The organism is Nonomuraea sp. NEAU-A123 (assembly GCF_018603905.1).
Classification (GTDB): domain Bacteria; phylum Actinomycetota; class Actinomycetes; order Streptosporangiales; family Streptosporangiaceae; genus Nonomuraea.
This window is the reverse complement of sequence record NZ_JAHFZZ010000008.1, coordinates 1-113,581: the sequence shown is the minus strand read 5'-3', so window position 1 is coordinate 113,581 and position 113,581 is coordinate 1. Positions and strand designations below refer to the sequence as shown.

Sequence of the window (113,581 nt, the reverse complement as noted above, 5' to 3'; positions counted from 1 at the left end):
TGAAGGCGTACGCCTCGTACTTGGTCGGCGCGTGGCCGATGAACACGCTCATGTGCGTGGCCCAGTCCCAGACCTCGGGGATGGTGATGAAGACGGGGTCGACGTGGTTGTTGACCGTGAGGAAGGCCAGGTCCTCCAGGCCCGACAGCATCAGCAGCAGCATGCCGTAGCCGAGCCTGCGCACCGTCCCCGCCGAGCCGCCGCCCAGCCGGAACGCCATGGCCAGGGAGACGATGATCAACGGGGTCAGCGTGAGGACGTGGTAGTAGAGGTCGTAGTACGCCTCACGGGTCCCGGCCACCTCGGAGCCGAAGAAGAAGATCTTGGGCACGAAGTAGAGGAAGTACAGCAGGAACGCCGCCGGGATCACCAGCACCGGCAGCCGGATCCGCCTGGCCCACTCCACGTCCAGCCTGGATATCGCCTCGGTGGCGAAGACGAAGGGCAGCAGCTTCACCAGGAAGATCCACAGCGACTTCACCTGGCGATCGTGCGGCAGCCCGAACCAGACGAACGCCGCGGCGATCACCGCCAGCGCCACGAAGATCAGGAAGCCGACGTGCTTGCGGGGGATCATTCTGAACCTTCCGTATCAGGCTCGATCACGAACCGGAGGGTGCGCAGCGCTTCATCCAGAGCGGATTCCAGCTGCTCGCGCGTGTCGGCCACCATGACCAGGTAGCCGAGCTTGTTGCCTGCCTGCGTGTAGGCGCGTACGTGCTCGCCCACCGTCTTGAACACCTGGACGTCGACGACCTCGGGCATCCGCCGGAGCTCCTCGAGGCCCTCGATCGCGGTGAGCACGCCGTCGACGTCGGCGGCCAGGATCCGCAGCACGGCCGTCCTGCGGCAGGAGACGTTGATGCGCAGCGGCTCGCCCAGGGCCAGCCGGATGGCCGCCTCGACGGTGTTCAGGCCGAACGCGTGCTGGACCATCAGCGGCATGCCGTTGCCGCCCAGCCTGGCGCCCATCTCGATGAAGCAGATGTCGCCGCCGGGCGTGAGCACGAAGTCGAAGTTCACCGGCCCCTGCCGGTGACCGACCGCCGCGCAGATCGCGCTGACCGCCTCGCTCAGCCGCGCGTGGACGTCGTCGTCGAGGTCGGCGGGGACGATGTGGGACAGGCTGATCATCGCCGGCGGCCCGGTGATGACGCGGTCGGTGACCGCCATGAAGGCCAGTTCGCCGTCGGCGAAGAAGGACTCCACGGCGCAGTGCCGCCCGGCCACCAGCTCTTCGACGATCACCTGCCGGGAGAAGGAGTGCTTCCAGGCGTGCTCGATGGCGCCCATCAGCCCGGCGGGGTCGTCGAGCACGGTGATGCCCTTGCTGCCCGAGGAGTCGGCCGGCTTGACGATCAGCGGATAGCCCAGGCGGGCCGCCGCCTCGGTGAGCTCGTCGATGCTGTCGTGCTGGGCGTGGCGGTAGGTGGGCAGGCCGAGACGGCCGACCACGTCACGGAAGAACCCCTTGTCCACCGAGCAGCGCAGCGCGTCCGGGGCGGGCTGGTGGGCGGTGCGGTAGACGCGGCTCAGCTCGGCGACCGCCTCCTGGGCCGCGTCGCTGGCTGGCGAGATGACGGCCGCCACGTCGATCGGGCCGAGCGCCTGGGCGATCCCCTCCGGATCCCGGCTGGTCATGCAGAGGAAGTGATCCGCCTCCGCGGCGCCGAGGGCGTCCGGGCGCTGGTCCACGCCGATCACCCGGTAGCCGAGCCGGCGGCCCTCGCGGTAGGCGGGAATCTGGTCCTCGCCGCCGCCGAGCACGATGAGGTTCCTCATGTGGCGTTCTCCCATACCTCGGTGACGACATAGGGGGTCTCGTAGCCGTACAGGGCCTCGTCCGCCCGGATCGGGATGTTGGCCTCCCTGATCTGGTAGCGGGGCATGCCGATCGCCTGCACGCGCATCATCCGTACGAGGTAGCGGGCGACCACCGCGAGCGTGACGAGCGTGAGCAGGCCGGTGACCAGGCTGGCCTCCGCCAGCTCGGTCGGGCCGAACCGGCCCGCCAGCGCCAGCGCCAGGACCGCCACCCCCGCCACGACCACGATGGCGGCCAGCGCGCTCAGCCACACCAGCGGCCGGAAGGAGAACCCGACGAAGAGCTCGACGGCATGGGAGACCAGCTTGCGCAGGTTCCACTTGCCCTGGCCGTCGACGCGCGGGCGGTGCGCGGTGGGCAGCGTGGTGTAACGGGCGCCGAGCAGCGGCGCGGTGGCGATGAAGTACGGCGTGGAGAGCCGGCTGTCCACCACCTTGCGCGCCACGCTGGTCTTGACGATGCGGAACACCGACGCGCCGGCCGGCAGCTCGATGCCCAGCCAGCGGCGGGCGATCGTCTGATGGCCGCGCGTGCCGAGCCGCCGGTACCAGGGATCCTGCCGGTTCTCGCGGACCGCGAACACCACGTCGTACCCTTCGAGCGCCTTGTCCACCAGGCGGTGCATCTCTTCCGGCGGTGACTGGAGATCGGCGTCGAACTGCACGGTCCACGGCTTCGAGGCGTACTTGAACCCGGCGGAGAACGCCGCCTCCAGCCCGAAGTTGCGGGCGAAGGAGAGGTACTTCACCCGGGGATCCGCGGCGGCGAAGCCCTTGATCGCCTCAAGGGTGCCGTCCGTGCTCCCGTCGTCGACGAAGAGCAGCTCGACGTCGTCGTAGGCGGCCAGTTCGGACCGGATCTCCTGGTACGCCCGCTCGACGCAGGCGATCTCGTTGTAGCACGGGATCATGGCGGTGATGCCCGGCCGTGGCCGGTCCGCCGGTTTCGTGATCGGTGGCTTCTCCCGCAGAGAGGAATCAGACATCCGCCACAGCCCCTTTCTCCATCGGCTTGTCTGGCGGCACGTCCGGCGGCGCGGGATCCCCGGAGGGATCGAGCACCTTGACGATCTTGATCTTGCCGTTGGGCTCCGGGGCGATCTCCTGGACCGCCAGGACGGTGACCTCGAGGTCGGGTGCCACGCGCAGGACCGAGTCCCGGATGTCGGCGGTCATGCCGGGACGGGCGTCGTGCGCCAGCACCACCCGCACCTCGACGGACCCCGACCGGTGCTGGACCAGTTGCATCCGGCTCACCTCGGCGAAGTCCTGCACGGCGTAGGTGATGAAGTCGCCGTAGTAGCGCCTGCCGTCGGCGCCGGCGATCCGGTCCTGGCTGCGGCCGATCACCTCCCGCACGATCGGGGTCCGCGCCACCCCGCACGGGCAGTCGTTCGGCCCGATCCGGACCCGGTCGCCGAGCCGGTAGCGGATCAACGGCATCGCCTCGCTGTGCAGGCGGGTGATGAGGATGTCACCCTCGCCGTCCTCCACCGAGACGGTCCCGTCCTCGTGCTCGACCTCCACCACCAGATCGGCCGACCGCAGGTGCAGCGCCCCTCGCGGGCAGGTGCGGGCGATGGTGAAGACCTCGACGGAGGCGTACACCTCCCGGTGGGCCGCGCCGAAGTAGTCGAGGATGTGCGCCCGCGCGGTCGGCGACAGCCGTTCGCCGCCGAACAGCACGGTCCGGACGCCCCGGTGTTCGACGCCGCGCCGCCGCAACTCGTCGACGACGCTGCGGATGACGTTGGGGAATCCGATCAGGAAGGTCGGCCGGGCCGCCAGGAACGCCGCCACCTGCTCGTCCAGCGAGCGGCTCGTCGGTATGTGGAAGTTCCGCAGCACGCCGAACCGCTCCAGCGGATGACGCAGGAAGGGGTTGACCCGGAAGTAGGCGATCCGGTCGGTGGGGCGCAGCCCGTTGGACAGCATGTCCTGGAGGTAGGTCGCGCGCAGGTAGCCGAGATCCCGTTCCGAGTTGCGGATCGTGATCGGGATGCCGGAGGAGCCGCTGGTCGTGGCCGCGCGGGTGTTCTCGGCGGTGAAGCCGGTCGCGAGCAGTTCGTCGCCGGCCTTGCCGTGCAGGTCCATGCGGTCCAGCACGGGGAAGCCGGCCAGGTCACGGGCGCTCTGTAATCGCCGGACCAGAGCCGGGTCGAGGAGCCGCCGGTAGTGGGGGACGTTCTCGTAGGCGTGGCGTACCAGGGTGCGTAACAGCCCTGCCTGGATCTCCAGTTGCTCGGCGTGGCCGAGGCGCTCCCGCCGCCGGATCCGGGCCAGATGGTAGGCGACCGGCGCGAGATTGATCGTGGATCGAAGCCTGCTCAGGGGGCCACCTCGTTCAGCTGAAGGTGTTCTGGTCGTGCACGAGCAGCCACCGTCCGTCGATTCGCGCGAAGTACAGCGTGAGGTAATAGGACTTCTCGTACGGCCGGCCTTCGGAATCCAGATCGGCGTACGCGACGGACAGCACCACGAATGCTGATTCGCCGAAGGTCTCCGTCCGGATGACCGTCGGCCGGAGCGACCAATCCGGGTCGCGGAACCAGGCGGTGTGGAACTCGCCGATCGCGTCCTTTCCGGTCAGCAGTTTTCCGTTGGGCAGAATGACCGAGGCGTCCGGATGGACGGTGGCCAGAAACCCGTCCAGGTCACGCGTTTCTATCGCGCGCAAATGCGCGGCGAGCGCTTGTGAGAATTCCATTCAGGTCGCCGCGGTGGTCAGGCCGGCGTGGCCGTTGGCCGTTTTCGGGTCTTTGGCGCGCCACGACTGCGGGTGCCGGCGGAACCAGGCGATGGTGTGCAGCAGCCCTTCCTCGATCGGCGTCCGCGGCTCCCAGCCCAGCCGGGTCCTGGCCAGCGTGATGTCGGGGCGGCGCACGCTCGGGTCGTCCTGGGGCCGCGGCGTGAACTCGATCTCCGACGTGGAGCCGGTGAGCTGCCTGATCCACTCGGCCAGCGCGAGCACGGACAGCTCGTGCGGGTTGCCGATGTTGACCGGGCCGTCCAGGTCCGAGTTGCACAGCCGGACGATCCCCTCGACCAGGTCGTCCACGTAGCAGATGGACCTGGTCTGGCTGCCGTCACCGGTGACCGTGATCGGCTCGCCGAGCAGCGCCTGGCGGACGAACGTGGGGATCGCCCGCCCGTCGAACGGCCGCATCCGGGGCCCGAACGTATTGAAGATCCGCAGGATCGCCGTGTCGACGCCGTGAGCACGGCGGTAGGCCATGGTCGTGGCCTCGGCGAACCGCTTGGCCTCGTCGTAGACCCCGCGTGGTCCCACCGGGTTGACGTTGCCCCAGTAGGTCTCCGGTTGTGGATGGACCAGCGGGTCGCCGTACGTCTCCGAGGTCGAGGCGAGCACGAACCGCGCGCCCTTCTCCTTGGCCAGCTCGAGCGCGTTGAACGTGCCGTTGGAGCCGACGCGCAGCGTGTCGATCGGCAGCCGCAGGTAGTCCGTCGGCGAGGCGGGGGAGGCGAAGTGCAGGACGGCGTCCAGGTCGCCGGGGATGACGAGGTGCAGCGACACGTCGGCGCGGACCAGCCGGAAGCGTTCCTCGGCCATGAGGTGCTCGACGTTGGCCAGCGATCCGGTGAGAAAGTTGTCTACGCAGACGACCTGATGACCTTCGGCCAGAAACCGTTCACATAGATGCGAGCCGAGAAATCCGGCGCCACCGGTAATGGCCACGGTGGGACGGCTCATAAGCGCAGCTCAGGAACTTGCCCGGTCAGGGCGCCCGAACAAGACAAGGTGAATCCTCCTGCTTTACTTACGCAGCGGAACGCCGGCCGCCTTTACTTTTGGTAATGCGCCGAGCCGTGCTGCGTAAGATGTTAATGTCCCCCGCTTTTTGATTTCGGGGCGATGCTATGTCCGGCTGCTCGCCAGCGTCAAGACATCCTTCGTAAACATTGGCCGGTCGGGCAGGAGTTTCTCGACCCGCCTCCATTCGGTGACCGCTCGCCTGCGTTGCGAATAATCGGACGTCCCGATCGCCCGCGGTCGTGACGTCACGGTGGGTGCCCGGGGCGGCTGCCACCGCCCACCGGAGAGCACCGCTCCGGCAGGCGGCGGTGGCGGGCCCATGAGGCGCCCGCCACCGCCACGAGAGCACCGCCGCCGTTGATCAACCTCATCGCGCTTCCAGAGTCTCGGGGATCTTCACTGGAAACGATCTACGTTGGTAGGCGAGGCTGTCAACCGGGGCGGCGGATCACCGGCTGATGCTGGGCGTCTGCCAGGTCGCTCCGGTCCGCATGTCGATCAGCTTCAGGAAGCAGCTGCCCTGGGAGCCGACCGCGAAGGTGTAGGTCCGGGTCTCGCCGGCCGAGATGTAGAACGAGCCCTCGTCGCCGAACCAGCGCCCGTTGGCGCAGACGAGATTGAAGTCCACGTGCGCCGTGTCGCCGGAGGTCTTCTGGTAGGAGGCGTCGTATCCGCGCGGGTCCACATTGACGCACAAATAACCCGCGCCCGTCGAAGTGCACTGGGACGCGGCCTCGGCGGGAGCGCCGAAGGCCAGCAGGCCGCCGGCCGCGGCCAGCGAGGAAAGGGCGGCGGTAATGGTGCGGCGAGTGAGCTTCATTGTTCTCTCCTATTTCCTGGTCCGAAGCGATGGCACGGAATTTATCAGCTTCTGGAAAACCGATTGGCCGGAAGGACGTCTTTTTAATATTGCGCCGCATTTAAGCTTCATGGTGAATTGAGAAACTCGTGGGCAGACGCAACCTTCTGCCCTCCTCATGTGTCCTTGTAGGGGTGGAGGATCCGCAGGACGGCGAGAGGTCGTTCGAATCATTCGTGGCCGCGCGGCTGGCGGCGCTCTACCGCTACGCCATGGTCCTGACCGGCGACCGGCACGACGCCGAGGACCTGGTGCAGGAGGCGTTGACCAGGACGGGGGTGCACTGGCGCCGGGTCATCCGCAAGGACGACCCGGAGGGGTACGTCCGCACGGCGATGCTGCGCATCATGACCAACCGCTGGCGGCGTCCCCGGCGAGAGGTCACCGTGGCCGAGCCGCCCGAGCCCGCCGTGGAGGACCGCGGGCTGGAAGGCCTGCTCGCCGACGCGAGCCTCAGGGCGCGGCTCGCCGAACTGCCCCCGCGTATGCGCGCGGTCCTCGTGCTGGGTTACGTCGAGGAGCGCAGCGAGAAGGAGATCGCCCGGCTGCTGGGCTGCAGCGCGGGCACCGTCAAGAGCCAGGCGTCACGGGCGCTCGCCAGGCTGCGCACCACTCTCGACAACCAGGAGGTCGATCATGGATGACGTGGAGTCGCGGCTCCGTGACGTGCTGGGCGACCCCGGCAGGACGGTTCCGCCGGGGGATCTCGCCGACCGCGTCCACCGGGGCGTCGCGGTCAGGCGGAGGCGACGCCGGGCGCTGGCGTTGGCCGCGGCGGCCTGCGCGGTCGCGCTGGCGGTGGCCGTACCGGTGGCGTGGCGGCAGGTCGGCGGACAGGGCACGACGGTCGCCAACTCCGTCAACGGGTTCGGCGACCTGGTCGACATCCCTGGTTCGGTCGCTTTCGCGGGGGAGACGTCGGACGGCGGCGACTTCTTTCCCGAGGCGGTGGGCGAGGACGGGTCCGTGCTGGGCAGGGCGGGGAAGGGCCTGTGGGAGACGGGACCGGAAGGCGCCGGCCCGCTGCGCCCGCTGAACGCGGTCTCGGGCGCGGCGCCGGCCATCGGACCGGGAGTCCGCGTATGGCCGGGGACCAATTTCGTCGCCCCCCTCTATTGCCGGGACCAGAACGGCACCACAACGGTCATGGAGAACATGGTCGGGACTCCGCTGTGGGTCAGCGGAGGGACGATCGTCGGCAGCGACACCACGTTGCGGCCGTGGACGGCCAAGGGCTGCGCCAAGGGGGCCGCGGTGCCCGGCGCCTCCGGAGAGGCGGTCGCGTTCTCCTATCCCGACCTGTTCGTGGTCGACCCCTTCAAGGCCGACGGCCTGCGCCAGGTGGACGTCGAGTCGGGGGCCCTGGTCGCCGAGCGCCCGCTGCCCGAGGGGGTGAACGTCCGGACCGGTGCGGACCGGTGGCAGCTCTGGCTGGGCGCGGCCAACCGCGACACGTTCGCCTGGGTCGTGGACGGCGTCCTCAGGACGGCGGACCGCGCCGACTGGCGGGTCACCGAGGGCCCGCGCGTACCTCCGGCGGAGGAGATGGACTGGAGCGGGCGCGTGCAACTGGCGGATGGAAGATCTCTGAACACCTACCCCCACCTGAGCGGGCGCCTCACGGCGGGTGACCGGCTCATCGTGTACACCGCGGGCAAGATACCCGGCGGCTGGCGGTCCCTGGTCTACGACCCGCGCAGCGGCCAGTCGTTCGAGTTCCAGGGCGTGGCGTACGCGGCGGGCGACTGGCTCCTGTGGAACGACGGCGCCTCCTACCGCCTGGCCCGGGTCAGGTGATCAGCCGCCACCGGCGCACCTGGGTGGTGAGCGTGCTGGTGGCGTTCCCCACAGCCGTCAACCTGATGGACGACGGGCTCACCTGGATTTGGACCGGATCGGTGCCGGGGCCGCTGCTGCACGCGATCGCACGGGCCGGGCTGCTGGACGCGTGGCTGCTGCTCGACCTTCTCGCCGCCGTGGGCGTCCTGGGCGGCGCCGCGGTCGTGGCGGTGGCCGCCCGGCGCCCGGCCGTCGCCGCCACGCTGCTCGGCCTGGTCGCGGCGCTCAGCCTCGCCGCCGTGCCGGCCGGGCTCGACTCGCTCTGGTACGGCCTGGCGTACGCGGTGGCACTGGCGACCCTGCCCGCGCGGCTAGCACTGGTCAAGGTCGATGCCTTTCGTCTCGCGGGCGGTCAGGAACACGACCAGGCTGATCAGGCACAGCACCGCGAGATACCAGGGGAACCACTGGGCATGCCCGCTGTCGGTCAGCCGCTCGACCAGGTACGGTGACGTGCCGCCGAACACCGCCACGGTCAGCGAATAAGGCATCCCCAGGCCGACCGAGCGCACCTGCGTGGGAAACAGCTCCGCCATGGCGGTCGGCGCGACGGCGGCATAGCAGCCGAACAGCAGCAGCCCAGCGGTCATCACGAGCACCAGTGACTCGGGCGTCGAGTTCAGCAGCGTGAACAGCGGGACGATGAGCACCGCGTAGCCCGCGGCGAAGGCGCACAGCAACGGCTTGCGCCCGATCCGGTCGGACAGGGCGCCCAACAGCGGCAGCACAGCGATCATGGCAGACTGCGCGATCACCGACGCCCACAGCGCGGACTTCGCCGGCATCCCAAAGTTGTCCTGGGCATAACTCGGCAGATAGACCAGGAACGTGTAGTAGACGACCGTCGCGCCGATGGTGAAGCCGATCACACGGAATCCGCTGACCGGATGCCTGCGGAGCACCTCCCAGGTGGGGCGGCGCACGCGGAGGTCCCGTCCGGCCAGGAAGGAGTCGGTCTCGGGCAAGGTCTGCCGCCGGTACAGGCCGTAGATCCCGAGCAGGGCGCCGACCGCGAACGGCACACGCCAGCCCCATGCGGTCAGGCCGGATTCGTCCAGGACGGTGAAGAGTAATTCCGCCAGCAGCGTGGCGGTCAAGGGGCCGAGCGTGCCGGTGACGTAGGCGAAGCTGGAATAGAACCCGCGGCGGCCGGGTGGGGAGACCTCGGCGAGGTAGGTGGCGGCGGCCGCCATCTCCCCGCCCGTGGACAGCCCTTGCACGATCCTGGCCAGCAGCAGCAACGCCGGCGCCAGCAGCCCGATCTCCGCGTAGGTCGGGCACACCGCCACGATCAGGCTGCCGCCCGACACCAGGAGCACGGACAGCGTCAGGCCGCCGCGCCGGCCGAACCGGTCGGTGTAGCTGCCGAGCAGGATGCCGCCGAGCGGGCGGAAGAAGAAGCCGATCCCGAAGATCATCATGGCCTTGATCCGGGCGAGGGCGGGATCGTCGGCGGGGAAGAACTGGCCGGCGAAGAATACGGAGAAGATCGCGTACGCGTTCCAGTCGAACCATTCCAGTGCGTGGCCGATGGTGGCCGCGATGAGTGCGGGCCTCGGCATCGGGCGAAAATAGCCGGCAGGCACGGTGGAATCGCGCATTGTGCCAGTATCCCGCGTCACATGGTCCTTCTGGGAGTGAATTTCAATCTGTGACGTGATTACCGGCACAATAGGTCGATGCGAAAAAGCGACATTATCTGATTTATCGTTATAAATTCAGACGGTGGCAAGAATGATGGTTTCCGTGGGTGGCAGTTCTCCATGGGAGCGCCGTTCGAGGAGGGTGATTCCGGCGGCGAGCTCGCGGAAGGCCACGGCGAGCTCGTTCGCGCCGCGGGTGCCGGCCTCGGCGGCCAGGCAGAGCGCCGCCAGCCGCATGGTCGTCGCGGGTCCGGAGGTGAGCCGCTCGCGGCGGCCGAACACCGGCGCCGCCGTCTTGCGCAGCCCGTCGGCGATCCGGTGCGCCCATGGGCCCTCGTTGAGCGGGCCGAGGAGGCTCCTGAGCGCCTTGTCCGCCGTGCGCAGTCTGTCTCTCAGTGTGTCCGGCGGCACGACGTACGGGCCTGCCGGCAGGCCGGCCTGCTCGATGAACGCCCGGGAGAATTCGGCGGGCCAGTCGGCGGGCGCCGGGTTCAGGCGCAGGACCCGGGCCAGAGCGTGCGACAGCGCGCGTCCCATGACCCGGTCGAGAGACCGGTCGAAGGCGTGATCGAGGCCGGGGGCGTGGTCGAGGCCGAGTTCGGGTTCGAGCATCGGGTCAAGGGCATCGGAGGAGTGCGCGGTCCGGGCGTGGGAGAAGGACGCGGCCAGGGCGTCCGCGAGGCCGTGGGCGCGCTCACGCTCGTGGTCGAGGCATCGGCTTAGCTCGCGGAGGTCGGCCTCCATCTGATCGAGGCCGGCCGGATGGGCGATTCCGAAGGCGTCGCCGAGCCCGCGTACGTGATCGACGGTCCGGCTCAGGTCGAAGGCGTGGTCGCGAACGTGGTCGAGCGCCGGATCGAAGACGGGGACGAGGTCGAGGCCGCGGCGCAGCACGCGGGCGCTGACGATGGCGCGCAGCAGGAGCAGGCGGACGAAGGTGCGCATGGAGCGGCGGACGTCGTCGTTGACGTGCCGGATCAGCGTGGCGGCGTCGATCGCGTAGGGGTCCCCGGCGCCGGGAGGCGTCCACAGCACGGGACAGCGGTAATCGCCGGGCTCGCTCCAGGCGCTCAGCAACGGCGGCCCTGGGTTGAGCGCGCGCTGAACCGCGGGATTCTCGATCTGGCCGAGGGTCGGCAGCCGGTAGCCGGGCTCGTTGCCGGTGACGCCGTTGACCCAGTGGACGAAGGCCGCCGCGTCTCGCGCGCGGACGCCGGTGATCGGGTCGTCGCCGCACTGCCCGTGCACGAGGGGCTCGACCCTGGCCGGGCCGTCCGGCTCCGGAGCCCGCGTGTCGCGTACGTACAGCCAGTAGATGCCCGCGGTGATCGGGCGTCCGCAGACGCGTCCGCCGTCGCCGGTCCTGGTCAGGTGGCGGAGATGGCGGGCGACCAGCACGCCGGCCATGAGCCGGCGGCGCTCGGGGTCGGCCTGGGGGGTGAACGCGGAGCCCAGGAGCCGGTCGAGCCGCTCACGCAGGGCGGGGTCCAGCTCGCTGCCCTCCACGGCGCAGTCGAAGGCCAGCGACAGCGCGGTGACGGTGCCCGAGGACAGGCAGGCCGCCACGATCGGGTCGGCGTCGGAGCGGGCGGCGTACAGGAGAGTGGTCTCCCGCCACCACACGTCGTCGACGGCGCCGACCAGGACGTCGGGCCGGCCCTTGTCACGGATGTGCGCGGCGGCCAGGTACTCCTGGAAGGTGTGGTGCGCGAAGGAGTAGACGTCGCCCTCGCGCTCGATGAGCAGGCCGTTCGACCGGACGTCGCACAGGAAGTCCTCCGCGGTCAGTTTCGTGGCCATGCGGCGCAGGGCCGGCCGGATCTCGGCCAGTACGGCGGTGCCCGGCAGGTCGCGCACCCCGCGTCGCATCATCGCCAGCGCGACCCTGCGCAGCAGCACCTCCTTCTTGTCGCCGCTCAGTTCGAGCGGGATGTCCTTGGCCTTGTGCCGTCGCCAGAGCATCACCTGGCAGATCTCGCTGTACAGGCGCTCCCGGCTCTCCGGCAGCGAGCCCGGATGGCGATGGACGTTGGCGATCATGGTCAGCAGCAGCGGGTTGATCGTCAGTTCGTACAGCTCGGGAGTGCGGTTCAGCCGGTCGAGCAGGTCGTCGGCCGCGGCCTCGGCGAGCCGCCGCACGTCGGCGGCCGGCGTGCCGTCGCCGCGCTTCTCGACGGCGGCGTACCAGCTCCGGACGAACCGGCCGATCTGCTCGTCCGTGAAGCTGCACACCTGGAGCACCGTCGCGCCGTCGATCCGGGCCGACAGGTAGCCCCGTGGCCGCGAGGTGATCGCGTAGTCGTTCTTGGGGTAACGCCTGATCTGGGCCTCTACCCAGTCGGCGACGCCCCTGCGGTCCTCCTGGCCGGCGACCTCGTCCAGGCCGTCGAGCATGACGACGCACTCGCCGTCCCGCAGCTTCTCCTCGAACCAGCCGGCCGGCTCCTTGACGCCCGGCTCCACTGTGTTCCGTACCAACTGCGGCAGCGTGACCTGCGGTGCCGCGATGATCTCGGCGGCGTGGTCGCGCAGGTAGAGCAGGATCGGCACGCTACGGCGCCGCCCCCGCCCGGCCCGGCAGATCTGCTGGGCGGTATGGCGTAGCAGGGTGCTCTTCCCGCTGCCGGGGACGCCGACGATCGCCAGCACCACGGGGCGCCGCCGGTCGAGGAACTCGCCGATCGAATGGCGGTCGATCACCTCGGCGGGCAACTGGGCGAGCACGTCCTGGCGTACCTCGCGGGGCGCCCGGTAGGCGAGGCTCACGTCGATGAAGACCTCGTCGAGTTCGGGGGTGTAGTAGCCGATGGTGGGCAGCCCCTTGAGATCGATGTAGCGGAGGCTGCCCAGCAGGGACTCCCGGTAGCGCTTGTCGAAGCGGGACACGCGCCGCCCCACCGCCCGGTCGGCGCTGTCGACGATCCGTTGCCGCCAGCGCCCTGCCACCTCTCCGAGGATCTTCCCGGCGAAGAGCCCGAGCGCGAGCAGGCCCTCATAGAGGGCGAGGAGGATGCCGGTGACTACCGGGTTGTCCCATATCTGAGGTCCCCATCCGGCGATCGCCACCGAAGGCGGGACGATGGCCGCCAGGGACCACCTGACGAGCTTGCCGATCATCCGCCCATCGTTCACCGGCGACGGCCGCCCCGTCCGAGCCTCGACGGAAGGTGATCAGACTCTATCCCTCGGTGACCGTCTAGGAGTCGGCGATGTCGTTCGCCGCCAGGTAGCCGAAGGTCATGGCCGGGCCGATGGTCGAGCCGGCGCCGGCGTAGCTGTGTCCCATGACGGCGCCGCTGGCGTTGCCGGCCGCGTACAGGCCGGGGATGACCGAGCCGTCCACCCGGAGCACCCGCGCCCGCGCGTCCGTACGCATCCCGCCCTTGGTGCCCAGATCGCCCGGGACGATCTTGAACGCGTAGAAGGGCGGCAGCCACAGCGGCGCCAGGCAGGGGTTGGGCTGGACGAAGGGATCGGCGTAATAGCGGTCATAAACACTGTCGCCACGGTGGAAGTCGGTGTCCTTGCCGGTCAGCGCGAACCCGTTGAACCGGGTGACCGTGGCACGCAGCGCCGCCGCCGGGACGCCGATCTTCTGCGCCAGCTGTTCGACCGTCGCGGCCTTGAAGGCGGCGCCGCTGGTGAACCAGGAGTCGGGCAGCGGCAGCAGCGGCGCGACGTCCTTGAACAGGTAGCGGTTGCGGTAGTTCTGGTCGACGATCAGCCAGGCGGGGATGTGCGGCGACGCGGCGGTGTTGCGGTCGTACATGACGTGGACCACGTCGCTGTAGGGCGCGCCCTCGTTGACGAAGCGCACGCCGTTCCCGTTGACCAGGATGCAGCCGGGCAGCGTACGTTCGGCCAGGCAGAAGTACGGCTGGTCGGGCAGCGGGATGGCCGGTCCCCACCAGGCGTCGTCCATCAGGTCCAGCGCGGCCCCGGCCCGTTCGCCCGCCTCGATGCCGTCGCCGGTGTTCTCCTTGGCGCCGACCGTCCAGCCGGTCCCGATGGGCTGCCGCTGGAACTCCGCGCGCATCGCCGCGCTGTGCTCGAACCCGCCCGAACCCACGATGACCCCGCGGCGGGCCTTGATCAGTGTCTCCACGCCGTTCCGCGTCACGACCACGCCGGTGACGCGGCCGCCTTCGACGCGTAGGTCGAGGAGCGGGGTGTTCAGCCATACCGGCACGCCGGCCGCGAGCAGCCCGGCGCGGAGCCCGGCCGCCAGGGACTGGCCCATGGTGAGCGGCTTCTCGCCGCGGAGCGCGGCCGCGGTGCCTCTGGCCAGGCACGCGGCGCTCACCTCCAGACCCTTCGGGTTGACCGCGCTGAGGGTCAGCCACTTGTAGTCGGCGCTGAAGACGACCAGGCCGGCCGGAGTGGGGATGTAGGAGGGGTTCAGCCGGGCGAGTTCGGCGCCGAGGATGTTCCCGTCCAGTTGGTCGGGCTCGATGGAGCGGCCGTTCGGCATCCCGCCGGGGAAGTCGGGATAGTAGTCGGAGTAGCCCTCCATCCACCGGAACCGCAGCGGGCTGTTCCGCATCACGAACGAGATCATGGCCGGGCCGTTCGCCAGGAACGCCTGCTGCCGCGCTACGGGCACCGTGTCGCCGACGACGCGGGCGAGGTAGGAGGCGGCCTTGGCCGGGGTGTCCGGGACTCCGGCGGCCAGGATCACCTCGTTGTTCGGTATCCAGATCCCGGCGCCGGACCGGGCCGCCGACCCGCCGAACGTCGGCGCCTTCTCGATCACCACCGTCTGCAACCCGCGCTTGGCCGCGGTGAGCGCGGCGGTCATCCCGGCCGCGCCCGATCCGACGATCACCACGTCGTATTCGACGTCGGCGTACGCGGGTGCGCGGCCCAGCGCCGCTTCGGTCATGAGGACTCCGCCGGCGATGGCGGCGCCGCGCAGCAGGGTGCGGCGGCTGGGTCCGTCTGTGGTTGTTGCGGGGGCCGTGGCGGGCGTCGAATCGGCCATGGTGGATCGATCCCTTCACCGTGCGTGCGCTGCGGGCAGCGCAGTGGTCGGAGGAACAACCGCGGTGGCACCTCGCGCCGGGTGCGACGGCTACGGACGAGCTGGGGGGTGTGGCCCCCGTCACAGCATGAAGCATGCGCTTGGTTGGTAACGCCTGTCAACAGATGTGCGGGAGTGGCGATCATCCGTGCCGACGGGATCGTTGGTCCACCCCGCTCCGCTGGTCGACATATCGGTCAGCCCACAGGTAGGTCGCGGCGGCGCAGGCCGAGCAGGCCCGCCAGGGTGAGGGCCGCCGCCATCGCGGTGAGCACGATCAGCGGCAGCACGGTCAATTCGCCGCCGGGAAGCAGCGGCACGTGGGCGAAGACCGACAGGTCGATCACCCACTGGCTCAGCTTCAGCTCGCCGCCGACCCAGCCGAACAGCAGGCTCACCAGCAGCACGGCGAACGCGCCGGCGGCCAGCCGGGGCAGCAGGCCGAACAGCGCCAAGGCGAGTCCGGCGAACACCCACACCGCGGGCACCTGTACGAGGGCGGCGCCCAGGGCGCGGGGTAGCTCGCGGCCGACGTCGCCGGTGTTCAGCCCGTGGGCGAGGCCGATGGCCGTCCCGAAGACGGCCAGCCCGGCGGCCGGGCCGAGCAGTGCGAAGACGAAGTGGCCGCCCGCCCAGCGCAGCCGGTCGACCGGCGTGGCAAGGAGGGGCTCGGCGCGTCCGCCGTTCTCCTCGGCTCGCAGTTGGAGGGCGGCCTGGATCGCGTACGCGGCGGCGGCCACACCGAACATGGTCATCATGCCCTGGAGGTACTGGTCGACGACGGTGCCCTGACCGCCCAGCCGGGCCAGGACCTCTCGCGCCGCCGGCGAGCTGTTGTCCATCAACTCGCCGATGCTCTTGGCGATGCCGCCGAGCCCGAACCCGACCACGGCGAACCCGGCGATCCGGCTCGCCAGCGATCCACGGTGCAGCCGCCAGGCCAGCGCCAAGGGGGAGCGCAGCCCGGGTGCGCCGCCTGCCGGGCCGGGGCGGGCCTGGAACAGGCCGTTGCCCAGGTCTCGCCGCGCCGACAGCGCGACGGCCAGCGCGGTGAGCGCGGCCACCCCGCAGCCGGCGAGGGCGAGGACCCACCAGCGTTCGCCGCTGAACGGCCGGAACTGATGCGCCCAGCCGAGCGGCGACAGCCAGGACAGCCAGCCCAGCCCGCCGCCGGACTTCTCGCTGACCACCCCGATGCCGCGCAGCAGGAACGCGGTGCCGATGACGGCGATCCCGATGCCGCGCGCGCTCCCGGCCCCGGTGGTGAGCTGGGCGACCACCGCGCCTGTCGCGGCGAAGACGCAGCCGGTGGTGGCGAGCCCTGCCCCGTAGGCCAGCGAGCCGGCGGCGCCCAAGCCCGCGTTGACCAGCAACAGAGCCGACACCAGGCCGAGCACCAGGCTCGCCCCGCAGGTCAGGATCAGGGCGGCGGTCAGTCCCGCGTGGCGCGAGACCGCGGTGGCGCCGATCAGCTCACGACGGCCGGCCTCCTCCTCGGTACGGGTGTGCCGGATGACCGTGAGCAGGCTGAACAGCGCGATCATCACCGGGATGAATCCCGCGCGCCAGGTGACCAACTGGCCGAGGCTCGATCCGTTCAGCGGGCCGTACGCGACGGTGAAGGCGACGTTGTGCAGGCTGGTCTCGGCGTACTCCTGGCGGGCCGCTGCCGTGGGGAAGCCGCTGGTGAACGCGGAGATGAACGCCAGCGGGACCACGCAGGGGAAGAGGATCCACAACGGCAGGAGCACGCGATCGCGCCGCAGCGCGAGGCGGATCAGCCGCCCGGTGCCCGCGAGCTCGGTCATCGGGCCACCTGCCGGTCCGTCTCGTCGCGCTCGTAGTGACGCAGGAACAGCTCCTCCAGCGTGGGCGGCTGGCTGACCAGGCTGCGGACCCCCGCCTGGGTGAGGTGGCGCAGCGCCGCGTCGAGTGCGGCGCCGTCGACGTCGAAGCGGACACTGCCGTCGCCGGTACGCAGGTTGTGCACGCCGGGCAGGTCGGCCAGGCCGTTCGGGGAATGGGCGAGCTCGGCCCGGATAGTGGTGCGGGTGAGATGGCGCAGGTCGGCGAGGGTGCCGGTCTCGACCGTGCGGCCGTCGCGGATGATGGTGAGGCGGTCGCACAGGGCTTCGACCTCGGCCAGGATGTGGCTCGACAGCAGCACCGTACGGTCGCCGCGCCGCTGTTCGTCGCGGACGGCCTGGCGGAACACCTCCTCCATCAGCGGGTCCAGGCCGGAGGTCGGCTCGTCCAGGATGAGCAGCTCGACGTCGGAGGCGAGGGCGGCGACCAGGGCGACCTTCTGCCGGTTGCCCTTGGAGTAGGCGCGGCCCTTCTTGCGGGGGTCGAGGTCGAAGCGGTCCAGCAGGTCGGCGCGGCGGCGCTGGTCGAGCCCGCCGCGTAGCCGGCCGAGCAGGTCGATCACCTCACCGCCGGTCAGGTTGGGCCAGAGGGTGACGTCGCCGGGCACGTAGGCCAGGCGGCGGTGCAGGGCGGTGGCGTCGGACCACGGGTCGCCGCCGAGCAGCCGGGCGGTGCCCGCGTCGGCGCGCATCAGGCCGAGCAGGATGCGGAGCGTGGTGCTCTTGCCGGCGCCGTTCGGGCCGAGGAAGCCGTGCACCTCGCCGGTGCGCACCACCAGGTCGAGGCCGTCCAGGGCCCGGGTCGAGCCGAACGCCTTGACCAGGCCGGCCACCGAGATGGCGCCATCCTGCCCATGCGTATAGCTGGTTACTGTCATGTGAAGGACACTACACCTGTGTGTAGCCGCGATGACAGCCGCATGATCCCCTCTAATTAGGGCAAAAGCCGTACGTCTCATTGGTAAAGCTGACTAGAGTGAAACTTGACTACTTGTCAGGCACGGGAGGCATCAGGGATGCGGAACGGCCGGACCGGCACCACGATCTTCGCGAGCACCCTCGCCCTGGCGGTGGTCCTGAGCGCCGGATGCACTTCCAGCGGCGGCGCGCGAACCCCAGGCGCCGCCCCCCAGTCGCAGGGCCCGGTGGCGAAGCTGGCGATCACCCCTGCCGACGGGACGAAGAAGGTCGCTCCGGACACGGGGATCAGCGTCAAGGTCACCGACGGCAAGGTCACCAAACTGGCCGTCGCCGACTCCAAGGGAAACGCGGTACGCGGTGCCGTGGGAACCGACGGGACCTGGCGCCCCCAGTGGGCGTTGCGCCCGTCGACGGCGTACACGGTCAGCGCCGAGGCGACCGGCACGGACGGCAAGCAGGTCACAGCGCAGGCGAAGTTCAGCACGCTGAAGCCGAAACGCGCGCTGGAGAGCGGCATGGCGCCGCTGAACGGCGACAAGGTCGGCGTCGGGATGCCCGTCCAGCTCCTGCTGTCGCGGTCGGTGGCCGCCAAGGAGGACCGGGCCGCGATCGAGCGGGCCCTGGTGGTGAAGATGTCCGAGCCGGTCGAGGGCGCGTGGAGCTGGGTGAGCGACCGCGAGGTCCAGTTCCGGCCACGCGAGTACTGGCCGACCGGGGAGAAGGTCGAGGTCGTCGCGCACCTGGCAGGTGTGCGGGCCGGTGCGGGGGTGTGGGGCACCAAGGACCGCAGCCTGAGCTTCACCGTCGGCCCCCGGCACGTCACCAAGGTGAACGCCCGCACCCACGAGGCGGTGGTGACCGACGGCGACAAGGTCGTCAAGACCATCCCGGTCAGCCTCGGCAAGCCAGGCGACGACAGTTATTCGGGCACCATGATCGCCCAGGAGAAGGCCGCGGACATCATCATGGACTCCGCGACCACCGGCCACCCGGGTGAATACCGCATCCCCACCAAGTGGGCCGTCCGGATGACCTACAGCGGCACCTTCTTCCACGCCGCCCCCTGGTCGACCGGCGCGCAGGGCAACTCCAACGTCAGCCACGGATGCGTCAACGCCAGCCCGGCCAACGCCCGCTGGTTCTACGAGTTCACCCAGCGGGGCGACATCATCCAGGTCAGTGGCACGTCGAGGAAGCTGCAGTTCGGCAACGGTCCCACACCGTGGGCCAAGTCCTGGGACGACTGGCTCGCCGGCAGCGCGCTGGGCAAATCCGTCAACGGCGGTTAGCCCCTGAATCCGAAGACGGCCGTGGGGTTGTCGACCAGGATGCGCCGGCGCAGGGCGTCGGTGGGGGCGATCCGGCCCAGGAAGTCGACCAGAACGCCGTCATCCGGCATCTCGCCGACGTTCGGGTGCGGGAAGTCGGTCCCCCACAGGACCCGCTCCGGAGCGTGCGCGGCCAGGCGTCCGGCGAAGGGGGCCACGTCCTCGTACGGCGGCCCCGCCGTGGAGAGCCGGTCGGCGCCGCTGAGCTTCACCCAGACGTGCCCGGTGTCGAGCAGCCGCAGCAGCGTCTCCGCCGCCTCCTCGTCGTGCACGTCCACCCGGGCCATGTGATCGATGATCACCGGGAGCTCCGCGGTCCGGATGAGGTCGGCCAGTTCGATGATGCCGCGGCCGGCCACGTGCAGGCCGAGGTGCCAGCCGTACGGGCGGATCAGCCTGATCACCGCCTCGACACCCTCAGGGGAGGGGCTGGGGCCCAGGTGGGGTAGGAAGCTCAGGCGCCCGCCGCACACTCCCGCGGCGTCCAGCCGGGCGATCTCGGCGTCCGGCGTCGCGGACGTCACCAGGGCGACCCCGCGATAGCGCCCGGCGCCGTCCGCCAGTGCGTCGAGCAGCGCGGCGTGGTCGGTGCCGTGGCACGCCGACTGGACGATGACGGCTCGCTCGATCCCCAGGAAGTCGTGCCGGCGTCGCAGGTCGTCCTTGGAGACGTCCGGCGGGGTGAACGTGCGGTTCTCCGCGTACGGGAAGACCGCGCCGGGGCCGAAGATGTGGCAGTGGGCGTCGCAGCTCGACGGAGGGAGTTGGAGGCCGGGCAGCTTGGGGTTGGGGTGCGGTGGCGGGATGGTCGTGGCCATGGTCGCTACCCTCTCAGTCGCAGCGGGCGGTCACAGCGCCACCGGCTCGACGGCCGGCTTTCCGGACAGTTCGGCGAGGGCGCGTTCCCGGTCGAAGGCGCGCTCCCAGATGCTGACCACGATGCTGGCCAGCATCTGGCCGCACAGGCTGACCAGCCCGCGGGCCATCGACATGAACCGGTCCACGCCGAAGATCAGCATGATGCCGGCGACGGGGATGGTCCCCGTGGTGGACAGCGTCGCGGCCAGCAGCACGAAACCGGCGCCGGCGATGCCCGCCCCGCCCTTGGAGGTGATGAGGAAGACCGTCAGCAGCCCGAGCTGCTGCCAGATCGACAGGTTGATGTCGAAGGCCTGCGCGATGTACAGCCCGGCGAAGCCCATGTAGAGGCAGACGCCGTCGGAGTTGAAGGCGTACCCGGAGGGCACGACCAGGCCGACGATGGGCTTGGGGCAGCCCAGCCGCTCCAGTTTGGCGATCAGCTGGGGCATCACCGCCTCGTAGTTCGCGGTGCCGAGGGTGATGAGCAGTTCGTCCTTGAAGTAGCGGTACAGGCGCAGGATGTTGATCCCGCAGAGCCTGGCGATCACGCCCAGCACGACGAGGCAGAAGAACAGGCCGGTCAGCCAGAACAGGCCGACGAACGCGCCGAGACTGGACAGGGTGGTCGCGCCGAACTTGCCCGTGGTGTACGCCATCGCGCCGAACGCGCCGATCGGCGCCAGGTACATCACCAGGCGCACGATGCCGAACACGGCCTCGCCGATCCGCTCCACGCCCTTGGTGATCGCGCTGCCGCGCGTGCCCAGCATGACGACGGCTATCGCGAACAGCACCGAGACGAGCAGCACCTGTAGGACGTTGCCGTCGACGAACGCCCCGACCAGGCTCTTGGGGATGATGTTGACGAGGAAGTCGTACCAGTGCGCCTCCTCGCCCTGGGTGACGTACTGGGCGGCCACGCCCGTGATCTTGATGTTGCCGGCGACGGCGTGGACGCCGTCGCCGGGCCGCAGGACGTTCATCACCACCAGGCCGATGATCAGGGCGATGGTGGTGACCACCTCGAAGTAGACCAGCGCCTTGACGCCCACGCGGCCCATGCTGGTCAGCGCGCCGGCCGAGGCGATGCCGGTGACGACGGTACAGAAGATCACCGGTGCGACGAGCATCCGGATGAGCGCGATGAACCCGTCGCCGAGGGGCTGCAGGGCGATGCCGGCCTCCGGGGCCACCAGGCCGAGTACGGCTCCGAGCACCAGCGCCACCAGCACCGTCACGTACAGCTTGGTGGTGAAAGCGGTTCTCAACATCACACACCTCGTTCGTCGGTCGCACAAGTGTGCGTCAGTTAAACAGCGAGTGTGACGGACGTGTTAATTGCGGTCAAGAGTCCCCTCTAAGGCTTCAGGGGCCGGCGAAGCCGACATCTCCTGAAATGGCGTGCGCGGTGGCCACGACGCGCGGGACGTAGCGCTCACGCAGCTCGTCGACCGAGACCCGGCCCGCGTTGGCCGAGACGTTGATGGCCGCGATGACCGCGCCCGTGCCGTCGCGGACCGGTGCGGCGGCCGAGCGGACGCCCTCCTCGCGCTCGCCGTCCACCAGGGCGTACCCCTGCTCGCGGACGCGGCGGAGCTCTCTTTCCAGCTCGGCCGGGTCGGTGATCGTATGCGGTGTCAGGGCCTTCAGTTCCACCGAGTCCAGGTAGCGGCGCAGGGCGTCCTCCGGCAGGGCGGCGAGCAGCACGCGGCCCATGGACGTGGGGTAGGCGGGCAGGCGGGATCCCACGCTCAGGACGATCGACATGCTCCGGTTGGCCGGCACGCGGGCGACGTACACGATCTCCTCGCCGTCCAGGGTGGCCGCGGAGCACGACTCGCGCACCTCGTCGGCCAGGGCGCGCATGTGGGGCTGCGCCCGCTCCCAGATCGGCAGCGACGACAGGTAGCCGTACCCAAGACGGAGCACCCGCGGCGTGAGCCGGAAGCGGCGATCCACGGCCTCGGCGAACCCCAGCTTCACGCAGGTGAGCAGGATGCGCCGGGCGGTGGCCCGGGAGAGCCCGGTCAGCTCCGCCGCCTCGCTGACCGTGAGCGAGGGGTGCTCGCCGGAGAACGCCTGGAGTACGCGGAACGCCTTCTCGACGGAGTCGATGACGTCGGGATCCTGCCTTGACATATCTTGAACCTCGCGATCTAGACTACAGACGCACATGTGTTCGCCCGTCGCACAGCAAGGGCGTTCAGATCCCATTGTCCTCGGGAGGTGAGGGTTGGTCGGCCTGCTCTTCGTCCTGTCGCAGCCCCGCGACGGTGACGAGCCGGAGTTCCACGACTGGTACGACACCGAGCACGGCCCGGCCCGCCTGGCCCTGCCGGGCATCCACAGCGGCCACCGTTACCGCGCGATCGACGGTGCCATGCCTGGCTGGCTCGCCTGGTACGACCTCGACCTCGGCGTGCTGGACACCGACCGCTACCGCCGCCTGCGCGCGGAACGCAGCCCGCGCGAGAGCACCGTCATCGGCCGTCTGCGCACGCTCGAGCGGCGCGTCTACGAGCCGGTCGACGAGCACGGCCGTGGCAGCGGCCCGATCCTGCTGGCCCGGTCCCTGACGGTGCGTCCGGAGGCCGAGGCCGACTTCCACGCCTGGTACGCCGAGGAGCACATCCCCGCCCTGCACGAGATCCCCGGCTGGCACCGCACCCGGCGCTATGTCCTGCGTGACGGGAACGCTCCACGCTTCCTCGCCCTGCACGAGCTCAGCGGAACGGACCTGTTCGACACCGACGCCTATCGCGCGGCCACAGACACGCCCTGGCGGACCAGGGTGATGGCCGCGGTCACGGAGAGCGAACGCCGCCTCTTCACTCACCATCTCACGTTCGGGGGAACACCTTGCCAGCCCGTCTCGACGCCTTCCGCCCCGGCGACCTGACCGCCGAACAGCGACGGCTCTACGACCGCCTGCTCGGCAGCCCGCGGGCGACCGCTCCCCGTCCCTTCCCGCTGGCCGACGAGGAGGGCCGGCTGCGCGGGCCGTTCAACGCCATGCTGCTCAACCCGGACCTCGGGCACGCCCTCCAGGAGCTCGGCGGCGCCGTCCGCTACCGGACCGGGCTCACTCCCCGGCAGCGGGAGATCGCCATCCTCGCGGTCGCCGGGCACGAGCGCTCGGACTACGAGTGGAAGGTACACAGCCACGCGGCCCTGCTGGAGGGCCTGACCGAGGCGCAACTGGCCGGCCTGCGGGGTGGGGCGGACCGCCCGTTCGACGACCCGGCCGAGCGGGCGGTCCTGGAGGCGGCCCGCGAGCTGCTGCGTACGGGGGATCTGACCGACGACACGTTCGCGGCGTCGATCGACGTGCTCGGTCAGACCCGCCTGTATGAGGTGGTCACGCTGGTGGGTTACTACCGGCTGCTGGCCGCGCAACTCCGGGTCCTCCGCGTCGACGGCTGACCCGCCCGCCCTTCGTGTCCTACCTCTCCAGTACGACGGCCAGGCCCTGGCCGACCCCGATGCAGAGGGCGGCCAGGCCGGTGCCGGAACCGGCCGCCGACAGTTGGTGGGCGACCGTCCCGGTGATGCGAGCCCCCGAGGCGCCCAGGGGATGGCCCAGGGCGATCGCCCCGCCGTACGGGTTGACGATCCCGGGGTCGAGCTCGGGCAGCTCGGCCAGGCAGCCGAGCGCCTGCGCCGCGAACGCCTCGTTCAGCTCGACAGTCGTCAGGTCGCCGAACCCCTTGCCCGCCTTGGCCAGGGCCTTCTTGACGGCCTCGACCGGGCCGAGGCCGAAGTAGCGGGGTTCGAGCGCGCTGACGCCGCTCGCGGTGATCCTGGCCAGCGGTTCGCGCCCGCGCAGCCCGGCCTCGTCGGTGAGCAGCAGCGCCGCGGCGCCGTCGTTGAGCGGGGAGGAGTTGCCCGCGGTGACCGTGCCGTCCGCGCGGAAGGCGGGCTTCAGCCGGGCGAGCGCCTCCAGCGAGGTGTCCTCGCGGATGCCCTCGTCCCGGGTGAGGTCGCCGACAGGGACGATCTCGCGGTCGAAGGACGCCTTGGCCGCCTTCTGATGGCTGGCCAGCGCGAACACGTCCTGCTCGGCCCGGGATATGCGGTGTTTGTCGGCGATCAGCTCGGCGCCTTCGCCGAGGGGGACCGTGTGCTCGGCGGGCATCCTCGGGTTGACCAGCCGCCAGCCGAGCGTGGTGGACACCAGCTCCTGACCCTTGGGGGGGAAGGCCCGATCCGGCTTGGGCAGCACCCACGGAGCGCGGGTCATCGACTCCACGCCGCCCGCGATCACGGTGGCGGCGTCGTCTAGGGCGATCGCCCGGTACGCCTGGATGACGGCCTCCATGCCGGAGCCGCACAGCCGGTTCACGGTCGCGCCCGGCGTGGTCACCGGCAGCCCGGCCAGCAGCGCGGCCATCCGGGCGACATTGCGGTTCTCCTCGCCGGCGCCGTTGGCGTTGCCGAGGATCACCTCGTCGGCGGCGACCTCGCCGTTGCGGTCCACCAGCGCCTTGATGACGTGCGCGGCCAGATCGTCGGGGCGGACGCCGGCCAGCGCCCCGCCGTAACGCCCGAAGGGTGTGCGCACAGCGTCCAGGACGTAGACGGTTTTCACGACAGGACCTTCGCATCCGTACGGTCGCGTAGGTGCGCGACGCTCACGCCGGGCGCGGTCTCCACCAGCGCCAGGCCCTGGGCGGTGACGTCGAGGACACCGAGGTCGGTGATGATCCGATGCACGCACGCCTTGCCGGTGAGCGGCAGCGAGCACTCCTCGACGATCTTGGGAGACCCGTCCTTGGCGGTGTGGTCCATGATCACGAGCACCTTGCGGGCGCCGTGGACCAGGTCCATGGCTCCGCCCATACCCTTGACGAGCTTCCCGGGGACCATCCAGTTGGCCAGATCGCCGCGCGCCGAGACCTGCATCGCACCCAGCACCGCGACGTCGATGTGACCGCCCCGGATCATGCCGAACGACAGCGACGAGTCGAAGAACGACGCCCCCGGCCGTACGGTCACCGTCTCCTTGCCCGCGTTGATCAGATCCGGATCGATCTCCTCCGGCGTCGGGTAGGGGCCGACGCCGAGGATGCCGTTCTCCGAGTGCAGGGTCACGTCCACGTCAGGCGGTAGGAAGGACGGGATCCGGGTGGGCAGCCCGATGCCGAGGTTGACGTAGTCGCCGTCGCGCAGCTCGGCCGCCGCGCGCGCGACCATCTCGTCGCGGGTCCAGCTCATGACGCGGTCCCTTCCGGGGGAGTGGAGACGGTACGCCGTTCGACGGGCTTGACGGCGGCCTGTTCGGGGGTGAGCGCCACGATGCGGTCGATGAAGACACCCGGCAGGTGGACCTCGTCGGGATCGAGCTCGGTCAGCTCCTCGACCTCGGCGATCGCGATGCGCGCGGCCATCGCGGCCAGCGGGTTGAAGTTCCTGGCGGCCTTGTTGAAGACCAGGTTGCCGTGCCGGTCCCCCTTCGCCGCCCGGATCAGCGCGTAGTCGGTGGTGATGGCGTGCTCCAGCACGTACTGCCTGCCCGCGAACTCGCGGACCTCCTTGGGCGGTGAGGCGAGCGCGACCGACCCGTCAGGAGCGTGCCGCAGCGGCAGCCCACCGTCGGCGACCGGCGTGCCGACCCCGGCCGGGGTGTAGAAGGCGGGGATGCCGCTGCCGCCGGCCCGCAGCCGTTCGGCCAGGCTGCCCTGCGGGGTCAGCTCCACCTCCAGCTCGCCGCCCAGGTATTGCCGGGCGAACTCCTTGTTGTCACCGATGTAGGAGGCGGTCACGTGGGCGATCCGCCGATCGGCCAGCAGGGTGCCCAGGCCGCCGCCGTCGACTCCGCAGTTGTTCGACACGACGCTGATGCCGCGTACGCCGGAATCGTGCAACGCCTGGATCAGCACGTCCGGGATGCCGCAGAGCCCGAAGCCACCGACCGCGAACGACGCCCCGTCCCGAACATCGGCCAGCGCCTCATGGGCGGTGGCCACCACCTTGTCTCTCCGCACGGCACTCCGCTTCATATGTGTTCGCTAGGTGAACTTAAATTCATTATTATCGTCGAGTATGGGGAGCCGAATCGCGCCCTGTCAAAGTCCTTGAGGACTTGAAGGCTCGAAGACTCGAAGGAGGAGAGCGGATGGAACCGGCGGGCACTCTGGAACGCGGGCTGGCCGTCCTGCGCGTGCTGGCCGCCGGTCCCAGGCGGCCGATGCGCGCGACCGACCTGGTACGGGCCACCGGCCTGGCCAGATCGACGATCGACCGGATCGTGGCCACGCTCGTCCGGCTGGGCTACGTACGGGCTGAGGAACGCGACGTGCTGCTCGCGCCGCGCCTGATGGAGCTGGGCGAGGCGTACCTGGCGTGCGGCGGTCTGGGCGCGGCCCTCGATGGGTACGCCGAGCGGCTCGCCGACGAGCTGGACGAGTCGGTGTCGCTGGCCGTGCGGGACGGGGACGGGGTCCGCTTCGTCGGCCGCTTCGCCCGGCGCCGCACCATGTCGGTGGCCTTCCGGGTGGGCGACCTGCTGCCCGCCGACCGCTGCGCGGCCGGCCTGATCCTGCTCGACCCCGCCGCACGGTGGGCCGAGGACGACCAACTCGTCGAGCCCGGCTTGGTGGCGGTCGCGGTTCCCGTACGGGACGCGAGCGGGACGACGGTCTGCGCGCTGACGGTGGCCAGCCACACCAGCAGACACACGGCCGCAGGTCTGCGTGATCACGCTCTGCCCAGCCTGCTGAAGACAGCGGGGGAGATGGAAACGGCCTTGGCCGAGCCGGTTGCGTCGGGTGAGCGGGTTTCACCATCGCACTCGGCCGTGTCGGGCGAGCGGGGCAGGCAGTCTCAGCCTGTGGTGTCGGCCGGGCGGGGCTCGTCTCTTCCGGTTGTCGTGGGAGTGGATGCGTCGCGGGCGACGAAGGAGGAGCTGGGGGCGGGTTATCTTCAGTCGCTGGCTCGCGGTCTGGCCGTGCTGGTGTCGCTCGGCTCGGCGCGTGGCGGGGTCACGCTGGCCGTCGCGGCCAAGGTCACCGGGCTGCCTCGGGCCACTGTCCGGCGTGCGGTGCAGACCCTGGAACGGCTGGGGTACGTCACGGCCGACGGCAGCCGGTTCGTCCTGCTGCCCAAGGTGCTGGAGCTCGGGTACGCCCATCTGTCGGGCCGGAGCTTCGGCGAGATCGTCCAGCCGCACCTGGTGGACCTGGTGGCGCGGGTCCACGAGTCGGCCTCGGTCGCGATGCTGTCCGGCGACGACGTCGTCTACGTGGCGCGCGTGCCGACCGTCGCCATCATGAGCGTCGACATCACCGTCGGCACCCGCTTCCCCGCGTACGCCACCTCGATGGGCCGCGTCCTCCTGGCCGACCTGCCCGGGGAACGGCTGGCCGGGATGCCCTCACCCCCGCTGACCCCCCACACGCTCACCTCACCCGCCGACCTGGCGGCAGCCGTACGGCAGGCGGCCGTGGACGGCTATGCCCTCGTCGACCAGGAGCTGGAGGAAGGCGTGCGATCCATCGCGGTGCCCATCCGCGACCGGAGCGGCCAGGTCGTCGCGGCCGTCAACGTCGCCACCCACGCCAGCCGCGCCACCCCCGCCGAACTGCTCCGCGACGTCCTGCCCGCGCTCACTGAGGCGGCGGCACACATGGAGGCGGACCTGGCCCACATGCGCCCGTCCTGACCGCTCCGCTCGGCCCGACCTACGCTGCCGACCCGCCCGGGCCGACTGGCCCGCTCGAACCGCCGGGCTTGCCGGGCTCGCTGGGGTCGCCCGACCCGCCCGACTCGCTGGGCTCGCCCGGCCCGACTGGCCTGAGCGGTCCGACTGGCCGACCTGCTGGGCTCGCCAGGCTGGCTGGGGTCGACCAGCCCGACCGGCCCAACCGCCCCACCGGCCCGGCCCACCACCCGACCCGATCGGCCCACTCGACCCGAGCGACCCTCCGGGCTCGTTGGGGTCGACTGGCCCTAACGGCTCGACTGCTCCGCTAAGGTCCTTGGGCTGATCTCGAACCCCTCAGGAGTCACTTCCCGGCACGCATACGATCACCTGTCGGATCACTTCGCCGGTCTCCCGCGCCAAGTCCCTCAGCTTCACCACGTGCTGGACGCGAGTAACGGGCGTGAACCCCGGCCCGCCGAGGCCGACCGGGGTTCGCCGCCCTATAAGGGCTAGGAGGAGCCGTTGATCAGGGCCATGGCCAGGTCGGGGCTGAATGTCCCGGCCGGGATGCCCTCGCCCAGGTTGCAGCTGCCGTCGGAGTCGCCCGGCACCTTGACCCAGAAGACGTACTCGGCACCGCTCGTCTGCTTGGCGGGCGCGCTGCCCAGTCTGCGGCCGGGCGGGTTGCACCAGTTGTTCTCGCCGGTCCAAGGGCCGTTGCCGTTACGGCTGGTGTCGATCACGTACTTCTTCGCGCCGACGGTCCCGGACAGGTAGCCGTTGACCGCGACCGAGTAGCTCTCGGAGTCGGCCGTGGTGATGTAGTTGGACACGTTCACGGAGAAGCCGCGCGTGTTGGCGATGCCCGACTTGACCAGCCGCGTCGCCATGTCGTCGGCCGCGACCCAGGTGGCGTTGCCCGCGTCGAGGTAGACCCAGGCGTTCGGCGCCTGAGCACTCAGCACCTGGGTGGCGTCCAGCAGCATCTTGTACTGGTCTTCCGGCTTGGTCGCGCAACTGGCGGCGGCGACGCCGTCGGGCTCCAGCACGACGATCGCGTGCCTGGTGCCGATCGCCTTGGCGAACTCGGTGATCCAGGTGTGATACCCGGCCGCGTCGCCCGCGCCGCCGCCCGACTGGTTCGCGCACGCGTCGCGGTTCGGGATGTTGTACGCCACCAGCATCGGCAGCTTGTCCTGGGCCTGGGCGGCGCCGACGTAGGTGTCCACGGCCAGCGTGAGGTCGGTGAACCAGCCGCCGAACCACTCGAAGATCGGCTTGTTGGCGATGTTCGAGCCGATGGCGGTGGCCTCGCTCGTGCCCTGGTGGGTGGAGACATACTTGGCAGGGTTCGACTGGTCCGAGACGTACAGTGCCGTCGGCCGGGTCGTCTGCGTCTCCATCAGCGAGATGTTGTCGAAGCGGACCGTCGGGGTGCCGCCGGACCCGCCGAGCTGGAAGGTCACCTCGGCGGCCGTGTTGGTGGCGGCCGCGGCCACGAATGGGATGCTGTAGCGCTTGCTGCCCGTGGTGAGCTGGACGGCCGCGGCCAGCGACTGGTTGGAGCTGGGCGTCGCCACGTACTGCACGGTGGTGGTGGCCTTGAAGGCCGTCGTGGAGTACGCGTCGAACGAGAGCGTGTAGTTCTTGCCCGCGGTCAGCGCGGCCGTGGTGGGACTGGCCACCATGGCGTCCCACGGGTTGGTGACCACGGCTGTCACGTTCACCCGCATGCGGGCGGACTCGGCCGTGACCGTCGTCTGGCCGATCGCCTGCCAGGGGGCGGTGGTGCTGGTGAAGACGCCGTTGCCGATCAGCTGGGCGGCGGCGGAGGCAGGCTGGGGTACGACCAGGACGGCAGCCACGACCGCGGTTAAGGCCGCGGCGGCTTTTGCTGCGATAAATCGCACTAAATCACCTTTCAGTGGGGTTCGCTCAAAGAGCGTTGTCGGCGCAGGCGCTGAGCGCGCACGCCAGCCGCACTCGAAAAGACATGCCGGACCTCTCTCGGCGCGGTACCGCAGCGTCGGCGTTGATCATTACTGACCACCCTAGATACGGTCAAGGGATTGCGTATGGGGAAATGTCCGTTACACCGGCCCTCTTCTCCATGGGGCAGGTCATGGTCTACCGTCTATGGGAGCGCTCCCAAGCGATATGCCCACGGCATCTACGCAGGCCAGGTGCGTTTTCTGAGAAAGGTACCGCCATATGACGACTCTGGTTCGCCGTGGACTTCTCACCGCGCCCAGGGTCGCCTTTGGTGGCGGCTGCGGCTCGACAGCCGAAGCGGGCGCGACGATCGTGCGGGTGGTCAAGACCTTTAGCTCGGCACGGTGATGATCCCCGTGCGGATGGGGATCGGCCCGCTTTATATGGTCATGGTCCGGCTGGCCGTCAGATCATCGGCGGCATCATGGAAGGGTCCGTCAAGGCATGAGTTTTCTCTGGGGCGCGGCGACGTCCAGCTATCAGATCGAGGGCGCGTTCGCGGAGGACGGCAGGGGGACGTCCATTTGGGACACCTTCAGCCGCACCCCCGGCAAGGTGCGCGATGCCGAGAACGGCGACGTGGCCTGCGACCACTACCACCGTTACGCCGACGACGTGCGGTTGATGGCGGGGCTGGGGTTGCAAGCGTACCGGTTCTCCGTCGCGTGGCCGCGGATCGTGCCGGAGCGCGGGGTGGTGAACCAGCGCGGCCTCGATTTCTATCGCCGCCTGGTGGACACGCTGCTGGAGCGCGGCATCACGCCGTGGCCGACGCTCTATCACTGGGACCTGCCGCAGTATTTGGAGGACGCGGGCGGGTGGCCTAACCGGGACACGGCCTATCGGTTCGCGGAATATGCCGACATTGTGCATACGGCGTTGCGGGATCGGGTGGCGAACTGGACGACGCTGAACGAGCCGTGGTGTTCCGGACTGCTCGGATACGCGGGCGGCGAGCACGCGCCGGGGCGTCAGGAGCCGTCCGAGGCAGTCAAGGCGGTGCACCACCTGCTCCTGGGCCACGGCCTCGCCATCCCCCTGCTGTCCGGAAATATCGGCATTACGTTGAATATGTCGCACGTGACGCCCGCCACGGCGTCGGAGGCGGACGTGGACGCCGCTCGCCGGATCGACGGCATCCAGAACCGGCTGTTCATCGATCCGGTGCTGCTCGGCTCGTACCCCGAGGACGTCGTCGGCGACCTGGCACCCCACAGCGACTTCTCCCACGTCCTGGACGGGGACCTGCAGATCATCTCCCGGAAGATCGACATGCTGGGGATCAACTACTATTCCCCCGCCCTGGTGGCGGCCGGCGAGCCCGCGCCGTCCGGCAGCACACCGTGGATCGGCGCCGAACACGTCCGCTGGGTGGACGGCGGCCGCAAGCGCACCACCATGAACTGGGAGATCGACGAGAACGGCCTGCTGGAGCTCCTCCAGCGCGTGCACAAGGACTACCCCGCCATCGACCTCTACATCACCGAGAACGGCGCGGCCTTCGCCGACGAGCTGAGCGCCGACGGGGCCGTGCACGACCCGGACCGCATCGATTACCTGGAACGCCACATCAACGCCTGCGCCGAGGCGACGCGCCGGGGCGTGCCGCTCAAGGGCTACTTCGCCTGGTCCCTGCTGGACAACTTCGAGTGGGCCCACGGGTACGGGCAGCGGTTCGGCATCGTGCACGTGGACTTCGACACGCAGCAGCGCACCCCGAAGGACTCCGCCCTCTGGTACGCGGCCCGCATCCGCGAGGGCGGCCTGGAGTGATCCCGCCGCTCAAGCGGTGCAGGCCATCGCCCAGCTCATCCGTACTTCTCCGTATATGTACGGGCAACGCCCAGTAGCTCGGACTCCATCCACTCGGCGGCGGCCAGCGTGCGCGGGAGCAGGTGGCGCTCCGTGGTGGCGGCGCGGAGCAGCAGAGCCGCGGTGATGTCGTGGTCGGGGCGGCGGACGACGGTGATCGGGTCGTCCGCGCGGATCTCTCCCGGCGCGATCACCCGGAGCAGCGCGCCGGTGCGGCCCACCTCGATGAACCGCTTCATCCAGCCCTGCTCTCCGACCCACCCCGCGAAGGTGCGGCAGGGAATCCGGCCGGCGGTCACCTCGACCACCAGGTCGGAGCCCACCTGCCAGCGTTCCCCGATCAGTGCTCCGGTCACGTCCAGGCCGGACGTGGTGAGGTTCTCGCCGAAGGCGCCGTTGGCGAGCGTACGGCCGAGAGCCTGCTCCCAGGCGTCCAGATCCTCGCGCGCGAACGCGTACACCGCCCTGTCACTCCCGCCGTGGAAGCGGCGGTCGCAGACGGCGTCCCCGGCCACGCCGCTGCCCGCCGTGCCCTTGGGGCCGACGGGCGACACCTGGACCGGCCCTGTCACCGGGCGTTTGTCGATGCCCGTCACCCCACCTGCGGCATCGGTGTAGTCCACGGGCATGGGGCGGCCGACATTGACCGACAGAAGTCTCATGGTCCCCAAGCATTACCGATCATTTGCATGCGGAGCGAACACTTTTGGGGCGATCGGTGAAGGAGGGGGGACCGATCCCCGCTACGGAAGACAGGCGATGACGCGAAGAGCTAAGACATGGCCCCGATGACGGAGCGGGTGGCGGACGCCGCGATCATCGAGCGGTCCTTACGGGAGCCGGAGTGCTTCGCCGAGCTGTTCGACCGCTACCACGCGCCGATCCACGGCTATGCCGAGCGGCGGCTCACCCGGCCTCTGGCCGACGACATCGCCGCCGAGACGTTCCTGATCGCGTTCCACCGGCGTGACACCTACGACCTGTCCCGGCCGGACGCCCGGCCGGACGTACGGGATCGCCTCGAACCTGATCTCCCGCCACCACCGGGCCGAGGTCCGGCAGTACCGCGCGCTGGCCAGGGCCGGTGTCGAGGAGAGCAGCGAGGACCACGCCGACCGGATCGCCGGCTCGCTGGCGGACCGCCCCTGGCTGGCGGCGGCGCTGGCCAAGCTGCCCGCCGCGGAACGCGACGTGCTGCTGCTGGTCGCCTGGGCCGAGCTGACCTCCGAAGAGGCGGGCAAGGCGCTCGGCGTCGCGGCGGGCACGGTCCGGTCCCGGCTTCACCGGGCCCGTACGAAGATCCGCGCCGCGCTGGACCCGGCACTCGCCAGAAAGGACAATTGATCATGAACGACCACTCGGACGCCGATCTGGACGCCTTGCGCCGTGCCTGGCCCGAGCCCGCCCCGCCGTCCCATGAGACCTGTTCCGCCGCCAGGGCCGCGCTCCTCCAGGAGGTCACCGCGGCGGTTCCCCGGCGTGCGCGCCGCTTCCGCCTGCCTCGCGCGGCCGGGCGGGTCCTCGCGGTGGGAGTGTTGGCCGCAGCGATCACGGTGGTCCCGTTGGTCGTCGAGAACGTGGTAGTAGACGCGCCGCGCCCGATCGTCCCCGGCCTGGCGATGCCGGCCGCCAACGCGCAGGTACTGCTCCACAAGGCGGCCGCCGCCGCCCGCGACCGGCCCTTCACCGCGCCCCGCCCGGACCAATGGATCTACATGGAGACGCGCCATCAGGGGGTCGGCAATCCCGCCCCAGGCCAGGTGCAGACCCCGGAGACGCCGCGGAAGCCCACGGTGGATCGGAGTTGGACGCGGGCCGACGGCAAGGTGCTGGTCACCTTCGAAGGCGGCAAGATGGTCCGCTCGCCCACCGGAGGGGGCATGCCCCCCACCAGCTTCGCCAAGGTGGCGGCGCTGCCAACAGATCCCGATGCGCTCCTGACCTGGCTGTACGGGAACATGGGCGATCACGGCGAAAAGCGGGATGTCATCGCGTACAGGATGCTCGGCTCCCTGCTCGGCAACAACCTCGTCCCCCCGGCTCAGGAGGCGGCCGTCTACCAGGCGATGGCCAAGATCCCCGGGGTGACGGTGAACCCGGACGCGGTAGACGTCGCAGGACGTCCGGCGCTGGCCGTCGGCAGCATCGAAGACGGCTGGGTGGGCCACGAGATCCTGCTCGACCGGACCACCTACACATACCTGGGCGAGCGCGCCGTTGCCATCGCCGACTTCTCGTACATCACACAGGACACCTTCTACGCGATCAAGAAAGGGACGATCATGACCCTTGCGGTCCGCCTCGCCACCGGAATCACCGACAAGCCCGGAGTACGGCCCTGAACGGTGGTACGGCCCGCCCGCGCCGGTGGGCGGTGCCGGCGGCGTCGCTGCTGCTGGTGCTCCCCTCGGCGGTCAACCTGGCCGGCGGGCTCACCTGGATCTGGACACCGTCGCTGCCACTCCCACTGCTCCACCTGCTGACGCGGGCCGGCCTGCTGGACGGGTGGTTGGTGCTCGATCTCCTGGCCGCCTCGGGCGTGCTGGCCGGGGCCGCCTTGGCGGCGCTGGCGGCGCGGGAGAGGACAGCCACCGTCGTGCTGCTCGCCGGGGTTTCGGCGATCAGCCTCGCCGCCGGCGTGCCGGGGGGTGCGTGGCTGCCTACTTGGTACGGCGTGGCGTATGGGGGAGCACTGGTCATATTACGGAGCCCTGGTCGACGCCGTCCCGGCTGATCGTCGGCCAGGTCAGCGCTTCGACTCGGCGATCGTTGCCGTCCGGTCGCGGGGCGGCGGCTGGATGTCGGCCTTCACGCCCCAGTCGGAGAGGTGGACGTCGTAGACGAAGCCGAACCATCCCTGACCATTGCTGGCACCCTTCATAGTCTCGGCTTCCGGCTCACGCCACTTGCTCCATGCTCGGCGTACGAGGCGGTCTTCGCCGATCCAGAGACGCCAGGAGACAGTCCAGTCGGTGTATTCGGGCTTGCTCAGAAAGCCGAAGTCCTTGGCCGGGTGGGCGTCGTGTAACTGGCCGAAGGTGATCGTCCCCTGATAGAGGGTGGTGCGGGTGCCGTCGTAGGTGCCTGCGGGCCGTTGGCTTGTGGTGGTGGCGAGCACGGCTTTGAAGGTCGCCGGCTCGTCGAGGCGGATGAAGCCCGATCCCACAGCCAGCTCGCAAGGCCATTTGTAGGTGACCCACGTCTTCCCCTTGGGAAGGCCCTTCGGGTCGTACTGCCAGCCGCGCTTGCCGATGCAGAGGTTGCGGGTGCCGCGTTTCGCCGAGTTGTAGTCCCGTAGATCGGTCGCCACGACCTTGCCGTTGCCGAACCCGATGACGCCCTTCACGGGTTTGAGGAGATCCCAGCCGAAACCGGAGTTGAAGGTGTCGCGTTGGTCGATCCGCACGCCGTGGCCCTTGACGAGCTGGCGTTGGATCGCGGTGACCGGGTCCGGCGCGGCGCCGGCACTGGCGGCGGGTGCGCCGGTCAACGCCGATGCGGCCAGGGTCAGGACCGCGATCGCCGTTCCTCCTCGTGATGGCATCCGGTGATCTTCCCAGGCGTACGTCTCGCCGCGATCACGTTGTGAACGTTTCACCGGCCGCACCTGAGGTGACCCGGCAAGACCCGGAGGCCCCGGGTCCGCGCCTTGACGCTCCCCGTACGGCCGATAAGACTCACCGGCGATCCCCTCAAGTGTTAGCGATAACAGCGAGGTGGCACATGGCACGATCCATCCTCTCCATGGTGACCGTGCTGGTCGTGGCGGTAGCGGCGGCGGTGATCGCCGTCAGCCCGGCTGGTGCGGCGGTGGCCTATCCCAATCCCGGGTACGTGACCGGCAGCATCGGCGTGCACGATCCGTCGGTCGTGAAGACGTCGAGCGGTTACCTCGTGGCGCATACCGGGAACAACATCACGCTCAAGACGTCCACCGACCGCACGGCCTGGCGGGACGCGGGTGTGGCCTTCCCCGGCGGCGCGTCGTGGACGCTGCCGTACACCGGGGGCGGCGCCAGCCTGTGGGCGCCGGACATCTCCCGCCGCAACGGCAAGTACTACATGTACTACGCCGCCTCCACCTTCGGCTCCCGCAACTCGGCGATCTTCCTGGCCACCAGTGCCACCGGCGCCTCGGGCACGTGGGCCAACCAGGGTCTGGTCATCGCCACCACCTCGTCCAGCAGCTACAACGCGATCGACCCCAACCTGATCACGGACGCCGCCGGCAACTGGTGGCTGTCGTTCGGATCGTTCTGGACCGGAATCAAGCTGATCCCGCTCAACTCCTCGACCGGGCTGCGCTCCGGGACCGCGCTCTACTCAATCGCGCAGCGCACCGGCGGCAGCACGGCCGTGGAGGCGCCGTTCATCTTCCGGCACGGGTCGTACTACTACCTGTGGGTCTCTTTCGACCTGTGCTGCCAGGGCGCGTCCAGCACGTACCGGATCATGGTCGGCCGCTCGACCAGCGTCACCGGCCCGTACGTGGACCGCAACGGCACCGCCATGACCTCCGGCGGCGGCACGCAGGTCCTCGCCGGGCACGGCAGCGTCCACGGACCTGGCCATCAGGCGGTGATCACCGACAGCGACGCCGACGTGGTCTTCTACCACTACTACACCGACAACGGCGCCGCGCTGCTCGGCATCAACCTCATCGCCTACGACAGCGCCGGCTGGCCCTACGTCTACTGAGCCGTTTACGCCACTACCACCTCTCACTCCCTGGAGCCAGGCATGCTTCCCGCGCGAAGGTGCTCCCTCTCTCTCGTGCTCGTCGCGGTCCTCGCCCTGACCGGGACCATGGACGTCAACGTCGCCTCCGCCGCCGTGGCCAGGCAGGCGGAGAACCTGGATCGCGGCCTGATCAGCGTCCATTCCAGCGGCGGCAACCTGGTGTCCTGGCGCCTGCTCGGCACCGAGAGCCTGAGCACCGGGTTCAACCTCTACCGAGGCGCCACCCTCCTCAACTCGTCGCCCATCACGAACTCGACGAACTACCTCGACTCCGGCGCCGCGGCGAGTTCCGCGTACACCGTCCGCGCGGTGGTCGGCGGCGTCGAGCAGGCGCCCTCCGCGGCGGCGACGCAGTTCGCCAGTGGTTACCTGGACGTCCCGATCCAGCGGCCCGCCGGTGGCACCACCCCTGACGGGGTCGCGTACACCTACAGCGCGAACGACGCGAGCGTGGGTGACCTGGACGGCGACGGCCGCTACGAGTTCGTGCTCAAGTGGGATCCGTCCAACGCCAAGGACAACTCCCAGTCCGGCTACACCGGGAACGTGTACGTGGACGCGTACAGGCTGAACGGGACCCGCCTGTGGCGTATCGACCTGGGCCGCAACATCCGGGCCGGAGCGCACTACACCCAGTTCCAGGTGTACGACTACGACGGCGACGGCAGGTCCGAGGTCGCGATGAAGACCGCCGACGGGAGCGTGGACGGCACCGGCAGGGTCATCGGCTCCGCGTCCGCGGACTACCGCAACTCCGCCGGCTACGTCCTGTCCGGGCCCGAATATCTGACCATGTTCAACGGCCAGACCGGGGCGGCCATGTCCACGGTCGCCTACAACCCGCCTCGCGGGACCGTGTCGAGCTGGGGCGACTCCTACGGCAACCGGGTCGACCGGTTCCTGGCCGGTACGGCGTACCTGGACGGGCAGCGGCCCAGTCTGATCATGGCGCGGGGCTACTACACGCGTACGGTGATCGCCGCCTGGGACTTCCGCGCCGGGGCGCTGACCCAGCGATGGACGTTCGACTCCAACGTGTCCGGCTCCCAGTACGAGGGGCAGGGCAACCACCAGTTGGCGGTCGCGGACGTCGACGCCGACGGCCGGGACGAGATCGTTTACGGCTCGGAGGCGATCGACGACAACGGGAGCCCGCTGTGGAACACACGGCTGTTCCACGGTGACGCCCTGCACGTCGGCGACCTGATCCCGGCCCGCTCCGGCCTCGAGGTGTTCAAGCCGCACGAGAACACCAACCAGCCCGCCACCTCCATGGTCGACGCCCGGACCGGCGCCGTCATCTGGACGAACCCCTCCTGCGGGTGCGACAACGGGCGCGGCGTGTCCGACGACGTGTACGCGGGCAGCGCGGGCGCCGAGTCGTGGTCGGCGGCCGTCTCCGGGATCTACAACACCTCCGGCACGAACATCGGCCGCAAGCCCGGCTCGACCAACTTCGTGGTGTGGTGGGACGCCGACCCGGTCCGCGAACTGCTCGACGGCACGCACATCGACAAGTACGGCACCGGCGCCGACACCCGCCTGCTCACCGGTTCGGGCGTGCACGCCAACAACAGCACCAAGTCGACCCCGTCGCTGTCCGCCGACCTGTTCGGCGACTGGCGCGAGGAGGTCGTCTGGCCGACGACGTCGGAGACGGCGCTGCGGATCTACAGCACCCCCACCGCCACGACGCAGCGGCTGTGGACCCTCATGCACGACCCGCAGTATCGGGTGGCGATCGCCTGGCAGAACAGCGCCTACAACCAGCCGCCGCACCCGAGCTACTTCCTCGGGAACGGCATGGCCACGCCGGCCCAGCCGAACATCTACGTACGCTAGCCCCCGCAGCGGTCTAGTCGCCGTTGATGACGGTTGCGGCGACGCGTTCGGCCAGCCCGCCCGGGGGCCGGGTGAAGCGGGTCGGCAGAGGCCCGCCCGCGAGCTTGCCCAGGGCACGCAGCCAGGGGCGGGCCTGGTCCAACGCCTGCTGCTGGGCCTGCTCGGCATCGACGCTGGCGAGGTGGTCGTCGGCCCATCCGGCCACGGCCCGGGCCAGCAGTTCATGCTCGGCACAGGCCTGGCGCACCTTGGCCTCCAGCCCGGCCACCTGCGCCAGCAGCAGTTGCAGCCGACGCGACCGGGAGGTGCGCTCCAGGCCGTCCAGCTCGGCCAGGCGCTGCGGCCAGAGCAGCAGCTCGGTCAGCTCCGCGCACGTCGCGGTGACGATCGCCGTCCGGCTGGCCTGGCCGTCCTCCTGCTCGGCGTGCAGCCGCACGGCGGTGGCGACGGCGTGTTCGGCGCTCTTCCGGAAGTCGGCCAGCCGTCCGGTAAGTGCGCCTTGCAACAGTCGTACGCGATGCTTCAGACAGGCCGCACTCCAACCCTGCACCAACACCCGCTCGGAGGTGGCCTCGGCGTGCCAGCCGACCCGGGCCACCTGCCGGGCCATGCGCTGGTGCACCACCCAGGACGGCCCCTTCCCGTCGGCTCCGGTCAGGTCCGCCCACACGCGCACCCCGCCCAGCGGCAGAGGTACGGTCTGCAGGCGGGCCCGATCGGGCGACAGCGGCGCACAGATCCGCTCGATCACCTCATAGTGCGGCACAGAAAGCACGGAGCGCCGGCCTCTCAGGGCTGGCTCGTGGTGGGCCATCGCGCGGCTCCCTTCAGCAGGGCTCTACAAACCCACACTCAGGACAACGTACTCATCGCTTGGCTGGCGATCGGGTTAAGCGTGTCTCTTGGGTCAGCGGTGAATGTTCGCGCTAATGTGGCAAAAATCATCTTATGCCGAGTTTGGTCGCTACGCGCTTGGAGGGCGCTGCGATTCGGCAGCGATGGCGATAATGCTGCTCAAAAGGGCGGAGGGCCATCAAGTCTCCGCTCAGCCGCTGTCGTGCCGTTCTTCGTGTTGAGGTGGCAACGGTTGGACAGTGGCCCGGTGCCGGTCGACCCGGTCCGCGACCTCGGTAAGGCGCGCGCATATGTGTTCGAGCTTCTCATGGGCTTGATTTCGCTCCGCGATGATCGCTGCCAGCAGCAGGGCGGTCAGCGACGCGGCCCCGTTGAACGCTTGCAGGGTGACCATGTTGAGGAAGAGGTCGTGCTCGGCGAACGGGCCGGAACCTTGCGCGGCCGCGACGATCGCGACCGTCGACACGATCAGCGCGCATGCCGCGGCGCCCGCCAACTGGAAACGCAGGGCGGCCCAGATCAGGAACGGAAAGACGAGGAAGAGCAGGTTGAAGGAGCTCACCGTTGCCACCAGCGTGACGAGGAACGTGCCCACGGCCAAGGCCGCCGCCTCGACCCAACGGGACAGATGAGCCTCCCACGGTCTACGGGACGTGCGCAGCACCAGCAAGACGGGCGTGACCACGAGCACGCCCATCGCGTCGCCCGCCCACCACACCGACCACGTCGGCCAGAAGTCACTGCTCCGCAGCGCGCCGGCGAGCAGGAGCACACCACTGCCCACCGTCGCGCTGATCATCATCCCGGTAAAGGCGCCGAGGAACACCAGCGCCAGCGCGTCCCGCAACCGATCCAGCTCAAGGGAGAAACGCGCGCGAACGAGCATGAGGTAGGCGCCCACCGGAGCCAAGGTGTTGCCCACGGAGATCGCCACGACCGCGAGCAACGACGGCCCGATCGACAGGTTGATCAGGAACGCACCGAGCGTGATCCCCGGCCAGACCCGGATGCCCATGAGGAGGAGACAGGCCAGCGCGATGCCCGTCGGTGGCCAGAGCGGTGTGACCTGCCCGCCGACCATCTCCTCCCGCAACCCCACCTTGGCGGCCGCGAAATAGGCGCCTGCGACGGCAAGGACCCGCAAGCCGTTCGCAGCAAGTGACCGGGGCCTGTCGTTGTTCAGCACAACACCTCCATCATGCTTCTGGCCTTGGCCTGATCGGCCTCCTCGTCGACGCCTCACTCCCCGTCACCTGCGGAAACTGTCCTCCATGACATTCTGCTACGGGATGAGCCGGCGGTACGCACGCGCTGTGTCAGACCCTCTGTGCGGCGCGGTAGTGCCGATCACTCCACCGAGCTGGGCTGCAACTTCTGCGGCAGCCGATGTATACCTCCGGGTTGATGCGTCACGGGCGGTGACGGAGTTAGCGTGGCGGATGCACATCAGCGCCGCATCGCTCGTCCGGCGGGTGTCCGCGTTCCACCCCCTGCTCCTCGACGGCGCGCTGGCTCTGACGCTGGTCGTCGGGACGTGGCTGTGGGAGATCTACGAGCCGGGCAAGGGCCTGTCCACCGACGCCTGGTCCCTGACGCTGAGCCTGCTGGTGAACGGGCCGCTGGCCCTGCGCAGGCGGGCGCCGGTCGCCGTCCTGGTGGTCTCCACCGGGGCGGCGCTGGTCTACCACCTGCTGGGCTACCACTTCGTCCTCAACAACATGGGCCCGCTGGTGGCCCTCTACACCGTCGCCGCCCACCGGTCCCCGGCCGTCTGTCTGGGCGGGGCGGCGCTGCTCGTGACGGAGTGGGTGCACGCCTCGCTCCACCAGCCCGGCGTCGCGCTGTGGTCGGCCCTCGGGCAGTCGCTCCTGGTGGCGGCCTGCGCTGTGGGCGCGGGCACGAGCAGGCGGTTGCTGGCCGAGCGTACCGGGCAACTCGCGGAGCTGGCCGACCAGCTCCACAGGGAGCAGGACGCCGCCGCCCGCCGCGCCGTCACCCATGAACGGGTGCGGATCGCCCGCGAGCTGCACGACGTCGTCGCCCACCACATGTCGGTGATCTCCGTACAGGCGGGCCTCGGCCGGTACGTCGCCCTGTCCGACCCGGCCACCGCGCACGCCACGCTGGGGATCATCGCCGACACCACCCACGAGGCGCTGGCCGAGATGCGGCGGCTGCTGTCGATCCTGCGGATCGAGGCCGACGACCAGGACGAGGGCCTGTACACGACGGCCCCCGGGCTCCAGAGCCTCGAACCCCTGGCGGAGCGGATCCGCGCGGCCGGGCTGCCGCTCGAGGTGGTCGTCGAGGGAGCGGCCAGGCGGCTGCCGCCCGGCCTGGACCTGTGCGCCTACCGCATCGTCCAGGAGTCCCTGACCAACGTGCTGAAGCACGCCGGTCCGGCCAGGGCGGGGATCCGGGTGACGTACGGCCCCGCCACGCTGGCGTTACGCGTCACCGACGACGGTGCCGCGGCCACCGGGAGCTCCCGTTCTCGTGGTCACGGATTGATCGGCATGGCCGAACGTGTCAGGCTCTATCAGGGAACGATCACCGCAGGGCCGCTGCCGACGGGCGGATTCGAGGTGCTGGCGATCTTCCCGCTGTCCCCGCCCGACGATCAGCCTCAAGAAGCGGGCTCATGATCAGAGTGCTCGTGGTCGACGATCAGGTGCTCATCCGTGCCGGTCTGGCCGCGCTTCTGCGCGCGGCGGGCCTGGAGGTGGTGGGCGAGGCCGCCGACGGGGAGGAGGCCATCCGCCTGGCCGCCGCCGTCAAGCCCGAGGTGATCCTGATGGACATCCGGATGCCGGGCATCAGCGGCATCACCGCCACCGAGCGGATCCTGGCCGCCGCCGAGAGCACGCCGCCCAAGGTGCTCATCCTCACCACGTTCGACCTGGACGAGTACGTCTTCAACGCGCTGCGACTGGGCGCCGGCGGCTTCCTGCTCAAGGACACGCCGCCCGAGCGGCTGATCGCCGCCATCCACACGGTCGCCTCCGGTGACGTCCTGCTGGCCCCGATCGCCACCAAGCGGCTGATCGAGGCGTTCGTCGCCCCGCCGCGGGAGGCCGTCGTGTCTCCGCCGCCGGTCCTGGACCGCCTCACCAGCCGCGAGACCGAGGTGCTCGGCCTGGTCGGCCACGCCCTGTCCAACAGGGAGATCGCCGAGCGGCTGTCGGTGAGCGAGGGCACCGTCAAGACCCACCTCAACCGCCTGATGGCCAAGCTGGGCCTGACCAGCCGCGCCCAGGTGGTCGTCCTGTCCTACGACTGTGGCCTGGTCAAACCCGCGTCCCGATAGGCCGGGCGATATCCTGCCGCATATGGGGATGAAGATCGTCGTTGACGACCTGTCGGGCGCGGAGATCGCCGCGTTCCTGGACGAGCATCTCGAGGAGATGCGCTCCATCACGCCTCTGGAGAGCAAGCACGCCCTCGACCTCGACGCGCTCCGCAAGCCCGAGGTCACGTTCTGGACGGTCATCGACGGGGACGCCCTGGTGGGCTGTGGTGCGCTCAAGCGGCTGGACACCGAGCACGCCGAGGTGAAGTCGATGCGCACCAGGCCGGTGCGCAAGCGGAGCGGGGTCGCCTCCCTGCTCCTGGAGCACATCATCACCGAGGCCAAGCGCATGGGGTTCACCCGGCTGAGCCTCGAGACCGGCTCGGATGAGTTCTTCCTGCCCGCCAGGAAGTTGTACGAGAAATTCGGGTTCGAATACTGCGAGCCGTTCTCGGATTACCGGCCCGACCCATACAGCGCGTTCATGACAAAGACCCTCTAAGTGTGGCGCGGCCGGTAGATGTTGGCGCCTCTGCGGTGACATTTATCCCGGCTTGGCCGATTCCTGGGCATAGCGGAAAGATGGGGGACATTCCTACATTGGAGACCCCTTAATGACTATCTCCCCTCTGCAGGTACCGGTTGCCGGTGAGCGGACGTCCAGCACGATTCGCCGCTATCGGGACGAGAACGGGCCGGTGCTCCGCATCGAGCTGCCGGGCAAGGTCAAAGCGTGGGTCGTGACCTCGTACGAGACGGTGAACGCGGTCCTCTCCAACGACGACACGCGTTTCAGCAAGGACCCCAAGAACTACACCGCGCTCCACGACGGCACCATCCCCCCTGACTGGCCGATGCGGCAGCTCATCGAGGGCGAACACCTGCTGACCAAGGACGGCTCGGACCACCGGCGGCTGCGCGGCCTCGTCAACCGAGCCTTCACCCCGGGACGCGTACAGGGCCTCGCCGCGCGCATCCAGGAGATGACGGACGAACTACTCGACCGGCTGGCGGACGAGGGCGAGGTGGTGGACCTCGTCCGGCATTTCAGCGAGCCGCTGCCCGTCAACGTGATCTGCGAGCTTTTCGGCGTGCCCGAGGACGATCGGAACCAGATCCGCGTCTGGAGCAACGTACTCCTGTCGCACACCGCCACCCCGGAGGAAGCCGCCGCGACCGGGGCCGCCCTGCTCGGGTACCTGGGCCGGTTCATCGACAGCAAGCGCGGTGATCCGGGTGACGATCTCACCACCGGGCTCATCCGGGCGCAGGAGGACGACGGGGACCGGCTGTCCGACAGCGAGATGGTCTGGATTCTGTGGCTGGTGCTGATCGCCGGTCACGAGACCACCGTGCACCTGATCGCCAACGCGGTCGTCGCCTTGTGCGCGGATCGCGAGCAGCTCGACCTGGCACGTGCGAAGGACGTCTGGGGCCAGGTGGTCGAGGAGTCGTTACGCAGCCGGAACTCAGTGATCAACGCCTCCTTCCGCTACCCGCTGGAGGACGTGCGTCTCGGCGAGGTGACGATCCGGGCCGGGGAGCCGATCTTGGTCGGGCTCAGCGGCGCGGGCACGGATCCGGCCAGGTTCGGCGGGGACGGGGAGCGGTTCGACATCGCGCGCGGCCAGGAGACGCATCTGGGGTTCGGCCGCGGGCCGCACTTCTGCCTGGGGGCGCCGCTGGCCAGGCTCGAGGCCCGCATCGCGCTGGCCTCGCTGTTCGGCAGGTTCCCCGAGCTGCGTCTGGCGGTCGGGGAGGGCCAGATCGTCTACACCTCGTCGTTGTTCACCGAAGGGCCGGTCGAGCTGCCCGTGGTGCTGGGGCCCGCCGGCCAGGCTCCCGGCGGGCCCGCGATCGCCTGAACTAGGCGGGGCTGGTCGTGCCCAGGAAGTAGTACTCGCCGATCGGGGTGGTCGGCCCGACGATGGTCTCGCTGACGCTGACCACCCACCGGTAGGTGCCTGCGGTCTGGCTGGTGCTCAGGGTCTTGAGAGTGGTGCCGGTTCCGGTGGTCGCCACCTCGGTCCAGATGGGGATGCCGAAGGGCCCGCAACAGGAGTACTTCTCCAGGCTGAGCCGCATCCGCGCGGTGCCGGGTCCGTCCATACAGGCCGTGTGGGTGCCGGCGCCGGCGGAGGTGAAGCCGTTCGGCGGATAGACGCCGGGGTCGGGGATGAGCAGGCCGAAGTTGCCCTGGTGGGCCGTCAGGTCGTTGAAGTGGTGGTTCGGGTGGCCCGCGCACTGGGTGTTCACGACGGACAGGGTGAGCCCGTACGCGTTGAGGATCTCGTTGACCGGCTGGAAGTAGGTGGTGCCGCCGGCGCTGCAGTTGCCGGAGCCGCCGGAGGTGACGCCCTGCGCCTGGTAGCCGGAGATGAACGGGCCGCCGGAGTCGCCGGGCTCGGCGCACACGTTGGTCCGGACGACCTCGTTGACCGTCCCCTGGGAGTAGGTCACGCTGGCGTTGCGCTGCTGGATGACGCCGCAGTGCCAGTGCGTGGTGGAGCCCGACCGGCACACGGCCGACCCGGCCGGCGCCTCGACGGAGCCGAAGACCGGTACCTGCTCGGTGCCGTAGGCGTTGACCGCCGGGCGCGCGATCCACTGCGAGTTGACCGCCACCCAGGAGTAGTCGTTGCCGGGGAACGACGAACCCTGGAAGGTGCCCTGGCTCGACCCGCCCGGCCCGGTCGTGGTGAGTCCGGGAGTGCCGCAGTGGCCGGCCGTGACGAAGCCCTGCGTGCTCCCCTGGGTCGCCGGGAAGCCGATCGAGCAGCGTGCGCCGCCGGCGATGTAGAAGGCGTCGCCGCCGCGCAGGTTCTGGAACGTGACCGGCCGCTCGGCGATGGTCTCGATCCGTACGGCGGCGCGGTCCACACCGCTCGCGGCCACGAACGCCGCGCCCGCGGCGGCGTCCAGCGCCTGCACCACGACGGCGTTGGCCTGCTCGTCCACGAACCAGACCGGGACTTCTCGTCCGGTGGTCTGCTCGGCGGTGGTGTCCAGCGCGTTCTTGACCGAGGTGAGCGCGGCCAGAGACCGGCCGACGACCTTCGCCTGGGCGCCCGCGGCGGTGACGGCGGCGGCCGAGGCGGCGTCGGTGGTGGCCACCACCAGCCTGCCCTCCTGGTCCACCCAGGATCCGGCGTACCGGTCCTTGAGCTTGGCGCGCAGCTTGGGCTGGAGCCGGCGGGCCTTGTCCTCGTTGTCCAGGCGGGTGATGGCCTGCTCACGGGTGAGGCCCAGGTCACGCCGCATCGCGTCGAGCACCTCCGGCGGCGGCTCCACAGCGGAGGCACGGACGACTTCGACGGGGGCGGCCGTGGCGGGGGTCGCGGTGAGCACGAGAGCGATGATCGCGAGCGCCGCGCCCGCCGCCGACGGGCGGTGAAGGATCATGGAAGCTCCTCGGATCGGGGGTGCCGTCACGGTATGACGGGGCCGATCATCGAGGGACATACCATCCGCGTATATCGCGGCCTTATGGCGCCGGGCCCGGCGCCATAAGGCCGCCGTCTAGTTCGGGATCGGGTACGGGAACGCGCTGGTCACGCCGATCTTGTCGTACTCCATCTTCGAGGTGTCGAAGCCGTCCACCCAGTTGGCGTTGGTGACCTCGTTGCACTTGTACGCCTGGTACTTGTCGTCGCTGACCTTGCCGACCTCGACGTCGGAGATGGCGAAGCCGCACCCGCCCGCGTCCATGTGCACGCCGCGCGTGCCGGAGTCCGGCATCTGCCCGGCGGGGTCGTTGATGACGTCGCCGATCACCATCTGCGAGACGTAGTTGTCGATCGGATGCGGTTCGACGTTGTGCACGCCGTAGGTGTAGAAAGCGCCCATGTCGCCGCTGTCGAGGCCGGTCTCCTCCAGGCGGATGTAGGAGAACCGGTTGCCGCGGGCGTAGTTGTCCTCGTTCTTGATCTCGGGGCGGACCTCCAGGCTGATGCCGTAGCGGGCGCTGTGCTTGACGACGATGTTGCTGACGGTGTTGTTGCCCGTGCTCATCAGCTCGATGCCGGCCGCGTCGCCGGGGACCAGCTCGCCGACGTGGTAGATGTAGTTATTGGTGATCGTGTGATGTCCTGAAATGTCGCCCTCGCCGGGGTAGCCGCCCTCGACCTTGATGCCGTCGCCGCCGATGTTGTCCAGCAGGCTGTCCGACACCTTGACCCGTTCGTTGGCGAAGAGCAGGAAGACGCCGGTGTACCCGCTGTCGGACAGATGCAGTCTCGTCAGGTCGATGTCGCGGGAGTTCGTCACGGTGATCATGCCGAACCTGTTGCGCGGCATCTCGATCTGCCGGTCGTAGATCGGGTACTTGTGCTCGTAGCCCGAGTCGCCGGGGCCGTTCCACCCGTACCTGTACCAGTCGACGAAGTCGGAGTACTGCAGCGCCAGCCCGTCGAAGGCGAGGTTCCGCACCCGGTGCTCGGGGGAGGAGCCGGCCAGCGAGACGATCGTCTTGACGGTGGGCGCCATGACCTTGTCGATCGAGCTCTTGGGCCAGTAGTAGACCTCGCTGTTGGCGAAGTCGAAGTAGTACTCGCCCGGCTGGTCCAGGAAGCGCAGCGTGTTCTGCAGGAAGTAGCGCGAGCCACTGCGGCTGTTGACGAGGGTGAAGCGGGCGTCGTTGTTGAGGGTGAAGAAGTTCTTGCGGAAGTCGGCTCCGCCGAGCGGCACGGTGTCGGTGAACCAGCTCCACGACCCACCCGACCAGACGACCATCTGGGCGTTCTTGTCGAAGTCGGCGTCCCACTCCTTCGGGACGTCCTTGGGGTCGAAGAAAAGCCAGTTGTGCACGGCCTGGTATTCCGCCTCGGGTGTCACCGAGAACAGATACGGCGACCACAGATCGTCGCTGGTCCTGTTCGGGTAGCGGGCGGTGGTGGCGCGCTTGCCGTCCTCGAAGAGCGTGTAGAAGCTCCGGTCGACCTTGGTCTTGTAGATGGTGTCGTTGTACTTCTGCCAGCCGGTCAGCGGCTTGGCCCCGAGCAGCCTGGCCTTGCCCGGGCCGTCGGCGCTGCGATAGGTGATCTTGTGGCCGTTCTCGCCGGAGTCGGCCTCGGTGAAGGTGATCGTCTTGTCGACGACGTAGTCACCGGCCTTGACGTTGACGACGATGTCGCAGTTCTGGTGGCCCTTCTTGGCCCGGAGCCGGTCACGGGCCTGCTCCACCGACTTCCACGGGCGCCGGGAACTGCCGTCGCCCTGGTCGCTTCCTGAGGTGGAGACGTAATAGTCGCAGGTGGGCTTGGCGGCCGGGGTGGGGGTCGGGGTCGTCAATCCGCCGATCAGTAAGACGATCGCGCTCAGAGACCTGAGGATCACTGGCTCTCCTTCATGTCCCGCCACCGCTCGTACTCGGCGCGGGTCTCGGGGGTGAGTGGGTAATAGTCGGAAAGCGCGCCGCCCTCCTCGATGCGGGCGCGGCTGTAGCGCTCCCACTGCTCGTGGTCGGCGGCGGCCTCGAGCACGGACGCGGCCCGCCGGCGCGGCACCACCACGGCGCCGTCGTCGTCGGCCACGCACAGGTCGCCGGGCAACGCGAGCGCCCCGCCCACGGCCACGGGCACGTCGTACGCCCACGGGAACAGCTCCGCCTGCGAGGCGTACTGCGGGGTGGCGCCCGTGCACCAGATCGGCACGTCCAGCTCGGCGACCCGGGGCAGGTCCCTGATCCGGCCGTCCACCACGATCGCCGCGCCGCCCTTGCGCTTGAAGTAGCGGACCAGCATGTCGCCGAAGCAGCCGGTGTAGGCGCTGCCGTACGCCTGCACGACCAGCACGTCGCCGGGCTCGATCTCCTCCAGCACTGCCCACAGGGCGGTGTGCCGCTCGACGTACTCCTGGCCGAGCCCGGAGGCGATGTCCTCGCGCTGCGGCATGAACTGCAGCGTGCGGACCCGGCCGACGACCTTCTGCCCTGGCGCGATGGGACGCGGCCCTTCGACGAAGGTCCGCCTGATGCCCTGGCCGTGCAGTTTGGCGCAGGCGGTGGCCGAGCTGATCCGGGACAGCCCGGCCACGAGGGCGGGATCGGGTTCGGCGGGCAGCGGCCCGCGAACGGGAAGGTCCCAGATGGGGTCGTCCATGAAACTCCTCAATAGTGCCGGCGCGGCTCAGAAATGGTCAGTAGTGCTGGTGCGACGGGGTGCGGACGCGGGCGGTCGTGTGCAGGTCGAGCCGGATGCGGCGGCCGGGCGGCAGCTCCACGAGCAGCCGGGGCCCGCCAACCGCCACCTCCCGCTCGGCCTCGGTGATCGGGGGAGCGGTGTAGGAGCGCGGGTCGCCCGGGTAGCCGGGCTCGGCGCCGGTGACCACCGCCCGGTCGATGTCGTGCTCGCCGAAGGCGCCCGCCTGCACCACGACCCTGCGGGTGCGGGCCGGCCCGAGGTTCACCAGCTCGACGCGGACGCCGTCCGGCCGTACCGCGTCGACCAGCGCGGCCACGTCGGCGGGCAGGCCGGGGCGGTGGCGGTCGGCGTCGAAGTAGGCCAGCCGGGCCGGCAGCAGGCCGCCGTTGTAGAGGACCTGCGGCGTGCCCGTGACCAGTTGCAGCAGCGCCTCGGTGAGCACCGGGTTGAGCCGCTGCCAGTGGTGCACGTGGATGGTGGACAGGTCGGCGTGGTCGGCGTCGATGAGCGCCATCCGCCGCTGCACCTGGCCGAGCGCGGTGGCCAGCATGGCCTCGGGGAAGCCGGGGTTGGCGCCGCGCAGGAACTCCAGCCAGGGCGCCTCGTGCCCGGCCTCCTCCTTGTTGCGGAACGCCCGCACCGTGGTCCAGTCGTAGCCCGAGGCGGCGCGCAGCCGGTCGATCCGGGCCGCGTCCTGCTCGGCCAGGCCCGTGTGCCAGAGCCAGACCGGCAGGCCGAGCTGCGGCGGCTGGAAGTCGAACCAGCCCCGGTCGTCGTGCCGGTTGGGTACCAGCATGGTGGGCCGCCCGGCCTCCTCGCCCAGTTCGGCCAGCCACCGGTCGCTGGTGCTCATCTCCGTGCCGGTCACGGGGGCCTGCCTGGCGTGGCCGTACACGGTGTCCAGGGGGTCGCGGCCGATGGCGAGCGCGGCCTGGTCGCCGGTCAGCAGGTGGGCGTTGACCGCGGCGATCGCGGCGGCGGCGCCGACGCTGTAGAGGCCGTGCGGCCACTGCCAGCCGTAGGTGCCGCCGTACCACCGGCCGCCGTGCAGCTCGCCGACCTTGCCCGACGGGCCGACGTTGTCGGGGAGCACGCCGTGGTTGGCGGCGGCCCGCTCCTGCCAGGCGCCGATGTAGCGCAGCGCCCAGTCCCGGTAGCGGTCGTCGCCGTCGTACAGCCAGGCGTTGACGGCCAGGCTGGTGGCGGCCAGGTTGATCGCCACATCGCCGCGGCCGAGCCGCTCGCTCATCGCGGCGCCCATGCGGGCGGCGTTGCCGGGGTCGGCCAGGTCCGCCCAGGCCGTGATCCCCGGCAGGTCGCGCAGCGGCAGCCCGTACGGCCGCATGCTGTCCAGGTCCGCGTGGTAGGAGGCCCACTCCCGCTGGAGGCCGTACCGGGGGCCGCCCGCGCCGTTGTGCGGGGCGCGGATGAGGTCGAGCTCGGCGTCGTAGTTGGCCGAGCCGGGCAGGTAGAGCCCGGCGAAGCGGCGGGACAAGTCGCGGAAGCGCTCGTCGCGCGGGTCGGCCGCGCAGATGCCGTAGAACAGCAGCAGCGACTCGCCCTGGTGGAACCAGTCGTAGCCGCGCTCGAACTCGTCCACCAGGTAGCCGAGCTCGGTGAGCTGCGCGGTCACGCCCTCCCAGTGGTGCTTGGCCGCGTCGAGCAGGTCGTCGGCGCCGCCGAGCTGGTAGAGCGCCGGCCAGTTGAAGAACGCCTCATAGAAGTCGTCGGCGCCGTCCCGGTCCTCGCCGCGGCCGTGGTAGACGAGCCGGCCGTCCGGCCCGCAGTAGCGCGCGGCGAAGGCCCGCCACGCCTCGTCCAGCGTGTCGAACAGCCGGCGTTCGAGCACCGCCCAGACCGGCGGCGTGCCGAGGGGGACGGTCGCCATGATTTCCCGCAAAATCATCCCTTCGTGGACCCGGCGGTGAGGCCGCTGATGATGTGCCGTTGCATGAAGACGAAGAAGACCAGCAGCGGGGCGATGGCCAGCAGCAGCGTCGGGAAGACCACCGTGTAGTCGGTGGCGTACTGGCTGACCGCCGCGTAGACGCCGGTGGTCACCGTGTACAGGCCGCTGCCGGGGCCCAGGATGATCTGCGGGTTCACGAAGTCGTTCCACACCGAGAAGGTGTTGAGGATGACCATCGTGGCGACCGCCGGCCGCATCAGCGGGAAGACGATCTGCCAGAACGTCCGCAGCCGCCCGGCCCCGTCCACGGCCGCCGCCTGGTCGAGCACCGCCGGGACGGTCGCGATGTAGCCCGCGTACAGGAAGATCGAGAACGGCAGCGTGAGCACGGTCTCGAACAGCACGAACCCGCGGATCGTGCCCATCAGCCCGAGCGTCTTGAGCACGTAGACCACCGGGATGACCAGCACCTGCCCCGGGATGAACGTCCCGGCCAGAAAGAACAGCATCAGCACCCGGAAGCGGCGTTTCGGGCTGCGCGCGATCACGTAGGCCGCGGGTGCGGCCAGCACCACGGAGAGCAGGTTGACCGCCACCACGAACAGCAGCGTGACCGCGTAGCCCTTGACGACGTTGAACTGCGGGTTCGTCAGCGCCCTGCCCAGGGGCTCCAGCGTGAGGCTCCCCAGGCCGAACGGGTCGGTCAGGATGTCCTGCTGGCCCTTGAACGCGTTGACTGTCAGTACGTACAGGGGGATGAGCATGAACGCGACGCTCGCCCAGAGAAAGGTCCTTCTCACTGGTGCACCGCCAGCTCGCCCCGCCTGCGCAGCCGGGTCACCACGAACGCCAGCGCGCCCGTCACCAGCATGAGCAGCACCGACTGCGCCGAGCCGAAGCCGAGGCGGGCGTCGTGGAAGGAGTTCCACAGGATGAGGTAGGCGACGGTCTGCGTCTGCCCGGCCGGGCCGCCCGCCGTCAGCGACACCACCAGGTCGTACGTCTTGAGCAGCGTCACCAGCGACAGCACGATGTTGACCGTCACGGACGGGCCCAGGGCGGGCAGCGTCACGTTCCTGAACACCTGCCGGCGGGTCGCGCCGTCGATGCGCGCCGCCTCGATCAGGGAGTGCGGCACGGCCTGCAGCCCGGCCAGGTACAGCACCACGTTGACGCCGAACCCCGCCCACACCAGCACCGCGATCATGGTGATCGTGGCCCAGGTCGGATCGGACAGGAACGGCAGCACCTCGCCGCCCCAGGAAGTGACCAGGTTGTTGACGGCGCCGGTGGTGCCGAGGATCGCCGACCAGAGGAAGCCGACCACGAGGGCGCTGAGCACGTGCGGGTAGAACAGCACGATCCGGAAGAACGTGTTCGCTCTGGAGACGCCGTTGACCAGGAGGGCGAAGCCGAGGCCCAGGAGGTTGAGCCCGGCCGTGCCCGCCGCCGCGACCAGCAGGGTGACGAAGGCGGCGCGGCGCAGGTCGGGATCGTCCAGGAGGTCGAGGTAGTTGGCGGCGCCGACGAAGGCCGGGTCGGCGCTGAAGCCGTCCCAGTCGGTCAGGCTCAGGTAGAGGGCCAGGCCGACCGGGACGATCAGCATCACGGTGTAGAGGACGGTGGCCGGGCCGACCATGATCGCGGTGACCCAGCCGTCGCGTCTCCTGGGCTTCTGCCGCGCGACCGTGGTGGTGACGAGGGGTGCTACCCGGGTGAGCGTCATGACCGGCCGGCCAGCCAGCGGTCCACGCCCTCGGCCACTTCCTTGGGCGACTTGCCCACGTACAGGCCCTGGACCTCGGTGTTCCAGGCGGCGTTGAAGCCCTTGGGCAGGGTCGCGTCGCCGTATCCCTCACCCTGCGGGACCCCGGAGGGGGCGCCGTCGAGGATCTGCTGCACCTGCTTCTCCAGCGGGGTGAACTCGCGCTCCACCCCGGCACGGAAGTTGCCGTCCTGCTTGAGCTGGCTCTTGACCGCCGCCGGGTCGGTGACCAGCCACCGCACCAGCTTGAGCGCCGCATCCTTCTGCGGGGTGGACTTGAGGATCATGTACGGGGCGGCCATCGTGGCGCCCTGCGGGCCCGGGTACTGCTGGCCCTTGTCGACCGGGGCGGGGAAGACGCCTACCTCGAAGTCCTTCTTGGACTTGGCCTCGGAGGCGGTGAACCAGCTCCCCATGACGTACATCGCCGACTTGCCGGACAGGAAGGCGGTCTCGGCGTCGGCGTACTTCATGCCGAGCGCGTTCTTGTCCACGTACCCCTTGTCGATCCAGGTGCGGTAGCGCTCCAGGTAGGGCAGCAGCGACTCGCCCGCCTTGACCTTGCCCGCCTTGATGTCCTGCTGCCAGGTGGGCAGCGTCTGCGCGCGCGACGGGTTGGACAGCTGCAGCAACTGGAGCCCGGTCAGGAACTCGCCGCCGGTCTGCAGCGGCAGCCATCCGGCCGCCTTGAGCTTGCCCATGACCGCGTCGAAGTCATCGAGCGTGGCCGGCGGCTGGTCGATCCCGGCCTTCTCGAACGCTTTCTTGTTGTAGAAGACCAGCGACTGCGCCTGCACGCCGACGCCGACCGTGTAGATCTTGCCGCCCAGCTTGGCCTGCTCGGCCAGCGGCGTGTCCTTGGCCCACGGCTGGCCGGTCAGATCGAGCACCTGCTTGGCGAGCGTCTCGTCGGCCGTCAGCGTCTCGACCACGTCGGGGGCGTTGCCCGCAGCGAGTTGCTGCGGGAGCGTGTCGGCCACGCCCTTGCCGGTCGGCGCCTCGATCTTGACGTCGATGCCGGGGTTGGCCTGCTCGAACGGCTTGACCAGCCCGTCCCAGTACGCCTGGGTGAGGTTCGGGGTGATGTTGACCAGCATCCGGACCGTGGCCTGGCCGCCCCCGCTCGGCCGCTCCTGGCCGTCACCGGCGAAGCCGCCCCCGCCGCAGCCGGCGAGCAGGGACAGGCATCCGATGGCGGTCAGGGCGAGGAATGGACGTGGGGAGCGCATCGCACCTCCAGGGGAGACGCCTTTTAATGGGTCGTCACTCGATTAACGATTATTTAATACGTAGGTCACATAGGCTCGTCAAGGGCCACGTAAATAGGTATCCAGCGGATTGCCTGAGTCATAAATACGTTAGGATGGGCGGATGGCTGGACGCGAGGACGGCAAGCGGCTGGTGCTGGGCACGGAGGAGCTCGCCGCCCTGCGGGCATGGGCGGAGGGCGGTGGCGCGAGCCTGAGCCTGCGGAGCCGCATCGTGCTCGCCTGCGCCGACGGCCTGCCCCGCAACGAGATCGCGACGCGGCTGGCGGTGAGTCCCGCGACCGTGACCAAGTGGCGCGACCGGTTCGTCGAACGCGGCCTCGACGGCCTGGCGGACGCCCCGCGCCCCGGCCGCCCGCGCACCGCGGAGCGGCAGGAGGCCGAGCGGGTGATCGCGGCCGCGGCCACCGGGTCCGCCGTGCCGTCCACCCGCACGATGGCCAAGCAGCTCGGCCTCTCGCAGTCCACGGTCGCGCGCATCTGGCAGGAGCAGCAGGTCGCGCCGCCCACGGCCCGGCTGATGCCCAGGGAGCTGTTGTCCGACCGGGTCTACGCGCTGCTGCGCGGCTGGATCGTCGCCGGCGAGCTGGTGGCCGGGCAGCGGCTGGTGGAGTCGGAGATCGCCCGCCGGGTGGGCACCAGCCAGGCCCCGGCCAGGGAGGCGATCAAGCGGCTGGCGCACGAGGGCCTGGTGATCTCCTATCCCAACCGGGGCAGCTACGTCGCGGAGATCTCCGACGAGCAGGCCCGCGAGGTCCGCGACATCCGGGTGCTGCTGGAGGAGTACGCCGCGCGCGGCGCCGCCACCCGCGTCCGGCCCGAGACGCTGCGGCAGCTCGCGGGTGACGTGCGGGCGATGCGGCAGGCGGCGAGCGACGGCGACATCGGCGCGTTCAGGGATGCCGACCTGGCCTTCCACCGGCGCGTCTGCGCCGCCTGCGGCAACTCCTTCCTGCTGCGGCTGTGGCGGACCATCGAGTCCAACCTGTGGAGCCTGCACGTGGTCGGCAACCCGCTCTACGGTGGCGACTGGGGCGCGATGGCGGACTACCACGACGACCTGGCGGCGACACTGGCCGCCGGCGACCCGGACGAGGCGGCCCGCCTGTTCGCCGCCCACGCCCGTGGCGAGTCCTCCCGCACCCCGCCCCGAAGCCGGCCGCCTCGGCCGGCTGCCTTGGCCGACGCCCCGGCGGACGCGCAGGACGTCGTCCCGGCGGACGCCCAGACGGACGCCCAGACGGACGCTCGGACCGACGCCCCGGGTGGCGCTCAGATCGACGCTCAGGCGGACGCGGCCAGGTCGTAGACGCCGCCGCGCCGGGTGTCGAAGACGATCACCCCCGGCTCCGGCCGCTCGCCCTTGACCGGCCTGCCGTGTTCGGTGACCGTGACGTCCTTCGCGGTGCGGAGCGTGAGCTTCCGCCCCAGGTCCGAGCAGATCTTCCCGCGGAGTACGGCCCCGCCACTCCACTCCAGGTCGATCTCGAAGCCGCCCCGAGCCCGCAGCCCGCTGAACGACCCCGCCGGCCAGGCCGCGGGCAGCGCCGGCAGCAGGTGCACCTGGTCGCCGTGGCTCTGCAGCAGCATCTCGGTGATCCCGGAGGTCCCGCCGAAGTTGCCGTCGATCTGGAACGGCGGATGCAGGTCGAACATGTTGGGCGCCGTACGGGCGGGCAGCAGCAGGTTGCTCAGCCGCTTGTACGCCTCCGGCGCGTCCAGCAGCCGCGCCCAGAAATTGATCTTCCAGGCGAGCGACCAGCCCGCCCCCGCCTCGCCCCGCAGCTCCAGCGTCCGGCGGGCCGCCGTGGCCAGGTCGGGGGTCAGACGCGGGTCGATCTGGTGGCTCGGGAACAGCCCCCACAGATGCGAGATGTGCCGGCTGCGCGACAACGCGGCGTCGCCCCGGTAGTCCTCCTGCCACTCCTGGATCTGGCCGAGATGACCCACCTGGGTGGGCACCAGCCGGGCCCGGGCCTGCTTCGACCGCTCCCGCATCCCCTCCTCCAGCCGGAGGATCGTCGAGGCCTCCTCGAACGCGCCGAACAGGTCCCGCAGGATCTGCATGTCCATGGTCGGGCCCGCGCAGATGCTGACGTTCTCGCCGCCGTCCTCGTGGTGGCCCACCTCGGGGGAGTGCGAGGGGTTGGTCACCAGGTAGCCGGTCCTGGGGTCGGTCTGCAGCGTGTCCAGGAAGAACTCCACCGAGCCCTTGATCAGCGGGAAGTGCTCGCGCAGCCGCCGCTCGTCCCCCGTGTAGAGGTAGTGCTCCCACAGCGTCAGGCAGAGCCACGCGCCGCCGCTCGGCCACACGCCGTAGAAGGCGAAGTCGACGGGCGCGGTCCCGCGCCAGCCGTCGGTGTTGTGGTGGGCCACCCAGCCGCCCGCGCCGTACTGCGTCCTGGCGGTCCTGGCCCCCGACTCGGCCAGGTCCTTGATCAGGTCGAACAGCGGCTCCATGCACTCGGTGAGGTTGGCCGGCGCGGCCGGCCAGTAGTTCATCTCGCAGTTGATGTTGATGGTGTACTTCGACTCCCACGCGGGGGTGAGCGAGTCGTTCCAGATGCCCTGGAGGTTGGCGGCGTAGCCGGGGGAGCGGGAGCTGGAGATCAGCAGGTAGCGGCCGTACTGGAAGTACAGGGCGGCGAGCTGCGGGTCGGTGTCGAGCTGCTTGCGGGCGATGCGCTCGTCGGTCGGCAGCGCGACCGCCTCCGAGGTGCCCAGGTCGATCGCCACCCGCCCGAAAAGCCGCTGGTAATCCCGTACGTGCTTGCGCAGCAGCACCTCGTACGGCCGCCCGCTCGCCCGTCCCAGATGCCGCTCGGCCACCTGTGCGGGGTCGCCGCCGACGTCCTTGAAGCTCCGGTAGCTCGAACCCAGGGAGATCAGCAGCGTGACCTCGTCGGCGCCCTCCACGATCAGCGTGCCGCCGTCGGTGCGGACCGTGCCGCCCTTCGCCTCGGCCCTGGCCAGGGCCTGGAAACGTACCTCGCCCCGCATGCCCTGGGTGTCGCCGCTGACCCCGTCGAGCGCGATCGTGGCCCGGTCGGCCGCGGCCGTGGTCGAGCTCTGCGCGCTGGAGAAGGCCGCCTGGAACGTCACCGCGCCCGGCTTGTCGGCCGTGTGGCGTACCACGATGACCTGGTCGGGGTTGCTGGCGAAGACCTCGCGTGTGTGGCGGACGCCGTCGCGGACGTAGGTGACCGTGGTGACGGCGCGGGTCAGGTCGAGCTCGCGGCGGTACTCGGAGAACTCGGCGGAACCCGGGAACGTCAGCGCCAGGTCGCCGAGCACCTGGTAGGGGGCCTGTTCGCTGGGTCGGCCGAGGAACTTCTGGTCGGCCAGGTTCTGCGCCGCCTGCCACTTGTCCTCCCAGACCAGTTGCCTGATCTGCGGGAGCGCGGCCAGTGCCTCGGGGCTGTCGTAGACGTGCGGGCCGCCGGCCCAGATGCTGTCCTCGTTGAGCTGCAGGCGTTCGGTGGCCACGCCGCCGAAGACCATGGCGCCGAGCCGCCCGCAGCCGACGGGTAACGCCTCCAGCCAGGCCGCGGCCGGCTTGCCGTACCAGAGAGTGAGGGGGTTGTCCTTCGCGGACCGGGCGGCCCGCGCCGGGTCCGCGGCGAGGCCGCTCGTGAGCAGGGAACCGGCCGCGGCTCCCAGCCCGGTCGTGAGCACGCCCCTGCGTGTGTAGCCGTGGGTCACCATTACTCCTCTTGTTTCGCGGAGGTTAACGCGGATGGGCCAAGGCGGACGTGGGATGTATTAGTACGCTCGATTGGGATCTTCTGTCCAGTCCCCCACGTCTGGCGCAGGGGGCTGGCCAGAACATGGGATGTTTGTTAGATTCCAGCCTGCGAACGATCTCCCGCCGGAGAGGATCAGATGTCCCTGACCGACGAGGCCATCGCCCGGATCCGGCAGCTCATCCAGTCCGGAGAGCTCCCGCCGGGCTCGCGGCTGCCGCCCGAACCGCAGCTCGCCGCCCAGCTCGGCGTCTCACGCAACCCGTTGCGCGAGGCGGTCAAGGCGCTGGTCGTGGCGCGCGTCCTCGACGTGCGCAGGGGCGACGGCACGTACGTCACCAGCCTGGAGCCGGCGCTGCTGCTCGAAGGGCTCGGGATCGCCATCGAGCTGCTGCGTGACGACACGCTCATGGAGGTCATCGAGACCCGGCGGCTGTTCGAGCCGGTCGCGACGGCGCTGGCGGCGACCCGGGTGTCCGACGCGCAGCTCGCCGTCATCGGCGAGCAACTGGCGGCCATGCGGGAGGTCAGCGACGACGTGGAGAAGCTCAACCACTTCGACGCCGCCTTCCACCGCGCGGTCGTGGCCGCGACCGGCAACGAGACGCTCTGCACGCTGCTCGACGGCATCTCCGGCCGGACGATGCGGATGCGCGTGTGGCGCGGGACCGTGGTGGCGGGCAGCGCCGACCGCACGCTGGCCGAGCACGAGGCGATCTACGACGCGCTCGCCGCCCGGGACGCCCCACTGGCCCAGGCCGCGGCACTGATGCACATCAGCACGACCGAAAGCTGGTTCCGCCTCGTACTCGCCGCCGAGTCGACATGACCCGCCATCGACATGACCCGCCAATGGCGGGACCCGCCATCGATGAGGCCCGCAGCCGGGATGACCCGCACAGACGAGGCGCGATGACCCGCTTGGACGCGCACCACCACGTCTGGGACCTGGCCGTCCGGCCCCACGCCTGGCTTGATGCCGAGAAGCTGGCGCCCATCCGCCGTACGTTCACCCTCGACCGGCTCGCCGAGCACGCGACCGCGGCCGGGGTGAGCGGGACCGTGCTGGTGCAGGTGCTGCCCGAGCTGGCGGAGACCGTGGAGTTCCTGGCGCTGGCCGCGGAGTCCGACCTGGTGGCGGGCGTGGTGGGCTGGATCGACCTCACCTCGCCCGCCGCCGCCGAAACGCTGGCCGGACTGCCCGGCGGGCTGGTGGGAGTCCGGCACGGCGTGCAGGCCGAACCCGACCCGGACTGGCTCACCCGTCCGGACGTCCGCCGCGGGCTGGGCGCCGTCGCCGCGGCGGGTCTGGCCTACGACCTGCTCACGCTGCCGCGTCAGCTACCCGCCGCCATCGACACGGTGGCCGCCATGCCCGAGCTGACGTTCGTCCTCGACCACCTGGCCAAGCCGCCGATCGCCTCGGCGCGGCTCGAACCGTGGGCGAGCCGGATCCGGGAGCTGGCCGGACACCCCAACGTGTACTGCAAGCTGTCCGGGATGGTCACCGAGGCCGACTGGGCCTCCTGGCAGGTGGCCGACCTGCGGCCCTACGCCGAGACGGTGCTGGCGGCGTTCGGGCCGGAGCGGGTGATGTTCGGGTCGGACTGGCCGGTCTGCCTGCTCGCGGCCGATTACGAGCGGGTCGTGTCGGCGGCGGATGAGCTGTGCGCGGGCCTGTCAGCGGGGGAGCGGGCGGACGTCTTCGGTGGTACGGCACGCCGGGCGTACCGGCTGTGGGAGCACTGACGCAGGCCGCCTTTATATCCCCCATACGCCGATATCGCGGGCTTTACAAGATCTTGTCAGCGCATAGAACCAGTGTTAACTCTTGCGGAGGCGCGGGACCTGAACGCGCGAGTCCCTGGCGTGCAGGAGGAAAAGGTGTCGACCAGACCCTGGTTACGCAGCACTGTCGTCGTTCTCGCCATCACGGCGTCCTCTCTACCCCTCACCGGAGCCGCCCGGAGTGAACCGGGCGGCCCGGCTCCCCAGATCCAAGACGTCCAGAACGGCGAGCCCGGCAAGCCCGACCTGGACAACCGGCAAGGCAGAGTCCCGCCGCCGGTCGGGGTCAACGCACGGAGCGCGGGCGCGGCGGCCGAGATCCGCTGGAACGCGCTGGGCACCCCGGCCGCCATCACCAGCGCCGCGCCGCTCGCCGAAGGGCTGGGCGCCGACCCGGAGCAGGCCGCACGCGCCTATCTCAAGAACAACGAGCGGGTCTTCGGCCTGTCCGGCGCGTCGGTCGACGCCCTGGAGAAGGTCGCGGTCAACCCCGTCGGCGCGGGCCATGCCGTACTGCTGCGCCAGCGCTTCGGCGACCTGCCGGCCGGCGTGGACGGCCTGGTCGCGATCGGCGTGGCCGACGGCAAGGTCAGGCACGTCACCTCCTCGCTGTCGCGCGACACGGGGGCGCCGCCGGCCGCCACGATCACTGCGCAGCGGGCCCTGGAGATCGCGGCCAGGGACGGCGGCATCGACCTGGCCACGGCCGTCACCAAGCAGGTCAGCGAGGTGGCCGTACCGGCGCCCGACGGGGTGCACAACGCGTACCAGGTCGTCCTGATCGGCGGTCAGGGCGAGGCCGCCGGCTACACCACGCACGTGGACGCGGTCAGCGGCGCGATCCTGGTCCGGGAGAACCTGGTCGAGCACTTCGACCCGGACAACCCGCACTGGTCGGCGTTCCCGTCGAACCCGCCGGACGACTACTCCGCCACCGACACCCGCCAGACCTGGTGCTTCGCGGCGGCCCCCGGCTGTGACTACGTGACCGGCGGCGACCCGCCCACCGGCAAGGCCTGGGACGTCGACCACGCCACGAACACCTCGACCAACACCAGCATCGGCAACGCGGCGAAGACCTTCGAGAACCGGGCGAGCGCCGACCCGTTCACGGTCGGCACCCGCAGCAACGTGCTCACGCCGAGCCGGAACTACACCTACCCGTGGCGCAACACCTGGTACCAGGCGAAGTGCAACCCGGCGGTGTTCGACCAGAGCGGTGAGAACGACCTCGAAGCCGCGATCGCCAACCTGAACGCCATGCACAACCGCATGCACGACTGGTCCTACCGGCTCGGCTTCACCGAGACCGCGTGGAACATGCAGGTGAACAACGGCGACCGCGGCGGCCTCGGCAACGACCCCGAACAGGGCAACGCCCAGGCGGGCGCCCGCGACCTGACCGTCCGCGACAACGCCAACCAGATCACCGGCCCCGACGGGGTCGCGCCGATCACGAACATGTACCTGTGGCAGCCGATCGCGGGCTCGTTCTACTCCCCGTGCGTGGACGGCGACTACGACATGTCGGTGATCGGCCATGAGAACACCCATGCCATCTCCGGCCGCATGATCGGCGGCCCGACCGCCGGCTGGAGTGGCGCCCAGGCCGGTGCGATGAACGAGAGCACCTCCGACCTGATGGCGATGGAGTACCTGTTCGAGTACGGCTTCCGCCCCTCGGGCCTGACCCCGTACGTCACGGGCGGCTACGTCACCGGAGACCGCGAGCGGGGCATCCGGAACTACGACATGTCGAAGTCGCCGCTGAACTACAGCGACATCGCCTACGACCTGGTGGGCCAGCAGGTCCACGCGGACGGCGAGATCTGGTCGGCCACCCAGTTCGACGTGCGTGACGCCTTCGTCAAGCGGTACGGCAAGGGCACCGCGAAGCAGCAGCGGGCCTGCGCGGACGGCCAGACGCCGATCGGCAGGTGCCCGGGCAACCGGCGCTGGGCCCAGCTCTCCCTCGACGCCCTGCTGCTGATGGCCTCCGGCGCGGTCAGCTACGTCGACTACCGGGACGCGCTGCTCGCGGCCGACGCGCTGCGCTTCGACGGCGCGGACCAGGACATCATGTGGCGCGTGTTCGCCGAGCACGGCCTGGGCGCGAACGCGGCCAGCGTCGGCCCGAACGACCCCGACCCCACGCCCAGCTTCGTCAACCCGGCAGGCAAGAACGGCTCGCTGCAGCTCAAGCCGCTGGGCGAGGCGAAGGGCGCGGCGCTGCGCCTGTACGTGGGCGACTACGAGGGACGGGTGGTCCCGGTCGCCGACACCGACCCGGCGACGCCGCTCGGCGACACCGTGGAGCTGACCCCCGGCCTCTACGACTTCGTGGTGGCGGGCAACGGGTTCGGGCACACGCGGCTGAAGTTCCCGGTCGTGGGCGGCGCGAAGCTGCCGCTGCCCCTGCCGCTGTCGCGCAACCTCGCCTCGGCCACGGCCGGCGCGACGGCCTCGGGCGACGGCGTCAACCAGACCAAGCTGATCGACGAGACCGAGGCCACCAACTGGGCCTCACTCACCGGGGCGCCGGCCGGCAAGTCGGTCACGGTGGACCTGGCGGGCGACATCCCCGTCAAGATCCGCAGAGTCCAGGTCAGCGCCATGCTCAGACCCAACATCAACGACCCGGCCGACCCCGGCGCGCAGAACCGCTTCACCGCCCTGCGCTCCTTCGAGGTGCTCGCCTGCGCCAAGGACTGCGCCGACCCGGCGAACTTCACGAAGATCTACACCAGCCCCGCGGACGCGTTCAAGACCGCGCGCCCTCGCCCCCGAGGCGTGAACCTGCTCATCAAGTCGTTCAACGTCCCCACCACCACCGCCACCCACCTGATGCTCCGCACGCTCACCACCCAGTGCACCGGCAACCCGCTCTACGCCGGTGAACAGGACGCCGACCCCAACTCCTCGACGGACTGCGCCACGGCCAGCCCCTTCCGCGATCAGGCCCGAGCCGCCGAATTCCCGGCGTTCTCGTACTGCCCCCCGGCCGCGGTCCGGCTTGCTCCCACCCGGACGCAGGCCGTACCGCCCGACTTGGCCCGCCTGGGCGCTGCCGTCATCATCTCGTCCGTGTTTCCCCGTGAGGCCGGGCACGTCATGCAGTCGATAGCGTCCGCGTTCAACGGCTCCGAGTCCTCTAGAGACGCCCAATCGCCACGCCGGTGGGCGCGTCGCCGACCCGGATGGTGTCGGTGACGGTGTTGGTCGCGGTGTCGATCACCGTCACGCTGTCCGACCCGCGGTTGGCAACGTAGGCGTGGCCCCCGTCCGGGGTGATCGCCACGTCCTCGGGCCTGTTGCCGACCCGGATGGTGCCGGTGATGGTGTTGGTGGCGATGTTGATCACCGATACGGTGTCCGACCAGAAGTTGGCAACGTAGGCGAACTCTCGCAACGGAGCGGCGGCCACGGCCGTGGCGGGCATGGCTACCGAGGTCGGCGTCAACCCGGCCGCGATGACCACCGCGACGACCGCATGTCTGATCAACCGCGTAAGCATGGACACTCCATCGACTGGACAGAGTCCCCTTCTACGGCCACCCAGCATCGCGCCGGGGGAGCGGCACGCCACCTTGACCCACTCATCGATCGTGACAGTGCTGTTAATTTTGACCGGTGTACCCTCCCATCGAGCCATACGACCATGGGCATCTCGACACCGGCGACGGCCATCTCGTCTACTGGGAAGTCTGCGGGAACCCCCAGGGCAAGCCCGCGCTCGTCGTCCACGGCGGCCCCGGTTCGGGCTGCACGCCGCGTCAGCGGCGCGGCTTCGATCCCGAGCGTTACCGCATCATCCTGTTCGACCAGCGCAACTGCGGCCGGAGCTTGCCGCACGCCAGTGACCCGGCCACCGATCTGACCACCAACACCACCCACCACCTGATCGCCGACATGGAACGGCTGCGGGAGCATCTCGGTGTCGATCAGTGGCTGCTCTACGGCGGCTCGTGGGGGTCCACGCTCATGCTCGCCTACGCCGAGACGCATCCCACGCGGGTCTCGGAGATGGTGATCTGCGGCGTCACCATGACCCGCCGCTCCGAGATCGACTGGCTCTACTTCGGCGTCGGCCGCTACTTCCCCGAGCAGCGGCAGCGCTTCCGGGAGGGCGTCCCCGAGGCCAAGAGCGACGCCGAGGTGCTGGCCGCCTACGCGCGCCGCATGTCCGACCCCGACCCCGCCGTCCGCGCCAAGGCCGCCCACGACTGGACGGCGTGGGAGGACACGGTGATCTCCATGGAGGTCAACGGCACACCGAACGCCTACAGCGACCGGCCGCCCCTCGCCCTCCTTGCCTTCGTACGGATCTGCGCCCACTACTTCTCCAACGCCGCCTGGCTGGAGGAGGGCATCCTGCTGCGCGAGGCGGACAAACTGGCCGGGATTCCCGGCGTGCTCCTCCACGGCCGCTTCGACCTGGGCTCGCCGCTGGAGAACGCCTGGGACCTGGCCCAACGCTGGCCCGACGCCCGGCTCGTCGTGGTGGACGACTCGGGGCACACCGGCAGCGACACCATGCGCAAGCAGGTCCTGGCAGCTCTGGACGGCTTCGCGTCCTGAGCCCGGCCTGAGTGCCGCCCGAGCCCGGCCGGTGCCGGGCCAGGACCGGGCTAGTGCCGGTCGGCGCCCGGTCGTTTGGCGGCCAGGGCGATCACGTCGGCCAGCTCGTCGAGTGCGGCCGGTTCCTCGGTGAGGGCGGCGATGGCCAGCCGGAGGTGCGGCCGTCCCTGGCGGATCCGGTAACGGCTGCCGGGCGCGGCCGAGATGCCGTGCGCGGCCAGCGTGACCAGGGCCTCCGACTCGTCGTGGACGGGCACCCACAGCACGAGGCTGTCCCGGCCGCCGGTGTGCACTCCGCGGGCGGACAGCAGGGCGACCAGGCCGGCGCGGCGCCGGGCGTACGTGGTGCGCGCCTGCGCCACGATCTCCTGCGTGTCGGGGTCGGTGAGCAGGTGGGCCAGGGTGTCCTGGAGGATCCTGCTGGTCCAGCCGGTGCCGAAGCTGCGTAGCACGCGCACCCGTTCCACCGCGTCCGCGGCCCCGCCGATGATCGCGAGGCGGAGGTCGGGTCCGTGCGACTTGGAGTACGAGCGCACGAGCACCGTCCGCTCGGGCAGCGCCGTGCCGAGGCTGCTCAGGGGCGCGACGGACAGATCGCCGATCCCGTCGTCCTCGACGATGAGGGTGTTGGTGGGCGCGAGGAGCCGGGCCAGCTCGGCGGAGCGGGCCTCGGGCACGGCATGGCCGCAGGGCGAGTGACCGCGCGGCTGGTAGACGAAGGCCACAGGGCTGGAGCGCAGGCTTTCGGCGAGCGAGGCCGGGATGGGCCCGTCCTCGTCACAGGCGACCGGGATCAGCTCGACGCCGATCATCTCCAGGATGTCCAGCAACCTGGCCGCCGTGGGTTCCTCGATGGCGATGCGGTCGCCGGGCAGGGCGGTCGTCTGGCAGAGGAGCTGGACCCCTTCGTACCCGCCGCCGAGCGCCAGCCAGCCTTGCGCGGGAAAAGGCCAGGTAGGCTCGACAGCGGCGCGCAGGCGCGGGGTGATCGTCTCGCGGGTGTAGTCGTTGAGCCCTTCGGCCGAGGAGGCCGCGGCGAGCGCGGCACCGAGGGGCGGGAGCAGCGCCCGGTCCGGCGCCGCCATGGCGAGGTCGATGGCCAGCCGGTTGCCGAAGTGGCCGATCCGCTCGTAACGCGCGGGGTGCGGCACGCCCGGAGGTCCGAGTACGACGGTTCCGCGCCGGCCCTCGGTCCCGATCATCCGGTGTTTCCGCAGCTCTGACCAGGCTTCGGCGATCGTACTCGGGCTGACGCGCAGCTCGCGGGCCAGACTCCGCACGGTGGGCAGCCGCGCGCCGGGCCGCAGCGTGCCCTGCCTGATCAGGTCGATCAGGCAGGTGGCGATGCCACGCGCGCTGGGTTCGCGGACCTGCTGCCCGAGCCAGGCGGGATCCACCTCCACGAGACCTCCCATCGGACAAAGCTTTGTTCAGGAACAATCCGCAGCTTGTGTAGCGGATTTAGCTGAACATAAGGTACAGCCCAATGCACGCACTAAGGGGAGTTTTTGTGACAAAACCTCGCATTCGGCTTGGTCTCCGCGACTGGGATCACCTCGTTCCCGTGGCGACGGGGACGCTGACGTCCGAGGCGTTCGACCTGGATCTCGATTCCCGGGCGATGACGCCGGACGTGCTGAGCGAGCCGGAACTGGACGGCGGGGAGACCTCCTTCAGCAGATACGTCCTCGGCCGCGCCCAGGGCGACGACCGGCTGGTGGGGCTGCCCGTCTTCGTGATGCGCGGGTTCCGGCAGCGGTGCGTGCTGGTGCGCCGCGACAGCGAGCTGCGCGAGTTCGCCGAGCTGAAGGGGGCTCGCGTGGGCCTCACCGGCTGGCCGGACTCGGGCAACACCTGGACGCGGGCGCTCGTACGGGCGGCCGGAGTCGACCTGACCGGGATCGAGTGGACGGTCGGCGCCGTGGACGCGCCCGAGCCGGGCAAGGACCGCGTCGGCGGGGCGAAGCTGCCGGACAACGTCAGCGTGACCGACGGCTCGCTGGCGGAGGAGCTCGACGCCGGACGGCTCGACGCGATCATGACGCCGTTCATGCCCGCGGGCTTCTTCACGCCGGAGAGCCGGTTCCGTCACCTCCTGGCCGACCACCCGGCGGCCGAGCTTGACTACTTCCGCCGCAACGGCTTCATCCCCGGCATCCACCTGGTGACGCTCAAGCGCGAGGTCGTCGAGCGCCACCCCGAGCTGCCGCAGGCCGTACAGGAGCTCTTCGAGCGGTCCAAGCGGCACTGGCTGGCGCGGCGGCGCCTCCTGACCGACACCACGCCGTGGCTGCTCGCCGACCTGAGCAGGACCCGGGAGGTCTTCGGCGAGGACTGGATGCCGTACGGCACCGCCGCCAACGCCGCGATGACCGCGGCCTTCTGCGCGGAACTGCACGCCCAGGGGATCGCCCCCGCCCCCATCGACCCCCAGGAGGTCTTCGCCTCATGACCAAGCTGAACAACCTTCGTGTGGCAATCGGCCAGTTCGCCTCGGCCGAGGACTGGGCGGCCAACCTGAAGACCTGCGCCGACCTCTTCGACGAGGCCGTGGCCGGGAACGCGGACCTGCTGGTGCTCCCGGAAGGGGCGATGGCCCTGTTCGTCGACGACCCGGTGCGGATCCGGCAGGCGGCCCAGCCACTCGACGGGCCGTTCGTCACCGGGCTGGCCGAGCGCACCCGCGGCACGACCACCACCGTGATCGTCGGCATGCACCAGCCCGCCGAGGACGGCCGGGTGATCAACACGCTGGTCGCGCTGCGCGACGGCGAGATCATCGACATCTACCGCAAGCTCCACCTGTACGACGCCTTCGGCCGGCGCGAGTCGGACAACGTGCTGGCGAGCTCGGACAACCCTGTCGTCATCGAGTGCGCCGGCTGGAAGGTCGGCATGATGACCTGCTACGACGTCCGCTTCCCCGAGATGGCCAGGCTCCTCGCCGACCAGGGCGCGCAGGTGGTTGCCCTGCCCGCCGCCTGGGTACGTGGACCCGCCAAGGAGTGGCACTGGGAGGTCATGGTCACCGCCCGCGCCCTGGAGAACACCTATTACGTCGCCGCCTCCGGCGAGTGCGGCCGCCGCAACATCGGCGCCAGCATGTTCGTCGATCCGCTCGGCATCACCCGCGGTCGGCTCGGCGGCGACACTCCGGGCCTGCTCTGGTCCGAAGCCTCGGCCGAGGACCTCGATCGGGCCCGCCAGACCCTGCCCGTCCTCGCCAACCGGCGTTTCAAAGTCGATCCCCGCCCCATCACCCCCTCGACCGGTCCCACGACCGTCTCTCGATAGCCCAAGGAGCGCGTAATGCGTAAGACCCATGCAGCCGGCGCTGTGCTGGCCGGGGCTCTGCTGCTGGCCGGATGCGGCGCCAACCCGTCGGAGAGCCAAGGCGCCGTCGGCGACAACAGCTCCTCCTCCGCCCCCGCCGCCGCCACCCACGCCAAGGACCAGGCCCTGTTCGACCGCCTGCCCGACAAGGTGAAGACCGCGGGCAAGCTGGTCTCGGTGAACAACGGCTCGTTCCCGCCGTACGAGATCGCCGGCACCGACGGCAAGACGCTGACCGGTGCCGCGGCCGAACTGGCCGACGAGCTGGGCGGCCTGCTCGGCGTCAAGATCGAGCACGTGACCGTGGACGGGCTGCCCAGCCAGCTCACCGGCATCGCGGCCGGCCGCTACGACCTGGCCCTCGGGCCGGTGGGCGACTTCCCCGACCGCCAGGTCTCCAACGACTTCGTCGACTGGGTGCAGGAGTTCGTCGTCTTCGCCGTGCCGAAGGGCAACCCGAAAAAGATCCAGTCGATCGCCGACACCTGCGGGCTGCGGATCTCCGTGATGGCCGGCGGGTCGGCGGAGAAGGTGATCAAGGCGCAGTCCGACACCTGCGTCAAGGACGGCAAGAAGAAGGTCGAGGTCCAGTCCTACAAGGACCAGCCCACCTCGATCCTCGCGGTCCGCTCCAGCCGGGCCGACGGCTTCTTCTCCTCGCAGGCGCCCCTGACGTACTTCGTGAAGCAGTCGGGTGGCGAGCTGGAGCTGGCGGGCACCGGCCAGGCCAACGGATTCGACACCCTCTACCAGGGGGCCGTCGTGGCCAAGGACTCGCCGCTGCGTGACGTGCTCAAGGACGGCATCCAGCAGCTGATCGACGACGGGACGTACGAGAAGGTCATGACGAAGTGGGGAACCAACGGAAACATGCTGAAGAAGGCCGGCGTGAACCTGGCGGCGAAGCAGTGATGACCGCCACCGAGCGGCACTCGCCCCCCGACATCGACGTCGCGGGGGCGGCGCGGACGCGGCACCCGCTGCGCTGGGTGGCCTCGATCATCCTGCTGATCCTGGCCGCCCAGTTGGTGAACCTGCTGATCACCAACCCCAACTTCAAGTGGGACGTGGTAGCCCGCTATTTCAACGCCCAGGTCATCGGGGCGGGCATCATCACCACGCTCTACCTGACCGTGATCGCCATGGCCGTCGGCGTGATCGGCGGGGTGCTCGTCGCGATGGGGCGGCTCTCCCAGAACCCGATCGCGCGGATCGTCTCCGGGCTCTACGTCTGGTTCTTCCGCGGTACGCCGGTGCTGGTGCAGCTCGTGCTCTGGTACAACCTGTCCGCCCTGATGCCGCGGATCTCGTTCGGTATTCCGTTCGGCCCGGAGTTCCTGACGGCCGACACCAACCAGCTGATCACGCCGCTGCTGGCCGCCATCCTCGGTCTCGGGCTCAACGAGGCCGCGTACATGGCGGAGATCATCCGCGGCGGCCTGATGTCCGTCGACCCCGGCCAGACCGAGGCCGCCTCGGCGCTCGGCATGAGCCGCGGGCGCACGTTCCGCCGGATCATCCTGCCGCAGGCGATGCGGTTCATCGTGCCGCCGACCGGCAGCCAGGTCATCAGCATGCTGAAGGCCACCTCGCTGGTCAGCGTCATCGCCCTCGCCGACCTGCTGTACACCGTGCAGGCGATCTACAACCGCACCTTCCAGACCATCCCGCTGCTGATCGTGGCCTGTGTCTGGTACCTGGTGATCACGTCGGTCCTGTACGTGGGCCAGTCCTTCATCGAGCGCCACTACGCGCGCGGCGCCACGCGGAACGCGCCCCAGAGCTTCTGGAGCTTCCTGTTGTTCCGGCGGCGGCAGGCCGCGCCGGCCCCGACCCGCGAGGAGACGCCATCATGAGCATGCCCATGGTGCACGCCCGGGCCGTACGCAAGAGCTTCGGCCCCCTGGAGGTGCTCAAAGGCATCGACCTGACCGTCGAGCGGGGCGAGGTCGTCGTCATCCTCGGTCCCTCCGGGTCGGGCAAGTCGACGTTCCTGCGGTGCGTCAACCAGTTGGAGACCATCGAGGGCGGCGCCATCCACGTCGACGGCGAGCTGATCGGCTTCCGCGCCTCCGGCGGCCGGGTGCACCACCTGGGCGATCGGGACATCACCCGCCAGCGCCGGGAGATCGGCATGGTCTTCCAGCAGTTCAACCTGTTCCCGCACTTCACCGTGGTGCAGAACATCATGGAGGCGCCCGTCGGCGTGCGCCGCGAATCACGCGCGAAGGCCCGTGCCCGCGCGCTCGCCCTGCTGGAGCGGGTGGGCCTGGCGGACAAGACGAACAGCTACCCCCGCCAGCTCTCCGGCGGCCAGCAGCAGCGCGTCGCCATCGCCCGCGCGCTGGCCATGGAGCCCAAGCTGATGCTCTTCGACGAGCCGACCAGCGCGCTGGATCCCGAGCTCGTGGGCGAGGTGCTCGCCACCATGAAGGGCCTGGCCAACGACGGCCTGACCATGATCGTCGTCACTCATGAAGTCGGATTCGCCCGCGAGGTGGCCGACCGGGTGGTGTTCATGGACGGCGGTGTCATCGTGGAGTCCGGGCCGCCCTCGGAGGTGCTCGACAACCCGCAGAACCCGCGCACCCGAGCCTTCCTCAGCAAGGTCCTCTGAGCCTCAGGCGGTGGCCATTTTCCGCATGAGCCCGGCGTAGAGCTCCGGGTCACTCGACGCGCGGACGATGAGCTCCGGACGCAGGAGTTCGGTCTCGCCGGGCTCGCCTTCGAGGACCCGTACGAGCTGGTGAAGCCCGCGGCGGCCCATCTCGTGCATGGGCGAGCGGACCGAGGTGAGCGGGACCGGCAGCTCGGCGGCGAGCGGCGTGTCGTTGAAGCCCACGACCGCGATGTCCGCGCCGACTCGCAGCCCGTGGTCGCGTAGCGCGCCGATCGTGCCGATGGCGCCGAAGTCGTTCACCACGAAGAGCGCCGACGGGAGCGGGCCCGTCGCGAGGAGGCGTTCGGTCCCCTCGCGACCGCCTCGCGCGTCGAAGCGCGAGTGCACGATCCGGTGCTCGGGGATCAGCAGCCCGGCCTCGCGGAATCTCTCGACGAAGCCGCTGGTGCGGTCGACGCCGGTGCTCGCGTACGGCTCGCCGGCGACGACCGCCACCTCTTCGTGCCCGAGCTCCAGAAAATGCTCCGCGACCATCCGGCCGCCGAGATAGTCGTCGCAGACGACCGCCGGATGCTGCCCGGCCCGCCGGTTGACCAGGGTGAACGGGACGCCGCGCGCGGCGACCTCGTCCAGGAAGCCCGAATCCGCGTGCGCGTCGCCGAAGATCATGCCGTCGACGCGGCGGCCGAGGACCATCTCCGTCCGGGCGCGCTGGACCTCGGGCAGGTCGCGTGTGTTGATGACGAACGTCGACAGGCCCAGCTCGGCGGCGGCCTCCTCGATGCCCTCGTAGATCGTCGCGAGAACCACGTCGGACAGCCGGGGGACCAGCACGCCGATCAGGTTGCTCCGCTGGGTGCGCAGGCTCATCGCGTGGGGATTGCGCTGGTAGCCGAGCTCGTCGGCGAGCTTGCGCACGCGCTCGACGGTGGGACTCGACGCGGCCCTCAGCCCTTCACCGGGTTTCGCGTGCAGCACTCGCGACACCGTGGAGACGTGCAGGCCGAGCTGGTCGGCGATCATCTGCAGCGTAACCGGTCGCGCCCTCTTCGCACCCAATGTCCCTCGGCTTCCGCTGGCGGGGTTTTCTTGATTTTAACGTGAAGTTCTTGACATCTCGTAGGCGCAGGTCAGATGCTACCAAACGTTTGGCGCAAACGTTTGGGTAATGAGGAGGCCAGCGAGTGTCCAAGGTCATCGTCCTGTCCACGGGAGGGACCATCGCCACCCGTCGCGACGGGCAAGGAGTGGGTCTCGCCCAGGACCGGGTGCGCGAGCTTCTCGGGCGACTCCCGGTCGATCCCGGGGTGGAACTGGACGGGCTGGACGTGCTGTGCGCGGGCAGCTACCTGTTCACCCTCGCGGACATGCGCGAGGTCGCGGTGCGAGCCCGCGAGGCGCTCGCCGATCCGGACGTGCTCGGCTTGGTCGTCACCCACGGGACCGACGGCATGGAGGAGACGGCCTACCTCGCCGATCTGTTCCATGACGACCCCCGGCCGATCGTGTTCACGGGGGCGCAGCTTCCGGCCGACGCGGTGGACGGCGACGGCCCGCGCAACCTCGCCGACGCGATCGCGGTGGCGGCGGGTGGCCGGGCCTGCGGGCTGGGGGTGCTGATCGGCTTCGACGGCCAGATCTTCGCCGCCTCCGGCACCCGCAAGACCCACACGCTCGCCTCGTCGGCGTTCTCCGCGCCGGACAGCGGGCCGCTGGGTCGCGTACGTGACGGCCAGGTGAACATCCTCATGACGCCCGCGCGGGCCAAGCCGCTCGACCTGGACGCGTTCGACCTCGACGGAGTCCGTACCGACATCGTGGCGCTGTACCCGGGCTGCGACGACGCCGCGCTGCGTGCGGTGGTCGACGCGGGCGCCACCGGGGTCGTCCTCCAGGCGCTGGGCGCGGGCAACGCCAACCCCCGGATCAGGGACGAGGTGGCCCGGATCACCGAGGCCGGCGTCGTCGTCGCCCTGTCCACCCGGGTCGATGCCGGGCCCGTCGCCGCCCTGTACGGCAACGGCGGCGGCGCGGATCTCGTCGAGGCCGGTGCCATCCCCACCGGAACCCTGCGCTCACCACAGGCCCGCGTCCTGCTCAGCGCGCTCCTCGGCTGCCATCGGGACCCGGTCCGCGTAGGCGAGGAGCTGCGCGCGCGGACCTGGAGCCCCTCTCCGATCGAAAGGACGAAGTGACCATGCCCAAGGAGATTCTCGTCGCGTACGGCGTGGACGTCGACGCCGTCGCGGGCTGGCTGGGCTCGTACGGCGGGGAGGACTCGCCGTGCGACATCTCGCGCGGGCTGTTCGCCGGCGAGGTCGGCGTCCCGCGGCTGCTGCGCCTGTTCGAGAAGTACGACCTGCGGACCACCTGGTTCATCCCCGGCCACTCCATCGAGACCTTCCCCGACCAGACCCGCATGGTCGTGGCCGGCGGTCACGAGGTCGGCGTGCACGGCTACTCGCACGAGAACCCGATCGCGATGAGCCGGGACCAGGAGAGCGCGATCCTCGACCACTGCATCGACCTGGTCGAGAAGTACTCCGGCAGCAGGCCGACCGGCTATGTCGCCCCGTGGTGGGAGTTCTCGCCGGTCACCAACGAACTCCTGCTGGAGCGGGGCATCAAGTACGACCACTCGCTCATGCACAACGACTTCACCCCGTACTACGTCCGTGTCGGCGACTCCTGGACGAAGATCGACTACTCCCGCCCGGCGGCCGAGTGGATGAAGCCGCTGGAGCGCGGCCAGGAGACCGACCTGGTGGAGATCCCCGCGAACTGGTACCTCGACGACCTCCCGCCGATGATGTTCGTCAAGGCCAGCCCGAACAGCCACGGCTTCGTCAACCCGCGCCACCTCGAAGAGATGTGGAGGGATCAGTTCGACTGGGTGTACCGCGAATCGGACTACGCGGTCTTCACCATGACCATCCACCCCGACGTCTCGGGCCGGCCGCAGAGCCTGCTCATGCACGAGCGGCTCATCGAGTACATCAACGGCCACGAGGGTGTGCGCTGGGTCACCTTCGACGAGATCGCCGACGACTTCAAGGCCCGCTCACCCCGATAACGGCCCCGCGCCGTTCATGCCGGTCCGGCGATGACGCACGCGCGAACACCCCCCAATCTCTTTCTCCGAAAGGGCATCTCCATGACAACGACCTCTTCGGGCGTCCCGGAAACCGGCACCCGGCCCTTGCCTCGCGTCGGGGTACGGCAGACGCGCAAGGCCACGGTGATCGCGCTGTTCGCCTGGATCTTCGCGGTCTACGACTACATCATGTTCGGCACGTTGCTGCCGGAGATCTCCGGCCAGTTCAAGTGGCCCCAGGCGGAGGCGTCCCTGATCTCCACGCTGATCTCGGTGGGGACCGCGGTCGTCGTCCTCGGGGTGGGCCCGCTGGTCGACCGGCTAGGCCGCCGGAAAGGCATGATCCTCACCGTGTCGGGCACGGCGCTGGCCTCCGCGGTGTCGGCCGCCACGATGAACGCCGCCTACCTGGTCGGCGTACGGTCCATCGGCGGGCTCGGACTCGCCGAGCAGTCGGTCAACGCGACGTACCTCAACGAGATCTACGCCGTCACCGAGGACGAGAAGATCAAGAAGCGCCGCGGGCTGATCTACAGCCTGGTCCAGGGCGGCTGGCCGCTCGGCGTACTGCTGGCCGCGGCGTTCATCGCCGTCTTCCTTCCGCTGGTCGGCTGGCGGGGCTGCTTCCTGCTGGCGACGTTCCCCGCCATCGTGATCGCGCTCCTGCGGCGCGGCCTGCGTGAGACGCCCCAGTTCGAGCTGCAGCAGAAGATCGACCGGATGCGTAAGGAGGGCCGTGCGGAGGAGGCGGCCGGTCTCGCCCGCGAGTACGGCGTGTCCGAGAGCCAGGCGGCGCCGTTCAAGGAGATCTTCCGCGGGTCCGCGCTGCGCAACACGCTCGTCCTGGGGTTCGCCTGGTTCGTGAACTGGTTCGGCATCCAGGTGTTCAGCGTGCTCGGCACGACGGTGCTCACCCAGGGCAAGCATGTCGGCTTCACCAACTCGCTGCTGATGTTCATCGTGATCAACGCGGTCGGCTACCTCGGGTACGTCTTCCACGGCTGGGCCGGTGACCGGTTCGGCCGGCGCAACGTGATCGCGTTCGGCTGGATGGCGTCCGGCGTCATCTTCGCGCTCATGCTCCTCGTCGCCAGCGGCACCGTCGCCGTGGTCGCGCTCTACTCGCTGGGCATGTTCTTCCTGGTGGGGCCGTACTCGGCGATGCTGTTCTACATGGGTGAGTGCTACGACACCCGCTGCCGGGCCACGGGCACCTCGTTCATCAACGCGATCAGCCAGCCGGGCGCCATCGCGGCCGGTGCGATCATCACGGCGATGCTCGTCGCGGGCTCGGACTGGAACCAGGGCGCTCTGCTGGTCGGCGCGCTGGGCACGTTCCTGTCGGGATTCGTGATGTTCGGTGCGCGGAAGGTGCCCGCGCTGTGACTCCCCTCGACACCGACGGGCGGGTCGCCGTCATCACCGGCGCCGCCAGCGGCATCGGCCGTGCGCTGGCCGTGTCGTACGCCGCCCACGGCGTCCATACGGTCATCGGCACCTACCCCGGCGACCCGCACAACCCCGCCGAGACCCTCAAGCAGGTCGAACAGGCCGGCGGCGCGGGCGTGGTGCACGAGGTCGACGTACGGGACGCCGCGCAGGTCGAGGCGTTCGCCCAGCGCGCGCTCGACGAGTGGGGCCGCCTCGACATCGCGGTGGCCAACGCGGGAGTGCTGCGCCGGGCCCCGCTGGCGGAGCTCACCGACGCGGCCTGGGATGACATGCTGCAGGTCGACCTGACCGGCGTGCTGCGTACCCTGCGCTCCGCGGCGGCCCGGATGAGCGGCGCCGGCGCGATGGTGGCGGTGTCCTCCATCGCGGGCGGCGTGTACGGCTGGGGCGAGCACGCCCACTACGCCGCCGCCAAAGCCGGGGTGCTCGGGCTGTGCCGGAGCCTCGCGGTGGAACTCGCCCCCCGGCAGATCCGGGTCAACTCCGTGATCCCCGGCCTCATCGTCACCCCGCAGTCGTCCGACCCGGTGAACTCGCTCGGCCCCGACGGCCTGGCCCGCGCCGGGCAGGACATCCCGTGGGGCCGGGTGGGCCGGCCGGAGGAGGTCGCCTCCGTCATCAGGTTCCTCACCTCGGCCGACGCCGGCTACATCACCGGCCAGAACATCGTCGTCGACGGCGGGCTCACCGTCCGCATGCCCGCCTGAGGAGGAACCCATGCCTGCCCTGGAACACCGGACCGCCCTGGTCACCGGCGGCGCGAGCGGCATCGGCCGCGCGATCGCCGAGGCGTACCTCCGCGAGGGCGCCGAGGTCGTCCTCGCCGACCTGGACGCCTCTGCCACGGCCACCGTTATAGGGGCGGCCGGGCACGTGGCCGTCGACGTCAGCGATCCCGGCTCCGTCGCCGAGGCCGTCTCCACCGTGATGGACCGGTTCGGCCGGATCGACATCCTGGTCAACTCCGCCGGCATCCTCACCGAGGCGCCGCTGATGGAGATGGACCCGCGGGTGTGGTCGGAGACGATCGCGGTCGACCTCACCGGGGTCTTCCTCTGCTGCCGGTACGTCGTGCCGCACATGGTCGAGCGGCGCTGGGGGCGGGTGATCAACATCGCCTCCCAGCTCGGCATCAAGGGCGGCCGCTCGCTCAGCCACTACGCGGCGGCCAAGGCCGGGGTCATCGGGCTCACCAAGTCGCTCGCGCTCGAGGTCGCCGAGCACAACGTGCTGGTGAACGCGATCGCGCCCGGCCCGGTCGAGACCCCGATGGTCGCCGGGATCACCGACGAGTGGAAGGCCGCCAAACGCGCGGAACTGCCCCTGGGCCGCTTCGGCCGCCCGGAGGAGATCGCACCCACAGCGGTCCTACTCGCCAGCGACCCCGGCGGCAACCTCTACGTCGGCCAGACCCTCGGCCCCAACTCGGGCGACGTCATGCCGTGATCTTTGTGGAAAGAGGCGATGGCTGATGTGCGGCGCGTGCGGTGAGCGCGGCGATGCCGACTGGGCGCGGCCCTGGGTCGCCGGGCCGGGCGCCCGTGCGGCGGTGGCTCGCGCGGTGACCCAGGTGCGGCCGTCGCCCGGGGTGCGGGTCTTGCCCTCCGTCGGCGGCTGGCTCGTCGTCCGGCCCACCGGCGGCACCGTGGTCTGCGCCACCCTTGGCGAGCTGGTCGGCGCGGTGCGTTCCGCGTCGTCGGGCTCGGTCACCGGGCCGGACGCGAGCCGTCCCTCGGATGGCGAGGCGCGCGCCGCGTCGTCCGGCTCGACCACCTGGCTCGACCCGGCGCGCCCCTCAGGGCGGCTGTCGGCCCCGGCGCCGGACGGTCGTACGGGGGTCGTTCTGCGCGTCGACCCTCTTGCGCCGCCGCGTGCCGCCCTCGGTGAGGGGTCCGAGGTGGTGGTGCCGAACGAGGTGGCGGCACTCGCCGTGCTTGCCGAACTCGCCACGCCGGTGTGGCTGCGACGCCTCTACCTGGCGCGGATCGAGGGCGTGAGCGCGTTGTGGGGCCGGCCGGTGGACTCCCAGGCCGTACCGTCGCCCGGATCCGCCGCCGACGCCGTCGTCAGGCTCGAATGGGAGCGCCAGGCGGGACGGTTCGACGACACGGCCTTCGCCCTGAGCTGCCCGCTCGACGACGACGCGGCGCTGCTCGACGTGGAGATCCGCGCCGGCCACGTCGTCCGCGCCCGCACAATACATCCGTACGAGATCACCGGTTCAGCAGCGTGCTGAGCCGAGGGGCGTAGGTGGCGTGGAAGACCAGGGAGGCGGCGCCGATCGCGGCGGCGTCGACGGCGATGGGGGAGAGCTCGACCTGGACCGTGTGCAGGCGGCGGGCCAGGGGCCGGGTGGCCACGGCCGCGGCCACCACGCGGTGGTAGACGTTCGCGACCTCGTGCATGGCGGGCCCGCCCAGCACCACCAGGTCGATGTCGAGCATGTTGACGATGCTCACGGCGGCATCGGCGAGCCGGGCCGCGACCTGGCCGATGACCGCACCGGCCAGGGGATCCCCGGCCGCGGCCGCCGCGCAGATCGCCGCGTGGTCGAGCTTTGCGGCGGTCAGCGTGCTCTCGGCGCCCCCGGCCAGGCGCGCCCGTACGGTCTCTTCGATCGCGCTCGGGCAGCAGACCGCCTCGACGCAGCCGCGGTTGCCGCAGTAGCAGTCGGGACCATCCGGCGCCACCGTGATGTGGCCGAACTCGCCGGCGTTGAGGGAACGTCCGCGATAGATCTGGTTGTCCAGGAACAGCCCGCCACCGATGCCGGTCCCCAGATACAGGTAGGCGAAGCTCGGCGCGGCACGGGCCACACCGGCCCAGCGCTCGCCGATCGCCGCCGCCGTGGCGTCGTTGTCGGCGGTCACCGGGAACCCGGCGTACTCCTCCAGCAGGCCCTTGATGGGCACGTGATCCCATCCGGTCAGGCGCGGCGGAACGTTGATGATGCCGTCGGCGTCGAGCGGGCCGGGGCAGGCCAGGCCGATGCCCAACACCTTGCGGTCGGGCACGTCCGCCTCGCGCAGCATCCTGCGGGCCGTGCGGGCCATCTGGCGGATGACCGCGTCGGGCGCCGGCCCGGGGCGTACGGCGGCGTGGAGCTTGGCGACCGGCTGGCCCGCGAGGTCGGCCAGCACGTACGAGATCTCGCCCGGATCGAAGTGGATGCCGACGGCGTATCCGGCGGTCGGATCCACCCGCAGGATCGTCCGCGGTTTGCCGCCCCGGGACGGGAGCGAACCGTCCTCGATGACGAGACCTTCCTCCAGGAGCCGGCGCACGATGACGGAGACGGTCTGCGCGGTGAGCCCGGCCCGCCCGGCGATCTGGACGCGGCTGATGCCGTCCGAAACCTGGATCGCCTCCAGCACGACAGCGCGATTGAAATGACCCACTTTAGGAAGATTTGTCCCCATTTGCATGTATGGCTCCCGGTGTCTTCGGGCCTTCCATCGTTGACTTAATAAATCAAAAAGACTTACCTTCTCGTCAACCCAGTTAACGCGTTCGGGGATCGGCGAGATAGGAGTCCGATGAGACGAGCGATGGTGGCCTCGATCCTGACAGTCGCGGTGGCCGCAACGGCCGGCGCGTGCGGTGCGGACACGCAGGAGAAAAGCAGTGGGGCCAAGGAGATCGAGGTCCTCTACCGGGTGGAACCCTCCTGGCCGCACCTGGAGAAGATGCTCAAACAAGCCAAGTCCCAGTTCGAGGCCGCGCACAAGGGCGTGACGATCAAGCTGACCGCGGTCCAGGGCACCAACGAGGTGTACTACACCAAGCTCGCCCTGCTGAACCGTTCGGCCGAATCGGCTCCGGACGTGTACCTCCACGACACGTTCCAGGTCAACGCCGACGTCGCCGCCGGCAAGCTCGCTCCACTCGACGACTACCTGAAGACCTGGCCCGACTGGGCCACTCAGTACCCCGACTCGGTCAAGCAGGCCGCCAAGGGCCCCGACGGCAAGATCTACGGCGTCCCGATCAGCACCGACACCCGAGGGCTCTGGTACAACAAGGACGTCTTCGCCAAGGCCGGCGTCCAGACGCCGTGGGAGCCCAAGACCTGGGCGGACGTGCTGACCGCGGCCCGCGCCATCAAGCAGAAGGTCCCGGGCGTCGTCCCCTTCAGCATGTACTCCACCAAGCCGCACGGCGAGGCCGCCACCATGCAGGGCTTCGAGATGCTGCTGTACGGCACCCCCGGCGGCACGCTCTACGACGACACCCAGAAGAAGTGGGTGGCCTCCGGCAAGGGTTTCACCGACTCGCTCGGCTTCATCAACACGATCTACCGCGAGAACCTCGGCCCGAAGCAGGCCGACGCGTTCAACCCCAAGCTGGGGGAGAAGGTCGGCCAAGACTGGTTCCCCAGCGGCAAGCTCGGCATCGACCTCGACGGAGCCTGGATGGCGGCCGCCTGGAAGCCGACCAGCACCAAACCGTGGCCGCAGTGGACCGAGAAGATGGGCTGGGCCCCCATGCCGACCCAGAACGGCGAGGCACCCGGCGCGGTCAGCATGTCGGGCGGCTGGGTCATGGCGATGAGCTCGTACGCCAAGGACAAGAAGGACGCGTGGGACTTCATCTCCACGGCGACCAACAAGGAGAACACGCTGCTGTACTCCGTCGGCACGGGTGACCTCGCCCCCCGCAAGGACGTGGCCGCCGACCCGAAGTACTCCGCTGACAACCCGAGCGTGAAGTTCTGGACCGACCTGGCCTCGGTCACCCACTACCGCCCGGCGTACGAGGTCTACCCGAAGGTCTCGGCCGAGGTGCAGAAGGTCATGGAGGCGATGACGACCGGCTCCAAGGCGCCGGACGCGGCGGCCAAGGACTACGCCGACGCGCTGCCCGGCGTCGTCGGCGGCCCCGACAAGGTGATCTCCGGCTCATGACCGTCACGTCCGTGACGCCGCCACGGCTGGCCGGCTCCCCCGAGGAGGGGGAGTCGCGCCGGCGGGCCCGGCGCACGCTGCGCTGGCTGCTGCCGCTCGGGCCGGCCCTGATCCTGTTCGTGATCTTCATGGTCGGGCCCATCCTGTGGAGCGTCTACATCGCCTTCACCAACGAGACCCTGACCGGCGCCGCGTCGGTGAACTCGCGGTTCATCGGCGTGGACAACTTCGTCAAGATGTTCGGCGACGAGGACTTCCGCAACTCGCTCCTGCTGACCTTCGTCTTCGTGATCGGCTCGGCCGTCATCGGGCAGAACACCCTCGGCCTGATCATCGCGCTGCTCCAGCGGGGACGAGGGAGGGTGGTCAGGAGCGTGGTCAACGGTGTCGTCATCGCGGCCTGGGTGGTGCCCGAGGTGGTCGCGGCGGCGTGCTGGTACTCCTTCCTGGCCGAGGAGGGCACGCTCAACGAGGCGCTCGGCGCCCTCGGCCTCTCCCAGGACTGGCTCTTCACCGCGCCGATGATCGCGATCATCCTGGCCAACGTGTGGCGCGGCACCGCGTTCTCCATGCTCGTCTACTCGGCCGCGCTCTCGGACGTGCCGGGAGAGCTGCTGGAGGCGGCGGCGGTGGACGGGGCGAGCACCTGGCGGCGGCTGGTGCACATCACCCTGCCGCTGATCCGCCGCTCGATCCTGTCGAACCTCATGCTGATCACGCTGCAGACCCTGGCCAGCTTCGGCCTGATCTACGCCCTCACCGGCGGTGGTCCGGGCACGGCCAGCCAGACCACCCCGCTCTACATGTACGAGCAGGCGTTCCGCTACTTCGAGATCGGCTACGGCAGCGCGATGGCGCTGGTGATGCTCGCCATCGGCGCGGCGTTCTCCCTCGTGTACCTGCGACTGATCAAGGTGGACACCTGATGACGCGCGCAGCCGCCCGTGGCGCGGCACTCATCTCGCTCGCGGTGATCGCGCTGGCCTTCCTCGGCCCGTTCCTGTGGATGGTCCTCGCCTCGCTGCAACCCGACGCCAACCTCGCCGCCCAGCCGACCTTTCACTTCTCGGTCAAGAACTTCAGCGCGGTGCTGACCTGGGAGACCGTCTACCACCCGATCATCAACTCGATCCTCATCTCCGGCAGCACCGCGATCCTCACCGTGATCGTCGCCGGGCTCGCGGCCTACCCGCTCTCCCGCTACACCCTGCGTTTCAAGCGGCCTTTCATGCTGACGCTGTTGTTCACCACGGGCCTGCCGGTCACGGCGATCATGGTGCCGGTCTACTCGATGTTCTTCCGGTTCAACTTGTACGGGTCGGTGCCGGCCATGGTGCTGTTCCTGGCCGCCAGCTCGCTGCCGTTCTCCATCTGGATGATGAAGAATTTCATGGACGGCGTGCCGGTGAGTCTGGAGGAGTCCGCCTGGGTCGACGGGGCCGGCTGGGTGCAGTCGCTGCTCAAGATCGTCGGGCCGTTGATGGCGCCCGGTGTGGCCGTCGTCGCCATCTTCGTCTTCGTCGGCCAGTGGGGGAACTTCTTCGCCCCGTTCGTCCTGCTCGACACGCCGGAGAAGCAGCCGGCGGCGGTGACCATCTACACCTTCCTCTCGCAGTACGGGCAGACCGCCTACGGTGAGCTGGCCGCCTTCTCGATCATCTACACGGCCCCGGCCGTGGTCCTCTACGTCGCCGTGAACAAGTACCTCGCCGGTTCCTTCAGTTTCGCCGGATCAGTGAAAGGCTGAGCGCCGCTCCCAGTACGCGGAGGTGACCTGGGTGTGCAGCGGGAACGCCAGCTCCCGCGGCCCGTCTATGAGCAACCACTCCATGGTCTCGGCCGTCGGCACGACCGGCGGCAGGGCGGCCGAGATGGTCCGTGGTGCCAGCCCGAAGACCAGCAGGGTGCCGTCGGGAGCGCTGTGCACGTCGAACAGCCGGACCCGCTCCGCGTCGACGACGACGGCCGTCTCCTCGTACAGCTCCCTGGCGGCGGCCTGCTGCCAGGTCTCGCCCACGTCGATGAACCCACCGGGCAGGGCGAGCTCGCCCCGGTGCGGCTCGATGCCGCGGCGGACCACCAGCAGGCCGTCGTCGACCGGCAGCAGCAGCACCGCGACCGGCAGCGGGTTGAGGTAGGCGGTGTTGCCGCAGCCGGCGCAGGTGCGCGGCCAGGGCTGGTCCGGGGCGTACGCGGTGCCGCAGAAGGAGCAGTGCGAGTTCCTGATCACCATGCTGTGAGACTAGCGATGCCGGTTGACGGCCTTCACGACGAGCTTGGCCGTCCGGTCGGCGGTGGTGAACCCCGGCTGCCGGCCGGTGTGGTAGATGATCACCCAGACGTTCGACAGGCGGAACGAGATCTGGGTCCGGTAGATCGTCCCCCCGATGTCCTCGCCCCGGGTGTAGCTGAACGCCTCGTCCCCGATCTTCGGCCCGTTGCGGACCTTGGTCCCCGGGTTGCGCTTCGGCTCCTCCTTCATGGTCTTGACCGTGTACCCGTGGGCGATGTGCGCGGTCGAGGCATCCGCCAGGCGGTTCGCCGTGACGCTCACGAACGCGCCGTTGTCGGGCCTGGTCCACATACAGGCGGAAGCGGTCTGGTACTGGCGCTTCACCTCACCGCCGAGCAGCGAGCGCGCCTGGGCGTTGGTCAGCAGGCCGCACGCCTCGAAGTCACGCGCGAACAGCGCCTTGGCGGCCCCCGTCGAGCCGGACGTCGGGGCCGGGGAGGAGGTGCCGATCGTCTCGGTGATCGTGGTGGTGAAGTTCGGCAGGACCCGCACCAAGACCACCACCCCTGCGGCGATGCTCAGCACGACCGCCAGCACGGCAGCGCCGCCCAGGATGAGGGGGATGCGGCTGCGCCTGGGCACAGCGACGGCCTGGGTCCCCTCGCGGGGCAGGGCCGGGTCGGTGCTGGGGGCGCCCTGGGCGATGGCGTTCAGCCAGTCGGCCGCCTGGCTGGGGGCGCAGCGCCGTACCGGATCCTTCTCCAGGATCGCGGCGAGCACGGGGCCGAGCGGCCCGGCCAGCCGGGCGGGGGCGGGCTCCTGCATCAGGACGGCCGCCATCACGGCGGCCGCGTTGGCGCGGGCGAACGGCGGGCCGCCCTCCACCGCCGTGAACAGCGTGGCGCCGAGCGACCACAGGTCGGAAAGGGGGCCGTCCGCCTCGCCGCGCAGCCGCTCCGGGGCGATGTAGCCGGGCGAGCCGGTGAGCAGGCCGGTCTGGGTGAGCGCGACGTCCCCGGCGACGGTCGCGATCCCGAAGTCGGTCAGCAGCACCCGCCCGTCATTGGTGAGCATGACGTTGGCGGGTTTGACGTCCCGGTGCAGGATGCCCGACGCATGCGCGGCCCCGAGTGCGTCGAGCATCCGCAGGCCGATCCAGGCGACCTGCTGCGGCGGCAGCGGGCCGTCGTCGCGGACGACCCGGTCGAGAGAACGGCCATGAACCAGTTCCATGACGATCCACGGCCGGCCGCCGTCGAGGACGACGTCGTGCACGGTGACGATCGACGGGTGGGAACGCAGCCGCGCCGCGGCCCGAGCCTCGCGCAGCGTGCGTTCGGCCAGGGCGCTCCGGGACGCCTCGTCGAGATCCGGTGGCAGCCGGACCTCCTTGATGGCCACCTCCTGCCGGAGCAGCTCATCCACCGCCCGCCAGACGATGCCCATGCCGCCCTGTCCGAGGGGGGACAGCAGCCGGTAGCGGTCCGCGAGCAGCGTCACCGGACCGCCACGTCCTGACGTGTTCTCGGTCCCGGGGTCGCCCACTGCTTCCTCCGATATCGGGCCTATATGGACAGGAGCGATATTAGGGGTCGATGGTGCCGCGTGGGCGCTTACTGCGGCGCTGCCGTCCTCAAAAGGGCCTCCGCTTCGCTCCGGGCGTTCTTTCTCCCACCCCTTACCCGATTCGGTGGTTGGCCGTCTGATGCCCACCCGCCCACAGCGGCCCTCCGCTTCGCTCCGGACGTCCTCCCAGGCGGGCTGACGCCCGCCCCCTGAAGGACCTCGCTACGCTCGGACCGCCTTCCAAGAACGCTTCGCCCGGTCGGCTGGTTGGAGAGGTCCGACCTCGGCGGCAACTCATCGAAACCGGCACCAGCTCAGCCTGTATCCCCGAGAGTTACCCTTATTGCCCTCTGCGTCCTGACGCCGGCGAAGCCCAGGACGAACAATTGGCCGGGTCGTGCCATTCGCCGTGCTCCAAGCGCATGGCTACCGCCTGATCGATAACGAGACTCTGCGGAACCGCGCCACAGGGGGTCTCCGCCCATCGTCATGGATCTCGTGAACGCCTACGAGGGCAAGACCTTCGACACGCTCCGAGAGAGCGTGTGAACCACCTAGAGCCCCCGTCCATGGATGGGGGCATCTCCATGCCCGCAGTCCAGCCAGGCGAGCCAGGCCGGGTTTCCTGTTCTTTCAACTCGCACAGCTTGACCCCCCCTCGTGTGCCCCCAAGCATGGGAGCAACAACGGGAGAGGGGCAGATATGGCACGCGTCCGGCTCATCAGGCTCGACGACGGGAAAGGCTGCGACGAGGGCACCTGTCCTGCCATCTATCGAACTGACCGGGGAACGATGGCGATACAGGGAGCCAAGTTCCTAGATGAGCACGGCCTGCAAGTACCCGACCACGAAACCCTCGTGGAGATTCCCGAAGAACTGTTCTGGAAGGTTGCTCGTGATTTCTCCTGAGGAATTCGGCAAACTCTTCGAGACGTTCGACCGCGAAGCGTTTCGGCTAGAAACGCTCGACTACTACGACGCGGCAGGAACGCGAACAGGTCTACCGGCCTTTCTGGCCGGAGAAGACGAACCCGAGCAGTTCAAGAATTCCCCGTGGGTGACAACCGTGCGCAACGCCGTTCAGGCTGGAAAGCGCATGTACCGCGTGCATGTGGTCGCCACGCCGCTCACTGACTATCTGCGGTTCGAGTTCGCATGGGGTTATCATCGAAACGCCGCAGCCGGGGAAGAATTCTTCATTCTGGACCTCGCCGAGCACGATGTGCCCGGACTTCCTGATCACGACTTCTGGTTGTTCGATGAGCGGAAAACAGTCCGCATGGGATACGACAGCCAAGGGGCATACACCGGGGCAGACGTATTGCCCGAGAGCCAGACTTCGGAGTACATCCGATATCGGGACATAGCTCTAAAGCACGCTGAGCCGCTCGCAAGCTTTTGGGAGCGTCACAGCTGAACAAAGAAGACCTGTCGGCGGCACTCCGGGAACTGCGAGAAACCAGCGGCATGCCCGCTAAAGCGGTTGCCCGGAGTGCTGCCATGTCCCCATCCAAGCTAAGCAAGATCGAGAATGGACACCTCGCACCGTCACTCACCGATGTAGAGGGCATCCTGACCGCCCTTCAAGTCCCGGCAGAGGTCAAGGCCGGGTTCATCCAAGCCGCCCGCCTCGCGGCGACAGAAGCCACGGCATGGCGCCTGTACCGGCGCATGGGACCGCACAAAAAGCAGATGCAGATTCAAGCAGTCGAGGCGCAGACGACGATCCTGCGGCTATTTCAGTGCTCCGCGATCCCCGGTCTGCTCCAAACGCCTGAATACGTTCGAGCGGTCGTCGGACGACGCAATCACACTCCAGAGGAGACAACTCGAACCGTAGGTGCGCGCCTGGAGCGCCAAAGTGCACTATACGACTCGGGCAGGTCGTTCCATTTCCTCATCACGGAGTCAGTTCTCCGATGGCGTTTCCTGCCTCCGGTGATGATGGCCGGACAACTAGATAGGCTAGTTTCTATCTCTCGGCTGGCCAACGTCCAAATTGGCGTAGTGCCGCTGTCGGCATCACAGGCCGATTTGCCAGGAACGCCATTCTGCATCTTTGATGAACGGCTAGCGACTGTTGAGACACCTCACGCCGAGATCGTCACGACCGATCCCCGCGACATAGGAACATATATCGCCAAGTTCCACGGCTTCACTCGCGTAGCTATGCACGACGACGAGATGCGGGCTTTCGTTGAGTGCGTCCGGGACGAACTGTTGCCGGAACAAGAAATGCCCTAGGCCCTATAGCTGGACTTTCATACGGTCAAGGGCATGGCCGTCACTCACACAACCGCATCAGCCGAAGACATGTTGGGGGAGCCGATCCGGGAGGCGGAGGCGGCAGCGCAGAATGCCGCCCTTGATCAGGTTCTTAAGCATCTGACGGTCGAAGGTGTGAACGCGCAACTGGTCAAGCGGCTGGTGATCGAGTGTGGGGCGCATCCTGGCCCGTTTATCGAAAAGCTTCGGTATCCGCCTCAGCTCGTCATCTACGCCGATGCCGGTTGGCGGGTTGCCACGGTCACCATTGGGGTTCGCTCGGGCGCCTACATGGTCGAGCTGGCGCGCGGGGGACCGGACAACGTGCTGCGGGCCGACCGGGTGGAGGTCGTATCGGCGTCGGAGCCGGGCCGCGTTGCTCTGCTGGTCGCGCAGAACGCGGGGGAAGCCGCATGACCGGAGCCAAGGTAAGCGAGACGGCGTTCCGCTACCCGTACGTGATCGGGTGGACAGGCGAGACTCAGAACCTTCCGCTGAAGTGGGTGCCGCACCGTGGCGGGCGGCGGCTGAGTTACGTCGTGTCGCACCGCGACGACTTCCGCAACGATGTGCTTCGGCTGCGGCAGGGCCAGACTCGTGCTGGGCGGCCGGACTTCAGGACGGTCAACACGCTGCGGCAGTGGCGTGCCATGGAAAAGCGGTTGTGCCAGGTATGCGCCCGCTCTGCTGTGGATCGGGCCATGGGGCGGATCTGGTGGCTGCTGTCCTCCGGTTATGGCGGTGATGGCGACGGCTACACCAATGCGCCGCCGACATGCCCGGCCTGCATCCCGGAAGCGATCTCCCAGTGTTCGCACCTGCGGCGCAACGCGGCCGTCTTCACCGTGGGCGACTGCTCACCGTACGGGGTGCGGGCAGATGTGTTTGTTCCTAACCTGCCACCAGTGGTTCCGTTCGAGCGCAACGCCGTCCTCAGATTCGATGACTACAACATGCATCACGTGCTCGCCCGTGAGCTGTTGATGCGGCTACAGGACGTGCGGCCGGCCGTGACAGAGCGGAGGGTGAACTGATCACCTTTCCGCCGCGTCAGCGCCGGCCGCACTCACTACGTTCGCCCTCCGGGTGACTTACGGTCATGCCGCTCGCCACCATGTGAAGGCCGTATCACCGGGGGCGTACCCAGCTTCGCCCGCCGAGCCCAAGTTCGTCCGTTCGAGTGTTCCCTTGTGCGGCCAGTCCTGATCTTCTGGGTGTGGCGGGTTGCTGACGGCCATCTGTTTCTGTCTCAGTCCGTGTCCAGGGCGTACCGCAGGTAGGAATCCGGCTTGGCGAGGAAACGCCGCCAGTGGTCAACCAATTGGAGGCTTTCCCACTCTGCCGGGTGAATGCCGTCCTCGCCCAGTTCGATGATCTGCGCACCCGCAGGCTGGCGAGGATCGGCGAGTGAGTGGCGCAGACGACCTGCCCGCCCTCTCCTGCAACGCGGTTCATGAGAGCGACCAAGCGCAGGCATGACTGGAACGACAGGGCCGCTTCGGGTTCATCCATCAGATACAGCCCCGGCCCCGACACCATGCGTTCGAGCACAGTAAAGAACCCCTCACCATGGGACTGCTCCGCAAGGTCGTCTTCCCAGAATCCATGCATGCCTGACACGTTCTGCCCGAGGTTGAACAGTGTCTCGGCGCGGAAGAAGAATGCGCGCCGCTTGGTACGAGGACCGTGCAGCCTCCGGACGCTCTCCCAGGCGGGCTGACGCCCGCCCCCTGAAGGACCTCGCTACGCTCGGACCGCCTCCCAAGAACGCTTCGCCCAGTCGGCTGATTGGAGCGGACACGGCCCGGTCGTCGTCGACGCTCGTTACGAGGAGGCCAGAGCCGGGACGGACCGCTCGTGGCGGTGAGCGGCCAGGCAGCCTGGCAGCGCACTGCGTGGCCCGGTTCCGCTTCAGCCGTCTGTGGAGACCCTCACCGCTCCGAAGGTGACCGCGGGCCGGTGACGGCGTGGCTGTAAAGCATCGACGTCCAGGCGTTGGTGAGGACGTCGATGAGGGCTTTTTCGTCGTCGAAGGGCGGCACCCCGGCCGCAGCCAGGTAGTAGAGCCGTTCTCCCAGCCAGGTCAGCGAGGCGGCCACGGCGCGCACGTCCATGTCGCCGAGCCGCCGGAGCGCATCGGGGTCGGATCGGATGCGGGCCGCGGCGGCCTCGGTGAACAGGTCCATCTGTTCAAGCCACAGCGCTCGCAGGCCCTCGTCGGAGCCCCAGCTCTCCACGATCGCCATGAGGACTCCCGCGTTGGCGCGCCACAGCCGGGCACCGTCGCTCACGCCGGCCCGGAGCGCGGCGGCTGGGTCGTGCCGCCCGTCGATCCAGGGCTCTGCCGCCTGCTGTCCCTGCGCCACGGCCTCGCGCACCAGCTCGCCGAGCACGGCTTGCTTGCTCGGGAAGTAGAAGTAGAAGCTGGCCCGGGAGACCTCGGCGGCCGTCAGGATGTCGGCCACGCTCAGGGCATCGAATCGGCGCTCCCGCAGCAGCTCGCGCGTTGCCGACAGGATGCGCTCCCGCAGCTCGGCGGAGGCCGGCGCCGCGCCGGATCGGCGGGCGGAGCGCGCGGTGCGCTTGGAAGACATGCGCCCAGCATAACGATGGCCTGTACGGACGAAATGTATAGACGATATGTCCATACAGTATGTATGGTCATCGACTATGACTCAGATAGCGATCCACCTGGTCGTCACCGACCCGGACCAGGCCGCCACCTGGTACACCAAGGCTCTGGGCGCGCGGGAGACGAACCGCATCACGCTTCCCGGCGGCCGCACGCTGACCGTCGACCTCCTGCTCGGCGACACCGTCCTGGCGGTGGCCGGGGAGATGCCCGCGTTGGGCATGCGTTCACCGGCCACCCTCGGCGGCACCTCCGCCGCCCTTCACGTACCGGTACCTGACGCTGACGCGGCCTGGGCGCGTGCGCTGGAGGCATGAGGTACCGCACTCTGGGCGCGAGCGGCCTGCGGGTCTCCGATCTGATCCTGGGCGCCATGACCTTCGGCGAGCAGGGCGGGGTCGGCGCGCCGCTGCCGGAGTGCCGGCAGATGCTCGACCTGTACGCCGAGGCCGGCGGCAACATGATCGACACCGCCGTCAACTATCGTGACGGGGCCAGCGAGCAGATACTCGGCGAGCTGCTGGAGGGTCGGCGAGAGTCGTTCGTGCTCGGCACGAAGTACACCGTGTCGCGTGACCGCGCCGACCCCAACGCCGCGGGGAACCACCGCAAGAACCTGCGGGCGTCGCTGGAGACCAGCCTGCGCCGGCTGCGCACTGACTACGTGGACGTGTACTGGGTGCACATGTGGGACCGTGACACGCCGATCGAGGAGACCATGCGCGCGCTGGACGACGCGGTCCGGGCCGGCAAGGTGTTGTACGCGGGGATCTCCGACGCCCCCGCCTGGGTCGTGTCCCGCGCCAACACGCTGGCGGAGTGGCACGGCTGGAGTCCGTTCATCGGCCTCCAGGTGCCCTACAGCCTGCTCCAGCGCGACGTCGAACGCGAGCTGCTGCCCATGGCCGAGTCGCTCGGGGTGGGCGTCACCGCCTGGAGCCCGCTGGCCGGCGGGGTGCTGTCCGGCAAGTACACCCGACCTGGCGGCCCCGCGGCCGGTGGTCGGCTGACCGCCGAATCGCTCTCACCCAGGGACCACGCCGTCGCCCGGGTCGTGCAGGACGTCGCCGACGACCTCGGCGCCACGCCCTCGCAGGTGGCGATCGCATGGACGACGAGCCGCTCGAACGCGGTCCACCCCATCGTCGGGGCGCGCCGCGCCGACCAGCTCCGCGACAACCTCGCCGCGGTCGACCTCACCCTGCCGCCCGAGAGCATCGCCCGCCTGGAAGAGGCCACCGGCTTCGCACTCGGATTCCCAGGCGACTTCATCGCCCAGACCTCCCCGTGGGTCTTCGGCTCGGCGCTCGTCGGCCCGCGTTGACGACCGTTCTCCGGTTCAGGAGCCGTACGGTCGCCTGGGCCGGGGCAGCTGCCGATGGACTGCGCCGATGTCCGTCGAACCCCGGTTCTTGCCGCTCGACGGTCATAGTGTGGCTGCAAGCGCGGGTGGGGAGGATGATCCGGTGCGACGACGCAGTTTGCTGATCGGAGCCGGCCTCGCGGTGCCCGCCGCCCTGCTGGCCAAAGTCGAGGAGGCGCTGGCGGTGTTGCCTGCGCCCAAGGCCGCGGCCTCCGCCAGTGAGGTGGCGAGCCTGCTGGGCCAGGCCCGGTTGCGATTCGACACCGGAGACTTGACCGCCTTTCTGCGCGGTCTGCCCGGCCTGCTTTCGGCGGGGCACGATGTGCTGGATCGCGCGCCGAGCGACGAACGCCACCTCGCCCTGCTGGCAGGCTGCTACGACCTGGCGTCCGAGGCGTTGCAGAAGGTCGGCCGTCTGCAGGCCAGCCGCATCACCGCCGATCGGGGCGCCACCTACGCCACCCTGTCCGGCGACCCGGTCGCCCAGGCGATGGCCGCCCGGTCCTGCGGCATCGTGCTGCGCCACCAGGGCCACAGGGAGCTCGCCGAACAGGTTACGTACGCGGCGGCCACCCGGCTCGACAACAGCGGTCTGCGCACGGCCGCCGCGGCGAACACGCTGGCGCAGATCTTGTGAACCTCGGCCTACAACGCCGCCCAGGCCGGCGACCGCGACCGGGCCATCGAGCTGATCGCGGAAGCCGCCCGTGCCGCACGGACCGTGTCGCACGAGTTGCCCGCCGCGAACCGGTTCGCCGTCACCCCGGCCCAGGTCGCTCTGTACCGAGTGGGTGTGCATTGGGCACTCGGCGAGCCCGGAGCCGCGATGCGCGCCGGGCAGGGCCTGCACCCTGCCCAGTTCCCAACCCCTGAACGGCGGGCGCGGCTGTTCACCGACCTGGCCCGTGTCTGGGCGCAGGCCGACAATCCCAGCCGGGCCATCGGCGCTCTACTGGCCGCACACGGGCACGCCCGCGCCGAGGTGCGCGACCGCGCCAGTATCCGCGGCCTGGCCATCGAACTGGTACGCCATCATCCGACCAGTACGGGCGCGGACCGGCTCGCCCTGGTGCTGGCCGGAACCTGAGCCGTTCGCCCCCACCACCACCACCGCCGACCCCTGCCGCGCCGCTGGGAGGAGCGGGTCAAGATGCGGCGCCCGCAGGCGAAGCCGAGGACGAACAATTGGCCGGGATCAGACAGGACGACGCCCGTTAGATGTGCACTTCGCCCCCGTCAACGACCAAGTTGGCGCCGAGGAAGAAGCTGCCCTGGTCGGAAGCGAGGAAAGCCACCACATTGGCGACCTCGTCCGGGCGTCCGATCCGGCCGAGTGGGATGGCTGCGGCGAAATCCGACTTGGTGACGGGCGTGTCCTCCGTCGCGACCACGCCGTCGAGTCCAGGGGTGTCGATGGTGCCCGGGGAGATCGCGTTGACCCGGATGTTCCGGCCCTTGAGCTCGTTGGCCCAGGTCCGGGCGAAGGACCGGATCGCCGCCTTGGAGGCCGCGTACGCGCCGAACGCCGCGACACCGTCACCGGCTCGCACCGAGCTGTTCAGGATCACCGATGCGCCGTCGTTGAGCAGCGGCAGTGCCTTCTGCACCGTGAACAAGGTGCCCCGGACGTTGACGCCGAAGGTCTCGTCGAAGTGCTCCTCGGTGACCTGCTCCAGCGTCGCGAACGACGCGGCGGCGGCGTTAGCGAACAGCACGTCCAGGCCCCGGCCCCGAGCCCGGACCGCGGCATAGAGCCGGTCCAGGTCGGCCAGGTCCGAGATGTCGCCCTGTACGGCGGTCACCGCCGCCGGGCCTATGCGCTCCACCGCCGCGTCAAGGACCGTCTTTCGGCGGCCGGTGATAAAGACGTGCGCGCCTTCGGCCGCCAGCCGTATGGCGGTGGCCAGACCGATCCCGGTTCCGCCGCCGGTGACGACGGCGGTCTTGCCTGCCAACTGTCCCATGCTTTCACCTCAATAGAAATCTGTACCGATCGGTGCTGAAGTGGACGATAGCAGTTCCGCACCGTTCGGTACAGAAGGGGTATGATCGATCACGTGAACACCCAGAGGAAGGCGCCGATCGGCCGGCCACGCGGCTTCGACGTCGAAAAGGCGCTCGACCAGGCCATGCGGGTCTTCTGGGAGCAGGGCTACGAGGGCGCCAGCCTCACCGACCTGACCAACGCCATGGGTATCAGCCGCACCAGCATGTACGCCGCCTTCGGCAGCAAAGAAGACCTGTTTCACCAGGCCCTGCAGCGTTACACCGACGGCCCCGCCGCGTACGTCCCGCGGGCCCTGGAGGAGTCGACGGCGTGGCAGGTGGCCACAGCGTTCCTCAACGGTTCTGTCCGGGCCACCACCAGTCCCGGCTGTCCCGCCGGGTGCCTCGGCGTCCAAGGTTCCCTGGCGGCGGGCGAGGCCGGTCTCAGCGCCCGGGACACGTTGGCAGCCTGGCGCGACAACGGCATCTCGCTCCTACGGGAGCGGTTCCAGCGGGCCGTCGATGAGGGCGACCTGCCGGCGGGGACCGATCCCGGCCTGCTCGCCCGATACCTCATGACCGTGGCCAACGGCATCGCCGTTCAGGCCGCCGGTGGCGCCACCCGCGACGACCTCCACATGGTGGCCGACATGGCCCTACGGCACTGGCCGCGTACCTGATACGAACAACTCCTGGACTCGTTACTTCACCGAGGTTTGCGGGAGCGCGATCAGACCGCGTCCTCGTCGGTCAGCGAAGGCATCGCGCGTGGACGCAGGACCATGAGCGAGCCTTCCAAGGTCGCCACCATGGCAAAGGGAAACCGGTCGCCCCACCTCTTTGGACACCAGCGCCTCCCCGGCCACCGGCATCGACCGCGCGGCACCGGGGGCTATCCGACGGTCTGACGGTGAGGCTGAGGGAGCGTTGGAGAGATCGGTGGGTTGATCACCATTGATGCATGTCGAGGTGTTCCGACGTGGCGGGAAGGAGCCCGGGTGCGGGCAACAGTTGATCAGGCGGTCGAGGCGGTCCGAGTGAGTGGTGCCACGATATCGGACCTGTCCCATCGTCGGCTTCGTCGGGTTCGGGAGTCGGTGCGGGACCTCGCCGCCCTCACCTCACTCGACCTGTCCCTTAACCAGCTCACCGGGCAAGGGCCCGTTTGCTGCAGGGCGTGTTCCAGGAGTGCGCCCCGTCGGCGGACGACCCTCGTGGTGAGTCAGGACCAGTAGTGGTCAGCCGGCCACTTGCCCAACGTGCCTCTACGACCTTCATGCCGTTGACCGGCATCGTTGCTTGACAACCCTAGATAACGATCGCTGATCAGCCCAAACCCCGACCCCGGGCCGCCCGCCCCGGCAAAGCAGGTCAAGCGTCTTTCTGACGTACCCGGAGGACGGCCAGGCCGAGGGCGAGCGCAGCGTACCCGCCCAGTACGGCGAGGCCGGCCCACGGCGCCAGCGGGAAATAGCCCATCTGCGGCGCATAGTAGGCGAGCACCTGCGGATACTCCTGGACGCTCTGCTGGATGGCGAACCCGGCGGCCGGAGTGAGCCGCAGCAGCCACTGCGACACACCCAGAGGCAGACCGGAAACGGTGGCCAAAAGGTAGGGCAGCAGGATCGTCGCGATGGCGACGGTGATCGCCACGGCGGTGCGCCGGAACAACGCGCCCAGGCCCAAGGCGAAGACGGCGGCGGCGGCGAACAGCGCCCCGGTGCCGACGATCACCCGCAGCTCGGTGAGTGAACTCACCGGCAGGGTGTGGTGGCCGTTGGCGCGCAGGATCCGCGTGCAGATCGGCACCGTCACGGCGGCGCTGACCAGTCCGGCGGTGAAGGTGACCAGGCCGATCACGGTGGCCTTGGCCGCCAGCACCCGGCCGCGCCGCGGGCTGGCGAGCAGGCTGGTGCGGATCAGGCCCCGCCGGTATTCGGCGGTGATGAACAGCACCGCCACGACCAGCACCGCGATCAGCCCGGCCAGCGCGCCGATGAGGGTGCGCTCGATGGACTGGCCGTCGCTGCTGGGCGCGATGTCGCCGGTCCCGCTCACGGTGAGCGTGCCGCCGGACTCGACGAGCCCGTTCGCCCGTTGGTAGCGCTCCCAGTCGGTCATTCCGTGGGCTCCCACATCGTCGCGGCTCCACGCGCCACGGGGTACGTCGCCCTGCACGCTGACCTGGTCGAAGACGGCGCTGGTCTGGGTGAAGCGCAGTTGGGTGTTGCTCCCGCCGAGCGAGCCTTGCTCCACTGTCAGGTCGCCCGGTGAGTTGGCGAACAGCCCGATGCGTACGGTGTCCGGCAGCCCGGTCATGTCAGCGGTGCCGACCTTGGTCCACTGCTTGCCGTCGGCCGATTCGTAGCCGGTGACGATGTCGCCGGAGCGGGTCAATCGCAGCCAGCGCGGGAACGTCGCCGAGAGGCCACCCGTGTCGTGGGTGAAGTTGTGCTGCATCCGCACCCCGTGGCCGGCGGTGACCATCACGGCGGCGTACGGCGATCCCTGCTTGGTGTTCTGCTTGATGATCAGCCCGGCCTTCGCCCACGGCACGAGTCCGGGGACGATCTTGTCGTGGTTGGGCGGAGGGTAGGTGATGATGCCGGACATGGAGGTCAGGCGGGCGGTGATGCTGCCGTCGCCGGTCAGTGACCGGTTGACGAAGTAGAACCTGTCGTTCACCGCTTCGCCGTCCGGTCCCAGCGGAGGGGTGGGGCAGGCGACCTCGATCGGACCCTCGCTGCACGAGGAATGGCTGATCGCCGAGAAGCCCAGTCCGAGCAGTACGGTGACCAGTGCCGCGGCCGTCGCGATGAACACCCAGCCGCGGACCGTCCGGAACTTGGTCCATTCGGCGCGCAGAAGTTGCGCGAACCCGTCGCGACCGGCCCGCAAGGGGGAGCGGTACGGGGTGATGGTGCTCATCGCGTGGCCTCCTGCTCGCCGGCGCGGAATTCGACCGTGTCGCGGGTCAGATCCAAATACGCGTCCTCCAGCGTGGCGCGGTGCGCGGTGACCTCGGAGAAGGGCACCGCATCCCGGGTGAGCAGGGCCACGATGTGTTCGGCCGCCAGGCCGGTCACGGTCAGGGTGTCGCGGTCGGTGGCGGCCACGGTGGCACCGGCATGTGCCAGCGCGCTCATCGCCTCCGAACGGGCGGTGGTACGCAGGCTGACCCGGCCGGTGGAGGCGGCGGCGATCAGCTCGGCCACGCTGGTGTCGGCGATCACCCGGCCGCGGCCCACCACCACGAGGTGGCCGGCGGTGTCCTCGAGCTCGCTCATCAGATGGCTGGAGACCAGCACGGCGCGTCCCTCGGCGGCCAGCGACCGCAGGAAACCGCGCATCCAGATGATGCCCTCGGGATCCAGGCCGTTGGACGGCTCATCCAACATCAGCACCGGCGGGTCACCGAGCAGCGCGGCGGCGATGCCGAGCCGCTGCCGCATCCCCAAAGAGAAACCACCCGCCCGGCGCCGGGCCGCCGAACCCAGCCCGACCTGCTCGATCACCTCATCGACCCGCCTGGCACCCCACCCTTGGGAGTGGGCCAGCCACAGCAGATGGTTGCGAGCGGTACGGCTCGGCTGGAGGGCCGAGGCGTCCAGCAGCGCGCCGACGTGATGCAGCGGGTTGCGCAGGCTGGCGTACGGCCGCCCGCTCACTAACGCGCGGCCCGCGTCGGCCGCGTCCAGGCCGAGGATCACCCGCATCGTGGTGGACTTCCCCGCCCCGTTGGGACCGACGAAACCGGTCACCTGCCCCGGCTCCACGGTGAAGGACATCCCGTCCAGCGCCATGGTCTGACCGAACCGCTTACGCAGCCCGGCGACCTCGATGGTTGCTTCCATGCACGGCACACTAGGCAGCGGCACGCCACCGGTCGTCACGCCACCGAGCCATCTTCACCATCGCTGACTCGAGGGACCCGCGGTCCCTCATAAGAGGGATGCCAGTCACTGGCCGAGGCCGGCCTCGCGGGCCTGGATGATGGCTTGGGCGCGGTCGGCGACCTGCAACTTGGTGAAGACATTGGACACGTTGTTGCGCACCGTCTTCGGCGACAGCGACAGGCGCTCGGCGATCACCCGGTTGGACAGGCCGGCCGCGATGAGCGCGAGTATCTCCCGCTCCCGCGCCGTGAGCTGAGGAAACGGCTCCTCGCGTACCGGCCGGGCCGCGGCCAGCCGGGCGAAGTAGCGCGTCACCCGCCCCGCGAGCGCCGGCCCGAAGATCACTTCCCCGCTGGCCACGGCCGTGATCGCCCGCAGGATCTCGGCCTGGTCGGCGCCTTTGAGCAGGTAGCCCCGGGCGCCCGCGAGCATGGCGGCGAACACGCTCTCGTCGTCCTCGTGCATCGTCAGCACCAGTACGTGCGTCTGCGGGCAGGCGGCGACGATCCGTTCGGTGGCCTGTACTCCATCCAGCCGGGGCATCCGCAGGTCCATCACGACGACCTGCGGACGGAGCTCGATGGCCTTCGCGACCGCCTCCTCCCCATCTGCGGCGGTATCCACCACCTCGGCCTGGCCCGTGGAGTCGAGCATCATGCGCAGGCCGTTCCGATACACCGGATGGTCGTCGGCGAGCAGTACACGCGGCGTCATGAAGCGGCCCCAGCGGGCAGAACCGCGTGCACCCGAGTCCCGCCGCCGCGCCGACCCTCGACGGCGCACCGGCCGCCCAGCTCCTCCGCGCGCTCGCGCATGCCGACCAGGCCCACCCCGACGAGGGCGCCCTGGCGGACGCCGCGCCCGTCGTCCGTCACCTCGACCTCCAGCGTGCTCCCGGCCACGGCGACGTGCACGTGGCAGTTGGCCGCGCCGGAGTGCCGGGCGACGTTCGTCAGAGCCTCGCAGACGATCCGGTACGCCGCCACCTCGGTCGCGGCCGGCAGCCCCGCGAGGTTTCCCTCCGCCTCCACCCGCACGGCGAGCCCGCCGTCCCGGAACCGGTCGCCCGCCTGCCGCAGCGCGCCGGCCAGGCCGAACTGGTCCAGGGCCGGGGGATGCAGGTCGTGCACGAGCCGCCGCACGTCGCCGAGCATCGTGGCCAGGTCCGTCCTGACCTGGTCCAGCGCCTCCCGGGCGGCGTCGGTGTCGCGGACGGCCAGATTGTGCGCCGCCTCCACCTTCAGCGCGGCGGCGGCCAGCGTGGGCCCCAGCCCGTCGTGCAGGTCCCTGCGCAACCTGCGGCGCTCTTCGGCCACGCCGGTGACCAGGCGCTCGCGGCTGTGCTGGAGCTCCTCGGTCAGAGCGGTCGCCCGTACGGCGGCGGCCGCCTGGCGTACCACGTCGGCCAGCAACCGCTGGTCGGACTCGGTCGGCCGCGCTCCCGCACGCGGCACCAGGGCGAACCGGCCGATGAGCGCCTCGCGGTAGGAGAACGGCAGCACGACGACGTCCTCCCTGGGCGTGCCGTGCTCCACCACGACGGTCCGGCCGTCCGCGCGGTCCAGCTCGACTCGCACGTACGGCGAGCGGAACGCCGCCGCCACGGCTGTGGCGGCCTCCAGCAGCAGCTCCTCGGGTCGTACGGATTCCTCAAGCCGCCGGGCCAGGACCGAGACCACGTCGTACGGCTCCGCCCGCCCCGCCAGTACCCGGTTCACCCACTGCCGGACCCGCTCCCGCAGCGGCGCGTAGACCACCCCCACCACGACCGCCGCCAGGACCGCCGCGACCGGCTCGTCGATGAGCGCCCCCATGCCCACGAAGACGGGTACGTCGATCGCGACGACGGCGACCGCGAGGCCGCCGTACAGCATGGTCCAGCCGAGCACCGGATCGATGTCGTAGAGCCGGTACCGGCTCACCGCGATCAGGACGGCCGCGGCGAGCGACAGCAGCGACACGACGAAGGACAGGTCCTGCGGCACTCCGTCCACGACGGCGGGGACCAGGATCAGGATCATGTTCAGCAGCGCCGCGAGCAGCATCCAGCGAAGCTGTGCCCGCCGCACGCCGGTGGAGCCCCTGAACCGCCAGGCGAAGGCCGCCACCGGCACCAGAAGGCTCACCACCAGCAGGAACGGCGCCAAGGCCAGCGCGGAGCGCCAGAACTCATCCGGAACCGGGGGCAGCGGCAGGTCGAGCCCCGGCCACTCGCCGTTCCCCAACTCGATCCGCCACGGGACGGCCAAGAACGTCAGGACGGCCAGCCCCGTGGCCCCGAGCGAGAGCCACGCGGCCCACCGCCAGCGCGGCGACGGCAGCCGCCCGTCGGGGAAGTACAGCAGGATGAGCAGCGGGAGCAGGTTCAGCAGCGGGCCTAGCCGCGCCCCGGCGTAGAACGCGCCCGCGGTGAAGGGCAGCGTGCCGTCGTGGCGGGTCAGCGACAGCACCGCGTACGCGCCGGCCAGGCCGTTGGCGGAGGCCACAGCCCCGCCGCCGATCAACAGCCAGGTCATGAGGTGGCGCGGCAGCCGTACCGCGAGCACGGCTCCCGCGATCGCGAGGGCCGCGCCGGGCACGGTCGATGACCACACGGCCCAGTCCAGCGGCCCCGGCCGGGTCACCGTCCCCGTCGCCACATCGACCCAGGTGGCGGCACCGCAGGCCACGACGCACAGCGCGGCCAGCACCACCGCTCCCGCCGCGATCCGCCGATCCGCGGTGTTGGGCACGGCATCATCCGCGGCGGAATCGCGCTCCCGCGTGGGTGGGGCGGGGTCGGCGGGAGAGGGATCGGACACGCCGACAGCGTGCCACACCACGCGTCCCACCTTCACGGGGGCGGTGTCCCTTCCCGATCGGGACAAATGGCCCGGTCACGGAGGGCGAAGCCGGGACTGTCCCGCGTGGCCCTGCTCCCTGGGTGCCCGGGACACGTGGCCGCGATCGTAGGTCCACCGACACACAACGGAGGAACCAACGATGTCCAGTCACGTAGTGCCCAGCAACGTCAACCCCAACGAGCCCGTGGCAGACCGGCGCACCGTGAACCCGGCTCGCATCCAGCTCTCCGGGGTGCTCCTGGCTGTCGGGGCCACAGCCTGGGCGGCCGGCACGGTCATCGTGGGAGACAAGATCAAGGAGGGCGTCCAGACACTCGACACCATTACCGGGATGCTGTTCGTCGTGGGGATCTTCGCCTATGTCTGGACGGTGCTGTCCACTCGCGGTGCCGGTGACGGGTGGACCCGAGTGATCCCGGCGGGGCTGCTCGTGCTGCTGCCCGGCGCGTTTCTGTTCAACGCGCTGTCCTTCGGCTACGTCGGCTACGACGACTTCCCGCTGCCGCTGATGATCCTGGACATCTGCTGGCCGCTCAGCCAGCTCGGCATGCTGGTCCTGGGCATCACCATCGCGGTCAAGGGCCGCTACCGGGGCGCGTTCCGCTGGCTGCCGCTGCTTACGGGGATGTGGTTCCCGGTGGCCATGCTGGCTGAGATCTTCGGCGGCTCCACCGTCTCGGTGTACGTCAGCGCTGCCTGGCTCCTCGGTACACACGCCCACCTGGGCGTACGACTCGCCGCCCGCCCCACCAATCTGTGACGAAGGCACCGGTGCGGCTCCCGGCGACGACATCGGCCGGCAAGGCACGTGATCGTCGGGATCCAGGTGACGGAGTTGTCCCCCGCGCCGTCGGCAGCGGAGAAGCTGCCCGCGAGGCGCCCATCGTCGTGGAGACGGCCTACGAGGGGTCCGTGACGCACGATCCACGGCGCGACTCCATGCTTCTGGGTGAGCTGTGGAAAACCACAGCCAGATCCGGGTACGCGCTTCATTCCGACGCTCGGGGGCCCGGACCTAGCGTTTCTCGTCATGATGGGAAAGTTGATCGACGTCCCGCGCCGCACGCTGGCGGGACTGCTGGCACTGCTCACTCTGGCCGGATTGATCATGCTGACGGCGATGGGGCACAGCACGATGCAGCCCATCCCCGCGGCGGCGCCGGGCCGGGAGTTCAGTGCCGAACGCGCCCTGCGCCACCTCGAACGGTTCGCCGCCGAGCCCCGGCCGCTCGGCAGCCCGGCGAGCGACCGGGCCAGGACCTATCTGGTCGGACAGCTCCGGGCGGCAGGGCTCGACGTGAAGGTCCAGCGAGCGATCGGTGCGAACTCCGCGGCGGGGCTGGCGTCCTTCGGGCAGGTGGACAACGTGGTGGCCACCGGGCAAGGCACCGACGCGACGGGCACGCTCCTGATCGCCGCCCACTACGACTCCGCGGCGGTCGGGCCCGGCGCCTCTGACGACGGAGCGGCGGTGGCCGCCATGCTGGAGACCGTACGAGCGCTGGGCACCGCCCCACTCCGCAACGACCTGGTGCTGCTGATGACGGACGGCGAGGAGGACGGCGTGCTCGGCGCGGAGGCGTTCGTCCGCGAACACCCCCTGGGACGCAAGGGCGGAGTGCTGCTCAACTGGGAGGCGCGCGGGGTCAGCGGGCCGTCCCTGATGTTCGAGACCTCAAGGAACAACGCGGGACTGGTGAGTACGTTCGCCGCCGCCGCGCCGCATCCACGAGGCGACTCCGTGATGGGTGAGCTGTACCGGCTGCTACCGAACAACACCGACTTCACTCCGCTGGCCAAAGCGGGGTTCACCGGTATGAACTTCGCCTACATCGAGCGCTCCTCGCGCTATCACACCGCCGACGACTCCATCGCCAACCTCGACCACGGCAGCCTGCAACACCACGGCTCCACCATGCTGGCGCTGGCCCGCACCCTGGGGGATGCGGACCTGCCCGCGCTGGCGGCGGACCATGACGTCACGTACTTCCGGATTCTTGGTGTCATGGTGACGTATCCCGACTGGCTGGTCTGGCCGCTGGCGGTGCTCGCCGTACTCGCGGTCGCGGGCCTGGCGCTGCTGGCGCGCAGGGCGCGGCTGGCGAGCATCCCCCGGATCATCGTCGCGGCGGCGTCCGCCGCGACGCCCCTGGTCCTGGCGGTGATCCTCGCGCAAGGGCTGTGGGAGGTGCTGGTCGCCCTGCGGCCCGCGTACGACGGGATGGGCGGCCTGCTGCATCGACCGCTGGCCTACCAGGCGGCGGTCACCCTGCTGGCCGTGCTGGCGCTGCTGGCCTGGTACCTGCCCTTGCGAGGCCGCCTCGGGCCCGCCGCGCTGGCGATCGGCGCACTGGTATGGCCTGCCGGGCTGGGCGTGCTGGCCGCGTGGTTCGCACCCGGAGCGGCCTTCGTCCTCACCTTTCCCGCCCTGCTGTGCGCGCTCGGCGGCCTGGCCGCGCTGCTGCTGCGTGGAGCGGTGTGGCGGGTCGTCGCGCTCACATTCGGCGCGTCCATGGCCGCGATGCTGCTGCCCGCGCTGGCGGGCACCGCGTTCGACGGGATGGGCCTCGCGCTCGGCGGTGTGAGCGCCCTGGTCCTCGCCCTGTTCGGACTGACGCTGCTGCCCCTCGCGGAACTGACACTTCCCGAGCCGAGTCGTAGCAGTGGCGGTGGCAGAGACGGTGGCGGTGGCCGTGGCAGCAGCCGTGGCAGTGGTCTTGGCGTCGTGGTCGTCGCCGTGCTCGCGGTGGTCCAGACCGGCGTCGGGCTGGCGACGGACGTCTTCGACGCGACAAACCCGCAGCGCTCGCACCTGGCGTACGTGCTCAACGCCGACACCTGGGTGGCCCACTGGGTCAGCGGTGATGCCGAGCCCACGGCCTGGACCAAGCGATACGTCTCCGGCCGGGACACCGGGTCACTGCCCGCAGGCTACGCGCGGCGCACGCTGTGGACCGGCGGAGCGCCGGTGATCGAGACCGACGGGCCCCGCGTGGCCGTACTCTCCCGGGTCGGGGACACGGTCAGGTTGCGGGTGCGGGCGGGGCAGGGCGCACGCTCGGTGACACTGCGCGTCGAGCGGCCGATCACCCAGGTCACGGCGGCCGCCACCGGGCTCACCCCGGTGACCGTGCCCGTCAGCGGCGTTCGGGCGAACACCTGGCCCGGCGAGATCCGCTTCCGTGGCATCCCCGCCAGGGGCGTCGACATCACCCTGCGCGTGCCGGGCACGGACCCCGTGCGCCTCACGGCGATCGCCGAGACCGACGGCCTGTCCGCGGTGCCCGGCTTCACTCCCAGGCCGCCGGGCCTGGTGGCGTCCACCCGCGAGGACGGCGACCTGATCGCGGTCACGCGTACCTACGCTTTACGGCCCGCCTGAACGCCGCCTCCCGCCGGGTTCCTCGGCCGATCCGTCCGCACGTAGTCGAACGCCGCCGCCGCGCCCGCTGAGACGAGGGCCGATCTTGACGGGTCCGGTGGGCTGGGAGTGATACATAGGGGAAGGCCATGCATAGGCGTGAGATAGCGGGCTGCGGTCAGCAGCGGTGTACGTCAGCGCTGCGTGGCTACTCGGCACACACGCCCACCTGGGGCGTACGGCTCGCCGTTCGCCCCACCAAGCTGTGACGAAGGCACTAACCGGCCGAGTGGGTGATGGCGCCGGTGTAGGTCCCTGCGACGACATCGGCCGGCAAGGCCACGGTGATCGTCGGGTTCCAGGTGGCGGAGTTGTTCCCCGCGCCGTCGGCGGCGGAGAAGGCGATACGCGCGGAGCCGAGGTCGCCGGCCGTTCCGGGAGTGAACGTCGCGCTGCCGGTCGTGTTCGTGGCCGGGCCCGGGGAGTAGTCGACGAACCTCTTCGCGATGGTCTCGGGGGCGGTGGCGCCGCCAGTGGTGAAGGCCGTGGAGTCGACGGTCGCGGTCCAGGTGGCGTTCGGGTCACCGCGGGTGTCGCTCACGGTGATCTCGCCGAGCCGGCCCGACACGTTGGCGGCACCGGCTGCCGCGGAACCCAGGTCCGCCCTGCCGGGCACGGTGATGGACAGGGCGCCGGCGGACCGGCTGATGGCGTTGGTGTCCAGGGTGACGGCGCCGTTGCGGGCCAGGACGCGACCGTTCACGCTCACGCCGGTGGTCACGGTGATCGAGGTCAGCGCGAGGACGTTCCCGGCCAGGCTGGAGTCGGTACCCAGCGTGGCCGAGCTGCCGACCTGCCAGATGACGTTGGCGGCACGGGCGCCGCCGGTGAGGATCACCGCGCTGGAGGACGCCGTGATGAGGGTGGAGGCCGCCTGGAAGATGAAGACCGCGTCCGGGTCTCCCTGCGCGTCGAGGGTCAGGTTTCCGGTGATCCCGAAGGTGCCCGCGGCGGAGTTGTAGACACCTGGCGTCACGGTGGTCCCGCCGAGCTCTGTCCCGATGGTGGTGGCGGGAGTACGAGAGGCGGCGTCGTTGTAGGCGGCGGTCAGGTCGACCTGGGCGTGGGCGGCGGCGGTGTCGGCCACGTGGATGGAGCCGCCGACCACGGTGCCGGGCGGGAAACCGGTCACCGACGTGCCCGGGCTCAGTCCGAGGTCGCCGGTGATGGCGGTGCCGCCGGTGTTGGTGACAGTGCTGGCCCCCAGAACCGCGAAGCTCGCGGCCCTGCCGAGCTCCACCGGCTCTTCCGGGGTGCACGCGCCGGCCTGCGCGGTGAGGAGCATGGTCATGACGGGAATGAACGCGAAACCGGCCGCCAGCCGGGAAGAGCCGGGCAAGCCGATCTTCGTGGGGGCGGCCACCCTGGTGGCCGGCGCCGCTGCCAAGGCCGAACCCGTGGCGCGTCGCAGGACAGACGGGACAAGTCTTTTCATACGTTCCTCGCTCATGGACAAAGTTGCGGACAGTGATCTTGTAGTCCTCGCGTCGGCCCGGTGCGGTGGCGGCGTGCCGCTTGGCTGGCAAGACATCACTCGGATCAGCCCAAAGCTTGGGATGGCCGGTGGCACCCCGGATCTCCCCGCTGGTCAGAGATATTTCGTCGGCTCTGTGGCAGATTTCCGGATTCTTTCTGCCGGATGGTTGACGTAAAAAATGGACAAACCATAGGTTTCCAGTGTGTCAACGCCCAATGGAGCGCACGCGCTCGTCCGCCGGTCCCACGAGGAGCGAGTGCTGCGCTTGCTGCGCCGGCATGGCGCGCAGAGCCGCAACGAGATCGCGACGCGGGTCGGCCTGTCGCGTACCACCGTCTCCGAGATCACCAGCGAGCTGCTCGGCCGGGGCGCGATCCGGGTCGTCGACACCGACGCCGTCGAGCGGGTGGGCAGCGGCCGGCCGGCCGAGCGGCTCGCGCTGGATCCGGGTTCCGGGCAGTACATGGGTGTCGACTTCGGGCACCGCCGGGTGAACGTCCTGGTGGCCGACGCGGCGCACGACATCATCGCGTCCGGTACGTCTCGCTACGACGAGTCGGCCGAATGGCCCGAGCGTGTCCAGGCCGGGATGGCGCTGATCGAGAGGTTGAGTGCCGACACCGGTGTTCACTACGGCGCGCTTCAGGCGATCGGGATCGGTGTGCCGGGCTGGGGTGACCGGTCGCGGGCCGACGGGGTGGCGGAGCTGTTCGCCGAGCGCTTCCACGCCGCCGTGATCGTCGACAACCACGTGCGGTTCGCGGGACTGGCCGAGGCGCTGCACGCTCAGTCCGACTCCGTGCGCGACCTCATCTACCTGCGCCTGTCCGACGGCGTCGGTGGCGGGCTCGTGGTGGGTGGTCAGCTCGTACGAGGCTTCAAGGGGTACGCCGGAGAGCTCGGCCACGTGACCGTCGTCCCAGGCGGCGCGCAGTGCCGGTGCGGCAAGCGCGGCTGTGTGGAGACCGTCGCGTCGGTTCCGGCGATTCTCGGGCGGTGCCGCGAGCTCGGCTTGCCGGCGGAGACGCTCGACGATCTGGCGGCGGCCGTGGAGATCGCGCACCCGGTCGCCGATCAGGTGCTGCGTACGGCCGGCGCGGCCATCGGCCGGGTGCTCGGCGCCGCCGCGATGACGCTCAACCCCAGCGAGATCGTGCTCGCCGGCGACATCGTCAAGATCGCGCCGGCGCTGGTGCAGCAGGTCGCGGCCACGGTCACGTACGAACTGTCGTGGCTGACCGACGCGGCGCCGGTGATCCGCCCGGCCCTGCTGTCGGACGACGGCGGAGCGCTCGGGGCCATCGCGGCCCTGTTCCACGAGTCCCCGCTGCTTGCCGGATACGAAGCGGACATCACCGCGGACGGAGGCCGAAGGTGGCCATAATCAGTACGGAAGCCGCAGGAGCCACGAGAGTTCGGCCCCGCAAGAGCCGGACCCTGTTGATCCTCAACGTGGTCTCGGTCGTGGCCGGGCTGGCGATCTGGTGGGGGCTGTCGCTGGCCGGGCTCCAGTTCCCGACCCCGGTCGAGGTGGTGTCGGCCGCCTGGACGATGATCCTGGACGGCACGCTCGTCACCGACATCGGCGCCTCGCTCGGGCGGGTGCTGGCCGGGTTCGCCCTCGGCTCGGTCGCGGCGGTCCTGGCCGGCTTCCTCATGGGGTGGTACACGCTCGCGCGCGGCCTGTTCGAGCCGTGGATCCAGTTCTTCAGGACCATCCCGCCGCTGGCGATGCTGCCGTTGGTGCTGGTCCTGATGGGCATCGGCGAGAGCCCGAAGATCTTCGTCATCTTCCTGGCGGCGTTCCTGGCCTGCGTCATCTCGACGTACCAGGGCGTGGTGAACGTGGACAGAACCCTCATCAACGCCGCGCGGGTCCTCGGCGCGGACGATGGCACGATCTTCGCGCGGGTCGTGGTCCCCGCCTCGACGCCGTTCATCCTCGTCGGGATGCGGGTCGGGCTCGGCTCGGCCTGGGGGACGCTCGTGGCCGCCGAGCTGCTGGCCGCGCAGGCCGGGCTCGGGCACCGGATGCAGAGCGCGCAGCTCTACTACGACCTGCCGACGATCTTCGTGGGCATCATCACGATCGGCATCCTCGGCCTGATCATGGACCGGCTGCTCATGCTGGCCGGCAACAAGCTGACGGCCTGGCAGGAGAGCCGATGACCACCCCCAAGATCTCCGTACGCGACATCGAGAAGGTCTTCCCCGTCGGGAAGGAGGACTTCGTCGCCCTCGGCGGCGTCTCGCTCGACATCGCCGACAACGAGTTCGTGACCGTCGTCGGGCCCTCCGGCTGCGGGAAGAGCACGCTGCTCAACATCCTCGCCGGGCTGGAAGAGCCGACCGGGGGCACCGCGCTCGTCGACGGGAAGCCGGTCTCCGGGCCCGGCCCGGAGCGCGGTGTGATCTTCCAGCAGTACGCGCTGTTCCCGTGGCTGACCGTCCGCGAGAACGTCGAGTTCGGCCTGCGCACCGCCAAGGTCCCCAAGGACGAGCGGCGGGAGCGGGCCGAGCACTTCATCCGCCTGGTGGGCCTGGAGCGGTTCGCGGACGCGCTGCCCAAGACCCTCTCGGGCGGTATGAAGCAGCGCTGCGCCATCGCCCGCGCGTACGCGGTGAACCCGTCGATCCTGCTCATGGACGAGCCTTTCGGCGCGCTGGACGCGCTGACCCGGGTGCGGCTCCAGGAGCAGCTCCTGGAGACGTGGAGTCAGGAACGGCGGACGGTCATGTTCATCACCCATGACGTGGACGAGGCGGTGTTCCTCGCCAACCGGGTGATCGTCATGGCCGCGCGGCCCGGTCGCATCGCCGACGTCATCGACGTCGGCCTCCCCTATCCACGCGACGAGGACATGCGGCTGAGTCCCGAGTTCGGGGCCCTGCGCAACCGCGTCTGGCATTCGGTTTACCACCAGCGGCAAGTCAAGGAGCCCGCGCAATGAGGAAGACACCCCTAGCCGCTGCCGCCATCCTCCTGGCGCTCGGCACGGCCGCCTGCTCGTCGGGCGACGCCGGCACCCACGTCAACTTCGGCTACATCGGCGACTTCAACGGCGCCAGCCTGCTCGCCGTCGCCAACGACCAGGGCCTGTGGAAGAAGCACGGCATCGACGTGAAGACCAGCGTCTTCACCAACGGCCCGCTGCAGATCCAGGCGCTGGGCACCGGCGACCTCGACTTCGGCTACATCGGCCCGGGCGCCATGTGGCTGCCCGCCTCCGGCAAGGCCAAGGTCGTCGCGATGAACACGCTCGGCAACGCCGACCGCGTCATCGCGCAGGCCGGCACGGCCACGATGGCCGACCTGAAGGGCAAGACGATCGGCGTGCCCGAGGGCACCTCCGGCGACATGATCCTCACGCTCGCCCTGAAGAAGGCCGGTCTGACGAAGAACGACGTCAAGATCGTCCCGATGGACGCGGCGACGATCGTGTCGGCGTTCACGTCCAAGCAGATCGACGCGGCCGGCTTCTGGTATCCGGCGATCGCCACGATCAAGAAGGCCGTCCCTGACCTGGTCGAGCTGGCCAAGAACGAGGATTTCGCCGGCACGGTGTCGTTCCCGACCGCGTTCGTCGCCGGCAACGACGTCGTCGCCAAGGACCAGGGCAAGACCCAGAAGGTCATCGCCGTGCTCCGTGACGCGATCCAGTACCGCAGCGACCACCTCGACGAGACCGTCGCCTCGACCGCCAAGATGCTCAACCAGCCGGCCGACCAGGTGAAGGCCGACGCGGCCAACTCCAAGGTGCTGTCGCTGTCCGATCTGGACGGCTACACCAAGGACGGCACGATCGACAAGTGGCTGACCGGCATGAACGACTACTTCGTCGCCGCCGGCAAGCTCACCGGCCCCGTCGCCCCCAAGACCTATTACACCGGCGACCTGTTCACGGGCGCCGCCAAGTGAACATCCTGTTCCTGATGACCGACCAGCACCGGGTCGACACCCTCGGCGCGTACGGGAACCAACTGGCCGCCACCCCGGTCCTCGACGAGCTGGCCAGGACCGGGACCCGGTTCGACCGCTGGTACACCCCGACCGCCATCTGCACGCCGGCGCGGGCCAGTCTGCTCACCGGGCTGGCCCCGTTCCGGCACAAGCTGCTCGCCAACCACGAGCGGAACGTCGGCTACATCGAGGACCTGCCCGACGGGCAGTTCGCCTTCTCCCAGGCGCTGCGGGAGGCCGGGTACAACTGCGGGCTCATCGGCAAGTGGCACGTCGGGCACCACCGGCGGGCGGCCGACTTCGGGTTCGACGGGCCGGACCTGCCGGGGTGGCACAACCCCGTGGATCACCCCGACTATCTGGACTACCTGGCCGCCAACGACCTGCCGCCGTACGAGATCCACGACCACATCCGCGGGACGCTGCCGAACGGCGGGCCCGGCAACCTGCTGGCCGCGCGGCTGCGCCAGCCGGTCGAGGCGACGTTCGAGCATTACCTGGCGACGCGGGCGATCGAGATGCTGGAGCGGTACGCGGCCGAGCCGGAGCCGTTCTTCCTGCAGCTCAACTTCTTCGGGCCGCACCTGCCGTACATCGTGCCGGACGAGTTCTTCGACCTGTTCGACCCCGAGCTGGTCGAGCTGCCCAAGTCGATCGCGGAGACCTTCGCCGGCAAACCGCAGGTGCAGGCCAACTACAGCGCGCACTGGACGTTCGACACCATGCCGCTGGAGGTGACGCGCAAGCTCATCGCCGTCTACTGGGGGTACGTCGCGCTCATCGACGCCCAGATCGGCCGGGTCATGGACGCCATGCGGCGCCTCGGGCTGGTCGACGACACGGCCGTGTTCTTCACGTGCGACCACGGTGAGTTCACCGGCGCGCACCGGCTGCACGACAAGGGCCCGGCGATGTACGAGGACATCTATCGCACACCCGGCCTGCTCCGCGTCCCGGGGCAGCAGCCCGGGGTCGTCCGGTCGGAGTTCGTCAGCCTGCTGGACTGCACGGCGACCATCCTCGAACTGGCCGGGATCGACCCCGCTCCCGCCGTCGACTCGCGCAGCCTGCTGCCGCTCGTCTCCGCCGACGAGGCCGGCGAGGTGGCGTGGGAGCAGGACATCGTCTGCGAGTTCCACGGGCACCACTTCCCGTACCCGCAGCGGATGATCCGGACCGACCGCTACAAGCTGGTCGTCAACCCGGACTCGACGAACGAGCTGTACGACCTGTTCACCGACCCGGACGAACTGCTCAACGTCTACCCGTATCCCGAGATGGACGCGGTGCGCGGCCGGTTGATGCGGCGGCTGTACCAGGTGCTGCGGGATCGGGGTGACAACTTCTACCACTGGATGACGTCGATGTACGACGTCGGCGACGTCTCCTACGACCCGACGATGAGCGGGCTCGACGAGGCCACCTACCGATGAGGCACGCGTCGGCTGGTCAGGCTCGCCCCAGTATCGTGACAAACATGTCGGATAGTTGCTGCACGCCTGCGACGTCGGCGTCCCCGATGGAACCCGTACGGTTCGCCGCGCGGGGGACGCACACGATCGAGCAGGTGGACCTGCCCGGCGGCGAGTTCCAGATGGGAGACGCCACCGGCGACGGCAACTGGGGCGACGGCGAGGGGCCCGTCCATCCGGTGGTCCTGTCGCCGTTCTCCATTGACGCGACCAGCGTGACGACGGCCGACTTCGCCGACTTCGCCGACGCGACCGGCTACCGGACCGAGGCCGAGGAGTACGGCTTCTCCGCCGTCTTCCACCTGGCCCTGGCGGCCGGGCCGGAGGACGTGATGGGTCCCGCCGCGGGCACCCCCTGGTGGGTCGGTGTCCGCGGCGCCGACTGGCGGCACCCGGGCGGCGCCCTGTCCGCGGCCGAGGCCGACCACCCCGTGGTCCACGTGAGCTGGAACGACGCGGTCGCCTACTGCTCGTGGGCCGGCCGGCGCCTCCCGACCGAGGCCGAATGGGAGTACGCCTCGCGGGGCGGCCTCGACGGCGCGCGCTACCCGTGGGGTGACGACCTGCCCGAGGACGCGTGGCCGGTGAACATCTGGCAGGGCGTGTTCCCCGCCGAGAACACGCTGGCCGACGGCTACCTGACCACGGCCCCGGTCCGGACGTTCGCGCCCAACGCGTACGGGCTCTGGCAGACGGTCGGCAACGTCTGGGAGTGGTGTTCGGACTGGTACGCCCCTGACTACTACGCCTACTCCCCGCCCGCCGATCCGCGCGGCCCGCTCCGCGGCACGGCCCGGGTGCTGCGCGGCGGCTCGTTCCTGTGCCACGACTCCTACTGCAACCGCTACCGCAACTCGGCACGCTCCTCGAACACGCCCGACTCATCGATGGCCAACGGCGGCTTCCGCACCGTGTCCCTATGAGATGAGCTCCCGGCCGACCACGACCCGCTGGTCACGGCCCGCTGGTCGAGGGCTGGTGGCCGAATCTGGCCGGTTCCGGGCCGCGCAGCCGTACGGCAGGGTCGGGTAGCGCCTGGTCGCGGCCGTCGACCTCGGTGGCCGGCTCGATGACCGGCTTGGACTCGCCCGCCGCCACGATCCTGTGCAGCAGCCGGGTGCGCAGGCCGGCCGCCACCTCCAGGTGGGATCGGTGCCCGGCCAGGTTGACCAGCTCGTGCGGGTCGTGGTCCAGGTCGTACAGGGCCTGCTCGCGGTAGCGGGCGGAGGCGGGCTCGGTCAACGGGTCGGCGTCCTCGGCGACGGCGTAGTACTTCCACCGCGAGGTACGGATACCCCGCCCCACCTCCGACTCGCTCACCTGGAAGAACACCTCGTCCGGCCAGGGCGCGCGGGCGTCGCCCAGCAGCGGCAGGAACGACCGGCCCTGCATGTTCTCCGGTACGGGCAGCCCGGCGGCCTCCAGCAGCGTGGGCGGCAGGTCGATGACGCTGACCGGCCGGGCGATGGCGCCACCCCCGTCGAACCCGGGCCCGCGCACGGCCAGGGGCACCCGCAGCGACGCGTCGTGGCAGGACCGTTTGTACTCGCCGTTGCGGGTCTTGAAGTGGTTGCCGTGGTCGGAGGTGTAGGCGACGATCGTGTCGTCGAGCAGCTCCATGCTCTTCAGCGCGTCGAGCAGCCGGCCCAGTCCTTCGTCCAGCCGCTTGACCTGGCCCAGATATCCGCCCAGGTGCCGGGCGGCCGTGCCGCCCAGCGCGGCCAGGTCCGGTGGCGTCCAGCGGCCCTGGTAGCGCTCCTCGTAGCCGTCGGGGGCCGGGTAGCTGTCCACCTCGTTCTGGTGGTGCGGTTCGATGAAGGACAGGAAGAGGAAGAACGGCTCCTCGTGGTGGTCGGCGACGAACCGGACGGCCGCGTCGACCAGCGCGTCGGAGCGGTAACCGGGCAGGAAGACGGGGTCGTTCGCCTCGTCGTACACGATCGTGCGGTAGGCGCCGGAGGTGTGCTCGAGCGCGTTGGCCGCCAGCCATGACCGGTAGCCGCCGCGCAGCTCCTCGGGCACCGGCTCGGTGGCGGCCAGGTGCCACTTGCCGATGTAGCCGGTGGCGTATCCGGCCGCGCCGAAGTGGTGCGCCAGCGTGCGCTCCTCGGCGGGCAGGACGCGGCCGTTGCGGTAGACCCCTGTGGTGGTCGGATAGCGGCCCGTCTGCAGGGCCGCGCGGGCGGGCGCGCACACCGGCTGCGGGGTCAGCGCGACCGTGGCCTGCGTGCCGTGCCGGGCCATCCGATCGAGGTTCGGGGTGAAGGGGCCTACGGTGTCCCATCGTTGCTGGTCGGTGAAGACGACGATCACGTTCGGACGCAAGAAGGAGCTCCTATCGAAGGCCGGTCAGGGGGGTGCTACCAAACGCCCTTAGGAAGAGCCCCGCCGCAGGAACGTCCAGGGGCGGACGATCTCGCGGGCGGGCAGGGGCTCATCGGCCTGGAGGCGGTCGAAGAGCAGGCGCACGACGTCGGTGTAGTCGTGTCGGAGCGGGCCGACGGTGCTGAGCTGCGGGTTGCTGATGAGGCCCTCGTCGATGTTGCCGACGCCGATCACCGCGACGTCGCCGGGCACGCTCAGCCCGGCGTCTCTGGCGGCATTGATCACGCTGATCGCCGCCCGGTCGGAAGCCGCGAAGATGGCGTCCGGCCGGTCGGGAGAACGCAGGAGCTCGGTGGCGGACTGGTAGGCCGCCACGCGGTCGTCCGCGCCGGAGACGATCATCCGCCGGTCCACGCCGTGCCGGTCGAGGGCCGTCGTGTAGCCCAGCAGCCTGCCGGTGGGGTGGTCTCGGTAGAGCTCGTCGCGGTGGGCCATGAAGGCGATGCGAGTCCGGCCCTCGGCCAGCAGGTGCTCGACCGCCTCGGCGCTGACCTGCGTCTCCGGCGTCCGTACGACGTCACAGCCGTCCGGCACGCTCTCGTTGCGGACCACCACCATCGGCAGTCCGGCGGCGACGATCTCGGCCAGCAGGTCGTGGGTGAGGTGGTCGCCGGTCTGATTGACCAGCGCGCCGTCGGCGATCCCGCTCCGCAGCACGTCGGCCGCCGCTCGCGCGCGGCCCTCGGAGTAGACGGCGAGCGTGATCACGGAGTAGCCGTGTACGTCGGCCATCTCGTGCAGGTCCCTGGCCAGCCGCTCGTCGCTGGGATTGCCGCCGAGCGAGCCCTGGACCAGGCAGACCCGCTGGGTCCGGCGCTTGCGCAGGCTCCTGGCCGCCTGGTTGGGCGTGTAGCCGAGCTGCCTGGCCGCGTCGAGCACCCGCTGCCTCGTCTCGGCGGCGACGGGCCGGTCCCGGCCGCTGAGCACATAGGACACGGTCGCCACCGACACCTGCGCCAGCTCGGCCACCTGTCGCGCTGTGGGTCTCATGTTAGTCGAATAACATAATATTCCCTACAGGGAAAACAGGTTTTTCGCGGTTCTTGAAGTGGTACGACGATCGGCGTGTGGATGGTCATCCCAGTTTCCCTCTCGTCGATGTTAAACGATTAACATCTCATGTTACTCTCACCCTCCTGGTCGGATCAAGCTCCTGTCGTCCGGGACGCTCTTCGCCGGTGAGGTAGAATTCAGGTACCGAGGACATTTCGTGCGTTGGCACTCAGGTCGGCGTCGCCCGCGGCGATCCGCGATTGTCGGCCTCCTCGTGTTGGGCCGGACAGGTCAGGCGACCATGAAGGCGTCAGTTCTTACTCATCTCAAGCCGCTTTCCGCGGTTCCCGCCGTCGACTCCGACATACGGCTCAGTCTGAATCCCGTCCTGAGCCGGCGATCCGTGGTGGACGGGGCGTGGTGGCCCCACTCCCGCGACGCGGCCGCGGAGCTGCCCGGGCTCATCGCCGCCGTCGATCAGCGGCTCGACCAGACCACGTTGCGGGTCGGCGTGCGCGAGGACGCGTGGGACCACATCCCGCGTCGTATCCCGGCACCCGGGCGCCAGGTCAAGGTCGGCTGGTTCCGCAACACCGACCCGCACGTGATCACGTTGATCCTCGCGGGTGCCGAGCCGGTCGTCCTGCTGGTCATCCCACCGGACACCGCGAGCGGGCCCGCCGAGGCCGCGCTCAAGCTCGGCGCGGAGGACACGACCGGCTTGTGGCCGGTCGACCTCCTCACCAGTACCCGCCTGCCCGCCACAGGCAGTGCCCGGCAGGCGGGCCAGGAAGTCTCGGACGGCTGGGAGAACGAGGGCGGGCACATCACCGGTCCGCCGATCGGGTAGCCGGTAGTTCCCACCGGATCGCCGGGTCGGCGGCGTAGGCTGCTGAGCGTGGACCTTCCCCCGTCCCAGGGCCCGGCGTTACAGGTCGCCCAGGCGTTCATCACCTTGGCCGACACGCTGGTAACCGGGTTCGACATCATCGACTTCATGCACGGCCTGGCCGAGCAGTGCGTGCGACTCCTCGACGTCGACGCCGCCGGGCTGCTGTTCGCCGCCCCCGGCGAGAAGTTGCGGTTGGTGGGCGCATCGAGTGAGCAGAGCCGGCTGCTGGAGCTGTTCCAGCTCCAGACCGACCAGGGTCCCTGTCTGGACTGTTTCGCCACCGGCCAGTCCGTGCACTGTGCCGACCTGGCCACAGCGGAGGCCATGCGGCGCTGGCCCCGCTTCGCCGGACAGGCGCAGGTCAACGGGTTTCGCGCGGTCGACGCGCTGCCGATGCGGCTGCGCAACCAGGTGATCGGCGCGATGAACCTGTTCCGCCACGAGCCCGGCGAACTTCCGGCCCCCACCGTCGCGCTCGCCCAGGCCCTGGCCGACATCGCCACCATCGGGCTGCTGCAGGAGCGCGCCATCCGGGAAGGCCAGGTCCTGTCCGAGCAGTTGCAGCACGCGCTCAACAGCCGGGTGGTCATCGAACAGGCCAAGGGCATGCTCAGCGAGCGTTACACGCTGCCGATGGAGCAGTCCTTCGCCGTGCTGCGCCGGCACGCCCGCGACCACAGCCTGCAGCTGACCGAACTCGCGCGGGAGGTGGTCGCCCGCGCCGCCGACCCCGGCCTGGTGGCCTTCCGTCCCGCCCCCTCGGCCGAGGATGCCGACCCGCCGCGGTGACGCTCGGCGGGAGCTCCTGAAGTCCCAGGTCGGTGAGAGGTGGTATACGCCGGATAGCATGGGGCCTAGGCACCGAGTGTTCCTCCGATGTATCGGGGGACGTCAGCCACAATCCTGAGAGCGGGACGCACGATGAGTAGTCCTCGCACAACCGAAGACCTGGCCACGATGGAGTCCGCCGCGCCCACCGAGGTCGACGAGCGGGCCGAGCACGCGGCCAACGCGCAGTGGCTCAAGGACAACCCTGCTTCGATGCCGCAGGTGGCCGCGGGCCGCTGGGCCGTGTACAACCGCGCCGGTCACCTCTGTGGCCACCTCGTCGGCGACGGCCCGACCCGCGAGACCCGTTTCAAAGCGATCAACGCGGACGACGACCGGATGCTCGCCGACAGCGCGCGCTTCGGCATCACCTTGCACGACGCCGGGGCACACCTTCTCGACGGGGGCACGCCCGGCGGCCTCGCCGAGGCAACGGATAACTGAGCGCCACCGGGCCGAGAGGCTCGATGATGGCCACACTCTGACGTCGCGGGCCGCGCCCGCTCGTTCTGACGCCTGCAAAAAGCCGACACCGAACGCAATGCCGGTGAGTTAAGACATCTGCGCAGGTGGGGGTGCTTTCCTCATGATTTTGATCTTGTAGCTTGCCTTGCTCGCTGGTTGCGCAGTGTCACGTTTCTTGGTCGCGAAGGTGTTCTTGGGCGG

105 protein-coding genes (1 of these 105 cut by a window edge) are annotated in these 113,581 nt (G+C 69.9%); 57 read left to right on the top strand and 48 right to left on the bottom strand.

The genetic code is table 11. From position 1 onward, the window contains the following. From KLK06_RS25705 to KLK06_RS25675, 7 genes are all read right to left on the bottom strand, one after another. Positions 1–577, bottom strand: the 5' portion of a protein-coding gene (locus KLK06_RS25705; RefSeq protein WP_214638177.1) for a hypothetical protein. Its footprint begins 116 nt before the window's first position; the window shows 577 of its 693 coding nt (coding positions 1–577); the start codon lies at positions 575–577; its stop codon lies off the left edge, out of view. Continuing rightward, entirely contained in the window at positions 574–1,782 is a 1,209-nt protein-coding gene (locus KLK06_RS25700; RefSeq protein ID WP_214638176.1) for an ATP-grasp domain-containing protein, read from the bottom strand. The genes KLK06_RS25705 and KLK06_RS25700 overlap by 4 nt, the downstream gene beginning before the upstream one ends. Beyond that, on the bottom strand, positions 1,779–2,810 hold the full coding sequence (locus KLK06_RS25695) for a glycosyltransferase family 2 protein (protein WP_250906034.1): 1,032 nt from the start codon (positions 2,808–2,810) through the stop codon (positions 1,779–1,781). Before KLK06_RS25695 ends, KLK06_RS25700 begins: the two co-directional genes overlap by 4 nt. After that, positions 2,803–3,930, bottom strand: a complete 1,128-nt coding sequence (locus tag KLK06_RS25690; RefSeq protein ID WP_214638175.1) for a phenylacetate--CoA ligase family protein — start codon at positions 3,928–3,930, stop codon at positions 2,803–2,805. Before KLK06_RS25690 ends, KLK06_RS25695 begins: the two co-directional genes overlap by 8 nt. Positions 3,931–4,168: 238 nt before the next feature. Then, entirely contained in the window at positions 4,169–4,531 is a 363-nt protein-coding gene (locus KLK06_RS25685; RefSeq protein ID WP_214638174.1) for an SgcJ/EcaC family oxidoreductase, read from the bottom strand. Then, positions 4,532–5,536, bottom strand: a complete 1,005-nt coding sequence (locus tag KLK06_RS25680) for a UDP-glucuronic acid decarboxylase family protein (protein ID WP_214638173.1) — start codon at positions 5,534–5,536, stop codon at positions 4,532–4,534. Between the two features lie 511 nt (positions 5,537–6,047). Next, positions 6,048–6,419, bottom strand: a complete 372-nt coding sequence (locus tag KLK06_RS25675; protein WP_214638172.1) for a hypothetical protein — start codon at positions 6,417–6,419, stop codon at positions 6,048–6,050. A 173-nt stretch (positions 6,420–6,592) separates the two neighbouring features. On the opposite strand from KLK06_RS25675, the gene KLK06_RS25670 reads away from it, so the two are divergent. Continuing rightward, positions 6,593–7,102 carry a SigE family RNA polymerase sigma factor gene (locus KLK06_RS25670; protein ID WP_214638171.1) on the top strand — a complete coding sequence of 170 codons (510 nt, stop codon included), beginning with the start codon at positions 6,593–6,595 and terminating at the stop codon, positions 7,100–7,102. After that, positions 7,095–8,255, top strand: a complete 1,161-nt coding sequence (locus tag KLK06_RS25665) for a hypothetical protein (RefSeq protein WP_214638170.1) — start codon at positions 7,095–7,097, stop codon at positions 8,253–8,255. Before KLK06_RS25670 ends, KLK06_RS25665 begins: the two co-directional genes overlap by 8 nt. A gap of 353 nt (positions 8,256–8,608) precedes the next feature. Here KLK06_RS25665 and KLK06_RS25660 read toward each other — a convergent pair whose 3' ends face one another. From KLK06_RS25660 to KLK06_RS25640, 5 genes are all read right to left on the bottom strand, one after another. After that, positions 8,609–9,859, bottom strand: coding sequence for an MFS transporter (locus tag KLK06_RS25660; RefSeq protein WP_214638169.1), 1,251 nt, complete (start codon positions 9,857–9,859; stop codon positions 8,609–8,611). Positions 9,860–10,015: 156 nt separating this feature from the next. After that, a complete protein-coding gene (locus KLK06_RS25655; RefSeq protein WP_214638168.1) occupies positions 10,016–13,057 on the bottom strand; it encodes an NACHT domain-containing NTPase in 3,042 nt (1,013 codons plus the stop codon). A 79-nt stretch (positions 13,058–13,136) separates the two neighbouring features. Beyond that, positions 13,137–14,921: a 3-oxosteroid 1-dehydrogenase gene (gene kstD / locus KLK06_RS25650; protein ID WP_214638167.1), complete on the bottom strand. Its 1,785-nt coding sequence runs from the start codon at positions 14,919–14,921 to the stop codon at positions 13,137–13,139. Between the two features lie 236 nt (positions 14,922–15,157). Further along, positions 15,158–16,768 carry an ABC transporter permease gene (locus KLK06_RS25645; RefSeq protein WP_214638166.1) on the bottom strand — a complete coding sequence of 537 codons (1,611 nt, stop codon included), beginning with the start codon at positions 16,766–16,768 and terminating at the stop codon, positions 15,158–15,160. Beyond that, complete coding sequence (locus KLK06_RS25640; protein ID WP_214638165.1) at positions 16,765–17,703, bottom strand: ABC transporter ATP-binding protein; 939 nt, start codon at positions 17,701–17,703, stop codon at positions 16,765–16,767. Before KLK06_RS25640 ends, KLK06_RS25645 begins: the two co-directional genes overlap by 4 nt. Positions 17,704–17,841: 138 nt before the next feature. Here KLK06_RS25640 and KLK06_RS25635 point away from each other — a divergent pair, with 138 nt between their 5' ends. Continuing rightward, positions 17,842–19,035 carry an Ig-like domain-containing protein gene (locus KLK06_RS25635; RefSeq protein WP_214638164.1) on the top strand — a complete coding sequence of 398 codons (1,194 nt, stop codon included), beginning with the start codon at positions 17,842–17,844 and terminating at the stop codon, positions 19,033–19,035. Here the strand turns inward: KLK06_RS25635 and KLK06_RS25630 are convergent. The 3 genes from KLK06_RS25630 to KLK06_RS25620 all read right to left on the bottom strand — a co-directional run bounded on the left by KLK06_RS25630 (position 19,032) and on the right by KLK06_RS25620 (position 22,074). After that, a complete protein-coding gene (locus KLK06_RS25630; RefSeq protein WP_214638163.1) occupies positions 19,032–19,892 on the bottom strand; it encodes an amidohydrolase in 861 nt (286 codons plus the stop codon). The two genes, KLK06_RS25635 and KLK06_RS25630, sit on opposite strands and share 4 nt — an antisense overlap. Positions 19,893–19,922: 30 nt before the next feature. Beyond that, positions 19,923–21,206 carry a C4-dicarboxylate transporter DctA gene (gene dctA, locus KLK06_RS25625; RefSeq protein ID WP_214638162.1) on the bottom strand — a complete coding sequence of 428 codons (1,284 nt, stop codon included), beginning with the start codon at positions 21,204–21,206 and terminating at the stop codon, positions 19,923–19,925. A gap of 94 nt (positions 21,207–21,300) precedes the next feature. Further along, positions 21,301–22,074, bottom strand: coding sequence for an IclR family transcriptional regulator C-terminal domain-containing protein (locus KLK06_RS25620; protein ID WP_214638161.1), 774 nt, complete (start codon positions 22,072–22,074; stop codon positions 21,301–21,303). Positions 22,075–22,168: 94 nt separating this feature from the next. Between KLK06_RS25620 and KLK06_RS25615 the strand changes: the two genes are divergently transcribed. After that, a complete protein-coding gene (locus KLK06_RS25615; RefSeq protein ID WP_214638160.1) occupies positions 22,169–22,834 on the top strand; it encodes a DUF4286 family protein in 666 nt (221 codons plus the stop codon). Beyond that, the gene (locus tag KLK06_RS25610; protein WP_214638159.1) at positions 22,795–23,358 is read left to right on the top strand and encodes a carboxymuconolactone decarboxylase family protein; all 564 of its coding nucleotides are present in this window, start codon (positions 22,795–22,797) and stop codon (positions 23,356–23,358) included. Before KLK06_RS25615 ends, KLK06_RS25610 begins: the two co-directional genes overlap by 40 nt. A 19-nt stretch (positions 23,359–23,377) precedes the next feature. Here the strand turns inward: KLK06_RS25610 and KLK06_RS25605 are convergent, their stop codons facing one another. Genes KLK06_RS25605 through KLK06_RS25595 form a run of 3 tightly spaced genes read right to left on the bottom strand, consistent with a single transcriptional unit; the run spans position 23,378 to position 25,919 of the window. Next, complete coding sequence (locus KLK06_RS25605) at positions 23,378–24,523, bottom strand: thiolase family protein (RefSeq protein WP_214638158.1); 1,146 nt, start codon at positions 24,521–24,523, stop codon at positions 23,378–23,380. After that, complete coding sequence (locus KLK06_RS25600) at positions 24,520–25,149, bottom strand: CoA transferase subunit B (RefSeq protein ID WP_214638157.1); 630 nt, start codon at positions 25,147–25,149, stop codon at positions 24,520–24,522. Before KLK06_RS25600 ends, KLK06_RS25605 begins: the two co-directional genes overlap by 4 nt. After that, positions 25,146–25,919, bottom strand: a complete 774-nt coding sequence (locus KLK06_RS25595) for a CoA transferase subunit A (protein ID WP_308168444.1) — start codon at positions 25,917–25,919, stop codon at positions 25,146–25,148. The genes KLK06_RS25600 and KLK06_RS25595 overlap by 4 nt, the downstream gene beginning before the upstream one ends. Before the next feature lie 131 nt (positions 25,920–26,050). On the opposite strand from KLK06_RS25595, the gene KLK06_RS62435 reads away from it, so the two are divergent. Next, positions 26,051–27,595: an IclR family transcriptional regulator C-terminal domain-containing protein gene (locus KLK06_RS62435; protein WP_214638155.1), complete on the top strand. Its 1,545-nt coding sequence runs from the start codon at positions 26,051–26,053 to the stop codon at positions 27,593–27,595. Positions 27,596–28,086: 491 nt separating this feature from the next. Here KLK06_RS62435 and KLK06_RS25585 read toward each other — a convergent pair whose 3' ends face one another. Then, positions 28,087–29,487 carry a glycoside hydrolase family 6 protein gene (locus tag KLK06_RS25585; protein ID WP_308168443.1) on the bottom strand — a complete coding sequence of 467 codons (1,401 nt, stop codon included), beginning with the start codon at positions 29,485–29,487 and terminating at the stop codon, positions 28,087–28,089. A 526-nt stretch (positions 29,488–30,013) separates the two neighbouring features. Here KLK06_RS25585 and KLK06_RS25580 point away from each other — a divergent pair. Next, positions 30,014–31,342 (top strand): GH1 family beta-glucosidase, encoded by a 1,329-nt coding sequence (locus KLK06_RS25580; RefSeq protein WP_214638154.1) that lies wholly within the window; start codon positions 30,014–30,016, stop codon positions 31,340–31,342. 35 nt (positions 31,343–31,377) lie between these two features. Here KLK06_RS25580 and KLK06_RS25575 read toward each other — a convergent pair whose 3' ends face one another. Both KLK06_RS25575 and KLK06_RS62430 read right to left on the bottom strand, forming a co-directional pair. Continuing rightward, complete coding sequence (locus KLK06_RS25575; RefSeq protein WP_214638153.1) at positions 31,378–32,043, bottom strand: MOSC domain-containing protein; 666 nt, start codon at positions 32,041–32,043, stop codon at positions 31,378–31,380. 168 nt (positions 32,044–32,211) lie between these two features. Next, a complete protein-coding gene (locus KLK06_RS62430; protein ID WP_308168442.1) occupies positions 32,212–32,343 on the bottom strand; it encodes a hypothetical protein in 132 nt (43 codons plus the stop codon). Between the two features lie 4 nt (positions 32,344–32,347). On the opposite strand from KLK06_RS62430, the gene KLK06_RS25570 reads away from it, so the two are divergent. The 3 genes from KLK06_RS25570 to KLK06_RS25560 are packed head-to-tail and all read left to right on the top strand — an operon-like array spanning position 32,348 to position 34,115. Continuing rightward, entirely contained in the window at positions 32,348–32,725 is a 378-nt protein-coding gene (locus tag KLK06_RS25570; RefSeq protein ID WP_308168441.1) for a sigma-70 family RNA polymerase sigma factor, read from the top strand. A gap of 2 nt (positions 32,726–32,727) precedes the next feature. Then, positions 32,728–33,723 (top strand): CU044_5270 family protein, encoded by a 996-nt coding sequence (locus KLK06_RS25565; RefSeq protein WP_214638152.1) that lies wholly within the window; start codon positions 32,728–32,730, stop codon positions 33,721–33,723. Between the two features lie 32 nt (positions 33,724–33,755). Next, positions 33,756–34,115 carry a hypothetical protein gene (locus tag KLK06_RS25560; RefSeq protein ID WP_214638151.1) on the top strand — a complete coding sequence of 120 codons (360 nt, stop codon included), beginning with the start codon at positions 33,756–33,758 and terminating at the stop codon, positions 34,113–34,115. A gap of 12 nt (positions 34,116–34,127) precedes the next feature. Here KLK06_RS25560 and KLK06_RS25555 read toward each other — a convergent pair whose 3' ends face one another. Next, a complete protein-coding gene (locus KLK06_RS25555) occupies positions 34,128–34,988 on the bottom strand; it encodes a hypothetical protein (RefSeq protein ID WP_214638150.1) in 861 nt (286 codons plus the stop codon). Between the two features lie 116 nt (positions 34,989–35,104). Between KLK06_RS25555 and KLK06_RS25550 the strand changes: the two genes are divergently transcribed. Continuing rightward, a complete protein-coding gene (locus KLK06_RS25550; protein WP_214638149.1) occupies positions 35,105–36,079 on the top strand; it encodes an arabinan endo-1,5-alpha-L-arabinosidase in 975 nt (324 codons plus the stop codon). 108 nt (positions 36,080–36,187) lie between these two features. Continuing rightward, on the top strand, positions 36,188–37,963 hold the full coding sequence (locus tag KLK06_RS25545; RefSeq protein WP_250906070.1) for a rhamnogalacturonan lyase: 1,776 nt from the start codon (positions 36,188–36,190) through the stop codon (positions 37,961–37,963). Positions 37,964–37,976: 13 nt separating this feature from the next. Here the strand turns inward: KLK06_RS25545 and KLK06_RS25540 are convergent, their stop codons facing one another. Further along, entirely contained in the window at positions 37,977–38,729 is a 753-nt protein-coding gene (locus tag KLK06_RS25540; RefSeq protein ID WP_214638147.1) for a hypothetical protein, read from the bottom strand. A gap of 279 nt (positions 38,730–39,008) precedes the next feature. After that, positions 39,009–40,004 (bottom strand): MASE1 domain-containing protein, encoded by a 996-nt coding sequence (locus KLK06_RS25535; protein ID WP_214638146.1) that lies wholly within the window; start codon positions 40,002–40,004, stop codon positions 39,009–39,011. Positions 40,005–40,257: 253 nt separating this feature from the next. Here KLK06_RS25535 and KLK06_RS25530 point away from each other — a divergent pair, with 253 nt between their 5' ends. From KLK06_RS25530 to KLK06_RS25515, 4 genes are all read left to right on the top strand, one after another. Beyond that, positions 40,258–41,463: a sensor histidine kinase gene (locus tag KLK06_RS25530; protein ID WP_214638145.1), complete on the top strand. Its 1,206-nt coding sequence runs from the start codon at positions 40,258–40,260 to the stop codon at positions 41,461–41,463. After that, positions 41,460–42,125 (top strand): response regulator transcription factor, encoded by a 666-nt coding sequence (locus tag KLK06_RS25525; protein ID WP_214638144.1) that lies wholly within the window; start codon positions 41,460–41,462, stop codon positions 42,123–42,125. Before KLK06_RS25530 ends, KLK06_RS25525 begins: the two co-directional genes overlap by 4 nt. 28 nt (positions 42,126–42,153) lie before the next feature. Next, the gene (locus tag KLK06_RS25520) at positions 42,154–42,609 is read left to right on the top strand and encodes a GNAT family N-acetyltransferase (protein WP_250906033.1); all 456 of its coding nucleotides are present in this window, start codon (positions 42,154–42,156) and stop codon (positions 42,607–42,609) included. Between the two features lie 112 nt (positions 42,610–42,721). Beyond that, complete coding sequence (locus KLK06_RS25515; RefSeq protein ID WP_214638142.1) at positions 42,722–43,972, top strand: cytochrome P450; 1,251 nt, start codon at positions 42,722–42,724, stop codon at positions 43,970–43,972. 1 nt (position 43,973) lies between these two features. Here the strand turns inward: KLK06_RS25515 and KLK06_RS25510 are convergent, their stop codons facing one another. The 7 genes from KLK06_RS25510 to KLK06_RS25480 form a co-directional block, all read right to left on the bottom strand. Then, positions 43,974–45,509, bottom strand: a complete 1,536-nt coding sequence (locus KLK06_RS25510) for a S1 family peptidase (protein WP_250906032.1) — start codon at positions 45,507–45,509, stop codon at positions 43,974–43,976. 117 nt (positions 45,510–45,626) lie between these two features. Beyond that, positions 45,627–47,441, bottom strand: a complete 1,815-nt coding sequence (locus KLK06_RS62425) for a right-handed parallel beta-helix repeat-containing protein (protein ID WP_214638141.1) — start codon at positions 47,439–47,441, stop codon at positions 45,627–45,629. Continuing rightward, the gene (locus tag KLK06_RS25500) at positions 47,438–48,205 is read right to left on the bottom strand and encodes a hypothetical protein (protein WP_214638140.1); all 768 of its coding nucleotides are present in this window, start codon (positions 48,203–48,205) and stop codon (positions 47,438–47,440) included. The genes KLK06_RS62425 and KLK06_RS25500 overlap by 4 nt, the downstream gene beginning before the upstream one ends. A 37-nt stretch (positions 48,206–48,242) precedes the next feature. Then, the gene (locus tag KLK06_RS25495) at positions 48,243–50,135 is read right to left on the bottom strand and encodes a hypothetical protein (RefSeq protein WP_214638139.1); all 1,893 of its coding nucleotides are present in this window, start codon (positions 50,133–50,135) and stop codon (positions 48,243–48,245) included. Positions 50,136–50,149: 14 nt separating this feature from the next. After that, positions 50,150–50,956 (bottom strand): carbohydrate ABC transporter permease, encoded by an 807-nt coding sequence (locus KLK06_RS60100; protein WP_214638138.1) that lies wholly within the window; start codon positions 50,954–50,956, stop codon positions 50,150–50,152. After that, the gene (locus KLK06_RS25485) at positions 50,953–51,882 is read right to left on the bottom strand and encodes a carbohydrate ABC transporter permease (protein WP_214638137.1); all 930 of its coding nucleotides are present in this window, start codon (positions 51,880–51,882) and stop codon (positions 50,953–50,955) included. The genes KLK06_RS60100 and KLK06_RS25485 overlap by 4 nt, the downstream gene beginning before the upstream one ends. Then, positions 51,879–53,150, bottom strand: coding sequence for an ABC transporter substrate-binding protein (locus KLK06_RS25480; RefSeq protein ID WP_214638136.1), 1,272 nt, complete (start codon positions 53,148–53,150; stop codon positions 51,879–51,881). The genes KLK06_RS25485 and KLK06_RS25480 overlap by 4 nt, the downstream gene beginning before the upstream one ends. 142 nt (positions 53,151–53,292) lie before the next feature. On the opposite strand from KLK06_RS25480, the gene KLK06_RS25475 reads away from it, so the two are divergent. Further along, a complete protein-coding gene (locus KLK06_RS25475) occupies positions 53,293–54,498 on the top strand; it encodes an FCD domain-containing protein (RefSeq protein WP_214638135.1) in 1,206 nt (401 codons plus the stop codon). Here KLK06_RS25475 and KLK06_RS25470 read toward each other — a convergent pair. Next, the gene (locus tag KLK06_RS25470; protein ID WP_214638134.1) at positions 54,474–56,894 is read right to left on the bottom strand and encodes a glycoside hydrolase N-terminal domain-containing protein; all 2,421 of its coding nucleotides are present in this window, start codon (positions 56,892–56,894) and stop codon (positions 54,474–54,476) included. The genes KLK06_RS25475 and KLK06_RS25470 overlap by 25 nt on opposite strands. A gap of 177 nt (positions 56,895–57,071) precedes the next feature. Here KLK06_RS25470 and KLK06_RS25465 point away from each other — a divergent pair, with 177 nt between their 5' ends. The 3 genes from KLK06_RS25465 (at position 57,072) to KLK06_RS25455 (ending at position 61,930) form a co-directional block, all read left to right on the top strand. Further along, positions 57,072–57,761, top strand: coding sequence for a FadR/GntR family transcriptional regulator (locus tag KLK06_RS25465; protein WP_214638133.1), 690 nt, complete (start codon positions 57,072–57,074; stop codon positions 57,759–57,761). Between the two features lie 83 nt (positions 57,762–57,844). Then, positions 57,845–58,681 (top strand): amidohydrolase, encoded by an 837-nt coding sequence (locus KLK06_RS25460; protein ID WP_214638132.1) that lies wholly within the window; start codon positions 57,845–57,847, stop codon positions 58,679–58,681. Positions 58,682–58,816: 135 nt separating this feature from the next. Then, on the top strand, positions 58,817–61,930 hold the full coding sequence (locus KLK06_RS25455) for a M36 family metallopeptidase (protein WP_308168440.1): 3,114 nt from the start codon (positions 58,817–58,819) through the stop codon (positions 61,928–61,930). Here the strand turns inward: KLK06_RS25455 and KLK06_RS25450 are convergent. Further along, positions 61,872–62,234, bottom strand: a complete 363-nt coding sequence (locus KLK06_RS25450; protein ID WP_250906031.1) for a YncE family protein — start codon at positions 62,232–62,234, stop codon at positions 61,872–61,874. The two genes, KLK06_RS25455 and KLK06_RS25450, sit on opposite strands and share 59 nt — an antisense overlap. 116 nt (positions 62,235–62,350) lie before the next feature. Here KLK06_RS25450 and pip point away from each other — a divergent pair, with 116 nt between their 5' ends. Beyond that, on the top strand, positions 62,351–63,298 hold the full coding sequence (gene pip / locus KLK06_RS25445; protein WP_214638130.1) for a prolyl aminopeptidase: 948 nt from the start codon (positions 62,351–62,353) through the stop codon (positions 63,296–63,298). Between the two features lie 50 nt (positions 63,299–63,348). On the opposite strand, the gene KLK06_RS25440 is transcribed toward pip, so the two are convergent. Then, a complete protein-coding gene (locus KLK06_RS25440) occupies positions 63,349–64,713 on the bottom strand; it encodes a PLP-dependent aminotransferase family protein (protein ID WP_214638129.1) in 1,365 nt (454 codons plus the stop codon). Between the two features lie 149 nt (positions 64,714–64,862). Here KLK06_RS25440 and KLK06_RS25435 point away from each other — a divergent pair, with 149 nt between their 5' ends. From KLK06_RS25435 to KLK06_RS25415, 5 genes are read left to right on the top strand one after another with little or no spacing between them, the layout of a single operon-like run. Continuing rightward, positions 64,863–65,750 (top strand): hypothetical protein, encoded by an 888-nt coding sequence (locus KLK06_RS25435; RefSeq protein WP_214638128.1) that lies wholly within the window; start codon positions 64,863–64,865, stop codon positions 65,748–65,750. Beyond that, on the top strand, positions 65,747–66,592 hold the full coding sequence (locus tag KLK06_RS25430; RefSeq protein WP_214638127.1) for a nitrilase-related carbon-nitrogen hydrolase: 846 nt from the start codon (positions 65,747–65,749) through the stop codon (positions 66,590–66,592). Before KLK06_RS25435 ends, KLK06_RS25430 begins: the two co-directional genes overlap by 4 nt. 15 nt (positions 66,593–66,607) lie before the next feature. After that, positions 66,608–67,543, top strand: coding sequence for an ABC transporter substrate-binding protein (locus tag KLK06_RS25425; protein WP_214638126.1), 936 nt, complete (start codon positions 66,608–66,610; stop codon positions 67,541–67,543). Beyond that, positions 67,543–68,487 (top strand): amino acid ABC transporter permease, encoded by a 945-nt coding sequence (locus KLK06_RS25420; protein WP_214638125.1) that lies wholly within the window; start codon positions 67,543–67,545, stop codon positions 68,485–68,487. The genes KLK06_RS25425 and KLK06_RS25420 overlap by 1 nt, the downstream gene beginning before the upstream one ends. Then, positions 68,484–69,248: an amino acid ABC transporter ATP-binding protein gene (locus KLK06_RS25415; RefSeq protein ID WP_284735119.1), complete on the top strand. Its 765-nt coding sequence runs from the start codon at positions 68,484–68,486 to the stop codon at positions 69,246–69,248. The genes KLK06_RS25420 and KLK06_RS25415 overlap by 4 nt, the downstream gene beginning before the upstream one ends. A gap of 3 nt (positions 69,249–69,251) precedes the next feature. On the opposite strand, the gene KLK06_RS25410 is transcribed toward KLK06_RS25415, so the two are convergent. After that, on the bottom strand, positions 69,252–70,274 hold the full coding sequence (locus KLK06_RS25410; protein WP_214638124.1) for a LacI family DNA-binding transcriptional regulator: 1,023 nt from the start codon (positions 70,272–70,274) through the stop codon (positions 69,252–69,254). Between the two features lie 161 nt (positions 70,275–70,435). Between KLK06_RS25410 and KLK06_RS25405 the strand changes: the two genes are divergently transcribed. The 6 genes from KLK06_RS25405 (at position 70,436) to KLK06_RS25380 (ending at position 76,033) form a co-directional block, all read left to right on the top strand. Next, positions 70,436–71,446: an asparaginase gene (locus KLK06_RS25405; protein ID WP_214638123.1), complete on the top strand. Its 1,011-nt coding sequence runs from the start codon at positions 70,436–70,438 to the stop codon at positions 71,444–71,446. 2 nt (positions 71,447–71,448) lie between these two features. Continuing rightward, complete coding sequence (locus KLK06_RS25400) at positions 71,449–72,324, top strand: polysaccharide deacetylase (protein ID WP_214638122.1); 876 nt, start codon at positions 71,449–71,451, stop codon at positions 72,322–72,324. An 81-nt stretch (positions 72,325–72,405) separates the two neighbouring features. Beyond that, positions 72,406–73,731 (top strand): MFS transporter, encoded by a 1,326-nt coding sequence (locus KLK06_RS25395; RefSeq protein WP_214638121.1) that lies wholly within the window; start codon positions 72,406–72,408, stop codon positions 73,729–73,731. Beyond that, on the top strand, positions 73,728–74,504 hold the full coding sequence (locus KLK06_RS25390; RefSeq protein ID WP_214638120.1) for an SDR family NAD(P)-dependent oxidoreductase: 777 nt from the start codon (positions 73,728–73,730) through the stop codon (positions 74,502–74,504). Before KLK06_RS25395 ends, KLK06_RS25390 begins: the two co-directional genes overlap by 4 nt. Before the next feature lie 10 nt (positions 74,505–74,514). Then, the gene (locus KLK06_RS25385; protein WP_214638119.1) at positions 74,515–75,243 is read left to right on the top strand and encodes an SDR family NAD(P)-dependent oxidoreductase; all 729 of its coding nucleotides are present in this window, start codon (positions 74,515–74,517) and stop codon (positions 75,241–75,243) included. Positions 75,244–75,268: 25 nt separating this feature from the next. Beyond that, positions 75,269–76,033, top strand: a complete 765-nt coding sequence (locus tag KLK06_RS25380) for a hypothetical protein (RefSeq protein WP_214638118.1) — start codon at positions 75,269–75,271, stop codon at positions 76,031–76,033. Here KLK06_RS25380 and KLK06_RS25375 read toward each other — a convergent pair. Further along, complete coding sequence (locus KLK06_RS25375; protein ID WP_214638117.1) at positions 76,011–77,195, bottom strand: ROK family transcriptional regulator; 1,185 nt, start codon at positions 77,193–77,195, stop codon at positions 76,011–76,013. The genes KLK06_RS25380 and KLK06_RS25375 overlap by 23 nt on opposite strands. A gap of 138 nt (positions 77,196–77,333) precedes the next feature. Here KLK06_RS25375 and KLK06_RS25370 point away from each other — a divergent pair, with 138 nt between their 5' ends. Genes KLK06_RS25370 through KLK06_RS25360 form a run of 3 tightly spaced genes read left to right on the top strand, consistent with a single transcriptional unit; the run spans position 77,334 to position 80,448 of the window. Beyond that, complete coding sequence (locus KLK06_RS25370; RefSeq protein WP_214638116.1) at positions 77,334–78,701, top strand: extracellular solute-binding protein; 1,368 nt, start codon at positions 77,334–77,336, stop codon at positions 78,699–78,701. Continuing rightward, positions 78,698–79,627, top strand: coding sequence for a carbohydrate ABC transporter permease (locus KLK06_RS25365; RefSeq protein WP_214638115.1), 930 nt, complete (start codon positions 78,698–78,700; stop codon positions 79,625–79,627). The genes KLK06_RS25370 and KLK06_RS25365 overlap by 4 nt, the downstream gene beginning before the upstream one ends. Further along, positions 79,627–80,448, top strand: a complete 822-nt coding sequence (locus tag KLK06_RS25360; RefSeq protein WP_214638114.1) for a carbohydrate ABC transporter permease — start codon at positions 79,627–79,629, stop codon at positions 80,446–80,448. Before KLK06_RS25365 ends, KLK06_RS25360 begins: the two co-directional genes overlap by 1 nt. Here the strand turns inward: KLK06_RS25360 and KLK06_RS25355 are convergent. Continuing rightward, on the bottom strand, positions 80,434–80,934 hold the full coding sequence (locus KLK06_RS25355) for an NUDIX domain-containing protein (protein WP_214638113.1): 501 nt from the start codon (positions 80,932–80,934) through the stop codon (positions 80,434–80,436). The two genes, KLK06_RS25360 and KLK06_RS25355, sit on opposite strands and share 15 nt — an antisense overlap. Positions 80,935–80,943: 9 nt before the next feature. Then, positions 80,944–82,479 (bottom strand): serine/threonine-protein kinase, encoded by a 1,536-nt coding sequence (locus KLK06_RS25350; protein ID WP_214638112.1) that lies wholly within the window; start codon positions 82,477–82,479, stop codon positions 80,944–80,946. Positions 82,480–83,203: 724 nt separating this feature from the next. On the opposite strand from KLK06_RS25350, the gene KLK06_RS25345 reads away from it, so the two are divergent. Genes KLK06_RS25345 through KLK06_RS25325 form a run of 5 tightly spaced genes read left to right on the top strand, consistent with a single transcriptional unit; the run spans position 83,204 to position 85,800 of the window. Further along, positions 83,204–83,410, top strand: a complete 207-nt coding sequence (locus KLK06_RS25345; RefSeq protein ID WP_214638111.1) for a hypothetical protein — start codon at positions 83,204–83,206, stop codon at positions 83,408–83,410. Continuing rightward, positions 83,397–83,918, top strand: coding sequence for a DUF6879 family protein (locus tag KLK06_RS25340; RefSeq protein ID WP_214638110.1), 522 nt, complete (start codon positions 83,397–83,399; stop codon positions 83,916–83,918). Before KLK06_RS25345 ends, KLK06_RS25340 begins: the two co-directional genes overlap by 14 nt. Then, complete coding sequence (locus KLK06_RS25335) at positions 83,900–84,745, top strand: helix-turn-helix transcriptional regulator (RefSeq protein WP_250906030.1); 846 nt, start codon at positions 83,900–83,902, stop codon at positions 84,743–84,745. The genes KLK06_RS25340 and KLK06_RS25335 overlap by 19 nt, the downstream gene beginning before the upstream one ends. 33 nt (positions 84,746–84,778) lie before the next feature. Further along, positions 84,779–85,183, top strand: coding sequence for a hypothetical protein (locus tag KLK06_RS25330; protein ID WP_214638108.1), 405 nt, complete (start codon positions 84,779–84,781; stop codon positions 85,181–85,183). Next, positions 85,180–85,800, top strand: coding sequence for a hypothetical protein (locus tag KLK06_RS25325; RefSeq protein ID WP_214638107.1), 621 nt, complete (start codon positions 85,180–85,182; stop codon positions 85,798–85,800). Before KLK06_RS25330 ends, KLK06_RS25325 begins: the two co-directional genes overlap by 4 nt. A 94-nt stretch (positions 85,801–85,894) precedes the next feature. Here KLK06_RS25325 and KLK06_RS63125 read toward each other — a convergent pair whose 3' ends face one another. Together KLK06_RS63125 and KLK06_RS25320 are read right to left on the bottom strand one after the other, a co-directional pair. After that, entirely contained in the window at positions 85,895–86,377 is a 483-nt protein-coding gene (locus tag KLK06_RS63125; RefSeq protein WP_374197151.1) for an AAA family ATPase, read from the bottom strand. Positions 86,378–86,697: 320 nt separating this feature from the next. Next, positions 86,698–87,360 (bottom strand): TetR/AcrR family transcriptional regulator, encoded by a 663-nt coding sequence (locus tag KLK06_RS25320; RefSeq protein ID WP_214638106.1) that lies wholly within the window; start codon positions 87,358–87,360, stop codon positions 86,698–86,700. Between the two features lie 76 nt (positions 87,361–87,436). Between KLK06_RS25320 and KLK06_RS25315 the strand changes: the two genes are divergently transcribed. The 4 genes from KLK06_RS25315 (at position 87,437) to KLK06_RS25300 (ending at position 89,848) form a co-directional block, all read left to right on the top strand. Then, positions 87,437–87,715: a VOC family protein gene (locus KLK06_RS25315; RefSeq protein ID WP_214638105.1), complete on the top strand. Its 279-nt coding sequence runs from the start codon at positions 87,437–87,439 to the stop codon at positions 87,713–87,715. After that, positions 87,712–88,722, top strand: a complete 1,011-nt coding sequence (locus tag KLK06_RS25310) for an aldo/keto reductase (protein ID WP_214638104.1) — start codon at positions 87,712–87,714, stop codon at positions 88,720–88,722. Before KLK06_RS25315 ends, KLK06_RS25310 begins: the two co-directional genes overlap by 4 nt. 142 nt (positions 88,723–88,864) lie before the next feature. Continuing rightward, positions 88,865–89,398: a hypothetical protein gene (locus KLK06_RS25305; RefSeq protein ID WP_214638103.1), complete on the top strand. Its 534-nt coding sequence runs from the start codon at positions 88,865–88,867 to the stop codon at positions 89,396–89,398. 84 nt (positions 89,399–89,482) lie between these two features. Next, complete coding sequence (locus tag KLK06_RS25300; RefSeq protein ID WP_214638102.1) at positions 89,483–89,848, top strand: hypothetical protein; 366 nt, start codon at positions 89,483–89,485, stop codon at positions 89,846–89,848. 127 nt (positions 89,849–89,975) lie between these two features. Here KLK06_RS25300 and KLK06_RS25295 read toward each other — a convergent pair whose 3' ends face one another. Next, complete coding sequence (locus KLK06_RS25295; protein WP_214638101.1) at positions 89,976–90,725, bottom strand: SDR family NAD(P)-dependent oxidoreductase; 750 nt, start codon at positions 90,723–90,725, stop codon at positions 89,976–89,978. A 93-nt stretch (positions 90,726–90,818) separates the two neighbouring features. Between KLK06_RS25295 and KLK06_RS25290 the strand changes: the two genes are divergently transcribed. Further along, on the top strand, positions 90,819–91,427 hold the full coding sequence (locus KLK06_RS25290) for a TetR/AcrR family transcriptional regulator (RefSeq protein ID WP_308168439.1): 609 nt from the start codon (positions 90,819–90,821) through the stop codon (positions 91,425–91,427). A 691-nt stretch (positions 91,428–92,118) separates the two neighbouring features. Here the strand turns inward: KLK06_RS25290 and KLK06_RS25285 are convergent. The 4 genes from KLK06_RS25285 to KLK06_RS25270 form a co-directional block, all read right to left on the bottom strand. Then, the gene (locus tag KLK06_RS25285; RefSeq protein ID WP_214638099.1) at positions 92,119–93,675 is read right to left on the bottom strand and encodes an ABC transporter permease subunit; all 1,557 of its coding nucleotides are present in this window, start codon (positions 93,673–93,675) and stop codon (positions 92,119–92,121) included. Next, positions 93,672–94,601 carry an ATP-binding cassette domain-containing protein gene (locus tag KLK06_RS25280; protein ID WP_214638098.1) on the bottom strand — a complete coding sequence of 310 codons (930 nt, stop codon included), beginning with the start codon at positions 94,599–94,601 and terminating at the stop codon, positions 93,672–93,674. The genes KLK06_RS25285 and KLK06_RS25280 overlap by 4 nt, the downstream gene beginning before the upstream one ends. A 105-nt stretch (positions 94,602–94,706) precedes the next feature. After that, complete coding sequence (locus KLK06_RS25275; protein ID WP_214638097.1) at positions 94,707–95,357, bottom strand: response regulator transcription factor; 651 nt, start codon at positions 95,355–95,357, stop codon at positions 94,707–94,709. Then, positions 95,354–97,444, bottom strand: coding sequence for a histidine kinase (locus KLK06_RS25270; RefSeq protein ID WP_308168438.1), 2,091 nt, complete (start codon positions 97,442–97,444; stop codon positions 95,354–95,356). The genes KLK06_RS25275 and KLK06_RS25270 overlap by 4 nt, the downstream gene beginning before the upstream one ends. Before the next feature lie 181 nt (positions 97,445–97,625). Between KLK06_RS25270 and KLK06_RS25265 the strand changes: the two genes are divergently transcribed. After that, positions 97,626–98,246 carry a hypothetical protein gene (locus tag KLK06_RS25265; protein WP_214638096.1) on the top strand — a complete coding sequence of 207 codons (621 nt, stop codon included), beginning with the start codon at positions 97,626–97,628 and terminating at the stop codon, positions 98,244–98,246. A gap of 270 nt (positions 98,247–98,516) precedes the next feature. Further along, the gene (locus KLK06_RS25260) at positions 98,517–100,868 is read left to right on the top strand and encodes a M28 family peptidase (RefSeq protein WP_214638095.1); all 2,352 of its coding nucleotides are present in this window, start codon (positions 98,517–98,519) and stop codon (positions 100,866–100,868) included. 256 nt (positions 100,869–101,124) lie between these two features. Here the strand turns inward: KLK06_RS25260 and KLK06_RS25255 are convergent, their stop codons facing one another. Beyond that, on the bottom strand, positions 101,125–102,198 hold the full coding sequence (locus KLK06_RS25255) for an ice-binding family protein (protein WP_214638094.1): 1,074 nt from the start codon (positions 102,196–102,198) through the stop codon (positions 101,125–101,127). On the opposite strand from KLK06_RS25255, the gene KLK06_RS25250 reads away from it, so the two are divergent. The 7 genes from KLK06_RS25250 to KLK06_RS25220 all read left to right on the top strand — a co-directional run bounded on the left by KLK06_RS25250 (position 102,197) and on the right by KLK06_RS25220 (position 108,740). Beyond that, positions 102,197–102,559: a hypothetical protein gene (locus KLK06_RS25250; RefSeq protein WP_214638093.1), complete on the top strand. Its 363-nt coding sequence runs from the start codon at positions 102,197–102,199 to the stop codon at positions 102,557–102,559. The genes KLK06_RS25255 and KLK06_RS25250 overlap by 2 nt on opposite strands. A gap of 27 nt (positions 102,560–102,586) precedes the next feature. Further along, the gene (locus KLK06_RS25245) at positions 102,587–103,768 is read left to right on the top strand and encodes an ROK family transcriptional regulator (RefSeq protein WP_214638092.1); all 1,182 of its coding nucleotides are present in this window, start codon (positions 102,587–102,589) and stop codon (positions 103,766–103,768) included. A 56-nt stretch (positions 103,769–103,824) separates the two neighbouring features. Next, positions 103,825–104,553, top strand: a complete 729-nt coding sequence (locus KLK06_RS25240) for an ABC transporter permease (RefSeq protein WP_250906029.1) — start codon at positions 103,825–103,827, stop codon at positions 104,551–104,553. Next, on the top strand, positions 104,550–105,335 hold the full coding sequence (locus tag KLK06_RS25235) for an ABC transporter ATP-binding protein (protein WP_214638090.1): 786 nt from the start codon (positions 104,550–104,552) through the stop codon (positions 105,333–105,335). Before KLK06_RS25240 ends, KLK06_RS25235 begins: the two co-directional genes overlap by 4 nt. Beyond that, entirely contained in the window at positions 105,332–106,303 is a 972-nt protein-coding gene (locus KLK06_RS25230) for an aliphatic sulfonate ABC transporter substrate-binding protein (RefSeq protein WP_214638089.1), read from the top strand. The genes KLK06_RS25235 and KLK06_RS25230 overlap by 4 nt, the downstream gene beginning before the upstream one ends. Further along, positions 106,300–107,778 carry a sulfatase-like hydrolase/transferase gene (locus tag KLK06_RS25225; RefSeq protein ID WP_308168437.1) on the top strand — a complete coding sequence of 493 codons (1,479 nt, stop codon included), beginning with the start codon at positions 106,300–106,302 and terminating at the stop codon, positions 107,776–107,778. Before KLK06_RS25230 ends, KLK06_RS25225 begins: the two co-directional genes overlap by 4 nt. Positions 107,779–107,864: 86 nt before the next feature. Further along, positions 107,865–108,740 (top strand): formylglycine-generating enzyme family protein, encoded by an 876-nt coding sequence (locus KLK06_RS25220; protein ID WP_214638087.1) that lies wholly within the window; start codon positions 107,865–107,867, stop codon positions 108,738–108,740. Between the two features lie 31 nt (positions 108,741–108,771). On the opposite strand, the gene KLK06_RS25215 is transcribed toward KLK06_RS25220, so the two are convergent. Both KLK06_RS25215 and KLK06_RS25210 read right to left on the bottom strand, forming a co-directional pair. Then, the gene (locus KLK06_RS25215) at positions 108,772–110,142 is read right to left on the bottom strand and encodes a sulfatase-like hydrolase/transferase (RefSeq protein WP_214638086.1); all 1,371 of its coding nucleotides are present in this window, start codon (positions 110,140–110,142) and stop codon (positions 108,772–108,774) included. Between the two features lie 48 nt (positions 110,143–110,190). Then, a complete protein-coding gene (locus KLK06_RS25210; RefSeq protein ID WP_214638085.1) occupies positions 110,191–111,192 on the bottom strand; it encodes a LacI family DNA-binding transcriptional regulator in 1,002 nt (333 codons plus the stop codon). A gap of 304 nt (positions 111,193–111,496) precedes the next feature. Between KLK06_RS25210 and KLK06_RS25205 the strand changes: the two genes are divergently transcribed. From KLK06_RS25205 to KLK06_RS25195, 3 genes are all read left to right on the top strand, one after another. Next, entirely contained in the window at positions 111,497–112,045 is a 549-nt protein-coding gene (locus tag KLK06_RS25205) for a DUF5994 family protein (protein WP_214638084.1), read from the top strand. A 48-nt stretch (positions 112,046–112,093) separates the two neighbouring features. After that, positions 112,094–112,876, top strand: a complete 783-nt coding sequence (locus KLK06_RS25200) for a GAF and ANTAR domain-containing protein (RefSeq protein ID WP_308168436.1) — start codon at positions 112,094–112,096, stop codon at positions 112,874–112,876. 132 nt (positions 112,877–113,008) lie between these two features. Beyond that, complete coding sequence (locus KLK06_RS25195) at positions 113,009–113,359, top strand: hypothetical protein (protein WP_214638083.1); 351 nt, start codon at positions 113,009–113,011, stop codon at positions 113,357–113,359. Positions 113,360–113,581: the final 222 nt, after the last annotated feature.

Bases quoted from the DNA above. Each gene is read 5' to 3' on its own strand.
- KLK06_RS25700 (WP_214638176.1), bottom strand. From the start codon at position 1,782: ATGAGGAACCTCATCGTGCTCGGCGGCGGCGAGGACCAGATTCCCGCC.
- KLK06_RS25695 (WP_250906034.1), bottom strand. From the start codon at position 2,810: ATGTCTGATTCCTCTCTGCGGGAGAAGCCACCGATCACGAAACCGGCG.
- KLK06_RS25685 (WP_214638174.1), bottom strand. From the start codon at position 4,531: ATGGAATTCTCACAAGCGCTCGCCGCGCATTTGCGCGCGATAGAAACG.
- KLK06_RS25680 (WP_214638173.1), bottom strand. From the start codon at position 5,536: ATGAGCCGTCCCACCGTGGCCATTACCGGTGGCGCCGGATTTCTCGGC.
- KLK06_RS25675 (WP_214638172.1), bottom strand. From the start codon at position 6,419: ATGAAGCTCACTCGCCGCACCATTACCGCCGCCCTTTCCTCGCTGGCC.
- KLK06_RS25665 (WP_214638170.1), top strand. From the start codon at position 7,095: ATGGATGACGTGGAGTCGCGGCTCCGTGACGTGCTGGGCGACCCCGGC.
- KLK06_RS25660 (WP_214638169.1), bottom strand. From the start codon at position 9,859: ATGCCGAGGCCCGCACTCATCGCGGCCACCATCGGCCACGCACTGGAA.
- KLK06_RS25655 (WP_214638168.1), bottom strand. From the start codon at position 13,057: ATGATCGGCAAGCTCGTCAGGTGGTCCCTGGCGGCCATCGTCCCGCCT.
- kstD (WP_214638167.1), bottom strand. From the start codon at position 14,921: ATGGCCGATTCGACGCCCGCCACGGCCCCCGCAACAACCACAGACGGA.
- KLK06_RS25645 (WP_214638166.1), bottom strand. From the start codon at position 16,768: ATGACCGAGCTCGCGGGCACCGGGCGGCTGATCCGCCTCGCGCTGCGG.
- KLK06_RS25640 (WP_214638165.1), bottom strand. From the start codon at position 17,703: ATGACAGTAACCAGCTATACGCATGGGCAGGATGGCGCCATCTCGGTG.
- KLK06_RS25635 (WP_214638164.1), top strand. From the start codon at position 17,842: ATGCGGAACGGCCGGACCGGCACCACGATCTTCGCGAGCACCCTCGCC.
- KLK06_RS25630 (WP_214638163.1), bottom strand. From the start codon at position 19,892: ATGGCCACGACCATCCCGCCACCGCACCCCAACCCCAAGCTGCCCGGC.
- dctA (WP_214638162.1), bottom strand. From the start codon at position 21,206: ATGTTGAGAACCGCTTTCACCACCAAGCTGTACGTGACGGTGCTGGTG.
- KLK06_RS25620 (WP_214638161.1), bottom strand. From the start codon at position 22,074: ATGTCAAGGCAGGATCCCGACGTCATCGACTCCGTCGAGAAGGCGTTC.
- KLK06_RS25600 (WP_214638157.1), bottom strand. From the start codon at position 25,149: ATGAGCTGGACCCGCGACGAGATGGTCGCGCGCGCGGCGGCCGAGCTG.
- KLK06_RS62435 (WP_214638155.1), top strand. From the start codon at position 26,051: ATGGAACCGGCGGGCACTCTGGAACGCGGGCTGGCCGTCCTGCGCGTG.
- KLK06_RS25580 (WP_214638154.1), top strand. From the start codon at position 30,014: ATGAGTTTTCTCTGGGGCGCGGCGACGTCCAGCTATCAGATCGAGGGC.
- KLK06_RS25575 (WP_214638153.1), bottom strand. From the start codon at position 32,043: ATGAGACTTCTGTCGGTCAATGTCGGCCGCCCCATGCCCGTGGACTAC.
- KLK06_RS25565 (WP_214638152.1), top strand. From the start codon at position 32,728: ATGAACGACCACTCGGACGCCGATCTGGACGCCTTGCGCCGTGCCTGG.
- KLK06_RS25550 (WP_214638149.1), top strand. From the start codon at position 35,105: ATGGCACGATCCATCCTCTCCATGGTGACCGTGCTGGTCGTGGCGGTA.
- KLK06_RS25545 (WP_250906070.1), top strand. From the start codon at position 36,188: ATGGACGTCAACGTCGCCTCCGCCGCCGTGGCCAGGCAGGCGGAGAAC.
- KLK06_RS25530 (WP_214638145.1), top strand. From the start codon at position 40,258: ATGCACATCAGCGCCGCATCGCTCGTCCGGCGGGTGTCCGCGTTCCAC.
- KLK06_RS25525 (WP_214638144.1), top strand. From the start codon at position 41,460: ATGATCAGAGTGCTCGTGGTCGACGATCAGGTGCTCATCCGTGCCGGT.
- KLK06_RS25520 (WP_250906033.1), top strand. From the start codon at position 42,154: ATGAAGATCGTCGTTGACGACCTGTCGGGCGCGGAGATCGCCGCGTTC.
- KLK06_RS25515 (WP_214638142.1), top strand. From the start codon at position 42,722: ATGACTATCTCCCCTCTGCAGGTACCGGTTGCCGGTGAGCGGACGTCC.
- KLK06_RS25510 (WP_250906032.1), bottom strand. From the start codon at position 45,509: ATGATCCTTCACCGCCCGTCGGCGGCGGGCGCGGCGCTCGCGATCATC.
- KLK06_RS25500 (WP_214638140.1), bottom strand. From the start codon at position 48,205: ATGGACGACCCCATCTGGGACCTTCCCGTTCGCGGGCCGCTGCCCGCC.
- KLK06_RS25495 (WP_214638139.1), bottom strand. From the start codon at position 50,135: ATGGCGACCGTCCCCCTCGGCACGCCGCCGGTCTGGGCGGTGCTCGAA.
- KLK06_RS25485 (WP_214638137.1), bottom strand. From the start codon at position 51,882: ATGACGCTCACCCGGGTAGCACCCCTCGTCACCACCACGGTCGCGCGG.
- KLK06_RS25480 (WP_214638136.1), bottom strand. From the start codon at position 53,150: ATGCGCTCCCCACGTCCATTCCTCGCCCTGACCGCCATCGGATGCCTG.
- KLK06_RS25475 (WP_214638135.1), top strand. From the start codon at position 53,293: ATGGCTGGACGCGAGGACGGCAAGCGGCTGGTGCTGGGCACGGAGGAG.
- KLK06_RS25470 (WP_214638134.1), bottom strand. From the start codon at position 56,894: ATGGTGACCCACGGCTACACACGCAGGGGCGTGCTCACGACCGGGCTG.
- KLK06_RS25465 (WP_214638133.1), top strand. From the start codon at position 57,072: ATGTCCCTGACCGACGAGGCCATCGCCCGGATCCGGCAGCTCATCCAG.
- KLK06_RS25460 (WP_214638132.1), top strand. From the start codon at position 57,845: ATGACCCGCTTGGACGCGCACCACCACGTCTGGGACCTGGCCGTCCGG.
- KLK06_RS25450 (WP_250906031.1), bottom strand. From the start codon at position 62,234: ATGCTTACGCGGTTGATCAGACATGCGGTCGTCGCGGTGGTCATCGCG.
- KLK06_RS25440 (WP_214638129.1), bottom strand. From the start codon at position 64,713: ATGGGAGGTCTCGTGGAGGTGGATCCCGCCTGGCTCGGGCAGCAGGTC.
- KLK06_RS25430 (WP_214638127.1), top strand. From the start codon at position 65,747: ATGACCAAGCTGAACAACCTTCGTGTGGCAATCGGCCAGTTCGCCTCG.
- KLK06_RS25425 (WP_214638126.1), top strand. From the start codon at position 66,608: ATGCGTAAGACCCATGCAGCCGGCGCTGTGCTGGCCGGGGCTCTGCTG.
- KLK06_RS25420 (WP_214638125.1), top strand. From the start codon at position 67,543: ATGACCGCCACCGAGCGGCACTCGCCCCCCGACATCGACGTCGCGGGG.
- KLK06_RS25415 (WP_284735119.1), top strand. From the start codon at position 68,484: ATGAGCATGCCCATGGTGCACGCCCGGGCCGTACGCAAGAGCTTCGGC.
- KLK06_RS25410 (WP_214638124.1), bottom strand. From the start codon at position 70,274: ATGATCGCCGACCAGCTCGGCCTGCACGTCTCCACGGTGTCGCGAGTG.
- KLK06_RS25400 (WP_214638122.1), top strand. From the start codon at position 71,449: ATGCCCAAGGAGATTCTCGTCGCGTACGGCGTGGACGTCGACGCCGTC.
- KLK06_RS25395 (WP_214638121.1), top strand. From the start codon at position 72,406: ATGACAACGACCTCTTCGGGCGTCCCGGAAACCGGCACCCGGCCCTTG.
- KLK06_RS25385 (WP_214638119.1), top strand. From the start codon at position 74,515: ATGCCTGCCCTGGAACACCGGACCGCCCTGGTCACCGGCGGCGCGAGC.
- KLK06_RS25380 (WP_214638118.1), top strand. From the start codon at position 75,269: ATGTGCGGCGCGTGCGGTGAGCGCGGCGATGCCGACTGGGCGCGGCCC.
- KLK06_RS25370 (WP_214638116.1), top strand. From the start codon at position 77,334: ATGAGACGAGCGATGGTGGCCTCGATCCTGACAGTCGCGGTGGCCGCA.
- KLK06_RS25365 (WP_214638115.1), top strand. From the start codon at position 78,698: ATGACCGTCACGTCCGTGACGCCGCCACGGCTGGCCGGCTCCCCCGAG.
- KLK06_RS25360 (WP_214638114.1), top strand. From the start codon at position 79,627: ATGACGCGCGCAGCCGCCCGTGGCGCGGCACTCATCTCGCTCGCGGTG.
- KLK06_RS25355 (WP_214638113.1), bottom strand. From the start codon at position 80,934: ATGGTGATCAGGAACTCGCACTGCTCCTTCTGCGGCACCGCGTACGCC.
- KLK06_RS25345 (WP_214638111.1), top strand. From the start codon at position 83,204: ATGGCACGCGTCCGGCTCATCAGGCTCGACGACGGGAAAGGCTGCGAC.
- KLK06_RS25330 (WP_214638108.1), top strand. From the start codon at position 84,779: ATGGCCGTCACTCACACAACCGCATCAGCCGAAGACATGTTGGGGGAG.
- KLK06_RS25325 (WP_214638107.1), top strand. From the start codon at position 85,180: ATGACCGGAGCCAAGGTAAGCGAGACGGCGTTCCGCTACCCGTACGTG.
- KLK06_RS63125 (WP_374197151.1), bottom strand. From the start codon at position 86,377: ATGCATGGATTCTGGGAAGACGACCTTGCGGAGCAGTCCCATGGTGAG.
- KLK06_RS25320 (WP_214638106.1), bottom strand. From the start codon at position 87,360: ATGTCTTCCAAGCGCACCGCGCGCTCCGCCCGCCGATCCGGCGCGGCG.
- KLK06_RS25315 (WP_214638105.1), top strand. From the start codon at position 87,437: ATGACTCAGATAGCGATCCACCTGGTCGTCACCGACCCGGACCAGGCC.
- KLK06_RS25310 (WP_214638104.1), top strand. From the start codon at position 87,712: ATGAGGTACCGCACTCTGGGCGCGAGCGGCCTGCGGGTCTCCGATCTG.
- KLK06_RS25295 (WP_214638101.1), bottom strand. From the start codon at position 90,725: ATGGGACAGTTGGCAGGCAAGACCGCCGTCGTCACCGGCGGCGGAACC.
- KLK06_RS25285 (WP_214638099.1), bottom strand. From the start codon at position 93,675: ATGAGCACCATCACCCCGTACCGCTCCCCCTTGCGGGCCGGTCGCGAC.
- KLK06_RS25280 (WP_214638098.1), bottom strand. From the start codon at position 94,601: ATGGAAGCAACCATCGAGGTCGCCGGGCTGCGTAAGCGGTTCGGTCAG.
- KLK06_RS25275 (WP_214638097.1), bottom strand. From the start codon at position 95,357: ATGACGCCGCGTGTACTGCTCGCCGACGACCATCCGGTGTATCGGAAC.
- KLK06_RS25265 (WP_214638096.1), top strand. From the start codon at position 97,626: ATGTCCAGTCACGTAGTGCCCAGCAACGTCAACCCCAACGAGCCCGTG.
- KLK06_RS25260 (WP_214638095.1), top strand. From the start codon at position 98,517: ATGATGGGAAAGTTGATCGACGTCCCGCGCCGCACGCTGGCGGGACTG.
- KLK06_RS25250 (WP_214638093.1), top strand. From the start codon at position 102,197: ATGACGGGAATGAACGCGAAACCGGCCGCCAGCCGGGAAGAGCCGGGC.
- KLK06_RS25255 (WP_214638094.1), bottom strand. From the start codon at position 102,198: ATGACCATGCTCCTCACCGCGCAGGCCGGCGCGTGCACCCCGGAAGAG.
- KLK06_RS25235 (WP_214638090.1), top strand. From the start codon at position 104,550: ATGACCACCCCCAAGATCTCCGTACGCGACATCGAGAAGGTCTTCCCC.
- KLK06_RS25230 (WP_214638089.1), top strand. From the start codon at position 105,332: ATGAGGAAGACACCCCTAGCCGCTGCCGCCATCCTCCTGGCGCTCGGC.
- KLK06_RS25220 (WP_214638087.1), top strand. From the start codon at position 107,865: ATGGAACCCGTACGGTTCGCCGCGCGGGGGACGCACACGATCGAGCAG.
- KLK06_RS25210 (WP_214638085.1), bottom strand. From the start codon at position 111,192: ATGAGACCCACAGCGCGACAGGTGGCCGAGCTGGCGCAGGTGTCGGTG.
- KLK06_RS25205 (WP_214638084.1), top strand. From the start codon at position 111,497: ATGAAGGCGTCAGTTCTTACTCATCTCAAGCCGCTTTCCGCGGTTCCC.
- KLK06_RS25195 (WP_214638083.1), top strand. From the start codon at position 113,009: ATGAGTAGTCCTCGCACAACCGAAGACCTGGCCACGATGGAGTCCGCC.